Annotated in this window: 100 protein-coding genes, 1 tRNA gene and 11 pseudogenes; 36 read left to right on the top strand and 76 right to left on the bottom strand. The window is 61.8% G+C overall.

Translation table 11 applies throughout. From position 1 onward, the window contains the following. Window positions 1-103: 103 nt before the first annotated feature. Window positions 104-889 carry a 2-keto-4-pentenoate hydratase gene (locus tag GA0061098_RS21630; RefSeq protein WP_091960666.1) on the bottom strand — a complete coding sequence of 262 codons (786 nt, stop codon included), beginning with the start codon at window positions 887-889 and terminating at the stop codon, window positions 104-106. A gap of 5 nt (window positions 890-894) precedes the next feature. Next, window positions 895-2,595, bottom strand: coding sequence for an acyl-CoA dehydrogenase family protein (locus GA0061098_RS21625; protein ID WP_091960662.1), 1,701 nt, complete (start codon window positions 2,593-2,595; stop codon window positions 895-897). A gap of 200 nt (window positions 2,596-2,795) precedes the next feature. Here GA0061098_RS21625 and GA0061098_RS21620 point away from each other — a divergent pair, with 200 nt between their 5' ends. The 4 genes from GA0061098_RS21620 to GA0061098_RS21605 all read left to right on the top strand — a co-directional run bounded on the left by GA0061098_RS21620 (window position 2,796) and on the right by GA0061098_RS21605 (window position 7,141). Continuing rightward, window positions 2,796-3,725 (top strand): LysR substrate-binding domain-containing protein, encoded by a 930-nt coding sequence (locus GA0061098_RS21620; RefSeq protein WP_091960657.1) that lies wholly within the window; start codon window positions 2,796-2,798, stop codon window positions 3,723-3,725. Window positions 3,726-3,827: 102 nt separating this feature from the next. After that, a complete protein-coding gene (locus GA0061098_RS21615) occupies window positions 3,828-5,039 on the top strand; it encodes an ABC transporter substrate-binding protein (protein WP_091960654.1) in 1,212 nt (403 codons plus the stop codon). A 33-nt stretch (window positions 5,040-5,072) separates the two neighbouring features. Continuing rightward, complete coding sequence (locus GA0061098_RS21610; RefSeq protein ID WP_091960650.1) at window positions 5,073-5,525, top strand: VOC family protein; 453 nt, start codon at window positions 5,073-5,075, stop codon at window positions 5,523-5,525. Window positions 5,526-5,530: 5 nt separating this feature from the next. Further along, window positions 5,531-7,141 carry an AMP-binding protein gene (locus GA0061098_RS21605; RefSeq protein ID WP_165637513.1) on the top strand — a complete coding sequence of 537 codons (1,611 nt, stop codon included), beginning with the start codon at window positions 5,531-5,533 and terminating at the stop codon, window positions 7,139-7,141. 278 nt (window positions 7,142-7,419) lie between these two features. Here GA0061098_RS21605 and GA0061098_RS21600 read toward each other — a convergent pair. Further along, window positions 7,420-8,148, bottom strand: a pseudogene (locus GA0061098_RS21600) (IS5 family transposase); the annotation flags it as partial. 513 nt (window positions 8,149-8,661) lie between these two features. On the opposite strand from GA0061098_RS21600, the pseudogene GA0061098_RS21595 reads away from it, so the two are divergent. From GA0061098_RS21595 to GA0061098_RS21575, 5 genes and pseudogenes are all read left to right on the top strand, one after another. Further along, a pseudogene (locus tag GA0061098_RS21595) lies at window positions 8,662-11,190 on the top strand (arylsulfatase). Between the two features lie 103 nt (window positions 11,191-11,293). Beyond that, window positions 11,294-11,572, top strand: a complete 279-nt coding sequence (locus tag GA0061098_RS21590) for a hypothetical protein (protein ID WP_129590909.1) — start codon at window positions 11,294-11,296, stop codon at window positions 11,570-11,572. A 49-nt stretch (window positions 11,573-11,621) separates the two neighbouring features. Further along, window positions 11,622-12,629 (top strand): hypothetical protein, encoded by a 1,008-nt coding sequence (locus GA0061098_RS47445; protein ID WP_208610666.1) that lies wholly within the window; start codon window positions 11,622-11,624, stop codon window positions 12,627-12,629. Between the two features lie 357 nt (window positions 12,630-12,986). Then, window positions 12,987-14,038: pseudogene (locus tag GA0061098_RS21580) on the top strand (IS110 family RNA-guided transposase). A gap of 233 nt (window positions 14,039-14,271) precedes the next feature. After that, window positions 14,272-15,055: pseudogene (locus GA0061098_RS21575) on the top strand (IS3 family transposase); the annotation flags it as partial. Between the two features lie 300 nt (window positions 15,056-15,355). On the opposite strand, the gene GA0061098_RS21570 reads toward GA0061098_RS21575, so the two are convergent. From GA0061098_RS21570 to amoC, 6 genes are all read right to left on the bottom strand, one after another. Further along, entirely contained in the window at window positions 15,356-15,982 is a 627-nt protein-coding gene (locus tag GA0061098_RS21570; protein WP_165637512.1) for a copper chaperone PCu(A)C, read from the bottom strand. A 316-nt stretch (window positions 15,983-16,298) separates the two neighbouring features. Then, on the bottom strand, window positions 16,299-18,233 hold the full coding sequence (locus GA0061098_RS21565; protein WP_091960633.1) for a CopD family protein: 1,935 nt from the start codon (window positions 18,231-18,233) through the stop codon (window positions 16,299-16,301). Then, window positions 18,233-19,210, bottom strand: a complete 978-nt coding sequence (locus GA0061098_RS21560) for a copper resistance CopC family protein (RefSeq protein ID WP_165637511.1) — start codon at window positions 19,208-19,210, stop codon at window positions 18,233-18,235. The genes GA0061098_RS21565 and GA0061098_RS21560 overlap by 1 nt, the downstream gene beginning before the upstream one ends. Window positions 19,211-19,242: 32 nt before the next feature. Then, a complete protein-coding gene (gene amoB / locus GA0061098_RS21555) occupies window positions 19,243-20,490 on the bottom strand; it encodes a bacterial ammonia monooxygenase, subunit AmoB (protein ID WP_091960626.1) in 1,248 nt (415 codons plus the stop codon). Window positions 20,491-20,515: 25 nt separating this feature from the next. Beyond that, on the bottom strand, window positions 20,516-21,337 hold the full coding sequence (locus GA0061098_RS21550; RefSeq protein ID WP_165637510.1) for a methane monooxygenase/ammonia monooxygenase subunit A: 822 nt from the start codon (window positions 21,335-21,337) through the stop codon (window positions 20,516-20,518). 155 nt (window positions 21,338-21,492) lie between these two features. Beyond that, on the bottom strand, window positions 21,493-22,269 hold the full coding sequence (gene amoC / locus GA0061098_RS21545) for a bacterial ammonia monooxygenase, subunit AmoC (RefSeq protein WP_091960618.1): 777 nt from the start codon (window positions 22,267-22,269) through the stop codon (window positions 21,493-21,495). A gap of 1,681 nt (window positions 22,270-23,950) precedes the next feature. Between amoC and GA0061098_RS21540 the strand changes: the two genes are divergently transcribed. Then, entirely contained in the window at window positions 23,951-24,766 is an 816-nt protein-coding gene (locus GA0061098_RS21540; RefSeq protein WP_091960614.1) for a YopT-type cysteine protease domain-containing protein, read from the top strand. A gap of 257 nt (window positions 24,767-25,023) precedes the next feature. Here GA0061098_RS21540 and GA0061098_RS46220 read toward each other — a convergent pair. From GA0061098_RS46220 to GA0061098_RS21495, 9 genes and pseudogenes are all read right to left on the bottom strand, one after another. Further along, window positions 25,024-25,155: pseudogene (locus tag GA0061098_RS46220) on the bottom strand (IS3 family transposase); the annotation flags it as partial. Beyond that, window positions 25,136-25,584, bottom strand: a pseudogene (locus GA0061098_RS21530) (beta/alpha barrel domain-containing protein); the annotation flags it as partial. The pseudogenes GA0061098_RS21530 and GA0061098_RS46220, both read right to left, overlap by 20 nt. 97 nt (window positions 25,585-25,681) lie before the next feature. Next, entirely contained in the window at window positions 25,682-26,584 is a 903-nt protein-coding gene (locus GA0061098_RS21525) for a terpene synthase family protein (RefSeq protein WP_091961155.1), read from the bottom strand. Continuing rightward, window positions 26,581-28,131 (bottom strand): hypothetical protein, encoded by a 1,551-nt coding sequence (locus GA0061098_RS21520; RefSeq protein WP_091960608.1) that lies wholly within the window; start codon window positions 28,129-28,131, stop codon window positions 26,581-26,583. Before GA0061098_RS21520 ends, GA0061098_RS21525 begins: the two co-directional genes overlap by 4 nt. Before the next feature lie 288 nt (window positions 28,132-28,419). Continuing rightward, window positions 28,420-29,418, bottom strand: a complete 999-nt coding sequence (locus tag GA0061098_RS21515; RefSeq protein WP_165637530.1) for a polyprenyl synthetase family protein — start codon at window positions 29,416-29,418, stop codon at window positions 28,420-28,422. Between the two features lie 128 nt (window positions 29,419-29,546). Next, complete coding sequence (locus tag GA0061098_RS21510) at window positions 29,547-30,890, bottom strand: cytochrome P450 (RefSeq protein WP_091961149.1); 1,344 nt, start codon at window positions 30,888-30,890, stop codon at window positions 29,547-29,549. After that, window positions 30,890-31,735: an SDR family oxidoreductase gene (locus GA0061098_RS21505; RefSeq protein ID WP_091960604.1), complete on the bottom strand. Its 846-nt coding sequence runs from the start codon at window positions 31,733-31,735 to the stop codon at window positions 30,890-30,892. The genes GA0061098_RS21510 and GA0061098_RS21505 overlap by 1 nt, the downstream gene beginning before the upstream one ends. Next, window positions 31,722-33,320 (bottom strand): cytochrome P450, encoded by a 1,599-nt coding sequence (locus GA0061098_RS21500; protein WP_091960600.1) that lies wholly within the window; start codon window positions 33,318-33,320, stop codon window positions 31,722-31,724. Before GA0061098_RS21500 ends, GA0061098_RS21505 begins: the two co-directional genes overlap by 14 nt. Before the next feature lie 86 nt (window positions 33,321-33,406). Next, window positions 33,407-34,609, bottom strand: coding sequence for a cytochrome P450 (locus GA0061098_RS21495; RefSeq protein ID WP_091960597.1), 1,203 nt, complete (start codon window positions 34,607-34,609; stop codon window positions 33,407-33,409). 326 nt (window positions 34,610-34,935) lie between these two features. Between GA0061098_RS21495 and GA0061098_RS21490 the strand changes: the two genes are divergently transcribed. The 3 genes from GA0061098_RS21490 (at window position 34,936) to GA0061098_RS21480 (ending at window position 37,851) form a co-directional block, all read left to right on the top strand. Beyond that, on the top strand, window positions 34,936-35,166 hold the full coding sequence (locus GA0061098_RS21490) for a recombinase family protein (protein WP_245323461.1): 231 nt from the start codon (window positions 34,936-34,938) through the stop codon (window positions 35,164-35,166). A gap of 763 nt (window positions 35,167-35,929) precedes the next feature. After that, a complete protein-coding gene (locus GA0061098_RS21485; protein WP_091961145.1) occupies window positions 35,930-36,559 on the top strand; it encodes an FMN-binding negative transcriptional regulator in 630 nt (209 codons plus the stop codon). 383 nt (window positions 36,560-36,942) lie between these two features. Beyond that, entirely contained in the window at window positions 36,943-37,851 is a 909-nt protein-coding gene (locus GA0061098_RS21480; RefSeq protein ID WP_091960593.1) for a TauD/TfdA dioxygenase family protein, read from the top strand. A gap of 187 nt (window positions 37,852-38,038) precedes the next feature. On the opposite strand, the gene GA0061098_RS21475 is transcribed toward GA0061098_RS21480, so the two are convergent. The 22 genes and pseudogenes from GA0061098_RS21475 to GA0061098_RS46210 all read right to left on the bottom strand — a co-directional run bounded on the left by GA0061098_RS21475 (window position 38,039) and on the right by GA0061098_RS46210 (window position 58,504). Further along, entirely contained in the window at window positions 38,039-38,281 is a 243-nt protein-coding gene (locus GA0061098_RS21475; protein ID WP_091960589.1) for a DUF2274 domain-containing protein, read from the bottom strand. Between the two features lie 4 nt (window positions 38,282-38,285). Continuing rightward, the gene (locus GA0061098_RS21470; protein ID WP_091960585.1) at window positions 38,286-39,497 is read right to left on the bottom strand and encodes a TraB/TrbI/VirB10 family type IV secretion system protein; all 1,212 of its coding nucleotides are present in this window, start codon (window positions 39,495-39,497) and stop codon (window positions 38,286-38,288) included. After that, entirely contained in the window at window positions 39,494-40,528 is a 1,035-nt protein-coding gene (gene trbG / locus GA0061098_RS21465) for a P-type conjugative transfer protein TrbG (RefSeq protein ID WP_165637509.1), read from the bottom strand. Before trbG ends, GA0061098_RS21470 begins: the two co-directional genes overlap by 4 nt. Beyond that, entirely contained in the window at window positions 40,525-41,208 is a 684-nt protein-coding gene (gene trbF / locus GA0061098_RS21460) for a conjugal transfer protein TrbF (RefSeq protein ID WP_091960582.1), read from the bottom strand. The genes trbG and trbF overlap by 4 nt, the downstream gene beginning before the upstream one ends. A gap of 99 nt (window positions 41,209-41,307) precedes the next feature. Beyond that, complete coding sequence (gene trbL, locus GA0061098_RS21455; RefSeq protein WP_091960579.1) at window positions 41,308-42,537, bottom strand: P-type conjugative transfer protein TrbL; 1,230 nt, start codon at window positions 42,535-42,537, stop codon at window positions 41,308-41,310. Further along, window positions 42,534-42,905, bottom strand: coding sequence for a putative entry exclusion protein TrbK-alt (gene trbK-alt / locus GA0061098_RS21450; protein ID WP_091960576.1), 372 nt, complete (start codon window positions 42,903-42,905; stop codon window positions 42,534-42,536). The genes trbL and trbK-alt overlap by 4 nt, the downstream gene beginning before the upstream one ends. Continuing rightward, window positions 42,905-43,633 carry a P-type conjugative transfer protein TrbJ gene (trbJ, locus tag GA0061098_RS21445; protein ID WP_091960573.1) on the bottom strand — a complete coding sequence of 243 codons (729 nt, stop codon included), beginning with the start codon at window positions 43,631-43,633 and terminating at the stop codon, window positions 42,905-42,907. The genes trbK-alt and trbJ overlap by 1 nt, the downstream gene beginning before the upstream one ends. Beyond that, window positions 43,630-46,071, bottom strand: coding sequence for a conjugal transfer protein TrbE (gene trbE, locus GA0061098_RS21440; protein WP_091960569.1), 2,442 nt, complete (start codon window positions 46,069-46,071; stop codon window positions 43,630-43,632). The genes trbJ and trbE overlap by 4 nt, the downstream gene beginning before the upstream one ends. 10 nt (window positions 46,072-46,081) lie before the next feature. Next, the gene (locus tag GA0061098_RS21435) at window positions 46,082-46,345 is read right to left on the bottom strand and encodes a VirB3 family type IV secretion system protein (protein WP_091960566.1); all 264 of its coding nucleotides are present in this window, start codon (window positions 46,343-46,345) and stop codon (window positions 46,082-46,084) included. Beyond that, on the bottom strand, window positions 46,345-46,617 hold the full coding sequence (locus GA0061098_RS21430) for a TrbC/VirB2 family type IV secretion system protein (protein ID WP_245323474.1): 273 nt from the start codon (window positions 46,615-46,617) through the stop codon (window positions 46,345-46,347). Before GA0061098_RS21430 ends, GA0061098_RS21435 begins: the two co-directional genes overlap by 1 nt. 55 nt (window positions 46,618-46,672) lie before the next feature. Next, a complete protein-coding gene (gene trbB, locus GA0061098_RS21425) occupies window positions 46,673-47,587 on the bottom strand; it encodes a P-type conjugative transfer ATPase TrbB (RefSeq protein WP_208610669.1) in 915 nt (304 codons plus the stop codon). Window positions 47,588-47,809: 222 nt separating this feature from the next. Further along, the gene (locus tag GA0061098_RS21420; RefSeq protein ID WP_091960556.1) at window positions 47,810-49,144 is read right to left on the bottom strand and encodes an MFS transporter; all 1,335 of its coding nucleotides are present in this window, start codon (window positions 49,142-49,144) and stop codon (window positions 47,810-47,812) included. A gap of 135 nt (window positions 49,145-49,279) precedes the next feature. Then, entirely contained in the window at window positions 49,280-49,705 is a 426-nt protein-coding gene (locus GA0061098_RS21415; RefSeq protein WP_091960551.1) for a ribbon-helix-helix domain-containing protein, read from the bottom strand. A gap of 6 nt (window positions 49,706-49,711) precedes the next feature. Next, on the bottom strand, window positions 49,712-51,700 hold the full coding sequence (locus GA0061098_RS21410; protein WP_091960546.1) for a conjugal transfer protein TraG: 1,989 nt from the start codon (window positions 51,698-51,700) through the stop codon (window positions 49,712-49,714). Between the two features lie 36 nt (window positions 51,701-51,736). Beyond that, window positions 51,737-53,500: a relaxase/mobilization nuclease domain-containing protein gene (locus GA0061098_RS21405; protein WP_091960543.1), complete on the bottom strand. Its 1,764-nt coding sequence runs from the start codon at window positions 53,498-53,500 to the stop codon at window positions 51,737-51,739. 385 nt (window positions 53,501-53,885) lie between these two features. Then, on the bottom strand, window positions 53,886-54,716 hold the full coding sequence (locus GA0061098_RS21400; RefSeq protein ID WP_091961138.1) for a lytic transglycosylase domain-containing protein: 831 nt from the start codon (window positions 54,714-54,716) through the stop codon (window positions 53,886-53,888). A gap of 2 nt (window positions 54,717-54,718) precedes the next feature. Next, the gene (locus tag GA0061098_RS21395) at window positions 54,719-55,231 is read right to left on the bottom strand and encodes a S26 family signal peptidase (protein WP_091960539.1); all 513 of its coding nucleotides are present in this window, start codon (window positions 55,229-55,231) and stop codon (window positions 54,719-54,721) included. Then, window positions 55,228-55,692 (bottom strand): DUF2840 domain-containing protein, encoded by a 465-nt coding sequence (locus GA0061098_RS21390; protein ID WP_091960534.1) that lies wholly within the window; start codon window positions 55,690-55,692, stop codon window positions 55,228-55,230. The genes GA0061098_RS21395 and GA0061098_RS21390 overlap by 4 nt, the downstream gene beginning before the upstream one ends. Before the next feature lie 289 nt (window positions 55,693-55,981). After that, a complete protein-coding gene (locus GA0061098_RS21385) occupies window positions 55,982-56,863 on the bottom strand; it encodes a replication initiator protein A (RefSeq protein ID WP_091961134.1) in 882 nt (293 codons plus the stop codon). 22 nt (window positions 56,864-56,885) lie between these two features. Beyond that, window positions 56,886-57,167 carry a helix-turn-helix transcriptional regulator gene (locus GA0061098_RS21380; protein WP_008561544.1) on the bottom strand — a complete coding sequence of 94 codons (282 nt, stop codon included), beginning with the start codon at window positions 57,165-57,167 and terminating at the stop codon, window positions 56,886-56,888. A gap of 133 nt (window positions 57,168-57,300) precedes the next feature. After that, a complete protein-coding gene (locus tag GA0061098_RS46215) occupies window positions 57,301-58,071 on the bottom strand; it encodes a DUF2285 domain-containing protein (RefSeq protein WP_245323460.1) in 771 nt (256 codons plus the stop codon). A gap of 164 nt (window positions 58,072-58,235) precedes the next feature. Beyond that, window positions 58,236-58,504 (bottom strand): annotated as a pseudogene (locus GA0061098_RS46210) (DUF2285 domain-containing protein). Window positions 58,505-58,764: 260 nt separating this feature from the next. Here GA0061098_RS46210 and GA0061098_RS46205 point away from each other — a divergent pair. Beyond that, on the top strand, window positions 58,765-58,947 hold the full coding sequence (locus GA0061098_RS46205; RefSeq protein WP_283808001.1) for a helix-turn-helix domain-containing protein: 183 nt from the start codon (window positions 58,765-58,767) through the stop codon (window positions 58,945-58,947). A 254-nt stretch (window positions 58,948-59,201) separates the two neighbouring features. On the opposite strand, the gene GA0061098_RS21360 is transcribed toward GA0061098_RS46205, so the two are convergent. The 8 genes and pseudogenes from GA0061098_RS21360 to GA0061098_RS21330 all read right to left on the bottom strand — a co-directional run bounded on the left by GA0061098_RS21360 (window position 59,202) and on the right by GA0061098_RS21330 (window position 70,714). Then, entirely contained in the window at window positions 59,202-59,522 is a 321-nt protein-coding gene (locus tag GA0061098_RS21360; RefSeq protein ID WP_091960530.1) for a DUF736 domain-containing protein, read from the bottom strand. Between the two features lie 188 nt (window positions 59,523-59,710). After that, complete coding sequence (locus GA0061098_RS43940; protein ID WP_129590908.1) at window positions 59,711-60,067, bottom strand: hypothetical protein; 357 nt, start codon at window positions 60,065-60,067, stop codon at window positions 59,711-59,713. Between the two features lie 30 nt (window positions 60,068-60,097). Further along, complete coding sequence (locus GA0061098_RS21355; RefSeq protein WP_091960525.1) at window positions 60,098-60,547, bottom strand: hypothetical protein; 450 nt, start codon at window positions 60,545-60,547, stop codon at window positions 60,098-60,100. A 145-nt stretch (window positions 60,548-60,692) separates the two neighbouring features. Beyond that, window positions 60,693-61,616, bottom strand: a complete 924-nt coding sequence (locus tag GA0061098_RS21350; protein ID WP_091961127.1) for a DUF2493 domain-containing protein — start codon at window positions 61,614-61,616, stop codon at window positions 60,693-60,695. Window positions 61,617-61,944: 328 nt separating this feature from the next. Continuing rightward, window positions 61,945-63,006 carry a DUF7146 domain-containing protein gene (locus tag GA0061098_RS21345; RefSeq protein WP_091960520.1) on the bottom strand — a complete coding sequence of 354 codons (1,062 nt, stop codon included), beginning with the start codon at window positions 63,004-63,006 and terminating at the stop codon, window positions 61,945-61,947. Beyond that, window positions 63,006-67,334: a strawberry notch-like NTP hydrolase domain-containing protein gene (locus GA0061098_RS21340; protein WP_091960515.1), complete on the bottom strand. Its 4,329-nt coding sequence runs from the start codon at window positions 67,332-67,334 to the stop codon at window positions 63,006-63,008. The genes GA0061098_RS21345 and GA0061098_RS21340 overlap by 1 nt, the downstream gene beginning before the upstream one ends. A 185-nt stretch (window positions 67,335-67,519) precedes the next feature. Beyond that, window positions 67,520-69,634, bottom strand: a pseudogene (locus GA0061098_RS21335) (ParB/RepB/Spo0J family partition protein). A gap of 129 nt (window positions 69,635-69,763) precedes the next feature. Beyond that, a complete protein-coding gene (locus GA0061098_RS21330; protein WP_091960512.1) occupies window positions 69,764-70,714 on the bottom strand; it encodes an ArdC family protein in 951 nt (316 codons plus the stop codon). A 1,392-nt stretch (window positions 70,715-72,106) separates the two neighbouring features. On the opposite strand from GA0061098_RS21330, the gene GA0061098_RS21325 reads away from it, so the two are divergent. Then, window positions 72,107-72,370 carry a hypothetical protein gene (locus GA0061098_RS21325; RefSeq protein WP_091960509.1) on the top strand — a complete coding sequence of 88 codons (264 nt, stop codon included), beginning with the start codon at window positions 72,107-72,109 and terminating at the stop codon, window positions 72,368-72,370. A gap of 38 nt (window positions 72,371-72,408) precedes the next feature. Here the strand turns inward: GA0061098_RS21325 and GA0061098_RS21315 are convergent, their stop codons facing one another. Beyond that, window positions 72,409-73,098, bottom strand: coding sequence for a DUF6428 family protein (locus tag GA0061098_RS21315; RefSeq protein ID WP_283807999.1), 690 nt, complete (start codon window positions 73,096-73,098; stop codon window positions 72,409-72,411). Between the two features lie 49 nt (window positions 73,099-73,147). Between GA0061098_RS21315 and GA0061098_RS21310 the strand changes: the two genes are divergently transcribed. Genes GA0061098_RS21310 through arsC form a run of 3 tightly spaced genes read left to right on the top strand, consistent with a single transcriptional unit; the run spans window position 73,148 to window position 74,612 of the window. Further along, entirely contained in the window at window positions 73,148-73,504 is a 357-nt protein-coding gene (locus GA0061098_RS21310; protein WP_091960506.1) for an ArsR/SmtB family transcription factor, read from the top strand. After that, window positions 73,504-74,190 (top strand): aquaporin, encoded by a 687-nt coding sequence (locus GA0061098_RS21305; protein ID WP_091961118.1) that lies wholly within the window; start codon window positions 73,504-73,506, stop codon window positions 74,188-74,190. Before GA0061098_RS21310 ends, GA0061098_RS21305 begins: the two co-directional genes overlap by 1 nt. Further along, window positions 74,187-74,612, top strand: coding sequence for an arsenate reductase (glutaredoxin) (gene arsC, locus GA0061098_RS21300; RefSeq protein WP_091960502.1), 426 nt, complete (start codon window positions 74,187-74,189; stop codon window positions 74,610-74,612). Before GA0061098_RS21305 ends, arsC begins: the two co-directional genes overlap by 4 nt. 200 nt (window positions 74,613-74,812) lie before the next feature. On the opposite strand, the pseudogene GA0061098_RS21295 reads toward arsC, so the two are convergent. After that, window positions 74,813-75,426 (bottom strand): annotated as a pseudogene (locus tag GA0061098_RS21295) (cell envelope biogenesis protein TolA). Window positions 75,427-75,570: 144 nt separating this feature from the next. Here GA0061098_RS21295 and ligD point away from each other — a divergent pair. After that, window positions 75,571-76,554 (top strand): non-homologous end-joining DNA ligase, encoded by a 984-nt coding sequence (ligD, locus tag GA0061098_RS21290; protein ID WP_091960498.1) that lies wholly within the window; start codon window positions 75,571-75,573, stop codon window positions 76,552-76,554. An 18-nt stretch (window positions 76,555-76,572) separates the two neighbouring features. Here the strand turns inward: ligD and GA0061098_RS21285 are convergent, their stop codons facing one another. The 3 genes from GA0061098_RS21285 to ku form a co-directional block, all read right to left on the bottom strand. Beyond that, window positions 76,573-77,037, bottom strand: a complete 465-nt coding sequence (locus GA0061098_RS21285) for a metallophosphoesterase family protein (protein ID WP_091960495.1) — start codon at window positions 77,035-77,037, stop codon at window positions 76,573-76,575. Then, window positions 77,034-77,537, bottom strand: coding sequence for an NUDIX hydrolase (locus GA0061098_RS21280; protein ID WP_091960492.1), 504 nt, complete (start codon window positions 77,535-77,537; stop codon window positions 77,034-77,036). The genes GA0061098_RS21285 and GA0061098_RS21280 overlap by 4 nt, the downstream gene beginning before the upstream one ends. Before the next feature lie 286 nt (window positions 77,538-77,823). Beyond that, entirely contained in the window at window positions 77,824-78,756 is a 933-nt protein-coding gene (gene ku, locus GA0061098_RS21275; RefSeq protein ID WP_091960489.1) for a non-homologous end joining protein Ku, read from the bottom strand. A 144-nt stretch (window positions 78,757-78,900) separates the two neighbouring features. On the opposite strand from ku, the gene GA0061098_RS21270 reads away from it, so the two are divergent. From GA0061098_RS21270 to GA0061098_RS21260, 3 genes are read left to right on the top strand one after another with little or no spacing between them, the layout of a single operon-like run. Beyond that, a complete protein-coding gene (locus GA0061098_RS21270; protein ID WP_208610667.1) occupies window positions 78,901-79,296 on the top strand; it encodes a hypothetical protein in 396 nt (131 codons plus the stop codon). Between the two features lie 45 nt (window positions 79,297-79,341). Continuing rightward, window positions 79,342-79,791 carry a hypothetical protein gene (locus GA0061098_RS21265; protein ID WP_091960486.1) on the top strand — a complete coding sequence of 150 codons (450 nt, stop codon included), beginning with the start codon at window positions 79,342-79,344 and terminating at the stop codon, window positions 79,789-79,791. A 3-nt stretch (window positions 79,792-79,794) separates the two neighbouring features. Further along, complete coding sequence (locus GA0061098_RS21260; RefSeq protein WP_091960483.1) at window positions 79,795-80,520, top strand: SOS response-associated peptidase; 726 nt, start codon at window positions 79,795-79,797, stop codon at window positions 80,518-80,520. Between the two features lie 162 nt (window positions 80,521-80,682). Here GA0061098_RS21260 and GA0061098_RS21255 read toward each other — a convergent pair whose 3' ends face one another. From GA0061098_RS21255 to GA0061098_RS21225, 8 genes and pseudogenes are all read right to left on the bottom strand, one after another. Continuing rightward, a complete protein-coding gene (locus GA0061098_RS21255; protein WP_091960480.1) occupies window positions 80,683-82,152 on the bottom strand; it encodes an amidohydrolase family protein in 1,470 nt (489 codons plus the stop codon). 293 nt (window positions 82,153-82,445) lie between these two features. Then, the gene (locus GA0061098_RS46200; RefSeq protein WP_245323477.1) at window positions 82,446-82,802 is read right to left on the bottom strand and encodes a hypothetical protein; all 357 of its coding nucleotides are present in this window, start codon (window positions 82,800-82,802) and stop codon (window positions 82,446-82,448) included. 3 nt (window positions 82,803-82,805) lie between these two features. Then, a pseudogene (locus GA0061098_RS46195) lies at window positions 82,806-83,747 on the bottom strand (T6SS phospholipase effector Tle1-like catalytic domain-containing protein); the annotation flags it as partial. Between the two features lie 491 nt (window positions 83,748-84,238). After that, complete coding sequence (locus tag GA0061098_RS45110) at window positions 84,239-84,421, bottom strand: hypothetical protein (RefSeq protein WP_164934962.1); 183 nt, start codon at window positions 84,419-84,421, stop codon at window positions 84,239-84,241. A gap of 133 nt (window positions 84,422-84,554) precedes the next feature. After that, the gene (locus tag GA0061098_RS21240; protein WP_165637508.1) at window positions 84,555-85,079 is read right to left on the bottom strand and encodes a thermonuclease family protein; all 525 of its coding nucleotides are present in this window, start codon (window positions 85,077-85,079) and stop codon (window positions 84,555-84,557) included. Window positions 85,080-85,097: 18 nt separating this feature from the next. After that, window positions 85,098-85,640 (bottom strand): hypothetical protein, encoded by a 543-nt coding sequence (locus GA0061098_RS21235; RefSeq protein ID WP_129590907.1) that lies wholly within the window; start codon window positions 85,638-85,640, stop codon window positions 85,098-85,100. After that, window positions 85,610-87,139, bottom strand: coding sequence for a hypothetical protein (locus GA0061098_RS21230; protein WP_091960473.1), 1,530 nt, complete (start codon window positions 87,137-87,139; stop codon window positions 85,610-85,612). The genes GA0061098_RS21235 and GA0061098_RS21230 overlap by 31 nt, the downstream gene beginning before the upstream one ends. 135 nt (window positions 87,140-87,274) lie before the next feature. Next, window positions 87,275-88,282, bottom strand: a complete 1,008-nt coding sequence (locus GA0061098_RS21225) for a nucleotide kinase domain-containing protein (RefSeq protein WP_165637507.1) — start codon at window positions 88,280-88,282, stop codon at window positions 87,275-87,277. Window positions 88,283-88,404: 122 nt separating this feature from the next. Here GA0061098_RS21225 and GA0061098_RS21220 point away from each other — a divergent pair, with 122 nt between their 5' ends. Continuing rightward, window positions 88,405-89,556 carry a nucleoside triphosphate pyrophosphohydrolase family protein gene (locus tag GA0061098_RS21220; protein WP_091960470.1) on the top strand — a complete coding sequence of 384 codons (1,152 nt, stop codon included), beginning with the start codon at window positions 88,405-88,407 and terminating at the stop codon, window positions 89,554-89,556. Here GA0061098_RS21220 and GA0061098_RS21215 read toward each other — a convergent pair. Genes GA0061098_RS21215 through GA0061098_RS21195 form a run of 5 tightly spaced genes read right to left on the bottom strand, consistent with a single transcriptional unit; the run spans window position 89,516 to window position 92,750 of the window. After that, complete coding sequence (locus GA0061098_RS21215) at window positions 89,516-90,364, bottom strand: hypothetical protein (protein WP_091960467.1); 849 nt, start codon at window positions 90,362-90,364, stop codon at window positions 89,516-89,518. The genes GA0061098_RS21220 and GA0061098_RS21215 overlap by 41 nt on opposite strands. Before the next feature lie 3 nt (window positions 90,365-90,367). Next, complete coding sequence (locus GA0061098_RS21210) at window positions 90,368-91,012, bottom strand: C1 family peptidase (protein ID WP_091960464.1); 645 nt, start codon at window positions 91,010-91,012, stop codon at window positions 90,368-90,370. 2 nt (window positions 91,013-91,014) lie between these two features. Beyond that, entirely contained in the window at window positions 91,015-92,025 is a 1,011-nt protein-coding gene (locus GA0061098_RS21205; RefSeq protein ID WP_091960461.1) for an ImmA/IrrE family metallo-endopeptidase, read from the bottom strand. Beyond that, window positions 92,015-92,410, bottom strand: a complete 396-nt coding sequence (locus GA0061098_RS21200) for a helix-turn-helix domain-containing protein (protein ID WP_091960458.1) — start codon at window positions 92,408-92,410, stop codon at window positions 92,015-92,017. Before GA0061098_RS21200 ends, GA0061098_RS21205 begins: the two co-directional genes overlap by 11 nt. Beyond that, the gene (locus GA0061098_RS21195; RefSeq protein ID WP_091960454.1) at window positions 92,400-92,750 is read right to left on the bottom strand and encodes an acyl carrier protein; all 351 of its coding nucleotides are present in this window, start codon (window positions 92,748-92,750) and stop codon (window positions 92,400-92,402) included. Before GA0061098_RS21195 ends, GA0061098_RS21200 begins: the two co-directional genes overlap by 11 nt. A gap of 623 nt (window positions 92,751-93,373) precedes the next feature. Between GA0061098_RS21195 and GA0061098_RS21190 the strand changes: the two genes are divergently transcribed. Together GA0061098_RS21190 and GA0061098_RS21185 are read left to right on the top strand one after the other, a co-directional pair. Continuing rightward, on the top strand, window positions 93,374-95,221 hold the full coding sequence (locus tag GA0061098_RS21190; protein WP_091960450.1) for an ATP-dependent nuclease: 1,848 nt from the start codon (window positions 93,374-93,376) through the stop codon (window positions 95,219-95,221). 12 nt (window positions 95,222-95,233) lie between these two features. Next, entirely contained in the window at window positions 95,234-97,060 is a 1,827-nt protein-coding gene (locus GA0061098_RS21185) for a UvrD-helicase domain-containing protein (protein ID WP_091960447.1), read from the top strand. A gap of 112 nt (window positions 97,061-97,172) precedes the next feature. Here the strand turns inward: GA0061098_RS21185 and GA0061098_RS21180 are convergent, their stop codons facing one another. Next, a complete protein-coding gene (locus GA0061098_RS21180) occupies window positions 97,173-97,925 on the bottom strand; it encodes a hypothetical protein (protein WP_091960444.1) in 753 nt (250 codons plus the stop codon). Between the two features lie 704 nt (window positions 97,926-98,629). On the opposite strand from GA0061098_RS21180, the gene GA0061098_RS21175 reads away from it, so the two are divergent. Beyond that, window positions 98,630-99,883 carry a site-specific integrase gene (locus GA0061098_RS21175; RefSeq protein ID WP_091960441.1) on the top strand — a complete coding sequence of 418 codons (1,254 nt, stop codon included), beginning with the start codon at window positions 98,630-98,632 and terminating at the stop codon, window positions 99,881-99,883. A 4-nt stretch (window positions 99,884-99,887) separates the two neighbouring features. On the opposite strand, the gene GA0061098_RS21170 is transcribed toward GA0061098_RS21175, so the two are convergent. The 3 genes from GA0061098_RS21170 to GA0061098_RS21160 all read right to left on the bottom strand — a co-directional run bounded on the left by GA0061098_RS21170 (window position 99,888) and on the right by GA0061098_RS21160 (window position 101,851). Further along, on the bottom strand, window positions 99,888-100,943 hold the full coding sequence (locus GA0061098_RS21170; RefSeq protein ID WP_091960438.1) for an ImmA/IrrE family metallo-endopeptidase: 1,056 nt from the start codon (window positions 100,941-100,943) through the stop codon (window positions 99,888-99,890). Between the two features lie 10 nt (window positions 100,944-100,953). Beyond that, window positions 100,954-101,595 (bottom strand): hypothetical protein, encoded by a 642-nt coding sequence (locus GA0061098_RS21165; RefSeq protein WP_129590906.1) that lies wholly within the window; start codon window positions 101,593-101,595, stop codon window positions 100,954-100,956. Window positions 101,596-101,774: 179 nt separating this feature from the next. Continuing rightward, window positions 101,775-101,851, bottom strand: a tRNA-Pro gene (locus GA0061098_RS21160). A gap of 50 nt (window positions 101,852-101,901) precedes the next feature. Between GA0061098_RS21160 and GA0061098_RS21155 the strand changes: the two genes are divergently transcribed. The 6 genes from GA0061098_RS21155 to GA0061098_RS21130 all read left to right on the top strand — a co-directional run bounded on the left by GA0061098_RS21155 (window position 101,902) and on the right by GA0061098_RS21130 (window position 107,920). Further along, complete coding sequence (locus GA0061098_RS21155) at window positions 101,902-102,909, top strand: L-threonylcarbamoyladenylate synthase (RefSeq protein ID WP_129590905.1); 1,008 nt, start codon at window positions 101,902-101,904, stop codon at window positions 102,907-102,909. A gap of 79 nt (window positions 102,910-102,988) precedes the next feature. Continuing rightward, a complete protein-coding gene (locus GA0061098_RS21150) occupies window positions 102,989-104,416 on the top strand; it encodes an FAD-binding oxidoreductase (RefSeq protein WP_091960428.1) in 1,428 nt (475 codons plus the stop codon). Beyond that, window positions 104,413-104,856 carry a GNAT family acetyltransferase gene (locus GA0061098_RS21145; RefSeq protein WP_091960425.1) on the top strand — a complete coding sequence of 148 codons (444 nt, stop codon included), beginning with the start codon at window positions 104,413-104,415 and terminating at the stop codon, window positions 104,854-104,856. The genes GA0061098_RS21150 and GA0061098_RS21145 overlap by 4 nt, the downstream gene beginning before the upstream one ends. A gap of 10 nt (window positions 104,857-104,866) precedes the next feature. Further along, window positions 104,867-105,448 carry an NUDIX domain-containing protein gene (locus tag GA0061098_RS21140; protein ID WP_091960422.1) on the top strand — a complete coding sequence of 194 codons (582 nt, stop codon included), beginning with the start codon at window positions 104,867-104,869 and terminating at the stop codon, window positions 105,446-105,448. A gap of 311 nt (window positions 105,449-105,759) precedes the next feature. Then, window positions 105,760-106,689, top strand: coding sequence for a glycine reductase (locus GA0061098_RS21135; protein WP_091960419.1), 930 nt, complete (start codon window positions 105,760-105,762; stop codon window positions 106,687-106,689). Window positions 106,690-106,726: 37 nt separating this feature from the next. Continuing rightward, window positions 106,727-107,920, top strand: coding sequence for a CaiB/BaiF CoA transferase family protein (locus tag GA0061098_RS21130; protein ID WP_091960416.1), 1,194 nt, complete (start codon window positions 106,727-106,729; stop codon window positions 107,918-107,920). A 21-nt stretch (window positions 107,921-107,941) separates the two neighbouring features. On the opposite strand, the gene GA0061098_RS21125 is transcribed toward GA0061098_RS21130, so the two are convergent. After that, complete coding sequence (locus GA0061098_RS21125; RefSeq protein ID WP_091960413.1) at window positions 107,942-108,706, bottom strand: SOS response-associated peptidase; 765 nt, start codon at window positions 108,704-108,706, stop codon at window positions 107,942-107,944. Between the two features lie 63 nt (window positions 108,707-108,769). On the opposite strand from GA0061098_RS21125, the gene GA0061098_RS21120 reads away from it, so the two are divergent. The 4 genes from GA0061098_RS21120 (at window position 108,770) to GA0061098_RS21105 (ending at window position 110,890) form a co-directional block, all read left to right on the top strand. Then, on the top strand, window positions 108,770-109,270 hold the full coding sequence (locus GA0061098_RS21120) for a hypothetical protein (protein ID WP_091960410.1): 501 nt from the start codon (window positions 108,770-108,772) through the stop codon (window positions 109,268-109,270). 49 nt (window positions 109,271-109,319) lie between these two features. Beyond that, window positions 109,320-109,754 (top strand): NUDIX hydrolase, encoded by a 435-nt coding sequence (locus GA0061098_RS21115; protein ID WP_091960407.1) that lies wholly within the window; start codon window positions 109,320-109,322, stop codon window positions 109,752-109,754. Between the two features lie 201 nt (window positions 109,755-109,955). Beyond that, window positions 109,956-110,333, top strand: a complete 378-nt coding sequence (locus tag GA0061098_RS21110; RefSeq protein ID WP_091960404.1) for a TIGR02301 family protein — start codon at window positions 109,956-109,958, stop codon at window positions 110,331-110,333. A 290-nt stretch (window positions 110,334-110,623) separates the two neighbouring features. Next, entirely contained in the window at window positions 110,624-110,890 is a 267-nt protein-coding gene (locus GA0061098_RS21105) for a hypothetical protein (RefSeq protein ID WP_018323382.1), read from the top strand. A 191-nt stretch (window positions 110,891-111,081) separates the two neighbouring features. On the opposite strand, the gene GA0061098_RS21100 is transcribed toward GA0061098_RS21105, so the two are convergent. The 5 genes and pseudogenes from GA0061098_RS21100 to GA0061098_RS43935 form a co-directional block, all read right to left on the bottom strand. Continuing rightward, entirely contained in the window at window positions 111,082-111,402 is a 321-nt protein-coding gene (locus GA0061098_RS21100; protein ID WP_091960401.1) for a cupredoxin domain-containing protein, read from the bottom strand. 10 nt (window positions 111,403-111,412) lie between these two features. Then, window positions 111,413-111,946 (bottom strand): DUF4142 domain-containing protein, encoded by a 534-nt coding sequence (locus GA0061098_RS21095; RefSeq protein ID WP_165637504.1) that lies wholly within the window; start codon window positions 111,944-111,946, stop codon window positions 111,413-111,415. A gap of 105 nt (window positions 111,947-112,051) precedes the next feature. Continuing rightward, window positions 112,052-112,741, bottom strand: a complete 690-nt coding sequence (locus GA0061098_RS21090) for an RNA polymerase sigma factor (protein WP_091961106.1) — start codon at window positions 112,739-112,741, stop codon at window positions 112,052-112,054. 290 nt (window positions 112,742-113,031) lie between these two features. Then, window positions 113,032-113,898: a sulfurtransferase gene (locus GA0061098_RS21085; RefSeq protein ID WP_091960395.1), complete on the bottom strand. Its 867-nt coding sequence runs from the start codon at window positions 113,896-113,898 to the stop codon at window positions 113,032-113,034. Window positions 113,899-114,063: 165 nt separating this feature from the next. Beyond that, a pseudogene (locus GA0061098_RS43935) lies at window positions 114,064-114,197 on the bottom strand (IS110 family transposase); the annotation flags it as partial.

Below are 114,197 nucleotides of genomic sequence, written 5' to 3'. Positions count from 1 at the left end.
GCTGACGCCATGCCGTTTTTCAGCTCCTTGCCGGTTGGGTCTGGCGATATCGTCGCGCAGCACGTCCGACTTATTATTCTGGGAAAATGTCCGTTCGATCAGATCACGCGTATGTCACCGTCACGCTGCCGAAAGGTCCGAAATCCGCGACGAACGTCTCTCCGGCCTTCGGTCTCAACATTCCCGTCACCGTGCCGGTGCTGATCATCTGCCCCGCCTTCAGGCCGATGCCGGTCCGCGAGAGTTCGTTGGCGAGCCATGTCACCGGCACGATCGGATGGTCGAGCGCGATGGCGGCACTGCCTTTCCGCCTCAGTGTCCCGTTGCAGGTCAGCACGACCTCCTGGCCGGCAATGTCGCGCTCCCGCCAGTTCTCGATCGGCGGACCGTATGCAATCGTCCCGCTGCCGGCTCCGTCCGCAAGGATGGCGGGCAGCGGAGGAAACGCGGCGTCATGGACGAAGCGACACTCGGCCAGCTCCACGCCCGGATGCAGCGAAACGACGGCTTCCTTGACTTCTTCGATGCTGTAGGGAGCTTCACGCGGCGGAAGATCGGCGCCGAGCAGCGCCTGGTACTCGACTTCGGGAATGGGACTGCACTGGCGTGCATACTCGACCGTGACGGGTGCTTGCTTGATGAGCGGCGCGTAGACCCGACCATAGATCGGCGAGTCCGTGCGCAGCTCGCGCTGCAACCCTTCCTTCATGGCCGCAATCTTCCAGCCCGCGACGGTCCAGCCGAGCTCCTCCTCGACCATGCGCGCGACGCGGTAGGCGGTCGGCTTGTCCGGCGGCACGAGACGCAGGTCGAGGCCGCTCTGCTGGCGTCCTTGGCGGCGCAGGCTTGCGAGTAAATGGGCGAGTTCGCGTGGTGCCGACTGATCCATCGCGATTACCTCACCAGCAGCTCGGCCGCGCGCGACAGCGGCACCGGCGCCTCGCCCAGCAGCAAGTCGATGGCCTCGTCCTCCCAGCGCCGGCTCTCCAGGTTCAACGTGTTCGGCTCTTGCACGCGGTGCTCCAGCACGAATCGCGCAAGCAGCAGGCGGCGGGCGTCGCCGCCGGATGCGCCCAGACGCAAGCCCTCCTGGATGAACAGCGCGGCGGTGACGGCATGATAGAGCTTGCCGGCAGCGGCACGGCAGAAGCGCTCATTCTCTGGGCGTGCCGCGACCTCTTCCGCGAAGCGCATGGCGCTATTGATGGCGCCCTCAAGCCGCGTACGAAATTGGCCGGGAACACCCTGCATTTCGGCGAGCCGAGACGCGAGATCGTCGCGCAGGGCGGCGTGCGCGCCGACTTTTCCAACGGCGCGCTGCACGGCATCAAGCGCGTTGATGTTGCTGGTGCCCTCCCAGATCAGGCCGAGATGGGCATCGCGCACCAGCCGCGCGTTCGGCCAGTCCTCGATATAGCCGTTGCCGCCGCGCGCCTCCATCGCACCGGTCGCCACCGTGACATTGTCGCGGCAGGCCCGGTATTTGACGATCGGCGTCAGCAGCCGCAGCACCTTCTCCGGTGCGGTTGCCGAATAGAGCAGCGCGGACAGCGCCTGCTCGGTCGGCACCATCAGCTTGACGAGCTGCCGGCGCATCAAGGGATGATCGACCACCGCACGACCGAAGGCATTGCGATGACGGGAGGCCTGGAGCGCCTCGTTGAGGCAGCGGCGCATCATCCCGGCGGCACGTGCCAGATGCGAGACACGGCTGGAATTCACCATCACCAGCATATGCTTCAAGCCCTGATCGAGCTCACCGAGCTGATAGGCGACGGCACCATCGAACACGATCTCGCCGCTGGCCATCGTACGGCTGCCGAGCTTGTCCTTGAGCCGCATGATCCGATAGGCGTTGCGGCTGCCATCCGGCAGCGTCTTCGGCATCAGGAACAGGCCGAGGCCGCGCCCGCCGCCGACTGCGCCCTCCGGCCGTGCCAGCAACACGGCAAGCTCCGCATCGGCGTTGGAGCAGAACCATTTTTCACCATAGAGCCTCCAATGCGCGCCATCGCGCACGGCGGTCAGTTCGGCCGCACCGACATCGGAGCCGCCCGCCTTCTCGGTCATGAACTGCGCGCATTTGAGCAGCGTGGCCGGATCCTGGCTCCACATCCGCGAAAGATATCGTTCATGAAGCTCGCCGCTACCGAAGCGCCGAACCAGCTCGGAGGAGCTGTCGGTGAGATTCACCGGACACAGCAGGCCGAATTCGGCCTGCGCGAACAGGTAGTGAAACACGTATTTCGCGAGCGGCGGCATGGCCGAGGGCCAGCCGAGCACGCCGCCGCGGTTGCACATCGCGTGCATGCCGAATTGTCCGAAAGCGATCTGCTCCATCTCGCGATAGGCCGGGTGATATTCGACCCACTCCTCGTCGTGGCCGTAGAAGTCGCGGGAATGCAGGACGGGCTGATGGCGCTCGGCTTGATCTGAAAGGTCGTGAAGCCTGCCGCCGGCGAGCGCGCCGAGCTCGGCAAGATGCGGCTCCAGATGCGCCAGCAACGGCGCGTCCATGTAGAGGGGAAGCAGATCCCGAATGCTCCGGTCGATCGCAAAGTAGTTCAGCCCACGGCAGGTGGGCGCTAACGCCATCGAGCGTCGGGACGACGCTTCGCGACGGGCCAAACCGGCATGAACGGTCATGAGCTTCCTCTCCGGACGGACGCATCTTGGGCGGGGCGGACCCCGGGCCAGTGTTCGGGTATGACTTGACAGCGCTCCACGCAAACGACTTCTTGGGCGGGCGCCTTGAGCGAAACTCAAGGCCCGGTCATCCCGCGGGGCGCACCATCATGGCTTCACGACGACTTCCTCCACTCCATGCCGTGCGGGCATTCGAAGCGGCCGCACGACACCTGTCGATCACGCGAGCGGCCGACGAGTTGAACGTGACGGTCGGCGCAGTCAGCAGGCACGTCCGCGCGCTCGAGGTGCGCATGGGCACCGCGCTGTTCCTGCGGGGATCGCGCGGCCTGGTCCTGACCTCGGCCGGCAAGGCGTTCGCCGATTCCACCCGCGAGGCCCTCGATCGCATTGCGGATGCCGCTGAAGGCCTGCACCTGCGGCAGTTCAGACGGCTATCCGTCGGCGTCTACGGATTCTTCCTGTCGCGTTTTCTCCTGCCGATATGGCCGGGGCTCAAGGCGGCACATCCCGAGCTGGAGATCGATCTGCACACCAGCGCCAACCCGGTTGATCTTCTTGCCAGCCGCTACGATGCCGTCATTGCCGTCTCGGACGGAGAGCCGAGAGCCGGCCTCGTCACCCGGCCTCTGCTGCCGATCGCCACCGTGCCGGTCTGCTCGCCAGCTCTGCTGAAGGATGGCGCGCTGGATTTCGCGTCCGTTCCGCTGCTGCACAACAGGCCGCGGCCAGACGATTGGCGGCGCTGGCTCGACCATGCGCAGCTCACCAAGGTGCCGATCCGCGGCGGAAGCAGCTTTGAAAATCTGGGGCTCGCGATCGAGGCCGCTGCGGCCGGGCTCGGCGCCGCCATCGCCATCGAGAGCCTGCTCGCTCCGGACCTTGCGCAACTCAATCTCGTCAGAGCGCATCCCGTGGTCCGGCCGACACGGCGCCACTTCGTGCTCGAATATGAGCAACGCATGGCGGACGATCCGGCGGTCGCGGCCTTTGCCACGTGGCTCTGCAATGCCAGCAAGCAACAGGGCGCCGACAAGGCGGCGGCCAGGACATCCTCGCGAAAGCGTGCAAACGATTGAGTTGAGTTTCACTCAAGGGACACCGCGAAAACCTCGTTTGCCAGTCCGAACCGGCTCTGACACAGACCCCGCGTCACGCACCGATGATGGGGGAAACGCGGGATGAGGCTGCTATTCGGGATGCTGGTCGCGGGACTGGCGATCGGCGCAAGCGCGCCAGCACGAGCACAGATCACCGGCGACATCGTGAAGATCGGCGTGCTGACCGACATGTCCGGCATCGTCTCCGATGCCACCGGCGAAGGCTCGGTCGTCGCAGCGCAACTGGCCGCGGAAGAATTCGGCAACCGCGTCGCCGGCAAACCTGTCCAGATCGTCTTCGCGGACCATCAGCTCAAGCCTGACGTGGCCGCCAACATCGCGCGCAAATGGTTCGAGCAGGACGGCGTGGACGCCATCGCCGACGTGCCAAACTCCGCCGTCGCGCTCGCGGTGCAGGAAGTCGCCCGGACGCGCTCGCGCGTCATGCTGTTCTCGTCGCCCGGAACGACGGCGCTCACCAACCAGTTCTGCTCGCCGACCAGCGTCGCCTGGACCTTCGACACCTATGCCCTTGCGCGCGGAACGGCCAAGACCGTGGTCGAAGGTGGCGGAAAGATCTGGTACTTCGTGACGGCCGACTACGCCTTTGGCCATCAGCTTCAGAAGGATGCCAGCGCAGTCGTGCAGGCCAATGGCGGCAAGGTGCTGGGAGCCTCGGCGCACCCGCAAGGGACCACCGATTTCGCCTCCTTCCTGCTTCAGGCGCAGGCATCCAAAGCCAACATCGTCGGTCTCGCAAACGCCGCCGGAGACACGGTCGCAACCATCAAGCAGGCCGAAGAGTTCGGCCTCACCGCCGGTGGGCAGAAGATGGCGGCGATGCTTCTGCTGCTCACTGACGTCCACTCGCTCGGCCTTCAGGCGACACAAGGCACATTCCTCACGACGCCCTTCTACTGGGATCTCAACACACAGACCCGCGCCTGGTCGGAGAAATTCGCGGCACGACGCAAGGGACAGCGGCCCACCTTCATGCAGATCGGCGTCTACGAGGCCGTCCGTCACTATCTGCAGGCGATCGAGGCAGCCGGCTCGGACGACGCCAACAAGGTGATCGAGAAGATGCGCGCCACTCCGATCGAGAGCGCCTTCACGCATGGCGCCACGATCCGCGAGGACGGCCGCGTCGTCCGCGACATGTACCTGGCAGAGGTGAAAGCCCCCAAGGACTCCAAGGGCGAGTGGGACCTCTACAAGATCCTCCGCACGATCCCAGCCCAGGACGTCACCATTCCGCTGGCCGAGAGCACCTGCCCGCTCGTGAAGCGCTAACCCGATATCCGACTTCAACATCCGAGGACGACAATGACGACACCCGAGAACGAGTGGCAGTATCCTTATGGCACCAAGCAGCGCTATCACCTGCAGCATGTGCACCTGTTCGCATCCAATGTCGATGCCACCATCGACTTCTACAGGACATGGTTCGATGCCGAGGTGATGTGGGACGGCGACGTCGCCGGCGCCCGTAACGTCTTCATCAAGGTCGGCATTGGCGCGCTGCATCTCTACGACCAGCTTCCGCGCGGCGAGGGCAAGAATGCCGTCCACCATCTCGGCATGCAGGTCGTCGGTATCGACGAGCTGTACGACCGTATGAAGGTCGCCGGCCTGCATATTCCCAATCCCATCCGCCGCCTCGGAGGAGGCGGCGGCTATTTCATGCTCGGCGCCCCCGATGGCGTCGTCATCGAAATCTTCGAGCCGGGCAAGCTCCGCGAACCGGTGGTCCGGAGCTACTATGGCTTTGGGGGGTGAGACCCGTGGACACCGCTCCTCCGCTCGATACTGTCGCCGACCTCGTGGCAGCCCAAGCTCTGAAGGCGCCTGACAAGACGGCCCTGACATTCGTGGACGTGACGTCTGACGGCATTTATCGGACCGAGGAGCGCTCCTACGCACAGCTGGAACGAAACGGCGCTGCGCTCGCGCGGCGCCTCGCCGCGCTTGGCCTTCGGCGCGGCGAAACCTTCGCCCTGATGATGGCCAATCATCCGGAATTCGTCGAAGCAATGCTGGCCGCCGCAATGCTGGGAGCAGTCTTCGTGCCGATCGATCCCAGAACGATCGGCGAGAAGCTGAGCTTCATGCTGTCGCATGCCGAGTGCCGCGGAGTGATCTGCTCGGCAGACTGTGCGGCCGCCATTGCGGGCCTGGACGGTAATGCCCTCTCCTGGGCCGTGATCCTCACGGAGAATGGCGCCTGGCCTCCCTCGGTCGCACGGATGAACCTGAGCTACCGGGATGTCTTGAAGGAAGGCGGATCCAGCGATCGCATCGACGTTTCGCCGGCCGATCCCATGATGCTGATGTTCACCTCGGGGACGACAGGCAATCCCAAGGCCGTGGTCATCTCGCACGGCGCCTATATGAGCCGGGCGCGCGGCATGCACGGGATCGAGCTCGATGCCGATGACGTGCTCTACACCGGCCTGTCACTAACGCACATCAATGCCCAGGGTACGCTGCGCATCGGCCTGACGGCAGGCTTGCCGGTCGTCATCAGCCGCAAGTTCAGCAAGCGCCATCTCTGGTCGATCTGCCGGAGATTCGGCTGCACCATGTTCAACATTCTCGGCGGCATGATCCCGGAGATCTACAGCATCCCGGAAGCGCCCGACGATTCCGACAATCCGGTTCGCCTCATCATCAGCGCCGGCATGCCGCCCGAGCTCTGGAAGGAGTACGAACGGCGCTATGGCGTGCAGATCTGCGAAATCTACGGCTCGACCGAAGGCGGCGGCGCCCTTACCAACCCGCCGGGATGCGGACCGATCGGCAGCCTGGGCAAGCCCCCGCCCGAGCTCGAAGCCGCGGTATTCGATGACGACGGACAGCGCTGCCCGCCCATGCAGCCCGGCGAGCTGCGCTTCCGGCGCCGGGATGGCGTACCGATCAAGACCACGTATTTCAGAAACCCGGAGGCAAGCGACGCCAAGGTCATGGAAGGTTGGTTCCGCACCGGCGACGTCGTCCACGCTGACGAAGACGGCTGGTTCTTCTTCCACTATCGGATCGGCGGAGGCGTTCGGCGCGACGGCGACTTCATTAACACGGCGCTGGTCGAAGCCGCTCTGATCAAATCGGGCCTCCTCTCCGACGTCTTCGTCTACGGCGTCGCGACACCACGAAATGTTGCGGGCGAGAGGACCCTGGTCGCAGCGGTTGTCCCGCGCACGCCTGATTTCAGCGAAGCCGCGCTGCTCACATATTGCAGGTTGGTATTGCAGAAGCGCGACATTCCCGAGCTCATCCAGGTCTTGACCGAGATTCCGAAAACGATCTCCGAGAAGCCGATCGAGCGGGCCTGCGTCGAGCGGCTGCGGGCGGATGGCATGCTAAGCCAATCGGCGTCTGAGCACTCAAGCGCCTGATTGCGAAGCCCTACATTCTCCAAGGGCACACTTGCGGCGCCACGCCCGTCGCAGCGCGGCGCGACTTGCTGGGCGAGCTTGTCGCCGACGCTGTGGCGACCACCGATCGTCATCACCGGCATGACAAGCCGGCGATCACTCAGGGATGCCACCAGGGCAGCGTCGGTCTTGAGCGTCCGATAGAGGTTGAACCGGCGGTCATCCTTATCCCTCGAATCTGGTGATCGCGACAAAGGTGGGGCCCGTCTTCGGCGCGGATGGCAGCTTCCGGCCGGGCACCGGCTTGACGCAAGTTGAACGAAGGCGAGGTAGTTGGCGGCAAGCCTGTCGTAGCGCGTTGCAACCCGACGACATTGTTTGATCCTGTTGAAGAACCGCTCGACCCGGTTACGGGAGCGCTAGAGATATGGGCTGAAGCAGATCGGATCGCTGCGATTGCTCTTCGGCGGGATGTTCGCCCACGCGCCCTTCTTCATTGCAAGCTCTCCGATCCAGTCGGCGTCATAGCCGCGGTCGGCAAGTAGCATTGACCCGGATTTCAGACGAGACAGCAGTTTTCTGGCAAGCCGGACGTCGTGGGCCTCACCGGGGCTCAGCTCCAGCCGTACCATCAGACCATTGCTATCGACCAACGCATGAATTTTGCTGGTCAAACCGCCGCGCGACCTTCCCATCGACTGATGCTGATTCCTTGTGATGCACGCTCCATGCTGATGCACGCGGACGATGGAGGTGTCGATCATCTGGACAGCGGCATCATGAGCCGAGGCAAGTGTGTCTATGATGCGGCCCCAGACACCAGCCCGCCGCCAGCGAACGAAGCGGCTGTAGCACGTCGTGTACGGACCAAACGCCTCGGGTAAATCACGCCAGGGTGCTCCGGATCGCAAGACCCAGAAAATGCCGTTGAGGACGCGGCGGTCGTTAACCCGTGGAACGCCACGTGGCTTGTTCGGCAGCATCGGCTTGATGGCGGTCCATTCATAATCGGTGAGTTCGTAGCGCATGATTCGAGCCCCCAATTTTGAGAGTTTGAATCACGGGGTGCTGGCGAACGCAACGGATGCTGCCGTTCGTGACTAGCAACTCGAGTCGTCAGAACTTTCTCCCCTCTCGAGCAAGCCATGTGACACGATGCACTCGCCAGGCAGACTGGGCTGCGGCGATAGGGCAATGGAGTTAACCCATTTGCCTTCGCCGGAGATGCCGTCACCTTTGATTTGGATCAACACTCGACGGCCAAATGCCATCTCAAGTAGAGTGGCTGCGGTGCAGGGGAGTATTGTTTTAATGGATACTCGCAAGATATTTGTTTCGCTGATCCCCGCCTTGTCATAGCTCCGGTATCTGCAGAGCAAACACAAGGACTAGCACGAGCCCGTCAAAGCACCGCTCGCGCGCGAACCGTCTTTAGCGAGATCGAGACGCAGACTGCCCCAAGGTGGCTACGCAATGCCGACGGGCGATAAGTTTTCAGTTTTCCGGTCAGTTAGGATCAATTGGTTTTCGGGAGATTGCCAATGATGATCGTCTCGAACTTGCAACGCCGAGCCACTTCACGCTTTCTACTCGCTGCTCTCTTGCTGTTGCCGTTGATACCCCGGAATGGTCACGCGCAGCAGATCACTGGCACCCCCGGCTCGCCGAACGCGACCACCACCATCGACGGCCGCACTCTGCCTCCCCCGCCCCAGTCTTTCCGTGGCGAGATCGGCCTCGACGCCCTGCGATCCAAGCCGGCGTGGCCGATGCGCGTGGTGCCCCCGAAGGGCGCGCCCAACGTGCTCCTGATCCTCACCGATGACGTCGGATTCGGGGCGCCGTCCACCTTCGGAGGCGTCATTCCGACGCCGACCCTCGACCGCATCGCGGCCAACGGCCTGCGCTACACCAACTTTCACACCACATCGCTGTGCTCGCCGACGCGTGCGGCGCTGATCACCGGGCGCAATCACCATTCTGCCGGCTTCGGCGTGATCTCGGAACAGGCGACGGGCTTTCCCGGCTACGACAGCATCATCACCAAGGATACTGGCACCATCGGGCGCATCCTGCTGGAGAACGGCTACCGCACATCGTGGTTCGGCAAGAATCACAACACGCCGACGTATCAGGCGAGCCAAGTGGGCCCGTTCGATCAATGGCCGGGCGGCATGGGTTTTGAGTATTTCTACGGCTTCATCGGCGGCGACACCACCCAGTGGCAGCCGCTGCTATTCCGCAACACGACACGCATTGAGCCCTATCGCGGGACACCCCAGTGGAACCTGATCACCGGCATGGCCGACGAGGCAGTCGGCTGGCTCGACCATCTCAACGCCATCGATCCAGCGATGCCGTTCCTGCTTTACTACGCGCCCGGCGGCACCCATGCACCGCACCATCCGACGCCGGAATGGGTGAAGAAGATCAGCGACATGCACCTGTTCGACAAGGGGTGGAACGCGGTGCGTGATCAGATTTTCGCCAATCAGAAGCGTCTCGGTGTCATCCCGCAGGACGCCAAGCTCACGCCCTGGCCCGACGATCTGCTGAAGAGCTGGGACAAGCTGAGCGACGAGGAGAAGAAGCTCTTCATCCGCCAGACTGAGGTCTACGCCGCCTATCTCGCCTATACCGACCATGAGATCGGCCGCGTCGTGCAGGCGGTTCAGGACATGGGCAAGCTCGACAATACGCTGATCATCTTCATTAGCGGCGACAACGGCGCATCCGCCGAAGGCACTGTCAACGGCACCCCGTTCGAACTCGTCCCGTTCAACGGCGTGACGCTGCCGGTCTCGCAGCAGATGCCGTTCTATGATGCCTGGGGCACCGACAAAACCTATCCGCATTATTCCGTCGGCTGGGCCTGGTGCTTCGACACGCCGTTCAAATGGACGAAACAGATCCCCTCCTTCTTCGGCGGGACCCGCAACGGCATGGCGATCTCCTGACCGGCGCGCATCGCCGACAAGGGCGGCATCCGTCACCAGTTCCACCACGTGATCGACATCGTGCCGACCCTGCTGGAGGCCACGGGCATTCCGGCGCCGGTGACGATCGACGGCATCGCGCAGAAGCCGATCGAGGGCGTCAGCCTCGCCTATACCTTCGACAAGGCCAAGGCCGACGCACCGTCCCCGCACCGCACGCAGTATTTCGAGATGATGGGCGTGCAGGGGATTTACAACGACGGCTGGATGCTCAGCGCAATTCCGCAGCGCGCGCCGTGGGATCTGGCAGGCAACGCGGTTCCGAATCCTGCCTCTGCGTTCAAGTTCGAGCTCTATGATGTGAAGAACGACTGGACGCAGATGAACGATCTGGCTGCGGCCAACGCTACCAAGGTGCAGGAGATGCGCGACCTGATGTTCGGCGAGTTCGCCAAGTATCAGGTGCTGCCGCTCGACGCCTCGGCGGCCACGCGCCTCGCCTCTCCGCGCCCCTCGGTCACGGCGGGACGCAGGGAGTTCACCTATACGATGCCGGTGGCGCATCTGGCTGAAAGTGTGGCGCCAAGCTTGCTCAACACGTCCTACACCATCACGGCCGATGTCGACGTGCCGCAGGGAGGTGGTGAGGGCGTCGTCGTCACCTACGGCGGACGGTATGGCGGCTACGGGCTGTACCTGCTCAAAGGCAAGCCGGTGTTCCTGTGGAACGTGCTGGGGATCGGCATGGTGCGCTGGGAAGGCGGCGAAGCGCTCGCTCCCGGAAAACATACCCTGAAGTTCGACTTCAAATACGACGGGCTGGGCTTCGCCACGCTCGCTTTCAACAGCGTCAGCGGCATCGGCCAGAGCGGCACCGGAACCCTGACGGTCGATGGCAAGGCCGTGGCGACGAAGAAGATGGAGCGCACCGTCCCCATCATTCTGCCGATCGACGAGACCTTCGACATCGGCGAGGATTCCGGCACGCCGCTGGACGATCGCGACTACCAGGTGCCCTTCGCCTTCACCGGCAAGGTCAACAAGGTGACGGTCGCGCTCGATCCGCCGAAGCTGACGGCGGAGGACGAGAAGAAGCTGATGGACGGCGTGCGCCTCGCGCGCGACGCCAAATAGGATCGGTGCCGACGTAGAACCATGAGTCGCAAGGTAGGGCGTGCGCCCCACCTGCTTAGTCCGTCTGGTTTTGGTGTCTGCCAGTGGCACAGGTGGAGGCGTCGTGAAAGTTCGTTTCGTCCTGATCTCAGCTCTAGCTTTTGGCGTTCTGCCCGTTGGGTTTTCCGTGTCGCTCGCGCAAACCGCCGGCGAAACGCCTCCGGGCATGCTCGCGGCCCAGATACGCATGCAAGGCTTTGCCTGTGACAAACCGCTCGGCGCCAGCAAGGACACAAAGCGCTCGAAGCCGGATCATGACGTCTGGGTTCTCAGGTGCGGCAACGCGACCTATCGGGTCAGCCGCTTTCCCGACATGGCAGCAAGGGTGAAGGCCCTTCGATGACCCGGTCATGGCTACGACGCTTTTGATGTTATGCCTCCGGTGAGCAGACGTGGCAGAAGGGGCGCGAAAGAACCGCAAGCGCGAAAAGGCCGGCACGAAGGCGCGCACGTCTGAACCTGCGCATCCCGCGCAAGCGTCCTCGGTCACCAGGCTGAAGGCCGCTGTGCTGCTGGGCGGTTCGCTGCTCGTTCTGGTCGCGGGCGTACTACTCTGGCCCAGAGTTTCGAACGTCCCGGCCAAACCACAACAAACCGCCGAACTGACCTTTGTCGGCAGCGAAGCGTGCAGCGGCTGCCATGCGACGGAGACAAAGCTCTGGCGGACCTCGCAGCATCGGCACGCGATGGATCATGCGACCGACCAATCCGTTCGTGGCGACTTCAACGACGCGGTGTTTGAATACGCCGGCATGCGCTCGCGCTTCTCCCGTCGCGATCGCAAATTTCTTGTCGAGACAGACGGTCCAGACGGCAAGCCTGCGACGTTCGAGATCAAGTACACCTTTGGCCTCGACCCGCTGCAGCAATATCTGATCGAGTTTCCGGACGGCAGCATCCAGGCGCTGTCGATCGCTTGGGACACCAGGCCGAAAGACCAGGGCGGCCAGCGCTGGTTTCACCGGCGGCTCGGCGAGATCGCGCGCGAGATGAAACGGATCGTTGATTGCATCGTCATCACGGGCATGCCGCCAGAACAGTTCGTTGCCCGGCTGCAGGAGCTTGAGGCCGAGAAGGCCAAGGTCATAGCGGGGCTTGAAAGCGCCAAAGAAAGCGACAACGTCATCGCCCTGCACCCCAAGGCGCTCGACCGCTACAAGCGCGCCGTTGTGGAACTAGCCGTCGAAATGAAACGCGGCACTCCGAGCGAGTTCGCGACGATCCGCGAGCTGGTGACGGCAATCGTCGTACACGCCAGCCCGAGCCGACCTGGCGGAGCCGGGACCAAAGCCAACGTCGAAGATGACCGGAGGGTGCGGATCGACATAAAGGGTCGCCTCGCCGCGCTCTGCGGCAATCCCTGTTTCCGAACATGGCTATGTCGGGGGGAACGTTGGTAGCGGGAGAGGGCTACCACCTTTCCACACACCAACCAGCTCTACGATATTCGATCCAATCTTACGCATAGGCAGTTCGTGAGCCCTGGGGCGAGCGGAGCTTTACGCTCATACAGGGGAACGTTGAAAGACCTCGAGCTTACCAGTCGGACGAAAGCGACTTCTGTCGCGGAAGATCGTCGGCATATCGGACCAGCCGTACCTGACCTGACCTGCCACTGAGTATTTCCTCCAGAAGGAGTTAAAGTCCGGCCCGAAGAAGGACGGACAGATGAAACGAGCACGGTCCACGGAAGACATGGGGTATTCGGTCCGGATCGCCTGACCGATTTGCCGCGCGGCACGTTTTGGCTGACGATCATGGACCAACTCCATCCGGAAAGGAGAAAAGCCATGATCTACGTCGGCCTCGATGTTTCGCTGAATTCCGTTGCGGTATGTGCGGTGGACGAGACCGGAAAGCTTATCCGGGAGGGAACCACGTTGGCGGACGCGCCATCGATTGTGCAGTACCTTGAACCATGGGCTGGTCAAGTTGAACGGGTGGGCCTTGAGGCAGGACCGATGTCAGAATGGATGACCGCAAATCTACGAACTGGGGCTGCCGGCCGTCAGTTTGGAAGCCCGCCAGGTTAAGGCGGCACTTTCGGCCATGCCGGTGAAGACTGATCGGAATGACGCCCGTGGGATCGCGCAGGTGGTGAGAACGGGATGGTTCAAGCCTGTTCACGTCAAGAGCATCGGCAGCCAAAGGGCGCGGACGCTGGCCGCGGCTCGCAAGCATATCATCCGCTCCATCGCTGCCGCAGAAGCAAGTCATCCGCGGACTTCTGCGTCCGCTCGGTCTCAAAGTCGGAATCGTCTCGCGGACTCTGTTCCCGACGCGAGTTCGTGAGTTGGTCAGCGATGACGCCTTACTGGAGGCGATCATGAAATCCGCTGCTTGCCGGACGCGAAGCGCTGATGCAGGAGTACGCCCGACTGCATCGTCTGGTCCTAAAGGCCGTGCGCAGTGACCCGGCTTGTCGGCTCTTGATGACGATGCCGGGGATCGGCCCGGTCTCTGCGTTGACCTTCCGCTCCACTGTGGACGATCCGAGGCGATTCCTGCATTCTCAATCCGTCGGCGCCTTCTCGGGTTAACGCCCCGGCGATACCAATCTGGCGAGGTTGATCGGGTGGGACGGATCACAAAAGTCGGAGATGGAGAGACGCGCACAGCCCTGTTCGAAGCTGCCAACGTCGTTCTCAGGCCATTAACGCGATGGTCTTCGATGAAGGCCTGGGCGGTGCGTGTTGCCCACCGGCAAGGAAGCAAGCGTGCGAAGGTCGCGCTGGCCAGAAAGATGGCTGTCGTCCTTCACCGAATGTGGGTTGATGGAACCGAATTCCGATGGACGGCGGTGGCGTAAGGACGCCATCGCCATCCCAAGAGACGCCCGTCGCGGGGCGTGGGGATGGTCGAGTTCGTATGATCTGTCGTGGCGTCCGCCCTCCAGGTCGGGTGACTACGCCGAAGAGCTTGAACCGACCATTCAACCGAATCCCATCGTGTGGCGGCTTTGCCGACCACGAACAGAAGCAAGGTACCCGCGGCAGCGCTCTTAAGGGATTGACAGAAGCAGACCGAATACAGAAGCAGATTATGGCGGTGCTGGAGGAGCATGAGGCCGGGGCGAAGAGGCCGATCTGGCTCGCAAACACGGGATCTCCGAGGCGACGATCTACAATTGGAAGGCCAAATTTGGCGGCATGGACGTTTCCGAGGCGAAGCGGTTGAAGGCCCTGGAGGAGGAGAACGGGAAGCTGAAGAAGCTTCTGGCCGAGCAGATGCTCGATGCGGCCGCACTTCGCGAGCTCCTTTCAAAAAAATGGTAGGGCCCGCCGCCAAGCGCGCTGCGATCGCGCATCTGCAGGCCGTCATGAGCCTGTCGGAACGGCGGGCCTGCTCGATCGTGGGTGCGGATCGGAAGATGATCCGCTATCGCTCCAGCCGCCCGCCGGACGCAATTCTGCGTGGCCGATTGCGCGATCTCGCCAACGAGCGGCGGCGTTTCGGCTATCGCCGCCTGTTCGTCCTGCTGCGGCGGGAGGGCGAGCCATCGGGGATCAACCGGATCTACCGGCTTTATCGCGAGGAAGGGCTCACCGTCCGCAAGCGGCGTGCTCGCGCAAAGCCGTGGGGACCCGGGCCCCCGATCCTGGTCGAGGCCAAGCCAAATGCCCGCTGGTCGCTGGACTTCGTCCACGACCAGTTCGCCAATGGCCGACGCTTCCGCATCCTCAACATCGTCGACGACGTCACCAAGGAATGCCTGGGCGCCATCCCGGACACGTCGATCTCGGGGCGGCGCATGGCCCGCGAACTCACGGCGATCGTCGAGCGACGCCGCAAGCCAGGAATGATCGTGTCCGACCATGGCACCGAGCAACGCCATGCTGGCTTGGTGCAAGGACGCAGCGGCCCAGATCTGTGCCAGCGCCGTCTCGATCTCGCCCTGCGGCGGCGCGTAAGCGCGATGCGCATACCCTCATCGTCCGGCGCCGGCAGCGCCTTGCGATCCAGCTTGCCATTCACCGTCAAGGGCAGCACTGCCAGCCGCACAAACGCCGCCAACCATGTAGTCCGGCAGGTGCGCGCCCACATGCGCCCGCAACGTAGCGGCCAGCTCAGCTCCAGCGCCATCGGGCTCATCCGATTGAGCTTCATGCTTCGCCCTTCTCCTCTTTTAGTGGTGAGTGTGATGATGGATTGGCGTATCATCCTCTTCAGCCAAGCCTGCCGGCTCGATCGTGAATTCGATTTCTATGGTGCCCGCCTTTTCGAATTCCAACGTCCCTTTGACCATCTCTCCTTCCTTTAGTGCGCCGTGAAGTCCTTCAAACAGAATCCGCGCGCCACCGGGTTGAAGACGAACGAAACCACCAGGTTCTATTTGAAAGCCATGCTCATGGGCTGGCCGTGCGCCTGCATCGGCTTCCTGCAAGATCCCCTTCTCGCCCGAAAGCGACGCCCCGAGCAACCGATCGGGCCCTGTGCCCCTGTTCTGAATTTCGATCACATAAGCCGTCGTCGCGGTATTGGTCGTATCCTTTGCAGCCACCCAAGGGTGCTGGATCAGTAGTGTTCCGACCTCCAACTCATGGCTGAAGGTGGTACTGTAAAAAAAAGCCAGGACGGCAACACCGGCAATCGGCGACAGCAATGCCCTTGCAGTCGCCTTCAACATCGTGGGTTTCCAAGGCATCATGGCCTCCTCTGTAATCCGCGTTTTAGCGCTTACCACTTTATGTTCGCGGGAAAGGTGGTCAGCGAACGTTTCCCGCAATTGCCGCTTCCAACTGGTCTGGATCAAGATCATTCCGCTGAATGCCGGCAGCGCTAACGACGATCACTCGGGGGCTGATACGGGACGGCGAGGTGAGATACTCTTCTTCTGACACTGATCCTCCATCCGAGTGCCCCAAAAGAGCTACCGCCTGCTTGTCGACGCAGAATCTGCTCGCTACTATGATCATGGCTCGTCCCGGCCTGCGATCTTGCTGGCACTAGACCTGTCGCCGCGACAAATGATCGATTGAAACTCGTGTGGGGACTGCGCTCGGCGAGAGCATTGATCGCGAGTGCGATCAGCGGGAGCCAGACAGCAGTGAGGGCGCGCGGCCCGGACGCTAATGGTCATGAACGCCTCTCTTGTTGATCTCCGGTTCAGCTTGGAGCTGCGTAAATGCGTCGACCAGTTGCGAATGCGATGCTAATCTCTCCGTCTCGTCCGAACGCCAGCGTGCGCGCACGTATCCGAATCTGTCGATAAGAAACTCGATTATCGCTGGAGGCGAATCGTTGTCATCGAAGCCGGGGTTCGCCATTGTGCGCCGATAGAGATTCCACGCAGCGGCAATGCGATGGTCTATGTCGAACACGATGCAGGGATTTCCTGACTCCCTTGGAGATGGGAACTCCTCGGAGGGAGACGGCATCACCGCGACGATCATTCCGCCTGCTTGCTCGATGGCGCGCGCGTGTTGCGTCAACTGATCTAGGCGCTGCGTTCGGATGCCATCTCGGAAGATCAACACAAGTTTTGAGCGCCCATCGCTCCTATCTTTCAACTTCTCTCTCGGCTCAACGCCGCGGCACGTCGGAAAGTCGATCGCGTGAAGCCACGGCTGCCCCGCCGATATTTCGGGACCAAGAACTCTTGCTTCATAGCCAAGCGATAGAGCCATCACGTACTCGACCACTCGCCACCTGTCCAACTCCGACAGACTTTCGGCAAAGCCCGGCATCGCCGAGGATGGGAAGCCATGGCTCACCCACCAGTACATGTCTCCCATCGTATGGTCTCTCGTGTGCGGAGCAGTGAGATCGGCGGGCGGCGGCTTCAAATCTTTTGCCAACGGGCCGTCTCCCCTACCCCTCAGGCCGTGGCAAGCTACGCAATTAGCAGCGAATACGTCCCGCCCCTGGGCAATCGCTTGGGCGTCATACGGCACCGGAACCTTTGAGTAGGTCGAAGGATACGCGGGAACTGACAACCCGGGCAGTGCGACAGCCCCTGCGATGCCAAGTCCAGCAACAGCGGCGAGAGTCGCCCACCGCCATCTTCCCATACGGCCGAGCTCAAATGCGGCAATACTCCCAACTAACAGAGCAATGCAGCCGCCAATGGCCAGAACGTTACTTCCCGGTACGGTCCCCCAAGCGACGACTGGATCCAGACGGAACGAAAGCGGCCAGACTATCTCGACGTGCCTCGATGGAATGGCCTGAGACAGGCAGCCTGCAAGTAGCGTGACCAGAAATGCGAAGGCTAGCTCGATCTTCAAGACCATCGCGAGTGGCTGAGTTGCCCCTTCGGTCTTTAGCAAGGGCAATAGCCTCTGTCTGATAAACGCCGCGCAGATCAGGACCGTGCCGATGCAGGCGAACTTTCCCGTCAGGAGCCAGCCATATTCGGTCGCCACCAAACCCGGCCAAGTCCCCACGTTTTCGATTGCTAGAGCTACTCCGGTTGCGACCACGAGCAATATGAGCGGCAGCGCGACCGTCGAAAAGCCGCTCAGGAGCCTAGATTTACTTTCGGGCCTCTCCGCTGCCTGGCGAGCCATCGCGACGACGAGGGTTGACAGTCCTCCGAACCAGAGGGCCGCCACAGCAACATGGATCATATTGATCGCGAGGTCTGCTATAGTGCCGCTGGCCGCCGAGTGACTCGAGAACAATCCCACCAGCAACGATAGCCCGCTGAAACTCGCGGCAAGACTTGGCTTATGAAGAGGTCGCAAGCTCGCAAATCCGACTAGCAAAAACCCAAGCGCCGCGACCTGAGCTCTCCCGAACCGCGTGTCAAAAATAATGAAGAGCATGTCGCTGGAGCTGACAGCTAAGACCGGCTTGCCAAGGACGGCGCCGATCCGAGCCGTTAAATACAAGAGATCGAGGACGAGTCCTACGGACGCAGCGATGGAAGCTATCGTCGTGAAGCGCGACCGAGTGCCGCTTTCAAGACCCTCGCGCCACAGTGCCAACCCCCAGCAGAGTCCGGCGAAAGCTGCCGTGGAGGCGAAGGCAGTCCCTCGCGCAAGTGAGAGGACCGTTTCCATCAAGGTTCTCGGTAGAGAAATTTAAATTTGCCTTCCGTGCGATGCCCATCAATCGAGACAACGCTCCAACTGACGGTATAGAGCCCAGCAAATAGATGAGGTAACGAAACATTCACGATTCGCCCGTTGCCGCTTAGCACGGGCTGCGAAAGCCCTGACACGGATTTATTATCGCGAGAAAGGGCGACATTGATGAGCCGCTGTTCGAGCGCTTCAGTGAAGTACAGGACGATCGGGTCGATCGGAGCTGAAATTTCGCTGCCATCTTGCGGCGTCGATCGAATGAGATGCGCATGAGCGAGTACCGCGCTTGGCATTCCGATCAGCACGGCCATCAGGACGAGCACGAACCTTTTCATCGAATCAACTCGCCTCTGCCTGTGGTTCGCCGAGGATAGCTCCCGCCCGATCGAGTATCGCCGCCGTGCCCACAGAAACGTTCCCACGGCGCCTGACACTATGACCAGGCACCACGCCAGAAGACGTATCAGACTCCAGCTTCGCCCCACATCGAATGGGAAGTTTGCCACGCTTTGCCCACGCCCCTCGATCGCCACTACGCCGACGTATCTGCCGGCTTTCTCGAAATTGACCTCGATCTTTATCGTTCCGTTCGGATACTTCCTTGGTGGAATGTAGAGGATGCTGGATGATGTGTCTGTCATTTCCATCCTTTGTACGCCGTCATCTCTAGCCAGGTTCACGCTTACCGGGATGTCTCGAAGGGACTCGTCGACGAAATCGAGAACAATGATCGTTCGCCCGACCTCCGGTATGTCCTCACAAAATTCGGCTCTCGAGCTCTGCGGCTGATAGCCAGTAAAATGCATGAAGTAGCTGTCCACTTTCAGCTTGCATTGGTCAGCCTCCATGGACACCGCTCCGTGCGCATGACCTTCGCGGACGGCAACGAAAGCGCCGAGCGCCATCACAAGGACGGCCGGGAACGCCCCTCTTCCGCTCGCGGTCGTCCGCAACTGACCTCGTCGCGACATTCGCGCACCCAAGATTACTTGAGTTCGGTGAATACGGGCACGATTGGTCCGCCCATCTCCGCTATGACGCGTTTCCCACTCGGAGTGTAGAGGAGCAACAACCCGCCGAACTTGGAGTCGACGTCGGTGAGGAAGCTAACAAGGCGCTCCAATTCCCACACGGCGTCCGTTGCCTCGACGCGCAGCTCTCTCGTCTCACCAGGATTTATCGGCGTATCACTACTGAGCTCAAGCCCTGTGCGTGCGACGAGATCCCTTGGGTAGGTTGGATCTACGTTGGCTACTGCCGCTGGGAGCCCCTGATTGAGGAAGCGGATGTTTGCGGTCGTAAGCTCGCCGATTGAGAGAGGTTCTGACCCTTTGTTCGTTATCCTGGTCGCTAACCTCATCGAACGGCCCGGCACCTCATAGGTGGCCGATATGACCTTGACCTCTGCGTCAGCAGGGCTTGCCGGGCGCGGCGCGACCTTATTCAACCCGCTCTGGAGGGGCACATTATATGGATATTCCTGATTGGCTCGGACATAGCCGCCGAAGACCATGCCGAGAACGATCGCCGCCACTATAATCCCGGCCCCGGTGTCCCTCAACGAAACCAACAAATCCTCCCTGCCCTTCTGCAGAACAAGCCATCGAGGCAAAAACAGTGGACGAACCAACCAGAACAACAACCAAGCCGCAGCCACGGCCAGCCAAGCCACATGCCATCCGATCGCATTAGTCAGCCCGAACGTCTGCAAGTCATCGATCTGCAGTCCAGTCATAGTCTTGATCGGAAACGCGAACGAATGCGCATCACCCGAGATGTTTATCCACTGCCCCGGTCCCACCAGAGGGCCAGATCCCTTGATCGAGATCGAGGGATGGATGTGGCTGCTGCCCGGTGTACGCCCCTCAAGAACCATTCGAAAATCGTAGTCGCGGCCAAGTTCCAGCTTAGCGAAAGACTGCCTCGCTGGCTCACCGTTGAGGTATGTTTCCACCCTGGCAATTGTTGGTCCGGGCGATACGCTCGATACGAAAACAATATCCGGTGGAGTAACCGCGTCCGGCCAGTCCTCCATCAACCTGAATTTTCCCGTTAGCTCGAACCGCTCGTTCACCTTCACGTCAGTTTTGGAAAAGTGGACATCGTAGAACTGTACCGTCCGGGTCCTCAAGTATGGCTCCTGAGCACGTTCGCCGTGAGCGGCTGCGATAGACACTCCGGCAGTAAAGGCAACAACCCAACCGGCAGCGAGTTTTATAAGTTTCGCCAACATACCCGTGTTCCCTGTGCTTATTCGCTTAGGACGCTCGCCTGCTTTTCATACCCATGAAGGATTTGACGACATCGCCGTTCTTGAGGAACGTCGTCTGGGACGCAAAACGCCCAAGCTGCCACCAAAGTTGGTGCATGAATATGCAGATGAAGCCCGCGAACGCCGCCGACACCCAACTAACCGAGCTACCGAAAGTCCGGAGCGTACCGCGCTCGATGATACGCAGATACTCAGGCATGTTCGAACGCGGAAATGTGTAACCGATCATGTCGGCCAACGATGCGACCATTCCTTGGTGCTCGACTGGGAGATAGAACGGAGCCAAAGCGGAATAATTCGATGGCCAGAATACGAATCCGAACGCAAAGCCCGCGAAGATGGATGTGAACAGGCTATTGCGAAGGACGATTAAGGCCATATCCATCAACAATGCGCCCGCGATCACCTGTGACGGCACACCTTCCGTGAACGGGAAGCCTGTCCATATCCACCAATTCGCGTAACGTCCGAGCCACGTGGTGATCAGCAACACTGTCGCGCCCACGGTCGCGCCGATGGGCAAACGGAAGTTGACCCAGAAGATCGCCTGCAGGGCAGCAGGAAACATGATCATGGAGATGGGCGCGACAAGGGGCCAATATTGCCGGTCTTTCCAGTCGACATACATGTCCCAATCACCGACCGTGAGCATCACGTGGAGATGGAATGCTCCCGCAAAGAGGGGCACCACCGCCGCCACGACCAAGAAGTCGAATATGCGCGAGTATCTTGCTGCCTTGGGGGTTAGGCCGGAGACAGAAATGACCGTCTCACCCTTGGGGTTAACTTTCCTTTTCGGAATCGCCACTGCATCTATGTCGGTAATTTGAGGTGACTCCTCTCCCTAGGGTTTAGTGCTCTTCCCGGACTGGGATCGCTGTCCGGGTAAAGGCTGTTGGCTGGTATTGTTGTCGCACGGCTTCCCGCACCGCGATTTTCCAACGTGTAGCAGACGTGCGTTCGTCACGCGCTCGCTGCATCCTGCTTGAATACAATCGGAACGAGTTCTCTAAATCGTCCGACGATCTGCATCAGGACGCCCGCCAGGGCGAGTGCGCACCATCCGAGAACCACGAAACCCCAATGCAGCGGGTGGGAGAAGATTTCCTCGGTGAGCCAGTAAGCGTGCCCCCATTCGTTGAAACCGAGATTCGGCAAAATGAGGAAAGGCCCCACTACGGCGAAGACATGCATGAGCGAGATCCCCCTGCAGAAGGCCGGAATGCGGGTCATTGCGTAAACAAAGCTGCCTACGCCAAAGAAGAGATAGATTGGAATGGTCGCATAGAACAGAATTATGTGGCTGGGAGTAAATGGCGTGTCTCTGAGGGTCGTCTGATGCCAGACTCCATCTCCATCGGCGAAGAAGCTGCCTGTCCAGAAAATGCAGAAGCTGTACACGACGAGCCACATGGTCAGATAGAAGTAACTGCGCAACTCGACCTCGGGCGTGATGGCCTCAATGTTCTTGTCACGCGTCAGGAAGAGATAGGTCCAGCAGAGCGCACCCGCGCCATACAAGACCGGCAATTCGATCTTGAAGAGCGTCATCCAGTATTCGTCAAATTCAGGTGAACTCGCATCGAGTCCCATGGAGAAACCAAAAGCCTGCTGATACAGCCGCGCGCAGATGTAGAGGATCGTCAGCGCAACGATCGCGAACGCGAACAATCCGTAGTTTATGCTAAAGGTCTTGGTGCCCGTGACATTCGGTGTGCGACCTAACGCAGCGTCAGACATTATTCCCCCTCAGTTTTGTCCTAGTACCTCGATACTGAGATTTTGTTTGATCGGTTTGGATTCCAAGACGGGTAGCTGCTCAGGAGGGACCAGCACTTCGACCTGCGCGGCGATCCGGCCGACGCCCGATGAAGCTCGCGCGTTCGGGCGGCAACACCATGTTGGTGGACGAAGTTGCCAAGCCCTCGTACCAATGTACCGACGTTGAAGCATTATTCTGGATACGCTGGCCGAAAATGAGTGCATATCCAAGTCGGGCATCAGTGCGCTTTCCAGAAATATTTATCCTACCGTGCGGGCACGCCGAGGACGTTCTCCTTAACGATTCGGAGCTGCCTTCGAAGTCGAACAGTGGACCGGCGCCCAGAACAAAGGTCCGCCTGTCGTGGAACGTCGCTCGACCGTGAGGCCGGCATCGTGAGCTGCATCGAATTAGGGACTGCTCTAATTGAGCACGTAAGCGGTGTTCCGAAAATGGCCGGCCGGTCGATTACCATGCGGGAGCGGGCTCCCTGTTGCATATCTACTCCACCTGCCAAGCTACGCCCCGACCGCTTTAGAGAGCGTGAAAAACAAGCGGACGACCTCGGACCGAACTGGAGGCTCTGTATGGCTCCACGGAGCTCGATCGGCCCCCTTGCTCCAACCTACTTAGCACCGGCTACATGGCTTGGGCAGCTACCAAATCAGGTAGTACAGAGCACACCAGAGCCTCGCGATCGCAGCTTGCGCCAACTGCCAAAAATCATAATTGATCTGGTATCTCGACACAGAGGTTTTGACTAATTGGTTTTGGATTTCCAAGGCCGGTAGCTGCTCAGGAGGAACCAGCACTTCGATGCTGCGTGGCGCCCCGGGCTGGGGCCTGATGTGGCCCGCGCGTTCGCGACGAAGGTCACGGCAGCAGCGTGTCTATGTACGGGGTGCGCGTAGATCGACGTCCGCTGCGTTTCGGTCGTGACCAATTCGCTCTTCGCAGCGCACGGTCGATGGGCCAACTTCAGACATGCTACGTGGTAGTCTTAGTCGACCGTTAAGAAGCCGGATTGAGCTGAGTTGGACAGTTGAGCGTGCGTGGCGTCCCCTTAGCGAGGGCCGCGACAAGGTCGGACGGGGCCACGCGATCTATCAATATAATTGCGCTTTCGAGGCTGTCGCGAAATAGAAACGGGCCGCTCACGCGGCCCGCTCCTCGTTGACCTTCAGTCCATGCAGAAAATCTGCCGCGCGTTGCACGTGCGATGAGGCCGTGAAGACCGGTCTTAGCGCTTCAAACCGCTGCAGGCTGCGCCTCGCGCTCGGCTTGCGCAGCGATCTTCGCAAGCGGATGATGGAAATAATGCTCGTCCATCGCGCGGCGCATAGCCGGCGACGATGCTTTATCGGCCGAGGGCTTGCAGAACGCCCTGTGGGCGCTCGGCGGCGTGCCGCGATGACATCGCAGCGATAGCCTGTCACTGTCGTTCCGGAATCCGGCAGCCGACGCGCGGGAGGATCTGACACAGCTCGCTACGCCGCGCCGCATCAGACATTGTCAGAAGTCCGACAAAGGAACGCTTTCTAAGCTGGACAACAGCTGCCCGTCAGCTCCCCATCAGCTTGTCTGGGTATCCTCGCAGCAGGGCCTAAGCAGCCCGAACTGATGCGTGGAGACTAGCGCAGCACAGAAAGGTGAATCGTCGTGTATGATCGAATCAGTGGCTCATCCACATGCACTAGACAAGCTGACGAACCGAGTCAGTCGGTGGATAGCGGCAGCTTTACGGAAACACTTGCAGATCTCGCGCCTCAGTGGAGCTCACAACCGGGGGAGTTGCCTGACAAGATGGGGGCCTGCTGCGGCAAGCCACATACCTCGGATGCAAACGTTCAAACTTCTAGCGCCTCCGACCCCAGTACATCCTCTCCAGAGAGTCCGGCCACCTCCTTGTTTGAATACAGAACGGCCGACCTGCGTGATGCGAATGTAGACGGCATCTGCGTTGGACTGACTGCGGAGTGGTTTCGCAATCTTAACAACAGCCCATCAACCCGAATGAGTGCGCTCACACCCGGATCGCAAACGCACGCCTCAGCGGCTGAACGGCAGCAGCAATATCAAAATCTCAAGGATCAGTTGCGGAGCAGGGGAGCAGGATCTTCTCAGGCCGACCTTCAGGCACAAAATACCATTTTGGAGGACGCAGGCTTGGAACCGGCTGGAAAAGAGAAGAGATTTGCATTCGGCAAGTCTTCGAATATCAAGCGCATGGTGAACGAAATCAACGAAGATGGATCGAACCATTTGCTCAGCTTGTATTTCGCCGAAGGCGGCGCACACACAGTGGCGACGTCGGCCTCGAATGGAAGGACCACGGTTTTCGACCCTAACTATGGAGAATTTACTGTTCGATCAGATCCGGACCAGATGGCGTCATTGTTACAAAGCCTCGCTAATCGTTACAAGAATCCCAACGGGCAGCATTTATCGACAATCACGACGCAAAGGATGCAGTGAGTTGGGCCTTCAGGCCGGTGGTGATTGACGACTTCTGTGAAGGCGCGGATGTGTCGGCCGGTGGTCGCGGCGTCGGGGGCCAAATCTGCGGCGGATAGCCGGCTGCGTGCCGGCTGGCGAGTGTGCCGGCATCGAAAGCGGGGGCGCCGGCCCCCGCTATCCATGACGGCCGGCACAAAGCAGTTCTGTTTCGGAATGACCGCCCTTCTCTCAACTGACGTCGCTCAGAAACAATTGCTGCGGCGACAAATGATCAGCCCCTCACGGCGCATCAGCACCAGCAGACGACGGTAGCCGAACGGGCGGCGGATCGCCGTCAGTTCGCGCAGACGGGCACGTACGAGAGCATCGTCGGCTCGCCGGCCGCGATAGCGCACCGATGCGCGATCTGAGTCCATCGGCCTCCAGCGCATCCACCGCCCGGCGCGCCAGGTCCAGGCCGTCGGCCTCGCGCAGTTGCGCGGCGCCGATATTGGCCAGCAGGTCTCTGAGGCCAGGCGGCGCAGCGCGCGCGTTAGCCCCTGGGAGTTGTGGGGTTGCAGACTTCACGCGCTGCGAACCGACGCCCATGGCTATCCCCAAGGATTGCGCTGCCTCGCTCAGATGCCGGTTAATGGCCTCGGCGCGTGGCATGCCGCCGGTCATGGAGCTGATCAGCAGCGGCGCGTGCATGGTCTTGCCCAGCAGCGAGGCGCGCAGGTCGATTTGCGTGAGGCCCAACCCGGCAATGCGTAGTGCTCGCAGCCGGCTGCGACCGTGGCCGGGGCCGCGCGCCGATCCAGCAAGGTGTCCAGATGGTCGTCCTTGCGCGGGGCCAGGGCGGCGTCGCTCCTGCTCGCTCCATCCGTCGCATCGGGCGACGGCGTTGCGTCGGATCGGACCGCGGCAGCGCGCACGCCGCCGCCTCCCGCGCGTTCAGGCCGGCGCACGCTGCCCGCCCCCCGCAGAGTCGCTGCGGTAGCGGCTGGCCGAGGTCTGGTAGTACTGCGCGCGGATGGCCGCCATGGCCTCGATCAACGGTCCCCACGGCGCCGGAAAGCGTTCTTCCGCTATCACCCGGTGCAGCATGCGCGTATAGCCGGCCAGCTCGTCGTTGAGGAACTCTACCACAGGCATAGCTGGATAGCGCTGCAGCAGCAGGATCGCCGCGTTGTCGGCCTCGCCGGCCCACCTGTCCTTGTCGCGTCCATGCAGATCGTTCTGAAGGCGCCCTATCGCGGAGATGAGCCGCAGGACCTGGCGAAAGGCCGGACGCGCGCGCAAGGTCGCCATGTCCAGCCCCCACAGCAACGACAGGCAACAGAACACGTTCGCGTAGGCGATCGAATCGATGCCGTTGTGCAGGTACTCGGCGTAGGACCAGCGTTCCGCCCCTGCCGCCTGCGCGTGTCCGGCGCGCAGCGCCGCGCAGTAGCACCGGGTATCGTCGAGAAGCTGAGCATAGTCGCGACGATCGAAGGCGAGCGCGGCCAGCGAGGCGCGCAGCACAGCGCAGCCCTCGAATCCGGGGAGCGCGCACGGCTCGCCCTGCCGCAGCGCCTGTTCCACCGCGGCGAGCTGCTCCGGCGCGATCAGGCCAAGGTCGTTGCAATCGTCGAGCCAGAACAGCAGCGCCAGTTCGCGATAGAACGCCACGATCAGCGTTTCGTCCTGCGGATCGCGACCGGTGCGGGCGCTGGTGTCGCGCAGGCTCGGATGGATGCGCTGCAGGATGTACTGGCCGCCCCTGACCGCTTCCACGGCATGCTCGTCGGCGAACCCGGTCAGGGAACGCCCCCACTCCAGCACCTGCTGCAGCGCGCGTTCGGTCTGGATCACGGCGCCGCTCCTGCTCCCTCGGCCAGGACGCGCCGCCCCCAACGATGCGCCAGCCACAATCCGGCGAGTTCGGCCACGCGCACGACCCGAGTGGGGCAATACAGTTCCTTGCCGATCCACAGCGGCGTCTGCGGCAATGCATGCGCCGCATGGCGGGCGAGCATCCACTCCAGCGCACGCGCCACCACCTGCGCGATGCGCCGGCGCTCTGTCGCCTCTTCGCTCCAGTCCATCACGTGTAACGCGAACAGCGCATAGGCGGTTTCCTCGAACGTGGACGCGCGACCGGCGCCCCAGCCGCCGTCGTCACGCTGCGCCTGCAGCAGCGCCGACAGGGCACGCTCGTCGCGCCACTGGGGCTTGCCTTGCGCCAGCGCAGCGACCGCATGCGCGGTGGGATACAGCCACGAAACGTGCCATTTTTCGTTGTGCCATATACCGTGCGGGTTGCGATTGGCCTCGACGTAGGCGCTGGTGCCGGCGGCGGGCTTTCCCAACAGTCGCAACGCATGCAGGGCGTGGATGTTGGTCGACACCGACGCATTGCGCTCGCCGGGGAAGGTGACGAACAGCTCCCCGAATTCGAAATGGCGCAACGCATCGACCGTCGGGTCGCGACCTGCAAGGTGCAGGACGCACAAGGCAACGGCGGTGTCGTCCGCATCAGCCGCGAAATGCAAGGCCGGGCCCAGACCGCGCACACCCAGGCGGGCGTCGAGCTGCGCGACAATCACGCGGACTGCCTCGGCGAGCGCGGGATGCGCGAACAGCCCGGCCAGATGCAGGGTGTACAGCGACCAGCATGGCTCGAACACATTGATCGGCCAGACGTTGGGAAGGACCCCTTCGATGCCGCTGCGCGTCGCCCGCGATGCCATCTGTAGATACGCAGCGGCGCGCCCGACCTGTAGCGTGCTCCCCCGTGTCACGGCGTGCGCACGCCACGCGGCAGTGGCCGCCGGACTGATGCCGATGCTGCCGTCGTCATCCGAGCATGCGCTGGTAGGCGACGTCCCCCAGGCCTCCCAGGAGTGCAGCCACGGATGGCCGCTCGGTAACATCGCCACCGCTCCCAGCTTGACCAGGCATGCTTGCCGCAACGGCAACAGCGCTGGATGGCGCGGAAACGCTACGCCACCCAGTAAGGATGCGGCCTCACCGCAAAGCTGCGGCAGGATCAGCTCCGCGCCGATCGGCGCGTCTTCCGGCACCGCATGCGCATAGGGATCGGGCTGGCGCTGGAGGAACCGGGTTGCAGCCTGGGCTGCGTGGGCAGCACCGGGAAGAGGATCGGCACGCTGCAATGCCAGTAACGCTGCCCACGTGGGCGCATGGCGGAACAGCGGGAAGTCCGCGCTTCCCCATCCGCCGTCGGCCTGTTGCTGCGCGATGAGCCACGCGTATGCGTCCTGCCGACCGGTGACGTTGCCGTGGAAGCGCAGCGCCCGCGCCGTGTCGTAGACAGACGGACCGACGCTGCCGCCATCGCTCATTTCGCTCAGCAGGCCGCGCAATTCGGAAAGGATCTGTTCGGACAGCGCGTTCACGCGGGATGTTCCTTTTGCAGACGGTCGACGAGAACCGGGATCGGGCAGACGCCACGCATGTCGCCACAGGGCCGTCGCATAGGCAGCGCCGAACGGCCGCCCTGCTCCGGCGCGGCGAGCTCCCCGATGCTGGCGCCGGTCCGCCGCGTAGGCTTGCGCGCAGGGCGCCGCGTGCGCCGCAGCGGGCAACCGCCGCGACCGGCACCGCCACTCGGACAACGTGCAGCGTGTACCTCTGTCGCCGATCGTTCGCTGCGGCACGGGGCGCCTCCATGCGGACGGGCGCGCTCATGCGCATGGCGCGTGCTTGAACAGATACGCGTTGGCCCGCTGTAGGAGTTGCGCCAACCGTTCAGCACGCGGCCCCAGCGGCGCGATGGCATTCCCGGCATCGCGCAACAGATCCAGCGCGAACTGGCGTGCTGCCTGCAGGCCCATGATCGACGCGCAGGTCGGCTTCTGCGCCGCCGCGTCCTTGCCGGGGGTCTTGCCTAGCGTCGCGGTATCCGCTGTCACGTCGAGAATGTCGTCGATCACCTGCAACGCCAGGCCGAAACAGGCGCTGTAGTGATCGAGCGCACAGTACAGCGCAGCGTGCGCGGCATTCTCCGCGAGAGCGCATAGCGCGCCCATGCGAACGGACGCGCGCACTAGCGCTCCGCTCTTCATCTGGTGCATCGCGACGATCCTGTCCAGCTCGACGTGCTTTCCAACCAGCGACAGATCCTTGGCCTGCCCGCCTGCGGCACCCTCGGCTGACACCGCCTGCGCCAGTTCGCGTACGAGCGCGATACGGCTGTCGCCCGGCGCATCCAGGCTCGCCAGGGTCAGGAAGGCGTGCGCCTGCAGCGCATCGCCGACCAGGATCGCAGTAGCTTCGCCGAACTTGACGTGCACGGTCGGAAGGCCGCGGCGAAGCACGTCGTCATCCATCGCGGGCAGATCGTCGTGGACCAAGGTACAGGCGTGCATCATCTCGATGGCGGCGCCGACGTCATCGAGCATGTGCGCCGGCGCGTCGGCCAGTGTGCCGGCAGCCAGACATAGCAAGGCGCGGGTGCGCTTCCCGCCATGCAAGGTGGCGTAGCGCATCGCCGCCATCAGCTCGGTCTCACCGTCATGTTCGGCGCAGAGAAGACGCGCCAGCACCTGTTCGACCCGGTTTGCACCCTCGTGCATCCAGATCTCGGGCAGCAGCCCGCCGGATGCGCCGCGCGCCTGCGCGCCCAATCCGCCGAGCGCGGAATCACCAGTTCTGTCATCCTGTGGCGTAGAACCGGTCTGCATGTTGTTCATGTCCTTGTCCCTGACAGGCGAGCCGCCGCGGTGTTGTTGTCGCACCGTGCGCGCGCCCGGTGCAGCAATGCCGCGCGTCGCCGGCGCCGCTGCCCGCCACAGGGGCATGTGATGCCAGCTCATGAGAATCCGATGCGGATAGCCATGGACGGATGTGCGGTCGGGTAATAGCGCCGGCCCTTTTCGACACCGCTCAGCAACCGCGGCCGCGCCCCGCCCGCGTGCATGGTCAGCGCCAAGGCGATGCAGAACTGCACCAGTTCCAGCCATGCCAGGTGGTAGCCGATGCAGAGGTGTGGGCCGGTACCGAACTGCAGCATGTCCACCGGCCGGATCGGCTCGGTGCGTTCCAGCCACCGCGCCAGGCGAAACTGATGAGGCGCCTCGTGAAGCAGCGCCGAGGTCGAGAAATGCAGCAGCGGGATGCACAGATCGGTGCCCGCGGGAATGCGCCGTTGGCCGAGTCGCAATTCACGCACTGCGCGACGCACCAGGAGCGGCGTCGGCGGATGCATGCGCAGCGTCTCGCGGAACAGCGCCTCGGCGACCGGACACTGGGCCAAGTCCGCGTGCCGGGTCGGCACCGCGCCCACGCGTTGCGCCTCCTCCACCAGAGCGTCCCACAGCCCAGGCTGCCGCGCCAGCTCGATCACCATCCAGGCCATCGTTGAGGCGGTGGTGTCGTGACCACCAAGCAGCAGCAAGCGGATATTGGCGACCAGGACCTCATCGGAGAGCGCATCGTCGCTGCGATCGAAGGCGCTCACCATGTCGTTGATCAACCCGGTGCGCGCGGCATGTTCGCGCGCGTCGCGAACGAACTCGCGCAACCGCGCATCGATCCAGTCGCGGGCCGCGCGACCGCGCCGCAAGGGCAGTCCGGGCAGGTCGACTGGGGGCGCGACGATCAACTGCAGCAGGTGCCGGTACTTGCGACGCCATTCCGGCAGGTCCTGCGAGGGGATTCCCATGAGGCTGAAGATGAGCTTGAGCATCAGATCGCCGGTTTCGCGCAGGATGGTTACGTCGCCTCGGTCGCGCCACCTCTGCACCCGCGCCCGGATGACGGGCGCGAACAGCTCGCCGATGCCGGCCTGGGTCAGCCCCGTGGGCAGGAACGCCGCCTGGATCGCACCGCGCGCCTGCCGGTGCACGCCGCCGTCCTGGGCGACCAACGTTCCGCCAAACAATTCGGGCGCGATATCTTCGATCAGCGCCGAGGACACGTCCTTGTGCCGGAGCAGTGCGATCGCATCCGGATCCAGACAGGTCACCATGTGTCCGGCAGGGCCGAAGTCCAGCCAGAAGTGGCTGCCCAGCGTCCGTTCCGCGCGCCGCAGCAGGCGCGGCAGGTCGCAGACGATGGCGGGAAGATGCCCGACCAAGGGGAAAGCGCCGGGCACGACCGGGATGTCGTGCCGCAGCCGATCTCGACGGTTCAGCGGGTTGAGCAGCATGTCGATCAGCACCGCGGCGACGCAGCCGCTTCGGCGGTCTCGCCGGAAGGCCGCGCGGCGCGGCTGTTCCCACCGTCGGCGTACGTCGGCACATGCGCCAGCATGCCGCCGTCGATGCAGACTACTTGGCCGGTGATGAACGCAGCATCGTCGGAGAGCAGGAACGCCACCAGCGCGGCCACGTCCTCGGGGCGGCCGACGCGCGGCAGGAGCTGGTGCCGGCGCAGATGCCGTTGCATGCACTCGTCGAGCTTGGCCAGGAGACGCTCGGTCATGATGAGACCCGGCGCAACCGCGTTGCAGCGGATCTGCGCATGACCGTACTGGGTGGCGAGCGAGGCCGATAGCATGTTCATCGCCGCCTTCGATGCGGCGTAGGACGTCAGCGCAATGTCACCGCTGAGCCCCTGGCACGACGACATGTTGACGATCGCGCCACCGCCGCGGGCGATCATCCCTGGGATGGCCTGCCGGCAGCAGAGCAATGTGCCGCGCAGATTGGTTGCCATGGTCTCATCCCAGACCGCCAGGTCCAGGTCGAGGATCGCGCCGTCGCGCGGAGTCAGATGCATGGCGCCCGCGTTGTTCACCAGGAGATCGACCGCACTGAAGTGCCGCTCCGCCGTATCGAACAGCGCTGCCACAGCCTGCGCCTCGGCGATGTCGATGGCCAGGGCGAGCGCGCGACCCGCCTCGGCCGCGATTTGCGCGGTGCACGCCGAAGCCGCCGAGCCATCGATGTCGGCGACCACCACTCTGCCGCCCTCGCGCGCGATGGCGAGGGCGCATGCCTTGCCGATCCCGGCGCCGGCGCCGGTCACCACGGCTACCTTGCCTTCAAACCGTCCCATGGTGTCCTCCTGGATTGCGTTGATCTCTCGCGGCATGCCGCTCCGCCTCCGCCGGAGAAGGCGCACTTTCGGCGCTGGCGCGCTCGTCACCGCCAGCTTCGCTTCTGATGACGCGAATGGCGGCCACCGGGCACTGGCTGGCTGCGAGCCGCACGGCGACGTGCAGCGCCTGCGGGACGGTCGCCCCGCACACTTCGGCGACGCCGTCCGGTTCGCGCTGGCGAAAAATACCCGGTAGCGTCAGCACGCACTGTCCGCTGGTCCCGCACAGATCTGGGTCGACCACGACGCGCATCTCAGTCCCCTGCGCACGCAGCCGCACCGGCAGCGCGCGGAACGTCCTAAGGAACGCGGAGGGCTCCCGGGTGGGCAGCTCGGCCAATGCCAGCGTGGGGAAGCGCGCCTGAATCCGCGGCAAACTTTCGGCCAACTGCACCCGGGCCAGTTGCGCACCGAGGCAGAAGTGGATGCCGTGGCCGAAGCTCAGCATGATCTTCCCGTCGGTCGACATGCCGGGACTGGTGCCGTAGAACCGCGCGGGATCGAAGCGGTCGGGATCGGCGAAGGCGTCAGGGTCGCGATTGCCAGACGCGATCAGCACGCGCACGTCCGCGTTCTTCGGGATCACCACGCCGCCTAATTCGATGTCGCGCTGGGCGATACGCGGAATGGAGCTGAACATTGCCGGCGCGTCGCAGCGCAGGACTTCTTCGACGAATGCCTTCGCCCCCATGGCGTCTCCCTGCAGCCAGTGCCGCTGTTCGGGATAGGCCAGCATCGCCAGGACCGCATGGTCGATGGTCGCAGCAGTGGTGGCGAAGCCACCCAGCAGCATGCCCCACAACATGCTGATCAACTCCGCATCTGACAGCGTGTCGGCATCGTCGTCGTGTGCGCCCACCAGCGTCGACACGATGTCGTGGCTGGGATCGATGCGCTTGCGCTGTATGAGACCGCCGAAGTAGGCCTTCACTCTGGCACTGGCCGCGTCCGCCGCGGCGAGCTGGGGATGGCTGGTGTGCGGGCTCAGGCCTTCCAGAATGGCGCCGATGCCGGCGGCGAGCCCGAACATGTCGTCCTGGGGCATGCCAAACAGTTCGGCGAAGACCAGTATGGGCAAGGCCAGCGCGAATTCCCGATGCAGGTCCACGGCCTCCCCGCGCTCCAGCGCGGGCGCCATGCCGTCCAGCCGCGCTTCGACAACGCGCGCGATGCTCGGCCGCAGGTTGTCGATCTGGCGCATGGTGAAATCGCGCGAGATCAGCCGGCGCAGACGCGTATGCGTCGGTGGGTCCTTCATCGCTAGCGTGGAGGCCAGCAGATTGAGCGACAGGCTGGTCGCCGCATGCGGAAAATAGCGCGCCAGTTCGCCCGGCGCCGGTCCCCGAAACGCATCGCCCGTGGCCTTGAGAGCCCAGTAGATGTCGGCGTGTCGACTCAACAGAAAGAGGCCCGACGCCGCGCGATGCACCGGGTCGTGCTCGCGCAACCACCGCATGAACGGATAGGGGTCGTGAATCGACGCCGGCGACGCCAGTTCGGCGAAGGCGTCCCGGCATGCTGCCGTGGTTTCTTGCACGTCCATCTTCGTTACCTGTTGGCTGGCTGATCTGACCGGTGCACGAGAGGTGCGCCGGCAAACACGATCGCGTCCCCAGCCGCGTCCGCACATCACCAGAAAACCGGGAACTCCTCGAACCCGCCAGTGATGATCTCCTTGCGCAACTTCAACTGTTCGGGCGCGACGGCCAGGCGCAGCGCGGGAAAGCGCTGGAAGATCGAACCGAACACCGCCTTGAGTTCCAGCCTGGCCAGCTCCCCGCCGATGCAGGAGTGCGGCCCGTAGGAGAACGCCAGGTGCAGCTTTTCCTGGCGTCCGATGTCGAAGATTTCCGGCTCGTCGAAATGGCGCGGATCGAACGACGTTGCCGGCAGGCCGACCAGCACCTTGCTCTCCGCGGGAATATGCACGCCCGCGATGGTCACGTCGGTCTTCGGATAGCGCATGATGCCGTCCCAGCCCGCGCCCGGCGGGTACATGCGGAGGATTTCCTCCACCGCCTTGTCCACCAGGGATGGATCGCCGACCAGGCGTTCGCGCTGTTGCGGATGGCGGAACATGGCCAGCAGGCCGCATTCGATCTGTGCGACGGTGCTCTCGTGCCCCGCCACCAGCATGCCCGCCGCCAAGCCGATCGCTTCCTCCTCGGTCGCCTTGCCCTGGTCGACCGCCGCGAGCAGATCCGTCAGCAGGTTGTCGCCCGGATCCTGGCGCTTGTCCCGCATCTTGTCGCGAATGTAGGCGCGCAGTTCTTCCCAGGCCAAGCGCGACGCGCTGCGCGGGCCGCTTTCATGCTGGTGCGTCATCACCTCGTCGGACAGCCGAGCGAAAAAGGCGTGATCCTCGTAGAGCACGCCCATCAGGGCGCTGATGACCATGGCCGGGAGCGGAAACGAGAGGTGGCGCCGCAAGTCGGCGGGCTGGCGCTGGGCCGCCAAGTTCTCGAACAACTGCGCAGCGATCGCCTCGACATGCGGCGCCAGCAGCTTCACCCTGCGGCTACTGAAGGCCGGCGCCACGAGCGTGCGTAACCGGACATGCTCACTCCCCTCGTGCGAGACCAGCCACCCCGGCGAACCAAGAATCACCGAATCCGGGGTGAACGCCGCCGGCGGCATTCCCGCCGGCCGGAACGCCGCGTCGGCCAGCGCCGCCTTGGCCTCGTCGTAGCCTGTCACCCACCAGCCTTCGTGCCCGGACGGGAAACGCACGGGGTGGATCGGACCGTTGGCGCGTAGCGCCAACATCTCGGGCGAGGGCTCAATGTGATCGACGCGCCACATCGGCAGCATCGGCAGGGGTTGTTCGGACACGGTGGCACTTCTCTCTTTAAGCGACGGAGGGGCGGAAGGTGCCCGCAGGCGCTGCGGTCACCAGCTTCACGTGCGCTTGCGTTCACTTCTGTTCGTCGATGATGATCGGCGGGGAAAGCGACCGAATCCTAGGGCCTCAAGTTGGCTTTAGCTATCTACCGAATCTTGTAGTAGCGCCCTAAGCTAGATGCCTGGTGATATGCGGAAAACTCTGTCGCCACGGGCTACCATCCGGAAACCTATTTCCGATGGGTACCCGCCTATGTTGGTTGGCTACATGCGCGTGTCGCCGGACCCCGACCGACAGAACACGGACTTGCAGCGCGATGCACTACAAGTACGACGGCGTTGATCCGCGTCCCCTGTTCGAGGATCACGCCTCGGGTGCGCAGGATCACCGCACCGGCCTGGCGCGTTCGCTCGCTGCAGCACCTGCTCGCGATCGTGACCTCACTCAAGGACATCGGGTGGCGTTCTGCTTCGTGACCGAGAACCTGGACACCACAGCGCGCTCGGGCGAATTCATGTTCCAGCTGCAGCGCGCTTGCGCAGTATGAGCGCGCTTTGATCCAGGAGCGTGTTGCAAGCCACTTGCGCACGTTCGCGTTGCCACGTGCGTCAAACTCGCTAAGCACGTCTCGTCGATCAAATACGTGGTGACAGAATCCGGCGCGGCGCAACCTCGCCGGCCTCGGCTTCGTCATCCAACGCAAGGTCCGCTAGTTTGCCAGCGCCCGATTCAGATTCAGGGAGATAGGCACTCTCGGCTGGAATACGGCTTGGCGTATTAGATCGCGGCCTCAACCTGATCGCGCGTCAGCGATCGAAAATCGTCGACAATCTCCTCGGCCGATTGCCCACGGCGAGGACGACCACTAAGTAGACGGGAAGCTTGGTGTTTTAATGATGGGTTCGTCGCGATCACCTCCGACTTGTACCCATCGGCGCAGTTCATCGAAACGATGAAGACGGCTTTTGAGGCGTCCGATCTTGCCGAGATCAAGGACTAATTCGCCAAACGCGACTCGGTGCGCGTCGGAAGAGAGCTGCCGGGTCGCCTCATACAGGCGACGCCAGGGTGAGATCTTTAAAAGTCCATAAACGCCTGGCTCCGTCCGCAGGAGAATAGCTACGGAAACACCAAACCAGCAGCAGTTCGACGGATTGGACCGGCTGAGTGAAAGTGCCGGGTCCCAGATAACTCCGAAATCGTCACGTCAGAAGAGGAAACGGAGAACCTCTACGCGAACGACTGAAACTGGCAGTTTTCTAGCCTGTTGACTTGGGTTTATCTCGATGACCACCCAGCGGAGAGCCTTCATGTACATACCACTCCACTTTCGAGACGACGACATCGAGAACATTCGAGCAACAATCCGCTGCGCCCGATTGGCCAACCTGGTCACAGCGACATCAGGTGGGCCACTTGCGACGCCTCTTCCGCTCTTCCTCGATGAGAGCGAAGGTGAACACGGTGCGCTGTACGGGCACTTGGCGAAGGGCAATCCGCAATGGCGCACGGCCCCGATCGGAGAAGCTCTGGCGATCTTTACTGGCGCAGAGGCTTATGTGACGCCATCCTGGTTTCCCAGCAAGCGACAAGCTGAACATGTGGTGCCGACATGGAATTACATCGCGGTCCACGCCCATGGGCCGATTGAGTTCTTCGAGGATCCCACTCGCCTGCTTGAGATTGTGACGCGTCTGACGAATATCCATGAGACGTCACGTGCGACGCCCTGGGCCGTTAGCGATGCTCCCGCGGATTTCATCGCCGCCCAGTTGCGTGAAATCGTCGGCGTGCGTATCCCGATCACCATGGTTGAAGGCAAACGCAAGATGAGCCAAAACCGCCCCGCGCCTGATCGCATTGGTATCGCCACCGGCCTAGCGGCGAGCAAACTGGCACGTGACCAGGAAGTTGCAGCTCATATCTTGGTTCAGGACTGAGACGATAATGTGCATGACCCGCCAACAGCGCCGCTCGACATAGAGCGATCTTACAGCTCTCACAGACTCAAGGGCGGTATCAACTATCTCGCGAAATTCACGAACGGAACAGTCAGCTCGGGCTTGCCGCACTGTGCAGACACTTGTCCGTTTTCCGACAGAGGCACAATCTCGTGTCAGGTCCAGTACAATGCGCATAGTAAGCGTTGAGACTTTTGTGGCTTTCCCGGCGCCGCTTGGGATGGCTATTGCTTAAAACAAATCGATCCAGGCGTTCACTGCCCATTGTCGAGTACATGTTTGTCTTTCGCTTGGCACGATGCTTGCTGAAGATCATTCGCTCCAAGGGGCGAGGACGAACTGCAAGGGCTTGGAGAAGCAAGATGAGTGCAATCGGTTTAATCAGTGGCGTGATTCCGGGCGCCGATGTCGTGAAACGTGCAGCGCGCATCGGTGCCGAAGTCAAAAATATCAAGCTATCAGGCGATCTACCGGATCACGCGATCGCCGCTATCAACAGCTTGTTGCTCGAGCACAAGGTGATCTTCTTCCGCAATCAAGGACATCTCAATGACGCCGAGCATGAGCGCTTTGCCGCTCGTCTCGGAAAGCTAGTGCCACATCCGATGCTCGGTGCTACCAAGGGGATGGCGTCGCTCCTCGAACTGGACTCCACTCGCGGCGGCGGTCGCGCCGACGTTTGGCATGCGGATGGAACCTTCGCCGACGCCTATCCCAAGATCTTGGTCCTGCGGACCGTTGTAATGCCAACGTTCGGAGGCGATACCGTGTGGTCGAACACAGCCGCCGCTTATCTTGGTTTGCCGCCGCCGCTACAACGGCTTGCCGAGGGCCTATGGGCCGTTCACAGCAACGTCTTCGATTACGCCGGGATCGCGCGTGTACGCGAGGTCGACAAGAAACATTTTGACGAGGTGTTCACCAGAACGGTTTTTGAGACCGAGCATCCCGTCGTACGCGTCCATCCCGAAACAGGCGAGCGGACGCTTGTGCTCGGCGCCTTGGTGAAGCACTTTATTGGGATCCGCAAATACGACGGACAAAAGCTGTTCGATCTGCTCCAGTCTCACATCACCGCGCCCGAAAACACTGTGCGCTGGAACTGGTTAGAGGGCGATATTGCGATATGGGATAACCGCGCAACGCAGCATTACGCGGTCAACGATTACGGGGACCAGCATCGCGTCGTACGTCGGGCCACGATCGAGGGTGACGTGCCTCTCAGCGTCGATGGCCGGAGCAGTGTAACGCGCCTGAAGTTGACCGAATAACTGCACGTCGACGCCCAGCGCTCTCGTGTCCGAAAACCGAGAAAACCTGGTAATCGGAGTTGTTTCGGGCAGACGCGGGAACACACTTTCCGACACGTATCTCAGCTTTAGCCCCAACTCGGCAGCGCCTAGGTTGATGCACGCAACTATTTAGCGTCGACCAACAGCTTCGAGGAAACCTTGAGCATCACTGTCCTTCGCCAGCGGCCGGTACGTTGCCTTCACGTTTCAGTTTAGAAAATCCTCGATCCGTGGCCATAAAGCGCGCCAACATGGGGGCGATGAGTTTAATCGGATCGACCACTTGACCACCCTGACGAGTAAGCGCTTCTGCATATGCAATGAGATCACGATGCACGGCCGCAGGCAGCTCCGTACTCACTTTAACGGACTTGTCGTCTGGAAGCTCTCCAATTTTGAGTTTCGGCATGTTGTCACCCTCTATACGGCGTAAGTATGAGGTCATGGTTGACAAGAACACGAACCGGGAAGCCCGGTCGCACGGTCAAAGTAGGCTGGATACTGAGACTGCGGCGAACGACCTGCTGCCCGGTCTGGTTTAGTGCGTCAGAGGCGCCGTGTCGCAATGCCTGGATGATTGCGCTATCGTTGCTGTTGGAGTCCGAGCCGGCACCCAGTTCGGTCCCGATCGCCAGAAACGTCGATAGTGCCGCAGCCTTGAAGAGTTCGCCCCAGTGATTGTCGACCTGATCTTCGAGGCCTGCATATCCTGCGGTGTCCGCGCCAGGCTGCCGCTCGAGAACGATGGACCGTCCATTCGGCATGATCAGTCGGGTCCAGACGAGCAGGACGCGGGACTGGCCGAAACTGACTTGGCTGTCGTAGACCCCGATCAGGCGCGCCCCCTGCGGCACCAACAAGAACCGACCGGTGGGCGTGTCGTATACGTTTTCCGTCACCTGCGCGGTGATTTGGCCTGGAAGATCCGATCTAATTCCTGTGATCAGAGCTCCCGGAATGACCGTCCCAGCCTGCACGATATATGGAGAAGCCGGCCTAGCGACGCGGTCAGGGCTAACAGTGCGACGATCCACAGAAGCGTTTACGAAGGCCAGCTTACGGTCCTGACCGTTTTGGGCAAAGCCGTCGTCGCCAGTGTTGGCTGTGTTCGTTGACACGCCGCGGTCGCTTCCGACGGCCGCAGCCGCGGAAGAGCGTACTTCTCCTACTCTGGTCGCAGCGAACAAATGGCTGATGCGGGCTGCTTCGGTCTCCTGGTCCCGCCGCTGCTGGTCCGGATTCGCGCCGATCGTGGGCAACTGACCTTGAGCGGCAAGGATCGGTCGACCGAGGTCCCCGGGGAGCGGCGGACCAAGCTGCGGGATTGCTTGGCGCGGAACGCCAGCATAGTCCTTCGGCAGCGTCGTAATGCCGTCAGCAACATTGTGATGATCGGTACTGTAAAGCTCATCGGCCGCCTGATTACGGGAGTGACTGGTCTGCAGTGACCACAGCACCGCTCCGCCGATGACAAACAGGACAACCGCGCTCCCGCCGGCCAAAATCTTCCGTGACAGCCGCGTCACGTGCGGATGCTCTGCTCGCAAGCGGAAGCTTTCGGACAGCTTCCCTTGTGCCTCCGGCGGAACTGCTTGCTCGTGATCGTTTGCATTCCGAGTGTTCATGACGACGACCTCCCGTCAGTCCTGACAATACGGACCTTCTGCTGATGCTCGCCGCCAAGCCGGAGTTCGGCGGCAGCAAACAGGCGATCGACGATCAACACGTTGCCGTAGGCGCGATAGTTGACGAGCTCCGTCTTGCCGTCAGGACCAATCATGAAGAGCGGAGGCATCTCGCCCTGCACGATGCCCTGCGGGAATTCGACATACACCTTGCGGCCATCGTCATACGCAGCGAGTGGCCGCCAGGGAGGACTGTCCCCTTCGATGGCATAGCGGGAGATGCGCTGCGCCGGGTCTGGAAGAACGGGCTTCAGGGCGACCGAACGGGATCGTTCCCGTGCAGTTTCTGGATAGTACCAGGCAACGGACGGCATGTATGGCCGTTCACGGGAGCGGAGCTCGATTAGGTAGGTGCGCCGATCAGTATTGACCACCAGGTTAGTCTCGATCGAAGCTCGAGTCGGCTTGACCAGGATATGGACGCGTCGCGTGTCACCACTTCCACTTTCGGTGTCGCCCACGACCCAGCGCACGGTGTCTCCGGCCGCGATGGGCCCTGATCCCGTCAGCTGCTCTCCTTCCTCGAGCGCGATATCTGTGATTTGCCCCGGTGCTGCGTAAATCTGATAGAGCGCCCCCGGACTATAGGCGTAGATTTGAGCCGCGTTGAAATACCCCCGCTTGCGCGGTTCGACTCGGGCTGCGCTGTTTGCGGTCTCAACCCGGTTCACGGGTTCTGGCTCTTCTTTCCCGGCCGACTTGCCGCCGAGAGACGGCTTCCAGAGCGGCGGAACGTGAAGCGGCCGCGATCTGTCGTCCAGCGGAGTTGGAGGCGCCGGAAGCGGCGGCACTTCCGTGTCATAGCTGATCTCAGGCGGAATGTAGGTCGCGCACCCGCCGAGCGCCGACGAACAAAGCAAGAGCGCGGACAGAAATGCTCGCTTCACGGTCACGAACTCGTACCAAGCCGAATTGAACCTGCCTCGCGCGAGGTGATGCTGCGGATGAACGTCAGATAGCGTCTTGGTCACTGACCCAACTCCTTCGACCAGTTGATGGCGCGGACGTAGACGCCAAGGGGATTCTTGCGCAGGCGTTCGGCATCGCGGGGCGTTTCGATCACGATGGTGAGAATGGCAGTCCAGCGCTCCGTCGAACTCAACGATCCGTTGTCGTAGGTTCGCTCTGTCCACGCGACCCGGAAGCTCTCTGAAGACGCGCGTATGACGCTCGATACGTCGACGGAGATTTGCGCCTTGCCCAGCCTGGCAAAGGGGTCATTGTTGCGCGCATAGTCGTTAAGCGCGGCGGCGCCGCGATCGGTCGTAAAATCATAGGCAATGAGCCAGTTCTGGCGCAGAACGATGCCGTCAGCCGGCAGACCTCTGACATCCTCGATAAAGCGCGCCAGATGGTAGGCGATCTGCGCATCAGTGGGTTGATAGTCGATGTTGGCCGGCGCAACCCTTTGGGCCTGACCAAGATGGTCGACTTCGACCACCCACGGCGTGATCGAGCCTTGGCTCGATTGCCAGACAAGGCTACCTGCGAGACCCGCCGATAGCATTAAGCAACCGAACGCCATCAAGCGCCAGTTCTTGGCCTGCACGCGGGCAGATCCAATGCGTTCGTCCCAAACCTGCGCCGCCTTTTGGTAAGGCGTGATCGGCTCGGGCATGCGCCCGTAGTGTACGGAAGGTCGTTTGAACATCGAAAGTTGCCCCTGAGATCAAGTGATCGGTTTCGAGTCGTGCAGTGTCCGCGTTTGAGTCGCCCGCACAGCGAGTGGCGAAGGTGCAGTGGCTGCGTGTCAGCGCTCTCCTTCAGACAAATCGACGGAAGAGCCGCTGCCACCGTGATCGCCTGAGCGGACCGCGTGGCCGGCTGCCGATGCACCGTGCCGAATAGTCTCGGCACGCTTCATGCGCCGCGCCCAATCGGGCTGCCCTTCGGCCGAGGTGCTCGCGGCCTGCGCGCCGGCTTCTCCACTTCCGCTGAGCGCAGCCGCTGCACGACGCAACGGGCTCATCGCAGCGGAAGCGCCGGCCTCTGCGACGCCAGCAAGGCCTCCGCTCCGGTAGGCGGCTGATGCTCCGCTCATGGCAGCGCCGCCACTACGCGCGGCGCCTGCAATCGCGCCGCCAGCGAGACCAGCACCGCCGGCGGCAAGACCTGCGCCCGCCGCAACAATGCCACCGGCAGCAAGGCCTGTTCCAATTGCGGCGCCGGCGCCGAGTTGGGGTCCGCCGGACACCAGTCCGTTCGCGACTCCGGGACCAAAGATACCGAGGCCCAGCAAAGACAGTGCCGCAAGGACCAGGGTCATCGCGTCTTCAATGGTCGGCTGAGCGCCGCCAAAGCCAGCGGTGAACTGCGAGAACAAGGTCGAGCAGATGCCGACGATGACGGCCAGGACCAAGACCTTGATCCCTGAAGAGATGACGTTACCCAAGACCCGCTCTGCCGCGAAGGCAGTCTTGCCAAACAGTCCGAAGGGAATGAGCACGAAGCCGGCGAGCGTCGTGAGCTTGAACTCGATCAGGGTGACGAAGAGCTGGATCGCCAGAATGAAGAAGGCGAGCAACACCACGACCCAAGCGAACAGAAGAACGACGATCTGGACGAAATTCTCGAAGAAGCTAATGTAGCCCATCAGGTTTGAGATCGAGTCGAGCAACGGTCGGCCGGCGTCGAGTCCGACTTGAGCGATCTTTCCCGGTCGCAGGAAGTCCGACGCAGATATGCTTGCGCCAGATGCTTTCAGCCCAAGACCGGCAAAGCTTTCGAAGACAATGCGCGCCAAGCCGTTCCAGTTGCCGATGAGGTAGGCGAAGACGCCGACGAAGAGCGTTTTCTTGACGAGGCGCGCGATGATGTCCTCGTCAGTTCCCCAACTCCAGAACAACGCGGCGAGCGCGATGTCGATGGCAGCAAGGGTTGTTGCGAGATATCCGACGTCGCTGCCGAGCAGCCCAAAACCGTTGTCGATATAGCGGGTGAACGTTTCCAGAAACTGGTCAATGATCCCCGTACCCGTCATGGCTTGCTCGCCTCAGGTGCCGCCAAGTTCGGATATCCCTGGGGAATCCGACTTTGATCCTTTGGAGCGAGCGCCACGTCAGCGGCGGAATCGTCGTGGCCAGGAGCTGCGGCACCACCTTTCTTGCCAAAGAAGCGACGCCGGTTTTCGTCCCAAACGCCCTTACAATGGCGATAACCCGCTGTTTCTTCCGGAGTGACGCCGCGGCAGCGCGCGAGGTCAGAGCTGGTTGCATCGGTCGTCTGCTCCGCCTTCGGTGCCGGCGGAGAATTGCTTCCGCCACGCAGCTGAATCGTGCAGGCAGCGACGGCCACTAGGCCGATTGTCGTAAGCAGCGACAGCGCCTTGAATGCCCTTACGTCGGTCATCAGTGGAACATCTGCACATTGGAGGATTGATAGCCCTGTCCTGGTGTCAGGAAACGCCTGAGCTGCTCTCGCCCCTGATCCTGAGCCGAGGCGCGCTGAGCCGCTTCGAGGCTTTGCGCCCTGCCCTGCGCCGCCGCGGCCGCTGTGAGATCGGCAAGTTGTTGCGCTTGGAGCGCGAGGATCTGGTTGCCGGCCTGAGTTGCCTGCAAGGCGCCACTGGCGCTCTGGCTCGAGGTTACAAGGGCAGACGTCTGGATGCGATTGGTGTCGAGGTTGCCAACGATGCCGGCCTGGACACGAAGCGCGTCTTGCGTCGCGGCATAGGAATTCTGCCATCGCGATTGAGCGTTGGAAATCAGCAACTGGTTCGACTGGCTGCTGGTCGCTGGCGCGTAGTTTGTCGAGAAGGCATGATCGATCTGCTGCACGTCGTAGGCAATGCGCTGGGCCTGGGCCAGTAATTGCTGGGTGCGCTGGATCGATGATTGCAGTTGCTGCAGCGACGAATACGGCAGGTTTGCCAGATTCCTTGCCTGATTGATCAGCATCTGTGCCTCGTTCTGCAACGAGGTGATCTGATTATTGATCTGCTGCAGCTCCCGCGCGGCCGTCAGGACATTCTGGACGTAGTTGGTGGGATCAAAGACGATCAGCGCTCGTGCGGGCAGCGTAACGCCAAGCAGCAGCGCGAAGGCGGCCGTGGTCGCCAATAGGCCAAGAGGTCTCATAGCGATTTCTCCAGATTGACGAGATTGGGGATCAGATCTGTCGCCCAGGCGACGCCACGATGCTGTAACCAGGCCGGCACAAAGCCATCAGGTCCATGTTCGGCGAGGAGTTGCGCGATCGCGGCTTGGTCTGTCTTTGAAGAGGCGGCCGTGAATGCGAGCGCAACCTCGCCCAAGCCGAGTTCGAACATCCGATTGCCGCGGCGGGACTGGCAATAGTAGTCGCGCTTTGGCGTTGCCCGGCTTAGAAGCTCGATTTGGCGGTCATTGAGGCCGAAGCGGCGGTAGATGGCAGTGATCTGCGGTTCGATTGCCCGTTCGTTCGGCAGCAACAATCGTGATGGACAGCTCTCGATGATCGCCGGCGCAATCGCCGAGCCATCGATGTCCGAGAGCGATTGGGTGGCGAAGATGACGGACGCGTTCTTTTTCCGTAGCGTCTTCAGCCATTCCCTGAGTTGGCCAGCAAAATCCTCGTCGTCGAGGGCCAACCACCCCTCATCGACAATGAGGAGCGTCGGCCGGCCATCGAGACGATCACCAATACGATGGAAGAGGTACGCCAGCACGGCCGGCGCAGCGCTCGTTCCGATCAGACCTTCGGTCTCAAACGCCTGGACCGAGGCCTCGCCAAGGCGCTCGAATTCAGCATCGAGCAAACGCCCGGAAGGTCCGCCCAGGCAGTATGGTTGCAGGGCGCGCTTCAGGGAGTTCACTTGAAGCAGGACGGACAGGCCCGTGAGGGTCCGTTCCTCCCTCGGCGCCGAAGCGAGAGATGTCAGCGCCGACCACAGATGATCCTTGACCTCCGGGGTGATCTCGACCTTTTCCCGAGCAAGGATTGCGCAGATCCATTCCGTGGCCCATCCGCGTTCGGAAGGATCATCGATCCAGGCCAGCGGCTGCAGGGCGACGGGTTGTTCACCTCCGTCGGACAATGCGCCACCGAGATCATGCCAGTCACCGCCCATGGCAAGGGCGGCCGCCCGGATCGAACCACCGAAGTCAAACGCAAAGACCTGAGAGTTCGGATAACGCCTGAACTGTAGCGCCATCAGCGCGAGCAGCACCGACTTGCCAGAACCTGTTGGTCCCACCACAAGGGTGTGGCCGACGTCGCCGACGTGGAGCGAGAACCGAAATGGGGTCGATCCCTCGGTTTTGCCAAACAGGAGCGGCGGACCGTTGAAGTGCAGATCCCTCGCCTCGCCCGCCCACACCGCCGACATTGGAATCATATGGGCGAGGTTGAGGGTCGAGACCGGCGGTTGCCGCACATTCGCATAGACATGTCCCGGCAGGCTGCCGAGCCAGGCTTCGACGGCGTTCACCGTCTCGACCATGCAGGTGAAATCGCGGCCCTGGATGACCTTCTCGACCAGCCTCAGCTTTTCATCGGCAGCATTGGGATCGCGGTCCCACACCGTGATGGTCGCCGTGACGAAGGCTTGCCCGATCTGGTCAGAGCCTAGTTCCTGCAGCGCCGCGTCCGCGTCGAGCGCCTTGTTGTGGGCGTCGGTATCGAGCAGCGTCGACGCCTCGTTGGTCATGACCTCCTTGAGGATGGCGCCGATGGATTTTCGCTTGGCAAACCACTGCCGACGAATCTTGGTCAGCAGCTTGGTGGCATCGGTCTTGTCGAGCATGATTGCTCGGGTCGACCAGCGATACGAGAATGGCAGGCGATTCAGTTCATCAAGAATTCCCGGGGTCGTCGCGCCCGGAAAGCCGACAATCGTCAGAACCCGCAGGTTGGCTGCCCCCAGCATCGGCTCAAGCCCGCCGGTCAGCGGCTGGTCCGCCAACAGCGCATCGATGTACATAGGAATTTCGGGCACGCGAACCCGATGACGCTTGGTCGAGATCGTAGAGTGCAGGTAGGTCAGCGTGTCCTGATCATCGAGCCAGGCGCATTCGGGCATGAACCCTTCAAATAGCTGCAGCACACGGTTGGTTTGATCGACAAACCCGCGGAGCGCCTCGCGCGCGTCTGCTCCGACGGTTCGATCCCGGCCCTCATAGAGCAGCCGCTCTGCCCGGGCAGCGCCCTCTTCCGGGGGCAGGTAGAGGACGGTGAGGAAATAGCTGGACTCATAGTGGGCACCAGCCTCCTCGAATTGCGCGCGGCGTTCGGCGTCGACCAGCGCAGACGCGACATCCGGAAAGCTGTTGGGCGGGTAAGCGCCCGCAGAATGACGCTGCGCCTCAACGAAGACGGCCCAGCCGGATCCCAGGCGACGAAGTGCGTTGTTCAGACGGCCGGCGACGCCGACGAGTTCAGCCGGCACCGCGCTGTCGAGGTCAGGTCCCCGGAACTTTGCTGTCCGCTGGAACGACCCATCCTTGTTCAGGACAATCCCTTCGTCGACGAGGGCTGCCCAGGGCAGAAAGTCGGCAAGACGGGCGTCGGAATGGCGATATTCGGCTAGGTTCATCATGACCGAAAACTCAGAGGTTGAGATGACCGGGAATGCGCAAATGTCGGCGCACCACATCGACGAAGGCGGGATCGCGCTTGGCGGCCCAGACGGCCGCCATGTGGCCGATGAACCAGAGGACGAGACCCGTGATCCAGAGCCGCATCCCGAGCCCAAGAGCTGCCGCAAGCGTGCCGTTGACGATCGCGACCGACCGCGGCGCGCCGCCCATCAGAATCGGCTCAGTGAGCGCGCGGTGAACGGGCACCACGAAACCCGTGACCGGTTCATCCATCAGATCACCACGCCGCCGCCGAAGGAGAAGAACGACAGGAAGAAGCTTGAGGCAGCAAACGCGATCGACAGACCGAACACGATCTGGATCAGCCTGCGGAAACCACCTGACGAGTCGCCGAATGCGAGCGTGAGCCCAGTCACGACGATGATGATGACGGCGATGATCTTGGCGACCGGACCTTCAACCGACTGCAAGATCTGATTGAGTGGCTGCTCCCACGGCATGTTCGAGCCGGCCGCCCATGCCGGTGCTGACGCCAAAAGAGCCATCCCGGACGTGGCCAGTAACACGGCATCTCGACGAAAACGAAATTGAGGACGCATGTCAGTCTCCTGCTGATGAAAGGCTGTAGTCGCCGGCGACACCAAGCCCCGTTACGCGGGCGAGCTCAGCGAGGCGGCGGTCAGCGCCGCGCCCTGCAAGCACAGCGACGAGGTTGATGGTCTCGGCGATCATGGCGCGCGGAACCGTGATGACGGCTTCCTGGATGAGCTGCTCGAGCCGCCGCAGCGCGCCGAGCGCGGTGCCCGCGTGAATGGTGCCGATGCCACCGGGATGACCGGTGCCCCAAGCCTTGAGCAGATCGAGCGCTTCGGCACCGCGGACCTCGCCAACCGGAATACGATCAGGACGCAGTCGCAGCGAGGAGCGAACGAGATCCGATAGCGTGGCCACGCCATCCTTGGTCCGCAGCGCCACGAGATTGGGCGCTTTGCATTGCAGTTCGCGCGTGTCTTCGATCAGCACGACCCGATCGGAGCTCTTTGCCACTTCGGCCAGGAGGGCATTCGTCAGTGTCGTCTTGCCGGTCGATGTCCCGCCGGCGACCAGAATGTTCTTCCGTGCGGCGACCGCGTCCCTGAGGATCTTGGCCTGCTCCGAGGTCATGATCTCCCTCGCGACATAGTCGTCGAGCGTAAACACGGCGACCGCCGGCTTGCGGATCGCAAACGTCGGTGCCGCAACGACCGGAGGCAAGAGACCTTCGAAGCGCTCACCGGTTCCGGGCAGTTCGGCCGAAACCCGCGGAGAGCCGGCATGCACCTCGGCGCCTACGTGATGCGCCACGAGGCGAACAATGCGCTCGCCATCGGCCGCCGACAGCGTTTCGCCTGTGTCGATCAGGCCGTTCGACAACCGGTCGATCCACAGCCGCCCATCCGGGTTGAGCATCACCTCGATGATCGCTTCGTCTTCGAGGTAGCCGGCAATCGCAGCACCAAGCGCGCTGCGCAGCATTCGCGCGCCGCGCGAACTCGCTTCCGATTGAATGGAATGGATTGCCACCGTTCGCCCCCACCGCATGAGAGCGTCTACAGACGGCCCTCAGATGGGGATGATTAAGAAGGGTACCAACGGACTTGGTGCAACAATGGCTTTTAGCGATCGTAAATTAGCGTAGAAAAAGAAAGACTAAGAACTGATCTCTGAGGCCTACTCAATCGTAATGCGAGTTACTGCTCACCACTCAGCATCGTGATCCGCGGGTATGAGGACCACCGAATTCTCATACGAGCTTACTGACTCGACAACATCGAAAACATTATCCGGCACAAAAAACGCTATTGGCCTCATCCGTGAAGCTAGGTGTTGGCCCCAAGGCAACGAGAACCAGACCAACGCCGCGATCTGCAGCGCTACGTTGACGCCGAACGCGACCTGATAGGCTTGGACCGTCCTATGGCCATCATTCGCAGACCATTGCTCCAGGATCAGGCCTGTCGCGTATTGTGCCAGAAATGCCCAACCAAAGTGCAAGACATTCAAAGCGCCGTTGGCACGACCAGCAAGCTCCGGCGGAAAGTAATCCGCTATCACCGCGAAGCTGACCACGGTTGCCGTTCCGACAATTGCGACAACGGACCAGGGCAAGATCGACGGCAGAGACGCTCGCAGGATCAAGGCTAGCTCGGCCGAGATGAACAACACTGCAACCATCGCCAATACCGTCTCCACCCCTATTCCTCTTCGTTTGATGTAGTGGACGGTCATCCCGAACACCCAGGCGCCGCAGCTCAACACGATCGACATTATGAAAAGCTGTCGGACGAGACTTGCGCGATCAAGCCCCTCTACGTCTGTTAGCCACGGCGATGCCCAAAATCCCTGCAGGGACCAGGCCGATCCAATGCAAGTCGCCGACAACGGAGCCATTCGCCAAAAGCGCCGATCGCCAAAAACGGAGCTAAGGGTCGCGGGGGTTGACGCCATCGATGAGACAATGCCTCGTTCAGGCACAACGACGTAGATGAGAATGGCCGTCGCACCGGTGGCGGCCGCCAGGATCTCAAAGAGCTGCCGCCAGCCCATCCAAGCGAGCAGGTGTTCGACGGGAGCCGTAGCGGTCACCGCTCCTAGCGAGCCCAGCATGACCATGTAGCCGTTCAGCAAGGCAACTCGCTCCCTGGGGAACCAAAGGATTATGGACTTCAGTCCTGCCGTGAGCGCCCCTGCCACACCAAGCCCGATCATTGCACGCGCGATCAAAAGTGACAGGAAGCCCGTCGATACCGCGAACAGTCCGGCGCCCACTGCTGCGAGCAAGAGCAGAACACTTTGGACGCGACGCGGACCAAATCGGTCCAACAATATGCCGACGGGGATCTGAGCCGCCGCGAAAACAAGAAAATAGACTGACGTAAGCAACCCGAGGTCGGCAGTCCCAAGCCCGGTGTCCGAGCTGAGATGGCTCGCGATCAGAGCGTTGATCGTTCGAAGGAGATACGAAAGATAGTAACCAGCAGCAAACGGGAGAAATACGCGCGCGGTGAGACGCCGTGCCCCTGAAACTTGCATGCTGGCCCTTCTTGCTCCTCAACTCATTGGAGCCGATAGCGCGTCCAGCTTTTTGTGGGCTTGGCCAAATTGCTGCGATCGTAGGCTGGCGTAGAAAAAGAAGGACCGGCGAAATGGTCTGCCTACATGGTTCAATCAGGATTCTTCGGCCGGTTCCTGACGGCGGATATCTTCTGGAATCTCGCGGAGAAAGCTTTGCCCCTTTTGCAGACGACGCCCGAGCGCCTCGACAAATCCTTCAAACCGCTCCCGACCCTTTGCCTGCGCGGCCGCCTGTGCGTCATTGGGTAGCGGCGGCGTGATCGTTAGCCAGAACCGAATGAAGAGCGCCAAGCTTTCGGCCGTCAAACCAACGTCGCGCTCAAGCCTCTGCATCTGACGCGACAGCCGATCCAGGCGACGGGTAAACGCTGCCTCCCGCCTGTCCGCTCCATCCGGCGACAGAAATGAAGCGACGGCCGCTTCCACGATCGCAGAGCGAGAAAGTTTCTTGCGATCGGCAAGCTCGGAGAGCTGTTTCAGAAGCTCTGGCGGGAAGTAGACGTTCATCCGGTCACGCATGTTGCTTCAGAGCTCCATACCATCATTTGGATCCATGGCGACCTGACGAGCGACACTGCGCATTTGTTGGCGTCTGAGCCGGGACTGGCGGACCGCATCCTCGTCATCGTCAAGAACGGCGGCAAATTCTTCTGCCGGTGTCGGCTCGGTCGTTTCCTTGACGATTGCGACGTGATCGGGGAGTTCGGGCTCACGACGGAGCCCGCTGTTCGCCGTGTCTTCCTCGGCCTCCGCGGCTTTGTCAGTTGGACCTCCCGTCGGCATCGGCGTTCCGAGCGCTGACCATCCGTCCGTCCGCAATGATCGGCCGGCCGTCGCCGGATCAGGCGGCGGCAAAACCCGCTCGGTGAATCGCCGATCCTCGTAATAGCGGACCTTCTTCGCCCGGATCGGCGCCGTCCCTGCCACCATGACGATCTCGTCTAGCGGCGGAAGCTGCATGACCTCGCCCGGGGTCAGCAGCGGCCTCGCCGTTTCCTGGCGGGAGACCATCAGGTGCCCCAACCATGGGTTCAACCTGTGACCGGCATAATTCTTCATCGCCCGCATCTCGGTCGCCGTGCCCAGCGCGTCGGACACCCGCTTGGCGGTCCGCTCGTCGTTGGTCGCGAAGCTGACCCTGACGTGGCAGTTGTCGAGGATTGCGTTGTTGGGCCCATAAGCCTTCTCGATCTGATTGAGGGACTGCGCAATCAGAAAACTCTTGATGCCGTAGCCCGCCATGAAGGCGAGCGCGGACTCGAAGAAATCAAGCCGCCCCAGCGCCGGGAACTCGTCGAGCATCATCAGGACTCGGTGCCGGCGGTCACGGGCGTGCAAGTCCTCGGTCAGGCGTCGGCCGATCTGATTCAGCACCAGACGGATCAGGGGCTTGGTCCGCGAAATGTCGGAAGGCGGCACCACGAGGTAAAGCGTCGTTGAGCGGCAATCTGCGATCAGATCTGCGATCCGCCAGTCGCAGCGGCAGGTCACCTGGGCCACGACGGGATCACGGTACAGCCCGAGGAAGGACATCGCGGTAGACAGGACGCCGGATCGTTCATTCTCGGATTTGTTGAGGAGCTCGCGCGCTGTCGACGCGACCACCGGATGAGCGCCCTGCTCGCCAAGGTGAGCGGTAGTCATCATCGCCTTCAGCGTCGTCTCAATCGGCCGCTTCGGGTCGGACAGGAAAGCTGCGACACCGGCCAAGGTCTTGTCTGCCTCGGCATAGAGGACATGGAGGATGGCGCCGACCAGGAGCGAATGACTGGTCTTCTCCCAATGGTTCCGCTTGTCGAGCGAGCCCTCGGGGTCGACCAGGACGTCGGCGACGTTCTGGACGTCGCGAACCTCCCACTCCCCGCGCCGGACCTCAAGGAGGGGATTGTAGGCGGAGGACTTTGCATTGGTGGGGTCAAACAACAGGACGCGGCCATGCCGCGAGCGGAAGCCGGCGGTCAGTTGCCAGTTCTCGCCTTTGATATCGTGAACGATGGCCGAGCCTGGCCAAGCCAGTAGTGACGGAACTACGAGGCCAACACCTTTGCCGGATCGGGTGGGTGCAAAACACAAGACATGCTCCGGTCCGTCGTGGCGGAGGTAGTCGCTATCGAGCTTGCCCAGCACCACACCATCCGGACCGAGTAGGCCAGCCGCCCTCACCTCCTCCAGACCAGCCCAGCGCGCGGACCCATAGGTCTCGACATTCTTGGCTTCACGCGCCCGCCACACCGACATGCCGATCGCCACCGCGATCGAAACGAAGGTCCCCGATGCCGCGATAAAGGCTCCCTCGACAAAGACCTGAGGCGCATAGGCGTCATACACGAACCACCACCAGAAGAAGACGGGTGGATAATAAATCTTGAAGCCCAACAGTTCGAACCAGGGCCGCCCAAGCTCCGGTTGATAGGCGAGCCGCCAGGCCGTCCACTCGGTGGCTCCCCAGATGGCCAGCAAAACGATCAGGCCGACGACGATCACCTGTCCCCAGAGGATCTTGGTTCCGGACATTGCGAACGCCCTTTAGTAGTTGAATTGGTGGGATAGCTAGAGGCCGAGGTCGCGCTTGCGGCCAAAGCCCCATTCGATGCCGCCGCCGTCCTTGACGACGCCGGTGACGTGTTGGCCGAGGCGGTTCTCGAGTTCGCGCGACCAGGGCACGAGCTGGAAGCCGAGCCCATTATCGATCATGGCGAAGCGTCCCGAGGCGAGCGTCAGACGCTGGCGATAGGTGCCCGCCACATGCTCCCCGGAATCAGGCTTCACATGAGGCAAGCCGGTGTCGGCCGAGACCTTTGCGGCCACCTCGTCCAGTTCCCGTCGGCGCAACGTGTTCAGGAGATCGCGCTGCAGGATGATGCGTTGGCCCTGCCGCCGCGCCAGACCCTCCTGGATCAAATGCTCGGTACGGGCTTCCATGGCGTCGCGAGTCTCGCGGCCGAATCCGCCCATGGCGAGCGGCATGGATTCGCGTTCGACCAGCCTGTGGTCGAGCCAAGTGGCCCCTCGTGCCGTGATCTGACCACCAAGGTCGAGATCGGAGCGGATCGCCAGCACCACGGTCGGCCGTGGATCGCCGGGTTGACCGAAGCGTCGAACTTCGACGATGCCACCGACCGGTGGCGCCTGTTCGAAGGCCTCGACCCCTCGGAAGCGCACATGATGCGCGCGTCCGTCCGTTCCGTCGATCAAGGCGTAGGCCTCGCCAGTCAGTTCGTCATGCAATCCACGGTCGATCAGCCGTCCAACAATCTGGGACGACAGCGGTCCACCTTCGATGACGAAGTCGGCAATGCCGCGCGCTTCTCCACGCTCGGTAAAGGCGCGGTGCATGGTCTTGATAATATCGCCGCGCATGCCGAGGTCGCGCAAGCTACGCTCGGCCTCGAGTCCTACCATCCATTCTCCTGGTGCGGCGGATGAGGCAAGGCCCATCTTCTCGAGGTGTTGGAGCCGACCGACCATCAGGCGCCGGATCTCTGGATCGGACTTGCCAGGATTCTCCGGGCGAAGATCGATCGAGCCAGTCTCATCTGCCGCCAACCGGATCTCCCGGTCGAGCCGCGTCCATCGATCCGCCGTAACTTCCCTCTCCAGTGAATTGCGGATCTCGTGCTCGGGCTTTGGACCGAGCTCGATGGCGACCAACTCCTCGGCGCGTGAGCGCAGGCCCTGGCTGATGTAATCGCGGGAGATCACGAGGTCCGCCCCTTCCTCGTCTACGCCCCGAACGAGAAGATGGACGTGAGGATTGTCGGTGTTCCAATGATCGACAGCAATCCAATCGAGCGGCGTGCCGAGATCGGCCTCCATCTGCTTGGCGAGATCGCGGGTAAAGGCCTTGAGGTCGGTCATGTCGCGGGCTTCTTCCGGCGAGACGATGAACCGGAAATGATGGCGATCATCTTTGCAGCGTTCTGCGAAAGACGCGCTCTCAGCATGGTCGCTGCCAGCATCGAACATCTCGGCCCGCTCACCACTCCGGGTCACGCGGTCGCGCTTCAGATATGAGAGGTGAGCCGTCAGTGGTGCTGAGCGGAAGGCTCGCCCTTTGTGCCGCACCACGCGCGCCTTCACCACGACGCGCCGGGTCGGGCTGAACAATCTGGCCCGGCTAAAAGCAAGCCGCCCGCGGCCAAACGTCGATCGCCCATAGGCCGCAGAGGGTCTGCCAGCTGCGGCCTGCCCCGAGGTATATCCTGCTTTCTTCGCGGCGCGCAGCACCTGGTTGATAAAGCTCTTCTGTTTAGGCGCGCGGGTGCTGCGAATACGCCCGGGCCGAACACGCAGATCGCTGTCGCCCACACTCACGGCAGGGCCTCCCAGGCATCAAAAGCACGCACGGTGCCGAAAACGCCTTTGATTGCATTCGTCAAAATGCAAGGCGCGGCACACGCCCCGACCGACTGGCACGCCAGAACCCAAGCCATGCCAATGGCTTGCGGTTCGACCGGCGATCCGCTTTTATCTCGCCGTCCTGCCGTCGTGGTCTCCCAGTCGCCGGTTCCCGAAAGAGCCGCCGCAACTTGGCAGCCAACTCGCGAAGCACCCACTGCTTCCGAGCGCTTGCGATAGCGATCGTTACCCGAAGGGCCGAGACACCCGAAGGGTGGCTCGGTGAGGAGCGAAGCGACGAGTAGAGCGCGGGCCGAAGGCATCGCCCATACGCCATCAGCTTGCGAACCCGCACATTTGGTCATTGCGATGCTCCCGAATCCGATCGAGGGACGAACATGCCAATTGGCCGGGGAACCATGTGCAAAACATCGGGCACCGGGATTGCGGTCGTGACACCGCTCGATGGCATCAGCGCCAGCAACCGATCGCGCGTTTTCATGAGATTGGATCGCGTGACGAATAGCGTCGCAGCTGCTGATGACTGTCCGCTGGACGTCCACCTCGGCGGCAGTTCGATGGCAAGCAGATCTGCAAGCTTTGCGACGTACGCTCGCGTTTCGTCTGGCAAAGAGCGACCTGCGAGATGCTCTTCATAGCGAGCTGGTCCCGCATTGTACGCGGCAAACACGCCAGGCGAGCCATACCGATCGAGCAGTTCGCGCAAGTACGCTGTGCCGGCCAGAATGTTGTCGTGCGGGTCGTAGGGGTCGTTCCCGAGATTGTAGCGCTCGCGAAGTTCCGCCCAAGTCGCCGGCATGATTTGCATCAGGCCCATTGCGCCTTTTGGCGATCTGGCGTGCACGTCACCAGCACTCTCGATGCTTTGGACTGATCGGATCCAGTTCGGCGCAATCGCAAAGCGTTGTGAGGCTTCATTGATGAAGCCGGCAAATGGGTCAGCGGTCTGCCTGATCGCCGGCTGGGCGGCTAATCCGCTCTGGGCCAAAGCAGCACTGTCGAACGCGGTCAGAAGAAGCATCAGGGGCACGACAGCACAAACGCGCGTGCCCAACCGACCCAAGCACGCGGCCGGGCTCGCGCCAGCCTTGCAGACATCGATCGAGACGGAGGAATGATCCCGCAATCGATCAAACAAGGGAATGGCGAGGAGAACACGTCGAATACGCACGATCACTCCTCCCACGTCCACACCGGCATCGCACGGCCGATCACGCTAGATGCGGGAAGAACTCCAAAATACCTGCCATCAAGAGAGTCGTCCGACTGCCAGTTCATCAGAAACAGCTCGCCGTCGCCGACGACGCGGCAGCCCTGCCATTTCGGCAGCGGCCGGCCTCGTCTGTCGTGATCCTTCGCCCCGCCCACCGCGATGTCGTCGACTGAAAGCGTGAGCCCGCTTCTGCAGACCGTCTGCCCCGGCAGCGCCAGAACCCGCTTGAGCATGGGGACGCCAATGGGCAAATAGCCGTTAAGGTCGAGGAAGGTCGCGAGCGGCTCCGGCGGCTGCACGGCGACCAATTCAGTGACTTGGAATTGGTCCGCCGGTCGGAGGCGGTAGAGACCGATCGGCACGCTCGCTGATGCGTTCCAAATGTATAGCGGAAGCGGCTCCAGGACGATCGTCGCGATGAGCGCAGCAGCCGCCCAAGACGTCGCGGTCAGCGTCTTCATGCGGCCCGTCATCGCATCACCTTTCTGCGATGAAGCCAGGCCTGATGACGCGCTTTGGTATACGAGCGCGGATTTTCGTCGACGGACAGACGGTTATGAACGTGATGCCAGTGATCAGGCGCGACGTCGGCCGGATCGATGCCGAGCGCCTCAACGGCATCGATCATCTGCAGCACGCGCTCGACCTTCGGCCAGCCCGACAGGCGCAGCAGAATCTCTCCGCCGGGTGTCACATAAGGGACGGTCGAGCAGCGCTGTCCCGGCGCGACCGCACGCAAGATGTCGATCCGCGAAATGACCGTGCCAAAGTCGTTAGAGGTCCAGCGGACGAAAGCAAAGATGCTACCTAGCGCAAATGATAGGACGCGCCGGTGACGATCAATCCTCCGTTCCTCGACAGGGCGACCAAACCGAATGCGGTTTTCGATACGCTTCTCGAGCCACAACACTTCCACTTCCGTGAGATCGCTCATGCGGCGGCTCCCTGACGCTGGAGCTGGCAGCCGTGAGCTTGGGGCGCAGTGGAAAGTGTATATGGCCTGCAAAGGCAGGCTGGACTATCGGACTGCCGTTGCCGAGCGTCGGCAACGCGGCTTTCGGCCTGTTCCGTTAGAAGAAATCCGAAGGATTTCCGGTTAGTAAAGTTAGAGCGGCTTGAAAGTGCGGAGAAGCAAGCTCTTAAGTCCGATTCCGGTCCCCGATAGCACGAGGATCGGGTCCCCGATAGCACGAGGGTTGCGGTCCCCGATAGCACGAGTTGATTCACAGGTTGTCCTCCGAATTTGGAATGAGACCGCGGCGGCGCAAGCGGGCCGTGAGGGGATCAGCAGGCGTAGGCGCGAAGTTCAGACGCTCGGTGCCGTTCCGATCGCGCGTGAGCACCAGCTGGTAACCGGGCAATGTCTGGCGCTGGACGATCTGACGTACGTCGTAGGCAAAGTGCTTGAGCGGCGAGATGATGCCGGACTTGGCATGGAGGTGCACAAGATCAAAACTCCAGCCGCCATCCTGGCGTCCGCCGTGCTTGCGCACGAGCCGGTAGAGCCAGCGCTCGAGTCCGCCCGTCAGTTCGAAATAGGCGGGGTCGATCGTCAGCACGAGCGCGTCATCGATGACGCCCGCGTAGAACCAATCCGGCAGGATCAACTCGATCCCAAATGGCCGACCGTTTGCATCGGCCGTCTCCTTCCACTCGTTGATCCAGGAGAAGCGATGTCGCCGTCGTTCTGTCGGCTGACGGATCGACGTCAGCACGGTCGTCGACTGAAGTCTGTCAAGACCAGCCTTCAGGCGGTCATAGTCGCGTGCGCTGGTACCGCGGCCCACGAACGTCAAAATCTCGTAAGGCGTTGCAGCCATCAAACGCGAAGTCTTCAGACCTGCGTCACGGGCTTCGACGATCTGAGACGCAGCCCAGATCAGAAAGTCCGCATCCCAGATGGTCGCCATGCCGTGTTCCGGTACGGCTTCGACACGAATTGCGATCGCACCGGCACGGAAATCGATCGGCACAATCCGCTTCGTTTTTGCGAGCGAGAAGAACGGATAAGCCATGAGATCCTGTGCGTCGCGGGGCGCGAGATCGCCGGGCAGCGCCCTAAAAAGCTCAAGCTGATCGCGCTCAGAATGGTATCTGCGCCGCATGATCACCGTCCTTTCGCTGTGATCAGCGACGTTCCTGACCCGCATAAGGGCGCAGCGCCGGGTGCTTCTTGGCAGGGAGTACAGTCCCCTTCCCGGGGTCGGACGTCGAGGTCTTGGCGCCGCGGTCGGCCCACGCTTTTAGGTCATCCACAGCGTAGACGACACGTCCGCCGATCTTCCGATAGGTCGGTCCGGTACCGTACGTGCGGTGCTTCTCGAGCGTGCGACCGGACAGGCCAAGATAACGCGCGGCCTCAGGTGTACGCAGGAATCGCGGTGGTAGACCGGCCATCGGATCGGGCATTTGAGGACTCCAGGAGGACATCGCACCACACTTGGCTAGGCCGGCGTGTGTGCGGTCATCATGGAGAAGCAAGATCTCGGAGGGGGATGCCGAATATGGAGGGGTCGATTTTCGGCACCCCTTGGCGACTGCGCTACTCGTCCCTGCGCCCGGGCCGCACGAGTTTGCGGTAACCACCGCGCATCAACGCGAAACCGCCTTGCACAAGGCGGATTGTTCGATTGCGCAGATCATGCGTCTTCCAGGCCCGATCGGGGATGCGCTTTTTGCCGAACAGCGCTTCGGCGACAACGCGATAACTGCCGCCGGCGCTATGCGCATCGAGCGCGCGGATTGCGGCGCTCAGGCGCTCGCGCCGCTGTTTAGATAATTGATGAAATGCAGGCTCCAGCGCGCGTCCGTTCATCGCGCGCCACAGCCGTCGAGTTGCATAGGCGGGTGCGCCAAAATCGCCATCAAACGGCAGTTGGGCTGTGTATGACGCGCCGAGCACCGGCGGCTCTTTTGACCAAAGCCGGTGATCTAGCGCACCGATGCGCAGCACGGCATGCCAGCCGTCGACAGCGCGGCGCACCTGGCCAACTGTGAGGTCGAGCAGTGGCTGAGACGCCGATCCGAGATCGGCCGTCAAGGCAACCGTCACCGGAACGACCGCCGCTAAAACCTCAGGCGCCCAAAAGATCGTCTGCTCGTCGAATGACCTCTGCGGGTCATGGGCGAAAGCAGAGCCCCACCTCCTCCTGAATTCGGCAGTCACTTCGCCATCTGGGTTGCGAGCGATCATCGCCTCATATTCGCGTTGATAGTCCGCGTTGCGGCAGAGGCATTCCCAGGCGATGTCGGTGACTTCCGCGTCTTGTAGGCTCTTGCAGGATTCCGAAGACCGCCAGTCGAATTCAGGCATTGCTTCCGCCCCATCGCACGCTGCTAACAACGATTGCGCCGCAATAGGTATGAACGAGGCGGTTGTAGGAAGACCCTGGTTTGGCACCACGTGGTGCACCGGAATGAACACGGGTCAGAGAAAGAAAATACTTCTGCCTGCAAGTCGCTGGCCGCCAATTTCTTCTATTTGGAGCCAGTGCCACGTAGCCGGCCCTGCTCGGTCGACCATTTGGCCCGCGCAACGTGACTCTGATATATGCTCCGCGCACGGTCTGGCTCTCGCTCGGGGTCCATATGCAAGACCACTCGAGCCACTTCGCGCCAGTCCGCCCCCTCTCCCTCCGCTTGCAGAAGGCGGATGTCGTGACGACATGCCGTTCGTCAGAGGTTGTGAGCGTCGGCTCATTCGGCGCGACATCCGCGATGTCAGGATCTAGCGGCGGCTTCGACATCAAAGACGACAATATGCGGGAGATTCAAAATCAAATGGCGAGGCACCAGCCTCGCCGAACAATTCCCTGCTGTAGCATATGGCATGCCACCTGCTCGGGCGAGCGTTCAAGAAGCTGCATTTCCCACATTTTCCTCAATTGAGGCTCCGTCCGAGACCCTAAACAACCAGCTCTCCGCGTATTATAACACGTTCGCGATTGCTTCTATCCTTCGGATGGACATTCGCAAGGTCTTTGGAGCAAACGCGCGTTGATTTCGGCTGGCCCTTGGCTTGAGCCAAGAGGCCGTAGCGGAACGCATGGGCGTCGACCGGGCCTTCGTGAGCAGCATGGAGCGAGGGCTCCAAAACGCGACACTGCTCACAATCTGGCAGATTGCCCAAGCGTTGGGGGTCAGGCCGGCAGATCTGCTTGAGGAGAAGATGTCCAAAGCTCGGTCCTGACTTTGAGCCGGGCGCGCGACCTTGGGAGTCCCGATGTGGACACTCGTTACGACTGCCGATCCAGCTTGCTGCAGCGCCAGCGATAGGGTTTCGAACAGGCGATGTTCCAGAGGGCGCGCCGAGCGCGCCGCCAAACGAAATCTCGCTCAGATCGGCAGCAAGCACCTAGCACAATGGTTCAACGGTCGATCCATCGACCGATGGAAGATTTGGAAAGCCCCGCCCGGCGGACCGGACGGGGCTTCGTGGAGCTCTTAGTCGCCGTTCTTGCGCGGCCGCGACCACAGGAGGGTAAAGCCTTCACCGCCTTCGTCGTCGAAGAGGTTCGCGTAGATCGGCGCGTTGAAGGAGGGGTCGTCGAGCTTGAGCGAAAGATAGTCGCGGCCCTCCTCGGAACGCTTCGACCAGGCTGCGCCGATCTCCGCCCGGCCCACATAGATGCGGTGGCTGGGAGCGTTGTCGTTGGAGCGGTTGGTCTCGGCGACGATACGGACGCCCTTGGCTTGCAGGCTCAGGGTGACGATCTCGCCCTGGAAATCATTGCCGACCTTCTTGAAAGAACCGATGTTAGCCATGTCACTTCTCCTGTTGTGTTTCGAGCCCGCGACCACCGCGGCCTCGATGGCGATCTAGGGCCGAGGACGATCGGCGACGCACCCGCTTGGGCCGGAGCGCAGCGGAGGACGTCGTTGTGGCGACTTTCTTGTCTCGCGAGGAATGGGCGCAGCCCAGGGGAAGAAAGTCGCATCAACGGCGTTGCGGCTCAGACGATCGAGGCGAAGCCGGTCTTCGGCCAGATCAAGCCATCAACGAGGCCACGTGCGTCCGCGTGCTGAACCACAATCTTACGGAGAAGCGTGGCTATCTCAGCTTTGATGAACAAGAGGTCGGAACGATTCAGCGCGGAAAGAGAAACAATCTGCTGCAAAGGGCGGCACCGTCTGCCAAGAGCCGATCGAGGTAAGATCGCTCTGCCGCGGCTGCGTGGGCCAAACCGAATGTCGGCAGCTTGATCGAGGAGTTCCGAGCAGGACGGCCTCTCCACGCTCAGGTTCGACCACCTCCCGTCACCGTGCCGATTTACGCGCACCTGTTCGACGATGAAGGCGGAAAAGGTCATCCCGTCGGGCCATGCGGCCGTATGAACCGGTTAGGGCGGGTTATCCACCACCCCGGCCGGCTCGAACGGGCCGGTCTTCGCCAAAACCATCAAGCGCGTCCATGACGTAACGCCAATGCAAACCGCGCCCAAGCAAGCGAAGACCTCACGCCATGCCAGCGAGGGCACTCCGATATGGGACACGGCGAACACCACATGATAGCCGGCGACGGCGGCGGGAGCAGTGAATGCTGTGGCGATCGCGAGGCGCAAGGCGGAGGACCGAGTAGCAGCAAAGGCGACCTGGCCGAGGACGAGCGTCAGCGCACCGCCGGTCGTTGCGATCAGCAGCGCATCGATCAAGCCAGCGCCGCTCTTAAACGCCGTTATCCCGATACTCAGTGCGACGAAAAACGGCATGGCATACACTGCGAGCGCGAAAATCGCCCAGCAGAATAGGCCGATGCCGAGTGTGTTGAGGACGAGCCCAAGTGCGAGCATGGTGGTGGCTCCATGTGCATAGATCTACCAGTCGCGCCTTCCTCCACCACCACGGCGCAACTCTGGATATGAGATTGAAACGAGGCGGAGTTGCGGCGTGAGCAATTTCGCCTCCGCCCCATTACTTCAGTCAAGCAGACGGCGCTCACGCGCCGCCGAACCTCCAGACCGGGATGCCGAGCCGCTTCGCCTTGTCGGCCAGGTTGTCCTGGATTCCGGTGCCCGGGAAGTGCATGACGCCGATCGGCAGGAATTCGAGCATGGCATCGTTGCGCTTGAAAGGTGCTGCCTTGGCATGTTTCGTCCAATCAGGCTTGAAGGCGATCTGAGGCACCTTGCGGATCGTCGCCCATTTGGATGCGATCAGCTCGGCACCCTTCGGGGAGCCGCCATGGAGCAGGACCATGTCGGGATGCTTGGCATGAACCTTGTCGAGTCGATCCCAGATGAGGTGGTGGTCGTTGAAGTCGAGCCCTCCGGTGAGCGCGATCTTCGGCCCAGCGGGCAGCATGACCTCGGTCTCGGCGCGGCGCTTGGCCGCGATGAAGTCGCGGGAGTCGATCATCGCTGCGGTCAGCGTGCGATGGTTCACCAGCGATCCCGATCGGGGGCGCCAGAATGAGCCGGTGTGAGTCTCGAAGTGCTCTATGGCCTGATCACGGAAGAGCTCCAGGCAGTTGCGGCGCTCAATCAGCGTGATGCCTTCCGCCGTGATGCGTTCGAGTTCGACCGATCGAACTTCGGAGCCGTTCTGCTCGCGTTGGCTCTTCTGCTGCGCCTGTTCGTTGTCATCGAGTTGGCGTTCGATGCGGTCGACGGCACGATGGAACAGGTTGACGGTCGACCAGAGCAGGTCGTCAAGGTCCGGCTCGAGCCGCGTGTCGCTCAAGGTCGCAACCAGGGCGTCGAAGATATCAGCGACGGCTCCGGCGATGATCTTGCCCTCCGGAAGTGGCCTTGGATCGGGCTCGTCGTCGAAAGGACGATAGCCGAAGAGTTGCAATTCGTTAAGAACGTGATCGGTGGGAGATGTGGCGTGCGGTGTTTCGATGTCGTCGTGGTCGGTCATGGAAGAAGCCCTTGCCGGATCGGCCGCGCCCATCGCGGCCTTCGTGGCGATCACTCAGACGGCGGGCGGACCGGGCCAGAACCCGAAGGGCCGAAGGGATAGCGGAGGATGGCGAAGGCCGGCTATTTTGCCTCGCGATGCAAAGCGCGCCGCACAGATGGGTAATCAGTTTTCCCATCGCCGGCGCGCGGCGGAAAATAGCCGGACGCAGCCATTGCCGGCCCGAGCCGCTTGCCGTCCGATCGCCCTCTAGAAGGCCGTGGTCGCGTGCTCTTCCGGCATTGGCCGCGTCGTGACCGGGCTGTCGACCCCGATCGAAGTGCCCGGGCTATTCCGCAGCTACCGCCGGAGAATGCAGGAAGCGGACGACGTCCTCCGGTACGAGTTGAAGGAGCAACGCTGCTCGGAGGGCCTCGAGGCCGAAGATGTGCAGATCTTCGTTGAAGTCGCCCACCCGAGGCGACAGCGGAATCGCTTCAACGCCGACCTCTTCCGCGCGCTGCGTGAGAATCGCTTGTACGGCATCTCCGGCAGCATCGTCATCGCGGGCGATATAGAGCCGACGCAGGCCAGATGGCAGCATCATCGCTGCGAGATGATTAGCCGAAAGCGCGGCGGCCATGGGCAAGGACGGCAGTGCGTAACGCAGTGACAGCATGGTCTCGATTCCCTCGCCGGCAGCGAGCACGTCATCGACCACGCCGAAGCGAACGGCGTTGCCGAGCAGGTCGCCCATGGCGCGTCGTGGTGTGTCGATTGGAGCCTTGCCGAGCCCTACGCGATCAAAACCGTCTGGATCTAGCCAGGTGCGATGCACGCCGGTGATCCGTCCCTCGAGGTTCGTGACAGAGCCTATCAACGCCGGCCAGGCTTCGGTCGGCGAATGCTCATCCGGCCGATAGTAGCAGCGCGGGTGGAAGCGGAGGCTGCCACCATGGTTGATGCAAGTAATTCCGCGACGCTGCAAGTACGCCTCGGCTAATGTCCCTTCAATCGGGCTTGATATCGCAAAGAGCCGACGAGCGGCTTCCTGCGATCCGGCCGGCGCGACTGAACGAATGGGTTTCGGAGCGAATTGCAGTTCTGAACGAGGCAGCTTTAGAAACCGCCTCGCCTCCTCGGCGACCTCGCGAAAGTCTCGCAAGGCCATAGTTTCGCGGATAACGTCGAGGAGATCGCCATGTTCCCCGGTCGCGGCATCGGTCCACTTGCCAGCGGGGCCCTTCGTCGATTTCTGGAGCCGCACGAACAACGAGCGGCCCGGCGTGTTCTGGACGTCGCCGACCACCCAGTACCGCCCTGCTCGCTTGCCATTGGAGAGATAGTGTCGGCACACCGCCTCAGCCTCACGCGCGAGACGGCGTGCCAGTTCGGAAGCATCGTGGGGCATCACGCGGCCTCCCGCGCACTGATGCGCGCCACTGGATAGGTGTCGAGCACCCTCGACAGAATCTCGACGCTGCTCGCGTCCGTGGGCACGAACATGCGGAGCTTCCAAGAGATGATCTCCCCAAAGAGGCCGTAAGCCCGGAGGCGATCGCGCATGGCGTCGCTGAAACCCGATAGCTCGATGCGGTAGGCGCCCATCACCCGGACGCGTCGAAGCTGGAGCTCCTCCACGAGCTCGAGGACGGTCCGTCCCTCCATCAGCGCGGCAAAGGCGGCGTCCGCCGTCAGCGAAGGCGCGTTCGTCGCAAGGACGTTTGCGACCCACGCGGCAGAAACCTTGCGTCCGATGATGCGCTCGCCCGCGTCGGTCTGAAGGCGATAGACCCGGGTCGACTCGTTCGGTAACCGCTTCCAGATGGGTAGCAGCAAGCCCGCCACGACGTGGATCGTGCTTTCCGTGAACTCGGGCACCTCTGCAAGTTCCGCCAGCCATGCCGCAGCGAAGCGCTCACGGTCCGCCTCGACCCAATGGCTTTCCGCCATCATGCTTATGGGGACCCTGTGCTGCTCCATCGGCCGGATCAGGCTGACGCGTCGCTCAATCTCACCGTCATCGAGCATGACGCTCGCCGCCGGAACCTGCACGGCGGCTCGTCCCGACCGCTCGTTGATTAGCAGGACAGCCTGACGATCGGGAACACGAGCAAGAGCATCATCCAGACCCACGGGATGGTTGCGCTGGCGCTGCGTGATCGTGAGCAGCCGGGTCTCGGCACCGGTGCCGGGATGGACGTAGATCGTCCGCCGGTCAGTGACCACAAAGCTTTCAGCGCGGAGCGTTTCCAGCCCGACGTCGTAGGTACCCGACGCGACCGCGCCGTCGATCCGAGCGGTCAAGAGCTGCTCGAAGGCGGTGAACAGCACATTCTGCAGGTCGATGGTGAGCGCCAATAACCTGTTCAGAAAGGTCGTGATCGGCGGCAGGTCATCCCTGAGCCCATTGGCATCCATGAGCTTCAGACCGGTCGCATCCTCGAACCTTTCAAGCGAGCAGCCGTCGACCTTGCCTCGCGCGAGCAGCGTGTAGAGCTGACGCAACGCGTCACGCCCGTACTGGCTTTCGAGATTGTCCTCGGGCCGGAACAGGCCCTGCCCTCCCGTCTGACGCTGGCCGCGCGTAATGGCCCCCAACGTGTCGAGCCGACGGGCAATGGTGCTGAGAAAGCGCTTTTCGGCCTTCACGTCGGTCGCGATGGGACGAAACAGGGGTGGCTGCGCTTGGTTGGTGCGGTTGGTCCGGCCGAGCCCCTGGATCGCGGCGTCGGCCTTCCAGCCGGGCTCGAGCAGGTAATGGACTCGCAGGCGGCGATTCCGAGCCGACAGTTCGGCATGGTAGCTCCTTCCCGTACCGCCCGCGTCGGAGAACACAAGGATGCGCTTGACGTCATCCATGAAGGCCGAGGTCTCCGCGAGGTTGGCCGAACCGGCTCGGTTTTCGACCACCAGCCGGTCGCGCTTGCGCACAATGCGGCGAGAGCGGCCCGTCACTTCGGCGACCAGTTCGGTGCCGAAGCGCTGGATGACCTGATCCAGTGCCCCAGGTACCGGCGGTAGTGATGCAAGCTTCTCGATGAGGCGGTCGCGTCGTGCGACAGCTTCCCGGCTCTCGACCGGCTGGCCGTCGCGATAGACAGGCCGGGAGCAGAGGTTGCCCTCCGAGTCGGTGAAGGGCTCGTAGAGCTGAACTGGGAAGGAATAGGCGAGATAATCGAGGCCATACTCGCGCGGGGTGACGTCGACCTGGACGGCGCCCCACTCTTCAGTCGGGATCTCGGCGAGCCGGCGCTCCATCAGCGCTTCGCCCGTCGACACGATCTGGATGACCGCGGCGTGTCCAGCCTCAAGATCGTGCTCGATCGAACGGATCAGCGACGGGGTCTTCATCGAAGTCAGGAGGTGACCGAAGAAGCGTTGCTTGGCGCTCTCGAAGGCGGAGCGGGCTGCGGATTTGGCCTGCCCATTCAGCGCCCCAGTTTCGCTGGTGATGTTGGCCGCTCGCATCGCGGCGTCCAGGTTGTTATGAATGATACCGAACGCATCGGCATAGGCGTCATAGATGCGAACTTGCTCGGGCGTCAGCTTGTGTTCGACGAGCTCGTACGCGACGCCCTCGTAGGACAATGAGCGAGCCGCATAGAGACCGAGCGCCTTGAGGTCCCGCGCCAGCACCTCCATGGCCGCGACCCCACCTTCCTCGATCGCTTCGACGAACTCGGCACGCGTGGCGAACGGGAAGTCAGCGCCGCCCCAAAGGCCGAGGCGTTGGGCATAAGCCAGGTTGTGGACCGTGGTGGCGCCCGTCGCCGACACATAAACCACGCGAGCATTCGGCAGCGCGTGCTGGAGCCGCAGGCCCGCACGGCCCTGCTGAGATGCAGCCTGTTCACCGCGCTCGCCCTTGCCCCCGACCGCATTCTGCATGGCGTGGCTCTCGTCGAAGACGATCACTCCGTCGAAGTCCGAACCCAACCATTCGACGATCTGCCTGACACGAGAAAGCTTTTCGCCGCGCTCATCGGTCCGTAGCGTGGCGTAGGTGGTAAAAAGGATGCCTTCCGAGAGCCGGATCGCGGTGCCCTGGCGAAACCGAGACAAGGGCGTAACAAGCAGCCGCTCCATGCCGAGCGCGGACCAGTCGCGCTGCGCGTCCTCGATCAGCTTGTCGGACTTGCTGACCCAGGTCGCACGACGACGGCCCTTGAACCAGTTGTCGAGCAAAATCCCGGCGACCTGCCGCCGCCCCTTGCCCGCGCCGGTTCCATCGCCCAAGAACCAGCCGCGGCGAAAGCGGACGGCATTCGATGCGTCGTCGCGCGGGGCGGCCACAACATCAAAGGTCGCATCAACCGTCCAAGAGCCTGCCAGGAATTTGGAATGCGCCTCGCCGGCATAGATGATGCTCTCGAGCTGAGCATCCGACAGAACTCCGTCGTCCATGACATTGGCCGGCAGGTGCGGACGATAGGATGGCTTCGGTGGCGCAACGGACGCCATCGCGGCAGACTGCACGAGCTTGGTCGGATGTGCGCATGACCCGGGAATGCAGATCGACTGTAGTCCGTACTCCTCATAAAGCGCATCGGTCAGCCGGGCGCCTTCCGGCGGGGACCATTCGACCGTCTCGTAGATCAGTTCTGCGCCTAGTGGCGCGGCGTCTCTCGAAGTGGACGATATGCGTGGTGCAACGGCGCCGACCGATCGCGACATCGTTGGCCGCCCGATAACAACGATCTCCGATGGAGTGGCGACGGGCAGCCTTGAAGGCACATGCAGATTCACCCAGCCAAGCAAGGTAGCGACGTCGGCCGCCATGCCTGGCGAGGCAGGAAAAGCCGTCGGATCGGCAGCGGGCAGCTTGTCGATCACAAGCAGCCTTGTCTCCGTCTGAGTACCGTGCTTGGCGTAAACGGTGCCATCGACGGCGGCGGAAAACACCACCCGTCCGCGTTCCTGGAGGCGAACGAAGGCATCTCGCCATGCCGGATTGTCGGGCGCGAAGCTTGCGCCGGCGATGGCGACGAGGCGTCCACCGTCGCAAACACGCGTGAGCGCCGAAGCGACGTGGCGGAGGGCCGCATCCGCCATCCGTCGATCGACATTCGCCACCGCGGAGAACGGCGGGTTCATCAGGACGACGCTAGGTGTGACACTCGCATCGAGGTGATCATCGATTTGCGCGGCATCGAACCGCGTGACCTTAACGTCCGCGAATAGCTGATCGAGCAGCTCCGCGCGGGCTTCGGTCAACTCGTTCAACACCAAGACCAAGGCGCCGCCGGCGAGCTCTGCAAAGACGGCGAGCAGGCCTGTCCCCGCGGATGGCTCTAGAACGCGGTCGGCAGGCGTAATTCCGGCTGCGGTAAATGCCGCCAGCCCGAGCGGGATCGGCGTCGAGAATTGCTGAAATGCCTGGCTGTCCTCGGACCGCCGCGTATGTGTCGGCAGAAGGCCAGCTACTCGCACGATCATCGGCAGCATGGCGGCCGTCGAACCAGCCTTGGCCCGCATGGCCGGGCCGAACTTGCGAAGGAACAGAACTGTTGCCGCCTCGCAGACGTCATAGGCGGTCTTCCAGTTCCAGACCCCGGCCGCGTCGGAGGCGCCGAAGGCAGCCTCCATGGCGCTACGCAGAACAGCGGCGTCGATACGCCGGCCGCGTTCGAGCTCGGTCAGGACCTGTCGCGCGGCCCTGACAGCGGCAGAGGTGAGATTTGCGGCGGCACGCATGGAGAGCGGCGTGGCGGCACCGCCGGCAAGAGATTCAGTCATGGCAGGATTTCTTTCGGAGAGCAGGAACGGGTCGAACCATCAGGCGCTCTCCTCTGACCCCAACGGCTCAAACCCTTCCCGGCCTGCCTCTCCCTCTCAAGCCTCGCCCATAAGAATGGGGACCGGCGCTGTGCACCGGTCCCCGAGCAACCGCAGGACAGCCGGAGCCACCCCGCTCAATGATGTCACTCAGCCGCGTCAAGCTGTTGCGGATCGTCGTCGCTGCCGTTCTCCTGATCGTCCTCGTCGGCCAGGAATTCTGGCAGCGGGCCCGCTTCGCCCTCCTGCGCCACTGGCGCCGCATCGGGATCGAGGAGACGCAGCGGCTCCGGCAACCAGCCCGAGCCATCCAGAAGACGCTCGGCCTCCTTGGCCATGTCGGCCTTCTTCAGATGGTCGATCAGTTGCGCCGACGTCTCGCCCTTGGCCTCCCGCACCGCGTCCAGAATACGCGGCTTGGTAACCCGTCCGAGATAGTTGTCGACGGAGGGCTTCCACCCTACCTGAACCATGTCGAGCCCGACCGCCCGCGCCAGCACATCAGCTTGGTCGAGACGTGTGCGGACGCCGTGGGCTGAGACGCGAGCCTGATTGTAGCGATTGGCCGGCTCATAGACGGCATTGACCGCAAATGACGCACAGGGGGCGAACAGCGACGCCTGTGCACCACCATCGAGAGCCGTCAGCGCATCCCAGAGATCGTTTTCGCTCTTCGGCAACCGCGCCTTCCAGGCCTCGTGCCGCGCCTCGACAGCTTTGGCAGAGACGCTTTCCCTCAGCCCCCGGAGCTTGAGCGGGAAAGTTCGGCGTGCGAAGGCCGATCTCAAGACAGCTCCCGGACGAGGCGAACCGGTAAAAGGCCGTCAGCACGAAGTTATGCAGCACCGCCTGGAACGCGACCCCTGGATTTTCTGCCAGCGCATCCCGCAATGCGAGCGTACGATGCGCCGTTAGCTCGGTGATCAGCCGATCCGGCAGAGGCCTGGCCGCGTCCTCGTCATCTTCTTCAGCATCAGGAGCACCGCCCCGACCCCGATCACCGTGCGCGGGACGGAAGGGCGCTCTTCTTGACCTTCGGTTGACACGTCGGCGTCCTGCCCGACATCAGGATCAGATGCCGGCACCTCGTCCTCTGGTCGGACGTAACCCCGGTCCACGGAGAGGCGTCCTTCGGAATCGATACTGATGAAGACACCGGCTCGGGCGATTTCTGTCGGTTCGTAAAACATTGGCCGGTCTTCGAAAGCCGCCACCGCAGACTCGATTTCGCCGAGGCGCTGGTCGATCTCGTCGGGCAATTCGTCGGCATCCTGGTAATCGGTTTCAAGCTTGGCTTGCTCGGCGTTCAGGGCGTCGATTGTGGCCTGCTCCTCCGGCGAGAGATCGACAGGTTTGCCTTCGATTTCCCGTAGGCCTTGCGTGTGACCGTAGGAGAACTCTACGGCGACTGAGATCCACTTCCAACCTTCGGCAGCAATCGCCTCAGCTTCGGCTTTGAGCTTTTCGATGGCGAGGCGGTCGAGCAATACGACGTCCTGCAGCCAACCGCCGTCGTCCTGCTGAAACAGGTCGCGCAGCACGAGGCCACCGGCCTGCTCATACACATCGAGCCCGACGTATTGGGCGCGGCGGTCGGAGGCGCGGGCAGTGTGTTCCGTAAGCATCCGGCGGATCTGGTATGGCTCGTCGTTCTGGGAGCGGCTCACATTATCCCAAACCTGCTCCTGACGCGCATGATCGCCAGTGACGGCAAAGGCCATAAGCTGCTCCAGCGTCATGCCGTCGTCGGCATAGACCTCGTGCAGCTTCGGCGATACCGACGCCAGCCGCAGCCGCTGCTTGACGATCGTAGGCGCCACGAAATGCCGTGCGGCGATCTCCTCTTCGCTCATACCGCCATCGCGGAGGATCTGAAACGCGCGGAATTGATCGAGTGGATGTAGGCCGATGCGCTCGTCGTTTTCCGCAAGCGAGTCGTCCTCAGCGACACCGCCATCCCTGACCACACAGGGGACCGCTTGGGTCTTCGCCATACGCTTCTGCTTCACTAACAGTTCAAGGGCGCGGTACCGCCGCCCGCCCGCAGGAACCTCGAACATGCCAGTCTCCGTGCCGTCGGCATCGACGACGGCACGGACGCTGAGGCTTTGTAGCAAGGTGCGTTGCGCAATGCTCTCGGCCAGTTGCTCGATCGAGACGCCGGCCTTGATCCGGCGAATATTGGACTGGCTCAAGACCAGTTTGTTGAAGGGAATGTCCCGGGATGGACTGAGTTTGATCTTCTGAACGGCGCTAGCCATGTCGGATTCTCCGCGACGGGCGGCCGAAAGACTCTCTCTCGACCTCCAACCAGTCACGAACTCAACCGCCCGTCCTCTCACTCTCTGAGGCCCCGCTGCGAAGGCAAGCCGAAACGGCCGGCGGACGCATTACGCGGCAACCTCGTCGCCCTCGTCGACAGAGGCGATCGGCCGTTGCTGAAAGCCGAGCAGGAAATCGGCGGCCTTCGACGCTGCGCTCGCCGCCCGTACAACGGCGCGGTTGTCCTCACGCAGCACCTCCAGCCAAGAGCCGATATAGTCGGCGTGGCGCACGGTCGGCACGATGCCAAGTGAAGCGCAGACGAACGCACCCGCCATCTCCGCGACCAGTTCCTCGCGCGCGTAAGATTTGGAGCCGAACGCCCCCGAAAGATCACGAGCAAGCCGGGATGCAGCTCCACTCCAATGCGATAGTTCGTGGAACGCGGTGCGATGCCAGTTGATGGGCTCGAAATAGGCCGCTGGCGGCGGGACCTGCACAAAATCGCCGGTCGTATTGTAGTATGCGCGCGCCCCGCCAATCCGGAAGTCGGCGCCGGTTGCGGCGATCAGCGATTCCGCCTGCGGTTCGATCTGATCCGGTGGCGGCGGGACGACCGAGCCAGCCACGTCCTCGGGCAAGCCGTCACACTGCTCTATGTTGAAAACGGTAAAGCGCTTGAGAAACGGGATCGTGCCCGGCTCCTCGCCGGTCTCTGCGGTACGTCGACGCTCGTCCTCGGGAATGAAGCGATCCGCGTAGACAACGGTCGTACCTCGCTCTCCCTTCCTGACATGGCCGCCGAGCCCGAGCGCCTGACGAAAGGTCAGCCAGCTCTGTCTGGAGAAGCCGCACTCAATAACGGCACCCCACAAAATCAGCACGTTAATTCCGGAATAACCGCGCAGCGTCGAAGCATTGCGCGGCATGGCGAGCGGCGCCTTGATCGCCGCCGTTCCCCATGGCTGCACCCAAGGGATACGGCCAGCCTCCAATTCCGCGATGATCTTGTCGGTGATTTCAGTATAGATGTTCGCCCGGTCCTTGCCGGCGCGCGCGCAAGCGTTAGGGTCTGACATCGCGGGTCTCCGCGACGGGCACCGCGAGCCTCTCTCGCAGCTTGTAACCCGTCACGGAAAAACCAGCCTGCACTCTTACTCTCAGCCTCTTCGCAATCTGCCTGAGGGCCGCAGGCCCGATCAGGCGTGCGCCAGCGGCGCATCGCCTCAACGGAAAATGGCACCCGGAGAGCGTGAGCATAGCGACCCGAAGGGGCACGCGGGTCCGAGTGCAGCGACGAGACCGGTTCAATAGCGGCACCCGGGAACGGGGCAGTGATAGCGATCGCCGCAGGCGAGCCCCTTTCCCGAGTGCCCCCGGCGAGGAGCACCAAAGCTCTAGCGCGAGGGATCGAAGCCGCAAGACCGAGACGCTGCGCGGCTCGGTTCACGAGAGCCCGGTGAGCCTCCTCACGCGCCAAAACCTGAGCGAACGTGATGCAGGCAACGATACGAGAACCGCCCAGCATTTTCACAGGACTCTCGCGATTATGGAAGAGAGGCCTGTGGGCGGAGCGAAAGCGAAGACCACTCGCGGGACGCAGCAAAAGAGGCACCCGCAGGAGGGTCAGCATAGCGCCGACGCGTAGCGGCGGGACCCGGGACCGAGTGCGGTCGCGAGACCGGTTAAGAAGGCACCCGACCCGAACGGCAGTGATAGCGACGCCGGCATGCGATGACGGCGGGTCCGAGGCGAGTGCCTCCGGCGAGCGACTCAATGCGGATTCACGTCTCCTTGGTATCAGCTTTGCTTTTGTGATAGCGTCTCACTGATGCGCATGTCGATGCACGGCGTGGGCATGTTCACTGAGTCAATTCTTTACAGAGGATGACATGGCCAAGAAAGCCAAGAAGGCAAAGAAGACCGCGAAGGCAGCCACCAAGAAGGTGGCAAAGAAGACTTCAAAGAAAAAGAAGTAGTCGTATCGGCTACTGATCTATTGCCGCCTCCGGGTCGCAACCCGGATGAAAAGCGAGACCTCCCAAAGGATATGAAGCGTCCTTTGCAGCCGTTCGGTATCGCGGCACGCTAAGACAAGGCCGGACCTTTGTGCAGGTGGCTGCTGCATAAAGGTCCGGTTTTTCATTTCTGCCCCGCGAGGGCGTGATCTGCTCGTGCGCGAGGGATCGAAGCCGCAAGGCGCAGACGCTGCGCGGCTCGGTTCACGAGAGCCCGGTGCGGCGACAGCCGCACGCGCAAAACGGACAAGGAGCAACCACCTGAGCTCGGACGTCTGAAGTATCGGAAAACGGTTTCTTCAGTTCGTTCTTGCCCACCCTAGCACCTGGCCGGGCGGAAAATTCGGCCTTCGAAAAACCACGAGATCCCACGATCCGGAAATCCCAGTCGTGTGTTAGCGGTGGGGAACGTCTGCGAGACTAAACGATTCGTCTCAGCGTGGAGAACTTTCAATGCTGATGACCAAGCAGAGACGGCCGGCGATCCGCACCCTGCGCGGTTGGGCGATCAACGTGCTGAACGAAGCCGGCGCCATCCGCGAGTGCGAGGACCACGGCTGGATGCAGGACCGCGCCGATCCGCATGCACGAGAGCGGGCCTTCGACATCGCCCGTCGAGATCCGCCAGCAGACGTCTCCCCTGATGCAGCGGCGGCCGCGGTTCGCGACGTGCTGGACTCGATCGGTGATACCTGCCCTGAATGCCCCTTTGGCTAGAAGGACCGCCGCCACCCTCGGACGCCCGCCCGTCCGACTCAGCGGCCCAGCCGTTTCTCCACGCGCTTGCGCGCGTTGCCGACCTTTTTGACGGCCTTTTTCACCGCCGGCGCCGACTTTCCAGTCTTCTTCGCCTCGTACTGCACTTCGTAGTCCTGCCCGCCGGCCACACGCGCCCGGTCCTGTTTCCGCCCGCGCGCCGTGTTGCTCTTCTTCGCTACCGCCTTCGGTGCGCAGCAGGATTGCTGCTCTGCAAGCCATCGGTCGCGCGGTTTACAGCTTGATGGACGGGCTGAGAGATAAACGCGCACCGCGGTTTCCTCTGTAATCATACGCTCCGCCCGATAGATCTGCATCGGCCGAACACCGTCGCTCACTTCAAAGGTCAGCTTGGCTTGCGCATCGAAGCCGACGGCCTCGTCGACCTTGCGGATGATCGCGAGGAACTTCCCAGCCGGCATGTGGCGGCGGTTTTCCTCGTCGATGTCCCAGAGCTGAATGAAGGTCTCGCTCCAGCTCTCCGGGTTCGCGCCACAATCGAGCGACCTGAATGAACCGGCTTTGACTTCGGTCACGTGATAGCTGGGACGGACGTCCCTGCCGTCGTAATTGAAGATCAGGGACTTGTCTTTGTGTGCTTCGAGACTGGAAAGGAGCGCAGCAGATGAGAGTTCTTCCACCGGAAGGAGAGCGCCGACCACCGAGCGAGTATTGGCAAGCGTGTCCATGGCTGCTATCCTCATTTCAATGATCATTGAATTGTAGGATTATCGAAATATGGAGGAGCGTCAAGCTCGAACCGCTTTCGCGGCGCTATCGCAGGAAACGCGGCTGCGGATCGTGCGGTTGCTTGTCCAGGCGGGTCCCGAGGGGATGGCCGCGGGGGCAGTAGCGGAGGCGGTCGAGGTGTCGCCATCCAACGTGTCCTTTCATCTGAAGGATCTCGAGCATGCGGGCATGATCGTGCCGCGCCGCGAGGCGCGCTCGATCATTTACTCGGCGGATTTCACCGGCTTACGCGATCTCATCGCCTTCCTCATGAAGGACTGCTGCGCGGGCCACCCGGAGATCTGCGCGCCGGCGCTCATCGCCGCCCAGTGCCTGCCCTCCAAACCCAAGAAGGCGCGTGCATGATGCGCGGCTTCGACCTGCCAAGGCGCCTTGTGGCAGAGGGACTCGGCACCCTACTTCTGGTCGCAACCGTCATTGGCTCCGGCATCATGGCCGAGACGTTGACCAAAGACGTGGCATTGGCGCTGCTCGGCAACACCCTTCCGACCGGCGCCATTCTGGTGGTGCTGATCACAATCCTCGGGCCAATATCCGGCGCGCATTTCAATCCGGCGGTCACGCTGGTGTTCACGGTCAGGGGCGAACTCCATCCGCATCACGCCGCGCAGTACATCGCGGCGCAGGTGCTCGGGGGAATCCTGGGCGCGATGGTTGCGCATGCCATGTTCGGCCTGCCGTTATTGGAGTTCTCTGCAAAGGCAAGGACAGGATTTCCGCAGTGGCTTGCAGAATTCGTTGCCGCGTTCGGACTTGTCGTTACGGTCGTCGGTGGCCTCCAATTTCGCGAAGCCGCAATTCCATGGCTGGTCGGGCTCTACATCACGGCCGCCTACTGGTTCACGGCGTCCACGTCTTTCGCCAATCCGGCGGTCGCCATCGCGCGATCATTGACCAACACGTTTTCCGGCATCCGCGCGCAGGATCTGCCGGGTTTCATCGTCGCCGAAGTTTTGGGCGCCATGGTCGCCGCGGGTTTCATGACGTGGCTCTTGCGGGGCACTGAAACCACAAAGAAAGCAATCCGATGACGATAACGATCTATCACAATCCCCATTGCGGGACGTCACGCAACACCTTGGCCATGATCCGCCAAAGCGGGGAAGAGCCGGAGATCGTCGAATATCTCAAGAATCCGCCCTCGCGTGACAAGCTGATCTCACTGATCGCTGCCATGGGGATTACGCCTCGGGCGCTGGTCCGCGAGAAGGGTACGCCCTATGCCGCGCTCGATCTTGCCAATCCAAAATGGAGCGACGACGACCTGATCGACTTCATGATGGCGTACCCGATCCTGATTAATCGGCCGATTGTGGTCTCGCCAAAGGGCGTGAAGTTGTGCCGGCCGTCCGAGACCGTGCTTGGTCTCCTGGCCTTGGCCGACATTGGCCAATTTGTCAAAGAAGACGGGGAAGTCGTTTCGCCGAAGAGGCCCGGTGGACGCGCTGAATGAACCGCCCACACGTCCCAGATTGGCGCTCATTTTCCGCTGAGGGTCAAACTCGACAAAACTCAGTGTGAGCGTAATAGGTCTGGTTTCATGCCGACGGAAGCTCACGTTGAGCCCGCGCTCCTGCAATTATTTTGCGCGGTCGATTTTGCGGAGGACAGGCAGGTACCAGGGCGTGCCCGGCGGCCGAATGGTCTGGCGACCTAACTCCGCGCGCGCCGCAGCGCCACGTTCAATGCTTCTCTCTCCTCCCCAGCGCGCATCTTCGGCTTGGGATCTTTTCTCGAGAGCCTCCACCTCAGCGGATGGCTGCAGCCCTCTTCGCATGCTCACGCTCGGCCTTGTCCAGCGCCGCTTGTGCCTTGTCGACCGCTTGCTGCCGGCGTTGATGCTCTTTCTGCCTGGTGGCCTCTTCCTTCGCCCGTTGACTCTCGCGACGCCTTTCCTCCCGTTCGTAGGCGAGCGCGGCCTTCCGCTCCGCCGCCTTGTCGGCCGGACGCGAGGAAGGCTTCCTCGTCTTAGGGCGCTTCGATTTGGCCGCGGCTTTCGTCGATCTTCTGCTGCCGCCAAGATCGGTGGGCAGTTCGGCATGCTCATTGAAAGATCCGTCGGATCCAACCGGGCGCCTGAGAACGACGCCAGGCTTTGCCATGGTCGCGGCGATGACGTCCGGATCGTCGCTTTCCTTTGCCGCGCCCTGGTGGAAGAGATTGCTGTCGGCGCCCCAGGCTTCGAGGGCCGCTTTCATGGAGGGAGCGGCGATGGCCAGATCGAAGAAGCCCAGCGAGGTCTGATAGGTCTTCAGTTTTCTGGCCATCGGTCTGATCCGCCCTCGCCCTCGTCGATCGTCAACGTCTCGCACGCCACCATGCCTGCGGAACACGGCGCGGCCCCGAAGCGTTCCCCAATCCTTGAAGGACGTCCATGCCTTTCGCAGCGTGCTCTTAAGGATTGGTCTCGAATGAGCCGGATGTCGACCCTGCCCAAGCGCCTGCAGCCGATGCTTGCTACGCTTACCGAGGCGCCGTTCGACGACGCCGATTGGGTTTTCGAGGATAAGTACGATGGCTTCCGGATGATAGCGGAAATCCGGCGGGGCAAGGTTGCACTCTACAGCCGCAACGGCAAGATCATCAGCCGCAGCTATATCGAGGTTGCCAAAGCGCTGGAGGGTGTGAAGGGCGACGCCGTGATCGACGGCGAGCTCGTCGCGATCGGAAAGGACGGCGTTTCGCATTTCCAGCTACTCCAGAACGCGCTGCGTCATGAAGCGAAGCTCTTGTATTGCGCTTTCGATCTCATGTTTCAGAACGCAGTTGACTTGCGCAAACAGCCTCTTCTCGAGCGCAAGGAGCGGCTGAAAGCGATCCTGCCGAGCCACCGGCTGATCGCCTTCAGCCGTCACCGCAAAGCGAACGGCAAGAAATTCTTCGCCGAGGCCGAGCGGAAGGGTCTGGAAGGCGTCATGGCGAAGCGCGCCGACAGCGCGTATGCGTCCGGAAGCCGGACCGCGGATTGGCTGAAGATCAAGACAGCAAAGCGGCAGGAAGTGGTGATCGCGGGCTTCACAGCGCCGAGGCGCACCAGGCCGTTCTTCGGCGCCCTGGTCCTCGCCGTGCGGGAAGACGACACATGGCGCTACATCGGACATGTCGGCACTGGCTTCAGCCACAAGGTCCTGGAAGACCTCCATGCCAAGCTCGTGAAGCTGACGACCCCTAAATCACCCTTCCCTGCCAAAGTGAAGGACGAGGGCGCCACGACCTGGGTCGAGCCCGCGTTGGTCGCCGAGGTCAAATTTGCGGAGTGGACGAGTAAGGGCGAACTGCGCCAGCCCGTCTACCTTGGGCTCAGGACCGACAAGCGAGCGAAGGACGTCGTGCGTGAGCGAGAACGTCCGCGCAAGCAGAGCTTCCCTCTGGCGAAAGCCCGCAAAAAGGATTGACGCACCCTCCGCCAACACTCACTCGCCTCCAAGGTCGTGGATTTCCGGTCGCGTGCCGTCAGGCGTGAGTTCGAGCGTCGCAAACGTGATCGGCAGCTTGAAACGGCGAGGTCCCGCGCTGCCGGGATTCAGGTAGAGAACGCCACCGACCGTGTCGATCTTCGGCACGTGGGAATGCCCGGAGATGATGACGTCGATGCCGCCCCCGGGATCGGCCTTCAGCGTCTTCAGGTCGTGCAGAACGTAGATCGACTTTCCCGCCAGGCGCACAAGGTTCGTGTCGGGGTAGTCGCGAGCCCACTCGCCACTGTCCACGTTTCCACGAATGGCCGTGACAGGCGCGATGCGGCGAAGCGCGTCGACGATCTCGGGGCGCCCGATGTCGCCGGCATGGATGATGTGATCGACGCCCGTCAGGCCTCGTTCCGCCTCGGGCCTCAACAGGCCGTGTGTGTCCGAAATGATTCCAATCCTGAATATCATTTGACGGCGCTCTCAACCGCGATCGCCAAAAGGCGATCGAGAAACTGAGCTTGAGCGGACAGCATCTTGATCCGCGCGAGCTCGATATCAAACCATTCCGCGCGGTCGACTTCGGGAAAACTCTGCCGTCGACCGCTTCGGGGCGGCCATTCGATATCGAAGGTATTGCTGGTCAGCGCTGCCGGATCAAAGTGGCCCTCGCCGGCGAATGCGATGACGCGCTTCCCTCCTCGCTGTCGGACTTCCCCCAGCGCCTTGAGTGGACCAATTGACGCGCTCGGGCCGAGTTCTTCGGCAAACTCGCGCCGCGCGACGTTCTCCGGAGCATCATCGGCCTCGATTTCGCCCTTAGGAATGGACCATGCGCCATCATCTTTGTTGCGCCAGAACGGACCGCCGGGATGAACGAGCAGTACCTCGAGCCCACGAACGCCCTTGCGGTATGCGAGAATGCCCGCGCTCAAGGTCGATCTCCTGGAAGCCAATTTCACCGCAGCCATATCGCTCCTACTTTGCAGAGCAACCGAGAGCCGGCGCGCCGTCGTCCCACCATACCGGACCGCGCGCGCCGAGCGCCTGCTTAGCCTCGTCCACGGTCCTTGCACCGCTCTTTAGGCCTCGCGGTCGGCCGCCTTCCTGGCGCGCGCACCGACCCGCCGGGCCGCCATTAGATGGCCGACGAGATGGCCTCGCGTGACCTCGTCGAGATGGGATTTGCCATTCGCCAGAGCCTGCCGCGGACGACGAAGTAGTGATCGACCGGCGTCACCGGATGCTTCACGACGCCTAAGCCGACTTCCGCTGCGGCTTGGCCGCCGGCTTCTTCGCCGCGGTCTCCTTCGCCGGCTTCTTGCCTGCGATCGGCATCAGCATTTCCTTCTGCCCGGCCGCCGCCTTGCGCGGCTTTTTTCCTGATTTCTTCGGCGCCTCTGTCGCGGCCGCATCCTCTCGTCCGATGCTCTTGCGCAGCGCGTCCATCAGGTCCACGACGTTCTCACCTCGAGGACGGGCTTTCGCGGTGATGGGCTTGCCGGCGCGTTTCTGATTGATGAGATCGATGAGGGCGGTCTCGTACTGGTCTTCGAACTTGTCCGGCTCGAAATGGCCCGCCTTCTGATTGACGATGTGCTTGGCGAGATCGAGCATGTCCTTGGTGAGTTTCACATCCTGGATATCGTCGAAATATTCATCCGCAGCACGGACTTCGTAGGGGTAGCGCAGCAATGTGCCCATCAGTCCCTTATCGAGCGGCTCGAGCGCGATGATGTGCTCGCGATTGGTCAGCACCACACGACCAATTGCGACCTTGTTCATCTCGCGGATGGTTTCCCGAATGACGGCGAAGGCATCGTGCCCGACTTTACCGTCAGGACGCAGGTAATAGGGGCGAATGAGATATCGCGGATCGATTTCGCTGCGATCGACGAACTCGTCGATCTCGATGGTTCGCGTGGATTCCAGCGCGACGTTCTCAAGCTCCTCCTTGGTCACCTCGATGAAGGTATCGGTATCGACCTTGTAGCCCTTGACGATGTCCTCGTTGTCGACCTCCTCGCCGGTATCGGCGTCGACCTTGGCGTACTTGATCCGATGGCCAGTCTTTCGGTTCAGCTGGTTGAACGAGACCTTTTCGGATTCCGAGGTGGCCGGATAGAGCGCGACCGGACAAGTGACGAGGGAAAGACGCAGGAAGCCTTTCCAGTTAGCGCGGGGGGCCATGCCGGGGGAACTCCGATACTGATACCGGATTCAAGACGAACGACCCGGCTTGGTTCCGACATCGCCGCCTCCCCCACAGGACGATTTTTCCGGCACGCCGCCTAACCGGACTCGACATTTGTTCTTGTTATGTTCTAATTGAGCATGACCGACCGACCCGCGAGCTGGCGCATGCCGACCCCGAAACAGATGGAAAAATTGGCCGCCGAAGCCGACCGTAGACGAGCGCCCACCGCTGCGGCTCCGGATGCACCGTTGCCGGCCGAATATTGGGAATCCGTCCTCAAAGATCCTCGCGCCGGCGCGACCGTCGCCCAGGCCCGACAGCGACGCCTTTCGGAAATTAAGGGCCAAGTGCTGCGCGTCTCCTGCCGCCGCTGCGAGCGGACCGTGGAAATCCAGACCGCCGATGCCGTTCGACTGTATGGCGCCAACGCGCTCTGGAAGGACGTTGCGCAGCGGCTGCTCGACAACACCTGCCAGCAGCGCACCGGCAGGCACGAAGAAGACGGGTGCTGGCCAGCGTTCGAGACGCCGTAGTGCTCTGGATTTGCCGATCCGATCTCTTTGCGCCTGGATGTCCGGATGGCCCCGAAGAATCACCCTACGCCCTTATCGGGCGGCGATCGCAAGGCTCTGACAAAAGAGCTCGGCAAGGCGCGCGCGATGGCTAGCATCCTGGCAACCCAATCGGCGGAGATGCGGGCCAAAGGCGAGGCGATGATCCAGCAAGCCGATAGGCTGCTTTGCGAAAGCTGGAACGAGCGGATGTGGAGTGACGGCGAACCGATCGATCCGTCGCCGAGCATCGATCAGGCCGTGAACGGAGGCTTCCCCTGGCTGGAGATCAGGTGCGCGCGCTGCAAGACGCCAAGCGACGTTGACCTCGCGGCGATGAAGCACCCGCCGACCACCTTCGTGCACGATCTCGCCGGCCGGCTGCGCTGCCGCAAATGCGCCAAGACGGGCCGGCGTCCATCCGCGACTCTGTTACAGTTGACGTGGCAGCCGCGCCACCCTCGAACCGAATCCTGACCGATGTGCAATCTTTATTCGATCACGACAAACCAGGCTGCGATCAGCGCGCTATTTCGTGTCGTGAATCGATATGTCGGCAATCTGGCGCCGATGCCCGGGGTTTTTCCCGACTACAAAGCGCCGATCGTGCGGAACGGAGCCGAGGGCCGCGAACTCGCTACCGCGCGATGGGGGATGCCATCGTCATCAAAGGCGCTGATGGACGCCACCAAGAAACGAGCCGAAAAGCTGCAGGCCAAGGGCAAGACGGTGGATTTCAAGGAGCTGCTACGGATGGAGCCGGACGGCGGCACGACCAACATCCGCAACGTGAAGAGCAAGCACTGGACGCGATGGCTGGGGACCCGAAATCGTTGCGTGGTACCGTTCAACTCCTTTAGCGAGTTCAACAAGGCCGAGGGCGGTGACGTCTGGTTCGCGCTCGACGAAACCCGTCCCCTCGCCTGCTTCGCCGGCATCTGGACCAATTGGACGTCCGTGCGGAAGGTCAAGGAAGGTGAGACCACGAACGACCTCTACGCGTTCCTCACGACCGAACCGAACGCCGAGGTCGGCGCCATCCACCCCAAGGCGATGCCAGTGATCCTGACGACGCCGGACGAAGTCGAGACCTGGATGACGGCCCCTCCGGACGAGGCCCTGAAGCTGCAGCGGCCGCTTTCCGACGGAACGCTCCAGGTCGTCGCCCGCGGCGTCAAGGAAGACCCGCCCGGGCCAACATCGTGACTCACGAAGCCGACGACCAAATGGGCCCATCGCCACGTCCACGCAAATCATCCATGTCGACGCGACCTGGGGCGAGAGAGGAGCAGCCCACCACTCTATCGGAACAGACTTGCGGTCTTGCGGTGTCGGCTTGATTGCGGCCCGTCACGTCATCTCTTCAGATCAATCGCATTCGATGTCTGTGAGTGAGGTGCCGAGCGCCTCAAGAGCCTGCTTAAGGTGGGCTTTGACGTCGTCAAGTGTCCATCCATGAGCGGCCGCGCCGGTACCCGAAAGATTCACAAGTTTATCCGCCCCGCACACCTTTAGCTCGCTCGTGACGGCGCCGGGCGGCAAAAGTTGCTGCAGCAAGTTTTTGTCCCCGTAGACCGCTTGTCCGCCGACCACAACAAGCGACACGTTGGCCGGCGTAGCCTTGACGACAGGGTCAAGAGGAGTGGGTCGGGTGGTGTCGATTGCGACGTTCAGAGCGACAAAATCCGCGAATTGCCCGGGCGCCAGCGCACCGATGTAATCGGATATTCTGACGAGCTTCGCAGGGGTCGACGTTGCCATGGCCACGAGCTCGTCGGAGCTGACGCCATAATGCCTGTATGCGTAACCCATTTCCTGCAGCATGCCTGCACTGCCGGACGGGCTCCAATCGGGCGCAATGGCGATGTCCACTTTTGCCAACCTGGCGGCGGCAATGTTGGTGGTCGAGCCGTAGAGTTCGTCATTGCTGCGTGGCGACCAGATAAGTCCGACATTGCTGTCCTTCATGCCGAGAAAATCGGCGTCACGCAAAGCCGTACCATGAACGAGGGCAAGACCGTCCCGTGGAATAGGAACAGGCTTGGGCTTCCCGATGACGGGTGCGAGCAACACTTCCTTGCTGAGCATGCTGTATTCGCGGTGCGCGGCGGAATCAGTGCTCGCGCCCTCCGCGAGATGGACCACCATGCCCCGCAAGGTCTTATGGTCGAGCGCGCACAGAAGATACTCGAACCTCTCGTGCGTCAATTCGAGCGGAAAGACCTCATTGTCGACGACATCAAGAATCTTGCGATCGGTTTCAGGTCTTACCGTGGGGCATTTGTCGTCGAAGACTGGTTGTTGTTGCAAGAAGCCGGAATCGGTATCGAGATTTCGGGCAAGTCCTGCAACGCACTTATGGTTTTCAGAGGTCTTGTCACTGCTCAATAGTCCACCGAGGACGGACGTCGCCCCACCAGCAAGCGCCTTGATTTCTGCATAGATCTCGGCTTCGCAGGCCACAGCCGGCATTGCGGCATAGTGCGGATTGTTCAGCAAGCGGTCGTATTCCGCGGAATCCTGCCATTCATACCGATTGTTGAATTTGCGGCCGGGCAGCCATCGTGGCTGAATATTCCAGGTGAGATGGTCATGGAGATCGATGAAGCCGGGTAAAATGACGCCTGACAATTTGACCGGAGACGTTGATGGCTGCGCCGACGCGCTAGGGCCGACGCTCAGGATCTTGCCATCGCCCGAAATCGACAACGTTCCATCCGCGAGGATGCCGCTTGGCGTCACCATGACGCCGGCGACGCTCCATTCGGCCGCGAGCGCGCTAGCGCCCGTCCAACACCAGACCCAAAGCACCGCACAAGCCAGGGAATGAAGCCTCATTTGCGCCCCTCAACACCAATGAAGATCTCAAGTGGAACCTAAAACCTACCTGATGATGCCACGTACTCTCAAGGGCAACCAATGCTTGTACTAAAGAAAATGCGTGGCGGCTGGCACACGGCGCACGTCCGCCAGAACCTTCGCGAGGTAGCAGAGCTGATCCCGATGCAAACCGCGGCCAGTACAAAGGCAACGAAGGCCGGTCTAGATCCTCAGCGCTGGCGCCAATACATCCGACTTGCGGTCCTCGTCTTTAACCGGCCAGAAGTTAGGCAGCTGCACTTCGCGCGAGTCTATTGGTCCGGCACGTTTACGTGGGGGTCGTCAGCTCGCACGGGAGGTTGCAATTGAGCAGGATCAACTTTCTTGCGCTGTGCCCACTCGATAAGGTTGGCCGGGCGATATGTTGGATCAGCACGCCATCGCTTGAACACGCTCGCGTCGATCGTCTCGTTGACGTTGATGTGGCTTCCGTCATCCCGGACATCCGGTTCTCGGCCGATGGTCCGAAACAGAGGAGGAGAAATCTTGGCGTACAATCCCGAGCCAAACGACGCATAGGAGTCGGCAATCGGTGCTTGCACAGCATCTCCATCCAGATCGACCTCCGATCGGAACGAGAGCCCCTGAGATTCCGCTTTCTTCATCATCCAGCGCAGCGGAGCCTGAGCAAGCAGATCCGTCTGATAGCCGCCCCCAACATTTGCGTGGGCACCGACAAACCAGCGCTACTCAACACCGGAGAGCGGACGCGGTTGCGCGATCACCGCGTTCGGATCTTTCGGGTGGCGAACGTCCCACAGCGTCGGAGCGAAGTCGTTCCGGTGCTCATCAATGGCAAGCGCGTGATAGCCATTTAGGATATGGATACGTAAGCCCGTCTGCAGATAATCGAACTGAGAACGGCTAATGCCTGGAATGTTTCCGGCGGCCACGCCGACGGATCCAACGGTATCCCACACGCCGACAACTTTCACTTTCGCCGGCTGGGAATATTTGAGCAACCACTTTTCCTGCTCTGTCAGCTTGCTGGTGTCTCCGAACGCTTCCTTCTCCTTCAACGTCCAGATGCTCTCCTCGTCACCCTTCCTGTAGCGATCAAACAGTTCGCTCACGCCGATGGGGGAGCCTGCTTTCAGGATGCCATCTATAGCGATCAACCCAGCCAGGCTTCGGGCTGTAAACGCGCCACGGCTGAAGCCGAAAATGAAGATTTCATCGCCGTCGTTGTAGTTCTCGATGAGCCACTCGTAGGCTAGGCGGATGTTCTCATCGAGCCCCTGGCCGAAAACACCGCCCAGGAAACCGTTGACCCCGACCTCGTAGTAGACGAGCTGAGGTTTACCATCCTTGCTTTTCGCGGCGCAAAGCGCGCGCATGCGCCAGACGTTCGTATTGCTGTTGATGCTATTCCATGTGCCGTCGAGAAAAATCGCGAGGCGCTTCTGCTGCTGCTCTGCGCCGACGAAGTTCAGCTGATTTCCGCTCTTCTCCGAGGGACGACCAATAATCACCCCTATCCAGACAATAGCCACGATCGCAAGTAAGAGGCCGATCGAGTGTCCGATCCGCTCGATCCATCGCAGAACCTTCATGATGTAGCCCCCAGCTGCATGACATTGGCCGACTGAAGAGAGAATCGGCGGCTTTGCCAGAGAATAAGCCGCCAGCTGATTCGATGCACGTCGCGCGTTTAAACAACGAACCTGCTACTTGGGCGGGTTTTCCCTCCGTCCGATTTCTTCATGGGACTTAGCCTTGAGGTGCTTTAGGGCCGCAGGCCCGACCAGGCGTGCGCCAAAGGCGCATCGCCTCAACGCAAAATGGCAATGAGCGTAGCGACCCGAAGGGGCACGCGGGTCCGAGTGCAGCGACGAGACCGGTTCAATAGCGGCACCCGGGAACGGGGCAGTGATAGCGATCGCCGCAGGCGAGCCCCTTTCCCGAGTGCCCCGGCGAGGAGCTCCGCAGTCCTTGCGCGAGGGATCGAAGCCGGATGGCCGAGACGCAAAGCGGCTCGGTTCACGAGAGCCCGGTGCGGCGAAAGCCGCACGCGCGCAAGCGAAAGAACTCGCCAGTCGAAGATCTAGATGTCCTCGCGCGCATGCGTCTGCGCGTCATAGATCCTGATCTGAAGCATGGGAAAACGCTTCTTTAGTTCTTCTCCACCTGCCCTGGCGCCGTCTCTGGTTGCGAATTCAGCTTTGAGCCGGCCATCCACTTCAAGTGCGTAACCAGAGGCCGGCAGTTCACGATTGGCTGCAACCATTTTATTCCCATTATGCAGTGAGGTGGTTGGGAATGATGGGTAGCGTGAGTCGCCCAAACCGCGCTAGACCCGCCGCCCGTGTACGGTGATCGGCCATCGCACTTTGTGGATTGATGCCTCGCAGTAGAGCCCATCACGGATGGGCATTTGCATCGTCCGAACAAGCGGACGGGTTTCCGCCGGTGCGGATGCACGCACGATAGAGCCACGGCTCGACGTAGCTGCCCTTCCAGAGCCCTTGGCCTGCGCGCTCGGCCTCCCGCTGAGCTTCGTGATATCTGCCCTTCGAATATTGAGGCCAATCCAGCGCGAGACCGTTGCGCACAAGCCATTCCCCAATATCCTTGCCCGCGACCGAACAGGTCGCGACCGTGCGGCCATACCGGTCGAGGCTCAGCGGGACACAGTTGACCGGACGCCGGGCAATGTAAGCGTCGAGGTCGTTCGCAGCCTGCGAACCACAGCGGTACTGCAAGCTATCCTCAGCGCGACATAGCTGAGTGCTTTCCGGAGCATCCACACCCCAAAGCCGGATCCGCGTTCCATGAATTTCCAATGTGTCGCCGTCAATGACGCTGGCCTGCCCGACAAAGCTGTCGGCGAGGACCGCGCTCGATAACAGCAGGAGCATCAATACAAGAATTCGGCGTTTGATCATGGCGTTGGGTACCAGCGATTACCGCAGATTGCGGGGATTGGATTTCGGCCAGTTCTCAAGCGGCTTCAGCACCGGAAGGTTCTCCGGCCGCTGGGGATAATGAAACTCCGTGCCACGCAGCCATCTGCCCTCGAAACGGTTCCAGAGCAGGATCGCATCCATCTGCCAGGTAAACTCATAGACCTTCCAAACACCGTCGCTCTTTATGACTTCACCAGTTGCGTTGAAGGGCAGACTGTTGAGCTTGCAGAGCGCGCAAATCTCATCCCAGTGCTCGCGGGTATAGCGATCCTCCAGAGCCACGTGATATGGCCGGTCGGCACACCAGCGCGGTCCGCCTCCACGCGGATAAAAGCCCTGGCGGGGCATCAGGAACTCGAAGATGCGCGCGATCGCCTTGCCGATCCGACGCGCCTCATCCGACGAAAGCTTGCCGAAGCTGTAGCGCTGCGCACAGCGGCGTAGGATGGCTTTACATGGCACCAGGGAACACGTGGAGGGACTGCCGGACTTGACTGACCAGATGAGGCCTATTGCTCGGCCTCGGCGGCGATCTTCCATGCGCCGTCATCTTCCATCTGCTGGGACAGGCGCTTCACCACGCAGATCAGCTCGACGAGCCGAACGCCGTCAATTGGGCGGATGTGCATTGTCGGCCGCCGCGCAGCGACGAGCTTCTGCATGTCGTGATCGAAGCTGGCCTGGTTTACGAAAATGTCGCCGAACACCTCCTCCCAATTCTTGCGGCTCAGAACAATCGATGAGAGGTGGCCGAGCTCCGTGTAGCTGATGAGCGGTATTGGAGCCTCACCGCGCTCCAGGGCCTGTTTTCGAATGCGCTTGGCATCACCGGCCACGTTGCCGTCGACCCGCTGCTTGAACCAGTCAGGGCCACATTTTTCCGAAAGTTTGCGTGTGATGTATGCCCTAAACTCTTCCTCGAAGCGTTCGAGCACCCTGTAGGCGTCGTGCCGCGTTCCGCGAGAGCGGATTGTCATTGAGACGTCGCCGAAGCCAATGACCGCGACCGTATTGGTATCGGAGCGGACGCCACTGGCGAGACCGCTTTCCACCACAACCTCGACCGCGACTGCAAGGTCCGCGCCAGCCAACCCCGGATCGACGTCAGCGGCATCGTACATGCGCCGACGGACCCGCGCGTCATTCCAGAAGTTCTCGGGCAGATCCGGACGTGTGCGCCATTGGCCGAACAGCGACTGATATGCTTCACGCCAGGCAGACGTTTGCGCGCCGAGCACATCGGTGACGCCTGCGAATGCGGACATCTTCAATCGCGTGGATTCGAGACTGGCGCTAAGGCCATGATCCAATCCAAGCACGGTGCTCAAACGTTGTTGGTCGATGCTGATTGAGCCCGAGTTCAGCATAGTACTGTGCAGGCGCGTCACCTCGGCGGCAATGTTTGGAAGCGTGGGATAGAGTTTGCTGATGTCGGCGACCTGCATCCTCCCGAGAGTGCTCGCCCACTGGCTCATGCGGGCGAGATCGCCGGCCGACCCGCCAAGCGACGCCAGGAGTGACTTCTCGATGGAGCGGTTTTGTTCGACAATCGCTCTCACGGCCTTCGAGAAGCCGTGAGCATTTTCAAAGTCGGAAAACACCCTTCGAGCCTGGCTGATTGCGTTGGCGAACTCCGGCGCAATTGCCATCTGCCTGAATTTCGCGAAGGCGTCAGCGGCTAATGGATCAACTCGAACTGACTTCATTCCAGCAAGCATGTTGGCGACTGCGGGGTCGATGGTGATCCCCGCGAGCATCTTCGCTGCTGACGTGATGCCTTCCAGTTCCGCCCTCGAAGGCAACCCGATCCCGCGGGCAAGCTCAGTTGCAGGTGATTTCATGTCGCGTAAGAGCGCCGCTGCGGGCGACTGCGACAATTCGCGAGCGAGATTGGCGGCCGAAGAGTTGGTCAACTCGTGAGCAAGCTTCGCGCTGGGAGAGTTGACCAGCTCGTTCGCCAATTTCAGCGCAGGAGAGTTCTGGAACTCGCGGCGGAGTGCCGCTGCGGAATCATCGGGAGGATCAATCGGATCTGACATCGTCGACTCGCCATGTGCTCGTCAAAACAGCGGTCGCTCGCCCGCCATGTCAATATAGCGGCAGGATCTGAAGATTTCCACGCGCCGTCCCGCGAGAAAATGGCACCCGGCCAAGCGCTCAATCAGCGACCGGAGCTAGATAAATGATGGTTGGACAGGCTCCTTGTAGGAGGCCTTCTGGAGTCTGAGCTGCTCGGACGGCACATGCAATCCCCAGCGGGCCGGGAATTGGGGAGCCGGCAACGGCCGATTGCTCCGACGGTAGATTTGCTTGATACGCGTGCGGTTGGCAATTCCAGCGATATCAGGATGCGCGACGCGGGCATATTTCGAAATTTCGCAAAACACATTCTGACAGTCGATCGGCTGCAGCCGCCGACCATATAGACCGGCGAACCCCAGCCCTAGTCTGGCGAATTCGCGCTCCTGGCGATCGGTCATCCAATGGATGACGTCTTCGGGCGTTGCGCGGCCCGTATCCGTGAAGCATTTGGAAATGCCGTCAAGCGCCCCCGGCCCGGCGACGACCATGTCAGCCTCGTCAAAATCGAGAAGCGACGAATAATTCAGGTCAATCGTATACTGGAATGCGAGGAACGGGCCCAGCCCCGGGTAACTCAGAACAAGCTCGTAGACCGTCCGTAATGAAGAAGCTTGTTTGATTCGCTCTGGAAGCCGATCCTTCATCATCTGCAGCAGCAGCGCGATATGGTTGCTGTGCTTGCGCTCTCGACCGTAAGACGGCGATGGCATGATATAGGCGGCCGAATAGATGCTGTTCCCTCGCCTACGCAGATTCTCGAGCGTCTCATCGAGAGCCGCCGCCTTGAAATTGGCCCAGGTCAACGGGCCGAGGCGATGTTCCACTGCCTCCCAGGTTTCGATCCGGTTGAAGATCTTGAACAAAATGGTGCGAAAGAAGACTTCGCGTGGATCCTGGGACCGGTCGGCCCCTGCCTGGACTTCTGATATCAGATACTGGCTGACCCGATCGGCCGCGCGATACGTGTTGGTGAACCGAAAACCCGACAGGATCGGATCAGCTGTACAAGGACCTACGGGGTCGGCGAGGCGACGGTAATACATCGCAAGCCGCTCGGCGGCGAAACGCCAATAGGTGTCGAAGACGATTGTTGGAGTCATCCGACGCCTTGTGACTGAGTTTCCTGGCACGAATTACCGTGCCCGGTGGGTAAAGAATCGCCAAGACGATATACTGTCAAGAACAGCCAGTCACGATGATCCGAACACGAAGAGAGGAATAGATGGTGAAAGGCGTTGATCGGCGGATAACGGCGTCCGATTTTGAGCGAAACGCGGTCGCCACGGACAAGCTTGAGTCCCGATTAGAGACCGCCCTGCTCGGTCTGGTCGGAGAGGTCGGCAGTCTCGTCAGCGCGCTGAAGAAGAAGCGTCGGGACACGGACGGATTTCTTGGGTATCACGACGCTGTTGTCGAGGAGCTGGGTGATGTCCTGTGGTATGTCTCTGCTGTGGCGCGCCGCGGGGGAACGACGCTCGAAGACATCTTGTCGCGCGCAATCGGCGAAGCGGCCGGGGACGGCACGGTGACGTTGGGTGCATTGGCGCCTCGCAGCTCGCGCGGCATTGACGAGAGTGCATTCGAGAAGTCGTTGCTCGAGCTCGCGGGCGAGAGCGGCGACCTCGCCAAGCGGTATGTGGGCGGCAACTACGCAGACAATGTTGATGCCCTGCGCGGCGACCTGATCAAGTTTATCCGCCCGCTGGGACATGCGGCATCGGCAGCCGAGGTATCGCTCGATGAGGCGGGATCCAGGAACATCGCCAAAACGCAGGAAAGCTGGCCCACGCAGCCCGCATTTCCGCCGCTGTTCGACGAGGGGCTGCATGCCGACGAACAGCTCCCTCGCCTGTTGCGGGTCGAGGTTTACGAACGCGAGGTCAACGGCAAGAAATATGTCTTTCAGAAAACAGGCGGGATCCTGCTGGGTGACCGGCTGACCGACAATCACCTTCCGGAAGACGACTATCGGTTTCACGATGTCTTTCACCTGGCTTTTGCTGCGGTGCTGGGGTGGTCCCCGACCACGCGGGCCTTGCTGAAGATCAAGCGGAAAAGTCTGGCGGCCATCGACGAAAACGAGGATGGCGCGCGCGCCAATCTGATCGAGGAAGGGCTTTCGACATGGATTTTTGAGACTGCAAAACGGCATCAGTTCTTCGCCAACACGCCACGGCTTGGGCTTGACCTATTGAAGGCGGTCAAGAATTTTGTGCAGGGCTACGAAGCGCACCGCCTGCCGTTGTGGATGTGGGACCGCTCCATTCTACAGGGGTATGCCGTCTTTCGCGAGCTGCAGGTTCACAGGCGCGGGATTGTCACGGCGGATCTCATCAAGCGGGAAGTTCGGTTCGAACGCTGGCCTGAGAGCTAGACGGAGGAGGCGACGAGGTCGCAACGGGTAAGGCGCGACACTGCCGAATGAGATCATTCGCCTCGGAGGTGCTCCAGCCGTGTACTACGCCATTCTGATTCTTCTTGCCGGCGTCGATCTCGGCATGCGTCGAGATGCAGGTCAACGAGCCGAGACGCGCTCCCGACTGCGCTGCAACGAAGGCCTGCAGCCGTCCGAGGCCAACGAAATTGCCGAGGCCGCGCGCGACATAAGCGTGATTGCGATACATTACCGTGAGCATCAAGGTCTTGTCATGGGTGAGCTTGAAGCTCAGGAAGCTCAGGCATTGACGGTTGGCGACCTTGCCGGCGTCCCGGGTCGGGTCGTAAATCGTCATTTCGTAGGTGTTGCGATAGGTCCGATCCGACTCGATCTGGGTTTTCATGAACTTGATCAGGTCGTCGAGGGGATTGATGACCCGGGTGTCTTGCCCCTTGACCTTCTTCCATGACGTCATGCGCTCGAAATAGCGGCCCCAATCGCGCGTCATCTGCTTCATGCGTGGCAGGACTGCTTCATAGGCAGCATAAAGGCCATCCGGCCCGTGGCGATCGAGCAGGCTTTGCGGAAAGATCGTATTGGCGACGCCCGCGACGGTGTTGACATGATGGCGGCGGAGAAAGTCGTCGACGGTGCCGAGAATGGCGTGATCAGCTTGCGAAATGCCGAGAGGGTCCTCGATATCGATGACGACGTTATAGGCTTCTCCTCCCGCATCCTGTACGGCAGCGGCGGCAGCGAGCCAGGCTTGGGCATTGGTCGGCTGCGTAGCAATTGGCGTATACATCGATCAAATCTCCGTCGTCAGGATGGAAGCCTCGATGAGGCGGGGCGTCAAATAATCTTCTGCGAGCCAGGCATATCCATTGAGGCCCCAGCCCCCGCCCCAGGAATTGCGGATCAAGACCAGTCTCTTGCCCGCACGTTCGCCATGGCCAGCTGCGACGACAGCGTGGCGCCGCTTTGGATCAATGGCCTCGTTGCGGTCAACTACACCGTCGGTATCAGGCAGATAAAATGCGTTCGACAGCGTCATTGTGATCAGGACTGGCACGCCCGCATCGAGCTGATCGACCAGATCCTGAAGGCCGGCCTTGCATGCCTCATGATCGCGGAAGAACAGTGCTGACGGCTTGGGCGGGACCCAAGTCGCAACATTGATGGGCGTGCTCTGGATGTACGGCCATTCCGGCTCGACCGGCTGGCCATCTGACTTGATGGCGGCGAGCATGGATGCCAGCGTCGAACCATCTTCCGGCTGGCCGCCGTCACGCTTGACCGCATGGTAGTAGGCCCATTCTGCCGACAACGGCGTCCATGCCGGCCGCAACGCCGCATGCGTATCGCTCGCTGCGAACGCCATGCATGTGGGACGAGGATTCTGATCCCGCGCAACGCCAAATTTGCTGCGCAGGTCGACGATGATTTTGACCATGCTTATGCAGCCTGCAGCACCCGCCTGAGCTCTGGCTCCCACATTCCGGGGCTTTCCGGACCGCGGAGATCGTAGCGAAGATGAAGTTGGTGAAGCGGAACGTCGGCGGCCCAGGGCCGCGATTCGCGCAGCGTGACTTCGCCTTGCAGGCGATCCTCCGATCGCGCCGTGACTTTACGCATCAAGGCTCCGCCGATTGCGTCCGGTGAGGTATCCTCGCGATCATCGTCGACCAGGGCAAAGCCCGCATCTCGAAGCTGGTCGAAGTTCCAAAGATAGCCTGCGCCGCTGTTCTCCCGCAGCTTGACGACGAACAGATCATTGCGCCCACCTTCAATCAGTGAGCCTTCGTCGCGCTCGGTCAGAAGCCAAACATCAACGTGCCAATCCGGCGGCTCGTAACCGCCCAGAAATTGCCGCTTGATCTGCTTGGGCTCGATGTCGATCAACCGCTCGCGCTGCCCGCGGCTAATCACCTTGTGACGCTCCAGCGCGTAGCAGGTCGCGGAATAGCTGGTGCCGAGGCGAAGCGAAGCCTGATACATATAGGCGGGATCTGCGAGTTGGCGGGCCGACCAGCCCTGACGCTGCAGCAACAAGGCGACAAGCCAGGCCGGCGTCAGAAACATGGACGCGAACGCATCGGCTTCCCGTTCCTGCCGGTCTGCAGTGCCCGTGGTCGCGAAAGGCGAGCGTCTCAGGATGTTTTCGTCATCAAGACTCGGCTCGTGACGCATGTAGTGATGTCCGAGCTCATGGGCGCCAGTGAATCGCTGCACCGGCAGTTGCCGCTTGGTCGTGATCAGGACGCCAGGCTCTTCGCTCGGCAGATAGGCACCGAGGAGCTTGTCCAGCGGCTGGAACATCAGCGTCGCCCCGAGCTTGGCAATCGCCGAGAACACGTCGATGCGGCTGGCATTGCCGCGCTCGAGCTGCTCGCGAATGCCGAGATCGCGATGGAGCGTATGCGCCGCCTTCGCGCCGGTCAGGATGGCCGCGCGGTTATCGGCCATCGGGCGTAGCCTTGGCTTTTGCGCGCGATTTCAAAAAATCGGCGAACCGTGCCAGCTCCTGGCGATCTTGCTGCGAAAGGGTTGCGGCCGCGCGCGCGACGTGAGCGACCTCCTTCGCGACCTCCGTGGTGGCATCAGGATCTTCTCCGGTAAACCACGCCAAAGGTCTTTGATACAGTTTTGCCAATCGCGCGAGTTCGATAGCGTCGACCTTCCGAGTGCCAGCTTCTATATTGGATAGCGCACTACGGGGTATACTAAGGACCTTGGCGACGTCGTCTTGCTTGAGACCGACGTATTCGCGCGCCTCTTTAAGGCGCTCACTGAGTACCTGGCGATCTGGTTCCGCTGGTGGCTGCGAAAAGCCGATGCGATCATTGGTCATGGGGTTGGGTCTCCTTCGTCGACTGCTCCCAGACCACCTGCGCCTGGGACATGAGATCGTTGACGCAGGCTTCGGCGCTATCGTAGCCACCTCGAGGAGAGAACGTTGCCGGCAGCTTAAGGCCGAGCATCTCTTCAACTGCACAGATGATTTCGACCGCGACGAGCGAGTCGACTTCTGGCTCCCAAGAAGGCCCCGGGACGATGCCAGGGACCGACGGAAGATGCGGCCGCAGGATAGCTTGATCGGCAGCCTGATGGGCGAGTGCATCTCGGATGCAGGCCTCAACCTGTGCCGCCGGAAACGTTACGACCTGAGGGGTGGAAACCGTGGTGGCCATCGATAGCCTCCGCTTTTGCGCAACCTAAGTCTGAATATCAGACGCATATATAGTCTATGTCCGATTTTCAGACAAGAGAGAAATCAGGAAATCTCAGCAAACCAACGGGGCGCCAGCTGTGGAGAACTCCGGCGAATCATGGTGTGGCTTGGCGAGTTTCGCACTGCTGCGAAGATTCAGTGAAATCAGGCCTTTGTCGTGCGCAGAATTCAGGTCCAAAATGGAGTTAGTTAAGTGACCGATGTGGGTTACGCGCACGTCTCAACGGATTGTCAGACGCGGAACTGGAGGTCGCCGGGGCTGGCGGGCCGCCGAAACACAACAAATTGGGCCGGGACGAAAGACCCGGCCTTCAATGCTAGCCGGCACCGCACTTGGGCGATGGCAGCCGATCAATTCACGAAGCCGGTTTTGGACCCGGATGGGCGAAGAGATCCTCCGGGAAGAACTTGATCTCCGGGTGTATCAGGGCCTTAACGACGCGCTCGACGAACTTGGGCTCCCCCTTTTCCAAGGGATACTGCCCACCGGGCGGTGATCCTTTCCGTAGAATGGCGGATATCAAGATACTATTTTAGTGATACTTCTTTCTAACACTCCCGTATCGATTGAGTTCAGGGGCAATGAAAATTCATTCTGTTACTATCGAGAATTTTAGGGGTATCCGCTCGGCGACCCTGGTTGTTCCAGACCACGCGGTCCTCATCGGCGACAACAATGCTGGCAAATCATCCGTGCTCGAGGCAATTGACCTCGTTCTTGGTCCCGATCGGCTGAACCGACGCCCTCCGGTGGACGAGCACGATTTTTATCAGGGCAAGTATCTCGCAGAGGCTCCTGACGCTGATGATGAGAGCAACAACGAAGACGATGCGGCGGCACCTCCGGTAGAGGCACCCAAAATCAAGGTCGAAGTTGCGATCACCAACCTTTCGTTAGAACAGCAGGCGCGTTTTGGGGGGCAGGTCGAATGGTTAAAGGCCAGCACCGGCGAGTTTTACGATGAGCCAAATCCCGCTGGGGTCGACGCAATCGATATTGTCGCCGCTCTCAGGGTGACATTCATCGGCCAATATGATGCCGAAGAAGACGACTTCATCGGGAACACCTACTTTAGCCGAACTATCACAGAGGAGGAGACACCGATCCCCTTCTCAAAGAAAGACAAGCAGCACTGCGGCTTCCTGTTCCTACGGTCCCTGCGAACAGGATCACGCGCACTCAGCCTCGAGCATGGCAGCTTGCTCGACATTATCCTGCGTCTCAAAGAAATCCGCCCACAGATGTGGGAGGGTACCCTCAAGACCCTTGCAGACTTTGACGTAGCGAGCGCCGCCGAGTTTGGCATTTCGGGTGTCCTCGAGAGCATCAACAGGTCGTTGAAGAAGTATGTTCCCCGCGAGTGGGGCGTAAGCCCGCATCTCAAGGTGTCCAGCCTAACTCGTGAGCATTTACGGAAAGTGGTGACGGCCTTCATTGCAACAGGCAGCGGCGACCACGCCGCACCCTTCTATCGCCAGGGAACTGGCACGATCAATATGCTGGTCCTCGCACTGCTATCCCAGATAGCAGAGGACAAGCAGAACGTAATCTTTGCAATGGAAGAGGTCGAGACGGCAATACCACCATACGCTCAGAAACGAATTGTCCATGAGCTGCGGAAACTGTCAGCGCAATCGATCTTCACTTCGCATTCGCCCTACGTTCTGGAGGAATTCACCCTCGATCAGACAGTAATTGTATCGCGTACGGATACTGGCGTTCTGACCGCCGCAAAGATCGATTTGCCAGAAAGCGTGAAGCACAAACGCTATCGTCAGGAATTCCGGACACGGTTTTGCGAGGGGTTGCTGGCCCGTCGCGTGCTCATCGCCGAGGGCGCCACGGAAGCGACATCGCTCCCGGTCGCCTCGCGTCGACTAGCTGAGTTGAATCCGACGACCTACGCTTCAGTAGAAGCACTTGGCATCTGCGTGATCGATGCCGGAACCGAAAGCCAAATCGCAGATTTGGCGAAGCTCTACAAGAGCCTCGGCAAGCGGACCTTTGCACTCTGCGACAAACAAACGGACGAGGCAAAGGCAGCGATCGAGGCCCAGGTTGAACGTGTCTTCATGCACGGCGAGAAGGGAATCGAGGATCTCGTCCTGAAGAATACGACGCAGGCGGCGCTGGAGCGGTTCGCAGACACTCTCCAGTGGCCCCCTCACCTACTGGCGAAATACCCAAACCCGAAGGCACAGGCTCTCGCCGCACTGAAGGAATATTTCGGTTGGGCCAAGGGAAATTGGGGTATCGCGGATTTTCTTGCCCAATGCAACGAGAGCGAGATCCCACAGTGGCTTCGCGACACCTGTTTAGCACTCAAGTTTGCATGCGAGCCGCCGCCATTTCCATTTCCTCTTCCTCCCCCTCCGCCGTGGCCGCCGAAGGCGGGTAAGGACGAGTTGCTCGTCAATCCACTTGGGTAGGTGAGTGCAGGCATGGTCGAACTCACTGACGGACAAAAAGAGGTCCTGCGCGTTGACGGTTATCAGCTGGTGAAGGGTGGCCCTGGATCAGGAAAGACGACCGTCTCCATCCTCAAAGCTGCAAAGATTGCGCGGGAGACGTTGCGGCCAGAGCAGCGCATTCTGTTTTTAAGTTTTGCTCGCGCGACGGTCTCACGCGTGTTGGAAGCGATAGACGAAGAAAATCACATCACGCGGGAGGAAAAGCGTCGGATTGAGGTCGATACGTATCACGCCTTCTTTTGGCGCGTTCTGAAAACACATGGATATCTCGTCGGCTTCCCTCGGCGACTGACTATCCTGACGCCTCCGAACGAGGCGATCGCGCTGTCCAGCGTGCGCAGCAATTACAAGAAGGAATCGAAGCTTTCCGCTGAGGAGAAGGCCCAGAAATGGGAACGGGAAGACGCGGAACGCAATCGGTTGGCGATGGAAGAAGGTAAGATCTGTTTTGATCTTTTCGCAGGTCGCGTGGGCACATTGCTGCACGGGTCGCAAAAGGTTCGGACGCTGATCTCGACGATGTATCCCTTCATAATCCTAGACGAGTTTCAGGATACCAGCGCGGATCAGTGGCGGGTAGTAGAAGCCCTCGGCAGAGGAAGCACGCTGATCGCGTTGGCTGATCCAGAGCAACGGATATTCGACTTCATCGGAGCTGATCCGGAGCGGCTCGACCACTTCAAGGCCGCGTTCAAACCATCGGTCCATGATCTTGCCGGCGACAACCATCGAAGCAAAGGCACCGAGATTGCGCTGTTCGGAAACGATATCCTCGTGGGCAGGTTTCGGCAATCTAACTATCAGGGGATAGATTTTGGAGTCTTTGAATCCAACCAGAACCAAGCTTTTGCTACTTTAGTAACTCAGGTGCTCCAGGCACGGAAACGACTGATCGAGAGCGGGAAGCGCGACTGGTCACTCGCAATCCTGGTGCCGACGAAGAAAATGACCCGCCTCGTGTCTGACACCCTTCGCGAGCCGTTTGGAACAGTCCCGCCTATCAATCATACCGCAGCAGTCGACATGGAGGGACCGATCCTGGCGGCTGAGATCATCGCCTTCCTACTGCAGCAAGACAGAGATGAAGCATCGTTCGATCAATTTGTGGAGCTGCTTTGTGGCTATTTCCACGGGCGTGGAGGAGCTGCGCCGACGAAGGGCGACTTAGAAGAAGCGGCACGCTTTCGGGCCGCACTGACGAAATGGAATGAGTGTCTCGCAACGGGAAGGCCAACGCCCGCGAAGAGCGTTTTGAAGGCAACTGGTGGGATCTATGGGTCAGCCAGCGCGCTGGCACTGGCAGGAGATCCGGATAAGGACTGGGTCGCGGTTCGCGCGATCCTCGCTGCTGGCGGTTGTTCACGCCTAAAAGACGTCGCTAAGGAAGTGCGGAATGTGCGCCTGCTGGAGCGGGGAACTCAGCTTCGCCAAGGACTCGTGCAAGATTGGCGCGACTTTGGACGATATCGCAATGCGTTGGCGATCACGCGGCAAGCGTTCGTGCAGGAGCATTTCGCCACAGCGCACAAGCCTGAATCAGGCGTCGTCGTGATGAATATGCACAAGGCAAAGGGCAAGCAATTTGATGAAGTTATCATTTTCGAGGGTTGGCCTAGGCGCGTCAGAGGCGAGATCGTGGCCAACCCTGACCGAATTGTCGGGGGCAATGTCCGGGACGGAGCGATGATCCAGGCGCGCCAGAACTTTCGCGTCAGCGTAACGCGCGCGAAGATCCGTACGACGATCCTCACACCGAAAGATGATATCTGCGTATTGCTGAGGCGTGCGGATGGCTAGCCAGTGCGGCCGACGGGGGCATGTCTTACGGGTCGGGATGGCAAAAGCGACCCGGAAGAGCGGACAACAGACCAAGGTAAGGTCGAGCGCCAGAACGTCGTGGCTGCCCTCGTCAGTTACCTCGTCGCGTCAGAAATTTTAGAAGCCCCTTTGGTTGCTGAGGACCCGCTGGCGGTGCGCTCGAGATCGGGTTCTTGTGTGTGGGCTGCTCAAACGGTGACTGCGGTTCGTATCTGATTGCTTCCGCGTCGACGTGATTATGCCAGGAGCCATTATTTTCAAGATCAAAGTCCATTTTTTTCGCCACCTGCGCGACCACCTCTTTTCTCAGCGTGTTGGCACACTCAAGCGCGAGATCTGCTTCGTCAGGCGAAGCACTCTCCCCATCGTGAGCGATCGCATTGCGCTTGGGGACGATGACAGTGACGAACGTCTTCCAGAGGGGGGATCCATCCGAGAGCTTTAGCTCGCCGAGTTTGATATCGTATATGCTTAGCACGCTTGGTAGGAGGTCGCGTTGGATTGCCTGTTTGCCGTGTTGGACTATGTGCCGAGTGAGAATTTTGGCCCAACTTCCAGAGAGGAAGGCGCCCTGCAGTAACGGCTCAACGAGCAAATATCGTGTGATCAGTTCAATTGCGGTCACCGCACCGATGACGGCAAAACGTGGGTATCCACCTTGGCGGGCATAGCGGGCCTGCGTGATTATGTCGTCGAGCCGCGTGTCAATGGCGTCGCCGTAGGTACCCAAGAAGTCGCGGATTGGTTGATTGGATAGATTCTTGACCGCCTTGGCGATGTCCTCCTGCCGACCGATTTCTTCCCAATATTCTTCTTCATACCAACTGTCTGGGTCTCGGCTCATGGAAGGCTCGCTGGTGCGTGGGGCCAGCGAGAGTAGCACGTTCGTCCGATCACGCCCTTAGGTTCGAGCGCCTAGCACGACATTGCGAGTTGTGCGCACTTGGGGTCTGTCGGTGTCTCCTGAACGGCTGATGCTCCGGTAATTCGGCCTGCGACCGGCGGCAACCGACTTTCACTTTTTCGCGAGCCTGAGAAGAGTGGCATGAAAAAAGACCGTTTGAAAAACCGTTTTAGTTCGGCTCTCTCAAACGGTTTCTGTCGCTAAGGTCTTGATTTGTTTGGTGCGCACACCACGGCTCGAACCTGGGACCCGCTGATTAAGAGTCGCGAATCGTCCGATTTGCGCTCCCAAGCCGCCGATTCCCGTACTGCCTGGGCACAAAGGTTTGCGGCGAGCAATTTTCGAATAAGCAATGAGCCGAGTGGTCGGACCAAATGTCTGGGTGAATTAATCATGTCGCGTTCATAGATGCCAAGGCGCAACACCGACAAGCTCGCTCGCGCTAAATCACGGCCTGCTCCTGCTCAATGGGACGAGGACGAAGTGATGACCCTAGTCGAGGCTATCGCGGTGTTTTTTCCTTCGGGTCCGTTGACGCTATCATCACTGCGCAGGGCAGCCGCAGCTGGGACTCTTGAAATCGCCAAAGTGGCGGGCAAGGATCTGACTACCCCTCGTGCCATTCGCAAATTGGTCAAGCCGTCATGCCGGGCCGCAAAGCCAAGCCGCCACGACTCTGGTTCAGAGAAGACGATGAAACCTGGATCATCCTCGACCGTGGCCGGCAGATCCGCACAGGCTGCAGCCGCGACGACATTGACGGCGCTGCGAAGGCGCTCGAAACCTACATCGGCGAGCGACATACCAGCACTGTCGGCGCGACCGACCCCAGCGCCCTCGCCATAGCTGACGTCCTTACCGCCTACGAAATTGCAAAGCGCCCCAAGGAAAAGAGCGACCAACGCGGTTGGGCGCAGCACGATCTACTGCTTATCCGCTTGCTCGATCTCAACAATTTCTTTGGAGACAAGACTGTCAGCGCGATCAAGGCGCAGCTCTGCCGCGACTTTGTTGACTGGTCGACCGGCACACCCAACGACAACAACAAGGCCGCCGGCATTGCGCCGCGCGAGAGCAAGGTGTCCGACCAGACGGCGCGGCGGCGCTTGGAGGATCTGCGCGCCGCGGTCAACGCCTATCACGCCGAGCATACGCTGAGCTTCGTGCCTAGGGTGACGTTGCCGACCACGACCGAGGGCCGGCAACGCTGGCTCACGCGTAACGAAGCCGCGCGCCTGCTAGGGGCCGCGCTCGGCTATGTCTGGGATGGAGAGAAGAAGACGTGGAAGCGTGCCAACGGCCGACTGGTCCGCCGCGAGCGTTGGATCATAAACCGCCGCCGGCCGGCCGCGCGCTTCATCCTGGTCGGCCTCTATTCGGCCAGGCGCGAGGAGACGATCCGGCGGACGCAATGGCTGGCGACTACGACGCATCCATGGATGAACTTGGACACGATGATCTATCAGGGCCGCGGCACCGAGGAGCGCAAGACCAAGAAGCGCCGGCCTCCGGCGAAGATCGCGAACCGGCTGCGGCCGCACTTGGTGCGCTGGCGCAAGATCGATGCACACCGATCGGCCGAGCTACGCGCCGCCGGCATCATGAAGACAGGCGAAGAGATCCGCTTCGTCGTCACGCGCATGAACGACGGGCGCCCGCTCGCCGGGAAGATCCGTTCAGCCTGGGAAGGCATTCTCGAGGATGCCGGGCTCGGTGAGGACGTCGTGCGGCACTCGCTGCGCCACACCGCCGCGACCTGGTTGATGCAGCAGGGCACCGACCGCTGGCAGGCCGCCGGCTGGCTCGGGATGACGCTGGAGCAGCTTGAGAACGGCTACGGGCACCATCACCCGGATTTCCAGGAAGAGGCGGCGGAGGCGTTCGGGGGAAGGCGTTAGCGTTCTACTTAACCACACGCAGCTCGCGTGAGTTCACAGGCGATGATGCAGGAGCTGCGATGCCGAACAACAGCGAGGACAATTCGCGATCAGGAATCGAAAGCTCCGCAGAGATGTGGCGCAATGTTATGCCATCGCGCCACAGCGCTGTAAGGACCTTAGCCCACACCTGGGAGCTCTCCGGCTCAATACCGTTAGGTTCAATGTGGCGCCCCAGCTTGTTCAATTCGATGTAGTAACTACGATAGTGCCAATCAGAAATAACACCGATCTTGTGCAAGGCATAGTTCAGCGCAGCGACTGAAACACGCCAACGTTTCTTTCCTACGATGAGATCATCGAGACACCGAACGCGCGGAACATGAGCCAGCAGATCGGCTGGCGGCATCAAAAAGGCGGATGCGAAGGCGTTGGCTTCATCCTCAGCACTTTTATGGCCTGATCCAGTATGTCGATGCATCACGAGATGGCCGAGCTCGTGCGCCGCATCGAAGCGGCTGTGCTCGGCCGTCTTGGCGGTGTTTAGAAACACATACGGCTTCTCGTTTCTCCAGAAAGAATAGGCATCTAGATGCCGCGTCTCTTCAGCAAGCGAGAAAACTCGAACTCCGCGCGCCTCGAGTAGATTAATCATGTTCGAGATGGGGCGCTCACCAATGCCCCAAAATGATCGAACGGCGGCAGCAGCTTCACCAGGCGAAGCGTTGTTGACCTGCGGCAGAGAGTGTGCCGGTAGTTCGAACCTGTCACAGATCCAGTCGTCCAGTTCGAATGCCAAAGCTCCCGCCGCAAGCGCAGCGTCCCGTGCGCCGGCCGTCAAAGACCGCAGCGACCTAAAACTGACGCCATCTCGGTTCGGATACTCAAGGCTTCGCTTCAGGAAAAAATCTTCAGGATACCCTGACAGTCGGCAAAGGCGATCTAGCACGGCTTGGCTGAGGTCGCTGCCGTCGTCGAAACGCTGAAGTGTCTTTCTATCGATGCCTAGGGCCTGGGCGAATCCGATTTTCGTCAGTCCGAGCCGAAGCCGAACCAACTCGACCCTTTCCGGGTTCTGCATCTTCTATTTCTTACTTACGCTTGATCTGTATATCGACAATATCGGTAGGAGAGTTGTCATCTTTGCGGCGACCGACTCCGGTGTCATCTTCACCAGACAACAAGATCAATCGCTTGCCGAACTGCGTAAAAAAGTTCCCGTTGAAGCCGACGGGCCATGAAAGCTCTGCGCCAACCGGGTTGACGTTATCAATGAAGGTGCCGAGGACCCACGTCTGATACCCGTCGTTCATTTGCGGATCGACGACTGGAACTTCCAGGCCGGGTAGCCACGCAGTTCGATTACAGAAAGAAGTATGCTTGCTCACTTCTCCTTTCGGGGAGCGATTAGACGGCCGCCCGGTCGGGCTACCAGCAAGTTCATCGAAGTTGCATGGCACTATTCGCAACTTCCGCTTCGGGTGTCGGATAGCGCACTGGTTGTTGCTATCATCCTTGAGCCATCCCCGCGGGAGGTAGTAGTCCCTGAGACCCCGGCCCAACTTGCCATAGACGAGATAGCTGCCGAAGCCCGGCGCGTCGTTCGCCGTGATAAACGATCTTTCATGCGCGGCCAGTTCGATGGCATGGATCAGCCCGGCACGATCCAAATCTAATTTTTCGAGTTCATCATCGACTTGAAACGCGTGCCACACCACGGCCTGATCGGGCATGCAATGAGTCTCCTTTTCCTGCATCAAATGATGCATGAATTTGGGACATCCAGCAACAACAAAGTGCCCCATCCCCTGGTTGAAGACGGACGAGGCGCGCTGACTGGAAAGATCGAGGCCAAAACGTTGCGCATTTCATTGCGGAAATGCCTGACCAAAAATATAAGTGCTTGAAATAATGGTCGGAGTGGCAGGATTCGAACCTGCGACCCCTGCGTCCCGAACGCAGTGCTCTACCGGGCTGAGCCACACTCCGACAAGAAGGCGGCTTATAGCGTCGGGTTTGGCGCACCGCAAGCGGCCGGCATGAGGAATTTTGTCCCTGTGAAAACGGGTCTTGAAACGCTGATTTTATCGGCCGGCGCGGCCGGTGCCGAGGCTGCGGCCCGCACGCTGGCCGCCGGCGGGCTGGTCGCATTTCCGACCGAGACCGTCTACGGGCTCGGGGCGGATGCGGCCAATGCCGCCGCGATCGCCCATCTCTACGCCGCCAAGGGGCGGCCGGCGTTCAATCCGCTGATCGCCCATGTCCCGGACATTGCCGCCGCGCGACGGATCGGCCGGTTCGACGCGCGCGCCCTGAAGCTCGCGGAAGCCTTCTGGCCGGGACCGCTGACGCTGGTGGTGCCGAAGACGGAGGGCTGCCCGGTGGCGGATCTCGCCACCGCGGGCCTCGACACGGTCGCGATTCGCATTCCCGCGCACCCGGTGGCGGAAGCGATCCTCCGCGCCTTCGGCGGCGCCGTGGTGGCGCCGTCCGCCAACATCTCCGGCCATGTCTCGCCGACGCTGGCGGCCCATGTCGAGAGCGACCTTGCAGGGCGGATCGACCTGATCGTCGACGGCGGGCCTGTTACGGTCGGAGTGGAATCGACCATTGTCGGCTGCCTCGATGCGCCGATGCTGCTGCGGCCCGGTGGGTTGTCGCGCGAGCGGATCGAGGCGGTGCTGGGCGCGCCGCTGGCGCGGCCGCCTGTGGAGGCCGAGAGCGACGATAGCCAGCCGCTGGCGCCGGGCATGCTGGCCTCGCATTACGCGCCGCGCGCCCGTGTGCGGCTCAATGCGCGTGACGTTGCACTGGATGAAGCGCTGCTGGCGTTTGGCTCTGAGCGCCTGCCTGGCGTCGATGCGGCCGTCGCTGTCATGAATTTGTCGCCCACCGGTGATCTCGATGAAGCCGCCGCCAATCTGTTCGGCTATCTTCGCAGCCTCGATGCGAGGAGCCCGCAGGGAATCGCGGTGATGGCGATTCCTGAAGACGGCCTGGGCGAAGCGATCAACGACCGGCTGCGCCGGGCTGCCGTGGCAAGATAGCGCATGATCCGGAAAAGTGCACAGCGGTTTTCCGATAAGATCATGCGCAAGAGATAAGAGTGGAAGTAGAGACGAGACAATGAATATCAATAAGCCTGCGATCCCTCCACTTGCGCCCGAGCTGATCGACCAATTCCGCAAGATCGTCGGCGAGCGCCATGCGATCACCGATGCGAATGACATCGAGCCTTACGTCACCGAGGAGCGCAATCTGTTCCACGGCCGCTCGCCGCTGGTGCTGCGTCCGGGCTCGACGGCGGAGGTTTCCGAAATCTGCAAGCTCGCCTCCGCGCATAAAATCGCGCTGGTGCCGCAGGGCGGCAACACCGGGCTCGTCGGCGGGCAGACGCCGCATAATGGCGAGGTGGTGGTGTCGCTGCGGCGGCTCGATAAGATCCGCGAAGTCGACACCGCCTCCAACACCATGACCTGCGAGGCCGGCGTGGTGCTGCAGATCGCGCAAGCGAAGGCGGCTGAGGTGGACCGGCTGTTTCCGCTCTCGCTCGGCGCGGAAGGAAGCTGCACCATCGGCGGCAATCTCTCGACCAATGCCGGCGGCACCGCCGCGCTCGCCTATGGCGTCGCGCGCGAGATGGCGCTGGGGCTCGAAGTCGTGCTCGCCGACGGGCGCGTACTCAACGTGCTGTCGAAGCTGAAGAAGGACAACACCGGCTACAATCTGCACAACCTCTTCATCGGCGCCGAAGGCACGCTCGGCATCATCACGGCGGCGACCCTAAAACTGTTTCCGAAGCCGCGGGCGATCGAGACCGCCTATGTCGGGCTGAAATCGCCGTCGGCGGCCTTGAAGCTGCTGACGATCGGGCAGAGCGAGGCCGCCAATGCGCTGACGAGCTTTGAGCTATTGTCGGAGATGGCGGTCGATTTCTCGGTGCGGCACGGCATCGACGTGCGCGATCCGCTCGCCGAGAAGCATCCCTGGTACGTGCTGATGGAATTGTCGTCCCCTGGCGACGACGCCCGTACGCCGCTGGAGACGATCCTCGCCCGCGCCATGGAGGAGGAGATCGTCGACGACGCCGTGATCGCGGCCAACCTTACCCAGCGCAACGGCTTCTGGAAGCTGCGCGAGGAGATGTCGTCGGCGCAGAAGCCGGAGGGCGGCTCGATCAAGCACGACATCTCGGTGCCGATCGCTGCGGTGCCTGAATTCATCGAGGAAGCCAACGCCGCCGTGGTGAAGCTGATCCCGGGCGCGCGGCCGGTGCCGTTCGGCCATCTCGGCGACGGCAATCTGCATTACAATGTCAGCCAACCGATCGGGGCCGACACCGCGGATTTTCTGGCGCGCTGGCACGACGTGAATGCCGTCGTGTTCGAGATCGTGCTGCGCATGGGCGGATCGATCTCGGCCGAGCACGGCATCGGCGTGCTCAAGCGCGACGAACTGCCCGACGTCAAGGACAAGACCGCGATCGAGCTGATGCGCGCGATCAAGGCGATGCTCGATCCGCTCGGCATCATGAATCCGGGGAAGGTGCTGTGAGCGCTCTTGCGATCGACGCCATCGGGGATGCCGATGTCGAAGAGGTCGTCGCGCTGTGGCAGCGCTGCGGCCTGACGCGGCCCTGGAACGACCCGCACGCCGACATCGCGCTGGCGCGGCGGCGCGATAACTCGACCGTGCTGGTCGGCCGCGATGGCGGCGCGATCGTTGCGACCGTCATGCTCGGCCATGACGGCCACCGCGGCTGGGTCTATTACGTCGCGGTCGACCCCGACGGCCGCAAGCGCGGCCATGGCCGCGTCATGATGGCCGCGGCCGAGGACTGGCTGCGCGCGGCCGGAATTTCGAAGCTGCAGCTCCTCGTCCGCCGCGAGAACGCACAGGCCAATGCGTTCTACGGCTCGCTGGGCTTCGAGCTATCAACGTCCGTGATGTTCCAGAAGTGGCTCGACGGCCGCGCGACCACGCCAAGCAACTGAGATCAAGCAAATGACAATTTCCGACCGCGTCCGCATCAAGGACGTCCGCGTGCTCTCGGACGGCTGGACCACGCTGAAGAACACCACGTTCGAGTATCGGCGCGCCAGTGGCGAGTGGCAGATGCAGCACCGCGAGACCTATGAGCGCGACAACGCCGCCGCCGTGCTGCCGTATAATCGCGCTGGGCGTACCGTGATCCTGGTGCGGCAGTTTCGCCTGCCGGCCTTCATCCGCGGCTACGACGATCTCCTGATCGAAGCCGCCGCCGGCGTGCTTGACAACGCCGAGCCCGAAGAGCGCATCCGCGCCGAGGCCGAGGAGGAGACCGGCTACCGCCTCCACCACGTCCACAAGGTGTTCGAGGCGTTCATGAGCCCCGGCGCCATCACCGAAAAACTGCATTTCTTCGTCGCCGAATACGAGCCTTCGATGCGCGTCAGCGACGGCGGCGGCCTCGAGCACGAGGGCGAGGACATCGAGGTGCTGGAGCTTTCGATCGACGAGGCGCTGGCGATGATCGCCGACGGCCGCATCATCGACGCCAAGGCGATCATGCTGCTGCAATATGTGGCGCTGCACGTGTTCAGGTGAGCTTGCTTACCCTCCCCTGGAGGGTCCGGGACGAGCGTAGCTCGCCCGTGGGTCGGCTCACATTGTTTGCAGCGAAATGTGAGACGGGGTGGGGTGACAGTCGCTCCACTGATGCGGTGCCTGCGTGGAGAGATCACCCCACCCCGCTCGCGCTGTGCGCGATCGACCTCCCCCTCCAGGGGAGGGTAAGAGGCACCGTCCGCCGCGCACCATCGTCATCTGCAATTCAGGCCTGCATCTCCCCTCCCCCCCGTTGAGCAACCCCAAAACTATCTCTAGTCTGTCGCCAACCAAGAACCAGGAGACGCGCCATGTCCACGCCGCGCGACGACGAATTCGGCTTTGCGCCCGACTACGACTCCCCCGTCCCGTACATGCAGCGCACCCGCGACTATTACGCGGCGATCGGCTACACCACCGCGTATCGCTGGGCGCATTACACCGAAGCGCCGTTCCAGCCGCTGAAGAAGCCGCTGGCAAAGTCGCGCGTGACCATCATCACGACCGCTGCGCCGTACGATCCCAGCAAGGGCGATCAGGGGCCGGGCGCGGCGTATAATGGCGGCGCAAAGTTCTACCAGGTCTATGACGGCGACACGTCGAAAGAGCACGATCTGCGCATCTCGCATATCGGCTACGACCGCAAGCACACCTCGGCGACCGACAACGGCACCTGGTTTCCGCTGCCGCAGCTCTTGAAGGCGTCCGCCGCAGGCCGCATCGGCGAGGTCGCCCCGCGCTTCTTCGGCGCGCCGACCAATCGCAGCCACCGCGTCACGCTGGACACCGACGCGCCGGACATTCTGGCGCGCTGCCTTGCGGACAAGGTTGACGTCGCGGTGCTGGTGCCGAACTGCCCGGTCTGCCACCAGACCACCGCGCTGGTGGCGCGGCACCTGGAGCAAAACGGCATCCCGACCGTGATCATGGGCTGCGCCAAGGACATCATCGAGCACGCCGCCGTGCCGCGCTTCCTGTTCTCCGACTTCCCGCTCGGCAATTCCGCCGGCAAGCCGTACGACGTCGCCTCGCAGGCGCAGACGCTCGAGCTGGCGCTCAAGCTGCTGGAGAGCGCAAGCGGTCCGCAGACCACGATGCAGTCACCACTGCGCTGGAGCGAGGACGCCTCCTGGAAGCTCGACTACAACAACGTCGCACAGCTTTCGCCGGAAGAGCTGGCGCGCCGCCGCGCCGAATTCGACAAGCAGAAGGAGATCGCGCGCGGCAATCGCGCCGCCTGACGTCCTCCGATAACGATAATCAAAAGGGGAGAGCGACGTGACGCGACCGTTCGAGAGCGTGAAGATCCTGGACTTCACCCAGGTGCTGGCCGGCCCCTATGCGAGCTACCAGCTCGCGCTGCTGGGGGCTGACGTCATCAAGGTCGAGCGGCGCGAGGGCGAGGACATGCGCCGCACGCCGCTCAGCCGCGAATGGGCCGACCGCGGCCTCGCGCCGGCGTTCCAGGCCGTCAACGGCAACAAGCGCAGCCTGACGCTCGATCTGCAGAAGCCGGAGGCGATCGCGATCGTGAAGAAGCTCGCGAGCCAGGTCGACGTCGTCATGGAGAATTTCCGTCCCGGCGTGATGGACAAGCTCGGCATCGGCTACGAGGCGCTCTCGGCGATCAATCCAAAACTGATCTATTGCGCGGTCTCGGGCTTCGGCCAGACCGGCCCGGATCGCTTGCGGCCCGGCTATGACGGCAAGATGCAGGCGCTGTCCGGCATCATGGCGATCACCGGCCATCCCGAGACGGGGCCGACGCGCGCGGGCTTCGCAGTGTGCGACGTGCTGTCGGGCGCCACGGCCGCGTTCGGCGTGTCGAGCGCGCTGTATCAGCGCGACCGCACCGGCAAGGGGCAGTTGATCGATGTCTCCATGCTGGAGGCGACGATGGCGTTTCTGTCGGGACAGATCGCGGACTGGTCGGTCGCCGGCCATCGCCAAACACTCTCGGGCAACCAAGCCGTGAGCCGCAGGACGACGGCGAATTTGTTCAAGTGTGGCGACGGCCACATTCTGCTCGCCGTCAACAACGAGAAGCAGTACCGCGCGCTGATGAGCGCGCTCGGCCGCGAGGACACGCTGTCAGATCCGCGCTTTGCCGACTGGTTTTCCCGCAACGAGAACGAACCCGCGCTGCGTGCCATCATCGAAGCGGCGCTCGCGGCCAAACCGGCGCGCGAATGGGAGACGATCCTGGAAGACGCCGGCGCGCCCTGCGCCAGCATCTGGAAGGTCGAGGAAGTGATCGACCATCCGCAAATCAAAGCGCGCGGCGCGATTCAGCAGCTGGATACGCAATACGGCCGCCTTCGCTTTGCCGGCAGCGGCTTCAAGCTCGCCCATGGCGGCGGCAGGCTGGACCGGATGGCGCCGGAGCTCGGCGCGGATACCGATGCGGTGCTGGGCGAGCTGGGGTTTGATGCGGCGGAGATCGCGGCGCTGAGGGCACGGGAGATTGTTTAAGACTCCGCTGCCGTAGGGTGGCTAGAACAACGAGCCCTGCCCGTCATCCGATGATCTGCCTACAATCTTCCGCGCCGCTTTCTTTGGTTTCGCCGCTTCTGCTTCCGCCGCCATCTCCTCCGCGCTGATCGGCAGCAGCAACTGATCGTCATCATTGGCGACGCGGTTGACGCGGGTGGAGACCGGGTGCCAGGCAAACTCGCCGATGCGTGGTGCCGTCATCAACGGCAGGATCGCATCAACCTCGTCGCCCCTGATGTCAAGCCAGCGCTCGAAATCGCGCTCGCTGATGGTGACGGGCACGCGGTCATGCAGGGCGGCGAGATCCTCGCCCGCCGCGGCCGTGACGATCGCGACCGTGTCGAGCTCCTCGCCGTTCGGCCCGGCCCAGGTCTCGAACAATGCGGCAAAGCCGAGCGGCGCACCGTCGGCGCGGTGGATGAAGAAAGGCTGCTTGCGGCCATCCTCCACCTTCCATTCATAATAGCCATCGGCCGGGATCAGGCCGCGCCGCCGGCGGATCGCGCGTTTGAAGGCGGGCTTCTCCAGCACCGTCTCGGAGCGCGCATTGATCAGGAGTGTAAAGCCCTTGGGGTCCTTGACCCAGCCCGGCAACAGGCCCCAGCGCATCAGGCGAAAATGCCGCGCGCCGTTCTCGGCCAGAACGACCGGAATCGGTTGTGTCGGGGCGACATTGTACCGGGGCGGGAAATTGGGCTGCTCGACATAGCCGAACAGTTGCCGCAAAGCCGCGGGGGCCGAAGTTATGACGAAGCGTCCACACATCCCAGGGTGTCTATATAGGGTCCGTTCAGGTCCTTTTAACCCCGAACGTTAACACTGCGGCAGATGAGCTCAACGGCCTCACAACCCGCGCGGACGCATGTACAGACGGGCCCCGAGGCCGCCGCCTGGGCCGAGCGGCTGCGCGTGGCCAATATCAACCCGCGGACCGGGCTTGCCACCGACTATCTCAACCATTTCAATGAAGCCGTGATGCTGCTGGAAATGGTCCCGGACATGCCGGAATGCGCGGAAGATTTCTTGACCTGGTCGCCGCTGTCCTATGCCGAGCATTTCACGGCATCGAACTTCAAGGCGCGGGACCTGGCCATCGAGGCCTATGAGAAGGCCAACCCCAACGTGCGCGCTCAGTTCGACCACATCACCGATACCATGACCTCGATCCTGACCGCGGTCGGCTCGGCCATGCGCGAGGTCGAGAAGGACTCGACCCGCGTCCGCCTCGCCGAGCAGGCCACGCTCTGGGTCAAGCCGCTGATCGCCGCCTGCGGCGGCATCATCAATGGCGGGGCGGAGGCCGACGTCGACACCATCATGGCGAACTGAGCCAGGTCCTTCAAGAATGAGGTCCTTTAAGAATCAGGTCCTTTAAGAAATGGCTTCGGTTATCCAGCCCACCCATCCTCAGCTCGCCGTCAGCGCCGCGATTTTCCGCGACGGCAAGGTGCTGCTGACCCGCCGCGCCCGTTCGCCCGCCAAGGGCTTCTATTCGCTGCCGGGCGGCCGGGTCGAATTCGGCGAATCGCTGCACCAGGCCCTGAGCCGCGAAGTCGACGAGGAGACCGGGCTCGACATCGCGATCGTCGGCCTCGCCGGCTGGCGCGAGGTGCTGCCGGCGACGGCTGGCGCCGGCCACTATCTGATCATGTCGTTTGCCGCCCGCTGGGTGGCCCGGGAGCCGGTCCTGAACGACGAGCTCGACGACTACCGCTGGATCGCCCCCGACGCTCTGGCGGGCCTTGGAGACCTCAAGCTGACCGGCGGGCTGGACGAGGTCATTCAGTCCGCTGCGCGGCTGATTGGAGCCTAGCTGGCGCCGCGAGCTCGACCTCTCCCGCGTGCGGGAGAGGTCGGATCGCGAAGGCGATCCGGGTGAGGGCTTTCTCCTCTTGGGGGTTCTCGCGAGCCGAACCACCCTCTCCCCAACCCTCCCCCGCGGGCGGGGGAGGGAGCGCACCGCCCGTGTGGCTCACCTTGCTTCCCCGGCCCTGACGGGGCATACACCCCGCCGATGTCGACGCGATTTCTGGCCATTTTTGCCCTGATTCTCGCCTGCGCCTCCGGACCCGCGAGGGCTCAGGACGTGGCGGCGCCGTTTGACGGCGATTTGCAGCGGCTGGCGGAGATCCTCGGCGGCCTGCACTATCTGCGCGGCATCTGCGGGTCCAACGAGGGCAACAAATGGCGCAACGAGATGCAGGCGCTGATCGATGCCGAAACTCCCTCCGGGGAGCGCCGCACCCGCATGATCGCCGGCTTCAACCGCGGCTATAACGGCTTTCAGCAGACCTACCGGAGCTGCACGCCCGCCGCCACCGTTGCGATCCGCCGCTACATCGAAGAGGGCTCGAAGATCTCGCGGGATCTCACGGCGCGCTACGCGAACTGAACTCTCTCCGTCATTCCGGGGCGCGACGAAGTCGCGAGCCCGGAATCCATCTGGCGCCAGAGTTGGTGGTGCGATGGATTCTCAGGTGCGCAATTGCGCACCGCAGTTCGCGCCACGCGCGCCCCGGAATGACGAGGCAGGTTGATGCGAGGCGCACGGAACCTTGTCATCGACTTTGTTCACAGCCGTTAACCGTTCCTAAAGATGTGGCCTAGCGGTCGTTAATGCGCGTGCTACACCTCTCGCACAGCGCATCGCCGTGGATCGCGCCCCAGCCCTGATCGAGTTTCATGAGCCAGCCGATTTCCTATGCCCCCGACCGCGCGCCGCTGCCCGATCACGAGCAGAAGCAGGCCGCACTGAGCTATCTCAACGAGGCCTGGGCCGAAGCGCGCCATGAGGGCGTCGACGGCGACTGCCTGGCGCAGGCGAGCTTGTTTGCGGCCTTCGCCGAACTCGTCGGGACCTATGGCGAGGACGCGGTCGCCAAGTTCGTCGAGGGTTTTCCGGGTCGCATCCGCAACGGCGAGTTCTCGGTCACGCTCGCAAGGCAGTAAGCTTTCCGCGAAAATGACCCCGCCACGCGGGCGGGGCCAGTCAACGGATGAATGACTTTGCGAACGGATTGGCGAAAGCCTTCGCGAAGTCTGCCGTGTTTATCGCACGGAAGCCGCTTGCCGCGGACAAGCATTAGTCTCGCGGCGGCCGGGAGATATTCCCGCGGCGATCAGGAACGTGCTCCCTCCCCTCACGGCTCGACCTTGAGAGTCGCTTTCATGTTGGGATGATAGCGGCAGTAATAGTCGATCGCTCCCGCCTTCTTCAGAACCGATGTCGCCGACTTCTTCGGCGGCAATGTCACGTCGAAATCGCCATTCTTCGCCGTGGCGGTGTGGGCGAAGACGTCCTTGTTGATCCAATTGATGGTGTCGCCGACCTTGGCCGTCACATCGGCCGGAGATATCTCGAGATTCTCCATCGTGATCTCGATGGTCGCGGCGTGCGCCGGGGTGACCATCGCCGCAAGGACAAGTGCTATGGCGATCGAAGCCAGTCGCTCCGGCATCATTGCCCTCCCCCTATTTCAGCTCGGCCGCGACGTGCTCGGCGTGCTGCTGATGTCCCTGGAAGATCTTCAGGCCTGTTTGCAGCAGGCTTTTCAGCTCGGCATTGCTGGCGGACGGAATGAGTTGGGTCTCCAGCGCGCCGTTGACCGCCTTGTGGTAGGCGACCTCGTTGGCGACATAGGCCTTGTCGAAGGCGGCGCCGTCCAGCTTGTCGAGCTCGGCCAGCTTGTCGCTCGCCTGCTTCGACAGCGCCTTGCTGGTGTCGTTGTCCTCCGGCGTGACGTTCAATTTCTTGACCAGCGCCAGCGCCTGCTTGTTGACCGCCTCGTGGTCGCGCAGCATGTCCTCGGCAAACGCCTTGACGTCCTTGCTCTTCGCCCTCTTCTGCGCCTGCTTGGCGGCGTTGATGTCGATCACGCCGGCGGTGTAGGCGATATGGGCGATCTGGGGATCGGTGGGCTTGTCGGCTGCGCTGGCGCCTTCCAGCAGCGCGGGGCTCGACAACAGAATTGCCGCGGCGACCGCCGCGCTCCATCGGGTGAACATGGCTCGATACTCCTGTGGTGCCGGACGTTCGCCGGCGCGTTGCTTCACAGGGATTGGATGGGAGTATAGCGCGAACGTTCCCGAAAAATTACGCGCCGACGCCAATCAACCTATGCCAAGGCGCCTGAGCACGGCCTCCGTCAGGCGCTCGCAGCGCTGTCCGGCGAACGGAAACGCGTCCATCACGACGGGGCCGATCTTCTTCTCGACGTTCTCGCGCAGCAGGGTGCGCGCACGGTGCAGCCGCGTCTTGACGGTCTCGGGCTTGATGCCGAGCAGCTCGGCCGTCTCCTCCATGCTCATGGCCTCCATCACCCGCGCGATGAAGACCATGCGGTAGACGTCGGGCAATTCATCGACCGCGTGTTCGACGACGCGCTGGATCTCGCATTGGGCCATGGATTTTTCCGGATCGGTTGCGGCGGACGAAAGGGGAAACTGGATGATCTGTGCTTCCAGCGTTGCCTCCGGGACCGATCCCAGCTCGACCAGCGGCTTCCGACTGCGCAAGCGTCCGAGCGCCTCGTTGATCGCAATGCGCGACAACCAGGTCGACAGCGCGGCTTCGCCCAGAAAGCCATCGAGATGCGTGAAGGCGCGGACGTAGGTTTCCTGCACCACGTCCTCGGCCTCGCTGTCGCTGCGCAGGATGCCGCGGGCGAGGCGATAGAGCCTGCGGTTGTTGGCCTGCATGATCTCGCGGAGCGCAGCCTCGTCACGGCGCCGCGCGCGCTCGATCAGCTCGGATTCCGACGTCCTGAGGCCGGCGGACAGCCCGGCTGTGGTCCCTGGCATGGCGGGTACCTCGATCTCCATTGGTTCCGGACATTGGATGCAGGCTCAGAGGAAAGGTTCCCCAGATTTCTTGCCCCGGATCTTACCCTCCCCTGAAGGGCAGGTAACCACACTTGAAGCTTCACAAGAGGTCGTCATGCCCGGGCTTGTCCCGGGCATCCACGTTCTGTGCTGCGTGGCAAGGCGTGGATGGCCGGGACAAGCCCGGCCATGACGACGTGGAGAATATCGTGGCCAAAAGAGCACTGCCCGTACGCGACAGCTCTCCTCTGAAGGGGAGCTGGGCAAACCTAATCCGTCTCGATCGGCAGCGCCGGATCCCTCGCCCATTCGCCCATCGAGGCGTCGTAGAGCGTCAGTCTGTCGTAGCCGAGCTGCGTCAGCAGGAACAGGTCGATCGTCGCCGAGATGCCGCCGCCGCAATAGAGAATCACGCTCTTGTCTCGCGTGACACCCTCCGCCGCGAATTTCGCTTCGGCGTCCGCAAGGCCGGTCAGCGTCTTGTCGGCGTTCACGAGCGTTGCGGCTGATACGTTGACGCTGCCGGGAACGCGGCCCGGCCGGCCGTAGCGGCTCGGCTCGAGGCCGCGATGAAACTGCGGCCCGAGCGCGTTGACGATGACCGTCGAGGGATCGCTGATCCGCGCCTTCACGGTGGTCTTGTCGACGAAGAAGCCCGCGCGCGGCGCGGCCTTGAAGGTCGTGGCGGGATATCCCTTCGGTGCGCCTGTTGCGACCGGCCGCGCCTCTTCCTTCCATTTGTCGAGACCGCCGTCGAGCACTTGGGCATCGACGCCGAGCGAGCGCAGCATCCACCAGAACCGCGTCGCCCACATCATCGTGCCGATGCTGTAGAGCACGATGGTCTTGCTCGCGTCGAGGCCGTGGCGGCCGAAGGCGGCTTCCAATTGGGCGACATCAGGCATCATGAAGAACTGCTGCGACGAGGTGTCGGAGAATTCGCCCTGCAGGTCGAGGAAATCAGCGCCGGGAATGTGGCCGGCGGCGAACGTCTTGTCGCCGGGGACTGCGCGATACGGTACCTCACTGCCTGATGGCACCGGCTCGTTGTAGGTCGTGCAGTCGTAGAGACGCAGGTTGGGATCGCCCAGGATGGCGGCGAGCTGCTCGGTGGTGATGAGGGCACTCTGGCTCATTGGATAGTCTCCCATCATACGCACACTATCCCCGTCACCCTGAGGTGCCGGAGCGTAGCGGAGGCCTCGAAGGGCACGGCCACCAGCAGGGCCGCTCATCCTTCGAGGCCTGCCATGCAATGCAGGAGCATTGCATGGCGCGCACCTCAGCGACTGTGTTCTTTGTCAAGCGGGTTGCCATGGTTTTCGATCCCTGAGCATGGCGTTGAGGATGGTGATGAGCTTGCGGGCCACGGCGATGAGGGCGACCATTTTCGGCTTACCGGCGCTGACGAGGTGACGATAGAAGAGCTTGAGCT

This window comes from Bradyrhizobium shewense (assembly GCF_900094605.1).
Lineage (GTDB): Bacteria > Pseudomonadota > Alphaproteobacteria > Rhizobiales > Xanthobacteraceae > Bradyrhizobium > Bradyrhizobium shewense.
The sequence above is the reverse complement of the archived record's forward strand: the minus strand, read 5'-3'. Positions and strand labels throughout refer to the sequence as shown.

Bases quoted from the DNA above. Each gene is read 5' to 3' on its own strand.
- GA0061098_RS21630 (WP_091960666.1), bottom strand. From the start codon at position 889: ATGGATCAGTCGGCACCACGCGAACTCGCCCATTTACTCGCAAGCCTG.
- GA0061098_RS21625 (WP_091960662.1), bottom strand. From the start codon at position 2,595: ATGGCGTTAGCGCCCACCTGCCGTGGGCTGAACTACTTTGCGATCGAC.
- GA0061098_RS21620 (WP_091960657.1), top strand. From the start codon at position 2,796: ATGGCTTCACGACGACTTCCTCCACTCCATGCCGTGCGGGCATTCGAA.
- GA0061098_RS21615 (WP_091960654.1), top strand. From the start codon at position 3,828: ATGAGGCTGCTATTCGGGATGCTGGTCGCGGGACTGGCGATCGGCGCA.
- GA0061098_RS21610 (WP_091960650.1), top strand. From the start codon at position 5,073: ATGACGACACCCGAGAACGAGTGGCAGTATCCTTATGGCACCAAGCAG.
- GA0061098_RS21565 (WP_091960633.1), bottom strand. From the start codon at position 18,233: ATGGAAACGGTCCTCTCACTTGCGCGAGGGACTGCCTTCGCCTCCACG.
- amoB (WP_091960626.1), bottom strand. From the start codon at position 20,490: ATGTTGGCGAAACTTATAAAACTCGCTGCCGGTTGGGTTGTTGCCTTT.
- amoC (WP_091960618.1), bottom strand. From the start codon at position 22,269: ATGTCTGACGCTGCGTTAGGTCGCACACCGAATGTCACGGGCACCAAG.
- GA0061098_RS21515 (WP_165637530.1), bottom strand. From the start codon at position 29,418: ATGCAGACCGGTTCTACGCCACAGGATGACAGAACTGGTGATTCCGCG.
- GA0061098_RS21505 (WP_091960604.1), bottom strand. From the start codon at position 31,735: ATGGGACGGTTTGAAGGCAAGGTAGCCGTGGTGACCGGCGCCGGCGCC.
- GA0061098_RS21500 (WP_091960600.1), bottom strand. From the start codon at position 33,320: ATGGACGTGCAAGAAACCACGGCAGCATGCCGGGACGCCTTCGCCGAA.
- GA0061098_RS21490 (WP_245323461.1), top strand. From the start codon at position 34,936: ATGCACTACAAGTACGACGGCGTTGATCCGCGTCCCCTGTTCGAGGAT.
- GA0061098_RS21485 (WP_091961145.1), top strand. From the start codon at position 35,930: ATGTACATACCACTCCACTTTCGAGACGACGACATCGAGAACATTCGA.
- GA0061098_RS21480 (WP_091960593.1), top strand. From the start codon at position 36,943: ATGAGTGCAATCGGTTTAATCAGTGGCGTGATTCCGGGCGCCGATGTC.
- GA0061098_RS21475 (WP_091960589.1), bottom strand. From the start codon at position 38,281: ATGCCGAAACTCAAAATTGGAGAGCTTCCAGACGACAAGTCCGTTAAA.
- GA0061098_RS21470 (WP_091960585.1), bottom strand. From the start codon at position 39,497: ATGAACACTCGGAATGCAAACGATCACGAGCAAGCAGTTCCGCCGGAG.
- trbF (WP_091960582.1), bottom strand. From the start codon at position 41,208: ATGTTCAAACGACCTTCCGTACACTACGGGCGCATGCCCGAGCCGATC.
- trbL (WP_091960579.1), bottom strand. From the start codon at position 42,537: ATGACGGGTACGGGGATCATTGACCAGTTTCTGGAAACGTTCACCCGC.
- trbK-alt (WP_091960576.1), bottom strand. From the start codon at position 42,905: ATGACCGACGTAAGGGCATTCAAGGCGCTGTCGCTGCTTACGACAATC.
- trbJ (WP_091960573.1), bottom strand. From the start codon at position 43,633: ATGAGACCTCTTGGCCTATTGGCGACCACGGCCGCCTTCGCGCTGCTG.
- trbE (WP_091960569.1), bottom strand. From the start codon at position 46,071: ATGATGAACCTAGCCGAATATCGCCATTCCGACGCCCGTCTTGCCGAC.
- GA0061098_RS21435 (WP_091960566.1), bottom strand. From the start codon at position 46,345: ATGGATGAACCGGTCACGGGTTTCGTGGTGCCCGTTCACCGCGCGCTC.
- GA0061098_RS21430 (WP_245323474.1), bottom strand. From the start codon at position 46,617: ATGGCTCTTTTGGCGTCAGCACCGGCATGGGCGGCCGGCTCGAACATG.
- trbB (WP_208610669.1), bottom strand. From the start codon at position 47,587: ATGCTGCGCAGCGCGCTTGGTGCTGCGATTGCCGGCTACCTCGAAGAC.
- GA0061098_RS21420 (WP_091960556.1), bottom strand. From the start codon at position 49,144: ATGCAAGTTTCAGGGGCACGGCGTCTCACCGCGCGCGTATTTCTCCCG.
- GA0061098_RS21415 (WP_091960551.1), bottom strand. From the start codon at position 49,705: ATGCGTGACCGGATGAACGTCTACTTCCCGCCAGAGCTTCTGAAACAG.
- GA0061098_RS21410 (WP_091960546.1), bottom strand. From the start codon at position 51,700: ATGTCCGGAACCAAGATCCTCTGGGGACAGGTGATCGTCGTCGGCCTG.
- GA0061098_RS21395 (WP_091960539.1), bottom strand. From the start codon at position 55,231: ATGACGGGCCGCATGAAGACGCTGACCGCGACGTCTTGGGCGGCTGCT.
- GA0061098_RS21390 (WP_091960534.1), bottom strand. From the start codon at position 55,692: ATGAGCGATCTCACGGAAGTGGAAGTGTTGTGGCTCGAGAAGCGTATC.
- GA0061098_RS21385 (WP_091961134.1), bottom strand. From the start codon at position 56,863: ATGCGGCGCAGATACCATTCTGAGCGCGATCAGCTTGAGCTTTTTAGG.
- GA0061098_RS21380 (WP_008561544.1), bottom strand. From the start codon at position 57,167: ATGCCCGATCCGATGGCCGGTCTACCACCGCGATTCCTGCGTACACCT.
- GA0061098_RS46215 (WP_245323460.1), bottom strand. From the start codon at position 58,071: ATGCCTGAATTCGACTGGCGGTCTTCGGAATCCTGCAAGAGCCTACAA.
- GA0061098_RS21360 (WP_091960530.1), bottom strand. From the start codon at position 59,522: ATGGCTAACATCGGTTCTTTCAAGAAGGTCGGCAATGATTTCCAGGGC.
- GA0061098_RS43940 (WP_129590908.1), bottom strand. From the start codon at position 60,067: ATGACCTTTTCCGCCTTCATCGTCGAACAGGTGCGCGTAAATCGGCAC.
- GA0061098_RS21355 (WP_091960525.1), bottom strand. From the start codon at position 60,547: ATGCTCGCACTTGGGCTCGTCCTCAACACACTCGGCATCGGCCTATTC.
- GA0061098_RS21350 (WP_091961127.1), bottom strand. From the start codon at position 61,616: ATGACCGACCACGACGACATCGAAACACCGCACGCCACATCTCCCACC.
- GA0061098_RS21345 (WP_091960520.1), bottom strand. From the start codon at position 63,006: ATGCCCCACGATGCTTCCGAACTGGCACGCCGTCTCGCGCGTGAGGCT.
- GA0061098_RS21340 (WP_091960515.1), bottom strand. From the start codon at position 67,334: ATGACTGAATCTCTTGCCGGCGGTGCCGCCACGCCGCTCTCCATGCGT.
- GA0061098_RS21330 (WP_091960512.1), bottom strand. From the start codon at position 70,714: ATGTCAGACCCTAACGCTTGCGCGCGCGCCGGCAAGGACCGGGCGAAC.
- GA0061098_RS21325 (WP_091960509.1), top strand. From the start codon at position 72,107: ATGCTGATGACCAAGCAGAGACGGCCGGCGATCCGCACCCTGCGCGGT.
- GA0061098_RS21315 (WP_283807999.1), bottom strand. From the start codon at position 73,098: ATGGACACGCTTGCCAATACTCGCTCGGTGGTCGGCGCTCTCCTTCCG.
- GA0061098_RS21310 (WP_091960506.1), top strand. From the start codon at position 73,148: ATGGAGGAGCGTCAAGCTCGAACCGCTTTCGCGGCGCTATCGCAGGAA.
- GA0061098_RS21305 (WP_091961118.1), top strand. From the start codon at position 73,504: ATGCGCGGCTTCGACCTGCCAAGGCGCCTTGTGGCAGAGGGACTCGGC.
- arsC (WP_091960502.1), top strand. From the start codon at position 74,187: ATGACGATAACGATCTATCACAATCCCCATTGCGGGACGTCACGCAAC.
- ligD (WP_091960498.1), top strand. From the start codon at position 75,571: ATGAGCCGGATGTCGACCCTGCCCAAGCGCCTGCAGCCGATGCTTGCT.
- GA0061098_RS21285 (WP_091960495.1), bottom strand. From the start codon at position 77,037: ATGATATTCAGGATTGGAATCATTTCGGACACACACGGCCTGTTGAGG.
- GA0061098_RS21280 (WP_091960492.1), bottom strand. From the start codon at position 77,537: ATGGCTGCGGTGAAATTGGCTTCCAGGAGATCGACCTTGAGCGCGGGC.
- ku (WP_091960489.1), bottom strand. From the start codon at position 78,756: ATGGCCCCCCGCGCTAACTGGAAAGGCTTCCTGCGTCTTTCCCTCGTC.
- GA0061098_RS21270 (WP_208610667.1), top strand. From the start codon at position 78,901: ATGACCGACCGACCCGCGAGCTGGCGCATGCCGACCCCGAAACAGATG.
- GA0061098_RS21265 (WP_091960486.1), top strand. From the start codon at position 79,342: ATGGCCCCGAAGAATCACCCTACGCCCTTATCGGGCGGCGATCGCAAG.
- GA0061098_RS21260 (WP_091960483.1), top strand. From the start codon at position 79,795: ATGTGCAATCTTTATTCGATCACGACAAACCAGGCTGCGATCAGCGCG.
- GA0061098_RS21255 (WP_091960480.1), bottom strand. From the start codon at position 82,152: ATGAGGCTTCATTCCCTGGCTTGTGCGGTGCTTTGGGTCTGGTGTTGG.
- GA0061098_RS46200 (WP_245323477.1), bottom strand. From the start codon at position 82,802: ATGATGAAGAAAGCGGAATCTCAGGGGCTCTCGTTCCGATCGGAGGTC.
- GA0061098_RS45110 (WP_164934962.1), bottom strand. From the start codon at position 84,421: ATGGTTGCAGCCAATCGTGAACTGCCGGCCTCTGGTTACGCACTTGAA.
- GA0061098_RS21240 (WP_165637508.1), bottom strand. From the start codon at position 85,079: ATGATCAAACGCCGAATTCTTGTATTGATGCTCCTGCTGTTATCGAGC.
- GA0061098_RS21235 (WP_129590907.1), bottom strand. From the start codon at position 85,640: ATGGAAGATCGCCGCCGAGGCCGAGCAATAGGCCTCATCTGGTCAGTC.
- GA0061098_RS21230 (WP_091960473.1), bottom strand. From the start codon at position 87,139: ATGTCAGATCCGATTGATCCTCCCGATGATTCCGCAGCGGCACTCCGC.
- GA0061098_RS21225 (WP_165637507.1), bottom strand. From the start codon at position 88,282: ATGACTCCAACAATCGTCTTCGACACCTATTGGCGTTTCGCCGCCGAG.
- GA0061098_RS21220 (WP_091960470.1), top strand. From the start codon at position 88,405: ATGGTGAAAGGCGTTGATCGGCGGATAACGGCGTCCGATTTTGAGCGA.
- GA0061098_RS21215 (WP_091960467.1), bottom strand. From the start codon at position 90,364: ATGTATACGCCAATTGCTACGCAGCCGACCAATGCCCAAGCCTGGCTC.
- GA0061098_RS21210 (WP_091960464.1), bottom strand. From the start codon at position 91,012: ATGGTCAAAATCATCGTCGACCTGCGCAGCAAATTTGGCGTTGCGCGG.
- GA0061098_RS21205 (WP_091960461.1), bottom strand. From the start codon at position 92,025: ATGGCCGATAACCGCGCGGCCATCCTGACCGGCGCGAAGGCGGCGCAT.
- GA0061098_RS21200 (WP_091960458.1), bottom strand. From the start codon at position 92,410: ATGACCAATGATCGCATCGGCTTTTCGCAGCCACCAGCGGAACCAGAT.
- GA0061098_RS21195 (WP_091960454.1), bottom strand. From the start codon at position 92,750: ATGGCCACCACGGTTTCCACCCCTCAGGTCGTAACGTTTCCGGCGGCA.
- GA0061098_RS21190 (WP_091960450.1), top strand. From the start codon at position 93,374: ATGAAAATTCATTCTGTTACTATCGAGAATTTTAGGGGTATCCGCTCG.
- GA0061098_RS21185 (WP_091960447.1), top strand. From the start codon at position 95,234: ATGGTCGAACTCACTGACGGACAAAAAGAGGTCCTGCGCGTTGACGGT.
- GA0061098_RS21180 (WP_091960444.1), bottom strand. From the start codon at position 97,925: ATGAGCCGAGACCCAGACAGTTGGTATGAAGAAGAATATTGGGAAGAA.
- GA0061098_RS21175 (WP_091960441.1), top strand. From the start codon at position 98,630: ATGCCGGGCCGCAAAGCCAAGCCGCCACGACTCTGGTTCAGAGAAGAC.
- GA0061098_RS21170 (WP_091960438.1), bottom strand. From the start codon at position 100,943: ATGCAGAACCCGGAAAGGGTCGAGTTGGTTCGGCTTCGGCTCGGACTG.
- GA0061098_RS21165 (WP_129590906.1), bottom strand. From the start codon at position 101,595: ATGCCCGATCAGGCCGTGGTGTGGCACGCGTTTCAAGTCGATGATGAA.
- GA0061098_RS21155 (WP_129590905.1), top strand. From the start codon at position 101,902: ATGAGGAATTTTGTCCCTGTGAAAACGGGTCTTGAAACGCTGATTTTA.
- GA0061098_RS21150 (WP_091960428.1), top strand. From the start codon at position 102,989: ATGAATATCAATAAGCCTGCGATCCCTCCACTTGCGCCCGAGCTGATC.
- GA0061098_RS21140 (WP_091960422.1), top strand. From the start codon at position 104,867: ATGACAATTTCCGACCGCGTCCGCATCAAGGACGTCCGCGTGCTCTCG.
- GA0061098_RS21135 (WP_091960419.1), top strand. From the start codon at position 105,760: ATGTCCACGCCGCGCGACGACGAATTCGGCTTTGCGCCCGACTACGAC.
- GA0061098_RS21125 (WP_091960413.1), bottom strand. From the start codon at position 108,706: ATGTGTGGACGCTTCGTCATAACTTCGGCCCCCGCGGCTTTGCGGCAA.
- GA0061098_RS21120 (WP_091960410.1), top strand. From the start codon at position 108,770: ATGAGCTCAACGGCCTCACAACCCGCGCGGACGCATGTACAGACGGGC.
- GA0061098_RS21115 (WP_091960407.1), top strand. From the start codon at position 109,320: ATGGCTTCGGTTATCCAGCCCACCCATCCTCAGCTCGCCGTCAGCGCC.
- GA0061098_RS21110 (WP_091960404.1), top strand. From the start codon at position 109,956: ATGTCGACGCGATTTCTGGCCATTTTTGCCCTGATTCTCGCCTGCGCC.
- GA0061098_RS21105 (WP_018323382.1), top strand. From the start codon at position 110,624: ATGAGCCAGCCGATTTCCTATGCCCCCGACCGCGCGCCGCTGCCCGAT.
- GA0061098_RS21100 (WP_091960401.1), bottom strand. From the start codon at position 111,402: ATGATGCCGGAGCGACTGGCTTCGATCGCCATAGCACTTGTCCTTGCG.
- GA0061098_RS21095 (WP_165637504.1), bottom strand. From the start codon at position 111,946: ATGTTCACCCGATGGAGCGCGGCGGTCGCCGCGGCAATTCTGTTGTCG.
- GA0061098_RS21090 (WP_091961106.1), bottom strand. From the start codon at position 112,741: ATGCCAGGGACCACAGCCGGGCTGTCCGCCGGCCTCAGGACGTCGGAA.
- GA0061098_RS21085 (WP_091960395.1), bottom strand. From the start codon at position 113,898: ATGAGCCAGAGTGCCCTCATCACCACCGAGCAGCTCGCCGCCATCCTG.